This window comes from Brevibacterium sp. S111, from assembly GCF_004745075.1.
Classification (GTDB): domain Bacteria; phylum Actinomycetota; class Actinomycetes; order Actinomycetales; family Brevibacteriaceae; genus Brevibacterium.
This window is the reverse complement of record NZ_RHFH01000003.1, coordinates 172,404-282,612: the sequence shown is the minus strand read 5'-3', so window position 1 is coordinate 282,612 and position 110,209 is coordinate 172,404. Positions and strand designations below refer to the sequence as shown.

120 protein-coding genes and 1 riboswitch (1 of these 121 running past the window's edge) are annotated in these 110,209 nt (G+C 64.7%); of the genes, 50 read left to right on the top strand and 70 right to left on the bottom strand.

Features of this window, described 5'->3' with window-relative positions; translation table 11 throughout:
* Positions 1-117: 117 nt before the first annotated feature.
* Positions 118-480: a YchJ family metal-binding protein gene (locus EB836_RS05585; protein WP_135538345.1), complete on the bottom strand. Its 363-nt coding sequence runs from the start codon at positions 478-480 to the stop codon at positions 118-120.
* A 75-nt stretch (positions 481-555) separates the two neighbouring features.
* Between EB836_RS05585 and EB836_RS05580 the strand changes: the two genes are divergently transcribed.
* From EB836_RS05580 to EB836_RS18135, 3 genes are all read left to right on the top strand, one after another.
* Positions 556-1,143, top strand: coding sequence for an HhH-GPD-type base excision DNA repair protein (locus EB836_RS05580; protein WP_135538344.1), 588 nt, complete (start codon positions 556-558; stop codon positions 1,141-1,143).
* 137 nt (positions 1,144-1,280) lie between these two features.
* A complete protein-coding gene (locus EB836_RS05575; protein ID WP_135538343.1) occupies positions 1,281-1,922 on the top strand; it encodes a hypothetical protein in 642 nt (213 codons plus the stop codon).
* Between the two features lie 515 nt (positions 1,923-2,437).
* A complete protein-coding gene (locus EB836_RS18135; RefSeq protein WP_167854360.1) occupies positions 2,438-2,791 on the top strand; it encodes a hypothetical protein in 354 nt (117 codons plus the stop codon).
* Between the two features lie 59 nt (positions 2,792-2,850).
* On the opposite strand, the gene EB836_RS05565 is transcribed toward EB836_RS18135, so the two are convergent.
* Positions 2,851-4,356, bottom strand: coding sequence for a DHA2 family efflux MFS transporter permease subunit (locus EB836_RS05565; RefSeq protein ID WP_135538338.1), 1,506 nt, complete (start codon positions 4,354-4,356; stop codon positions 2,851-2,853).
* A 98-nt stretch (positions 4,357-4,454) separates the two neighbouring features.
* Here EB836_RS05565 and EB836_RS05560 point away from each other — a divergent pair, with 98 nt between their 5' ends.
* The gene (locus EB836_RS05560) at positions 4,455-5,732 is read left to right on the top strand and encodes an oleate hydratase (RefSeq protein WP_135538337.1); all 1,278 of its coding nucleotides are present in this window, start codon (positions 4,455-4,457) and stop codon (positions 5,730-5,732) included.
* Between the two features lie 6 nt (positions 5,733-5,738).
* On the opposite strand, the gene EB836_RS05555 is transcribed toward EB836_RS05560, so the two are convergent.
* Positions 5,739-6,407, bottom strand: coding sequence for a hypothetical protein (locus EB836_RS05555; protein WP_135538336.1), 669 nt, complete (start codon positions 6,405-6,407; stop codon positions 5,739-5,741).
* A gap of 110 nt (positions 6,408-6,517) precedes the next feature.
* Between EB836_RS05555 and EB836_RS05550 the strand changes: the two genes are divergently transcribed.
* Positions 6,518-7,234 carry a PIG-L deacetylase family protein gene (locus EB836_RS05550; RefSeq protein WP_135538334.1) on the top strand — a complete coding sequence of 239 codons (717 nt, stop codon included), beginning with the start codon at positions 6,518-6,520 and terminating at the stop codon, positions 7,232-7,234.
* Positions 7,235-7,346: 112 nt separating this feature from the next.
* On the opposite strand, the gene tpx is transcribed toward EB836_RS05550, so the two are convergent.
* The 5 genes from tpx to EB836_RS05525 form a co-directional block, all read right to left on the bottom strand.
* On the bottom strand, positions 7,347-7,847 hold the full coding sequence (gene tpx, locus EB836_RS05545; RefSeq protein ID WP_135538332.1) for a thiol peroxidase: 501 nt from the start codon (positions 7,845-7,847) through the stop codon (positions 7,347-7,349).
* A 122-nt stretch (positions 7,848-7,969) separates the two neighbouring features.
* On the bottom strand, positions 7,970-8,977 hold the full coding sequence (locus tag EB836_RS05540; protein ID WP_135538331.1) for a DUF368 domain-containing protein: 1,008 nt from the start codon (positions 8,975-8,977) through the stop codon (positions 7,970-7,972).
* Positions 8,978-9,020: 43 nt separating this feature from the next.
* Positions 9,021-9,539 carry a DinB family protein gene (locus EB836_RS05535; protein ID WP_135538329.1) on the bottom strand — a complete coding sequence of 173 codons (519 nt, stop codon included), beginning with the start codon at positions 9,537-9,539 and terminating at the stop codon, positions 9,021-9,023.
* A gap of 77 nt (positions 9,540-9,616) precedes the next feature.
* Complete coding sequence (locus EB836_RS05530) at positions 9,617-9,988, bottom strand: VOC family protein (RefSeq protein WP_135538327.1); 372 nt, start codon at positions 9,986-9,988, stop codon at positions 9,617-9,619.
* A 107-nt stretch (positions 9,989-10,095) separates the two neighbouring features.
* On the bottom strand, positions 10,096-10,914 hold the full coding sequence (locus tag EB836_RS05525) for a thioesterase family protein (protein ID WP_135538326.1): 819 nt from the start codon (positions 10,912-10,914) through the stop codon (positions 10,096-10,098).
* A gap of 341 nt (positions 10,915-11,255) precedes the next feature.
* Here EB836_RS05525 and EB836_RS18685 point away from each other — a divergent pair, with 341 nt between their 5' ends.
* Positions 11,256-12,236: a GNAT family N-acetyltransferase gene (locus EB836_RS18685; protein ID WP_346763075.1), complete on the top strand. Its 981-nt coding sequence runs from the start codon at positions 11,256-11,258 to the stop codon at positions 12,234-12,236.
* A 72-nt stretch (positions 12,237-12,308) separates the two neighbouring features.
* On the opposite strand, the gene EB836_RS05505 is transcribed toward EB836_RS18685, so the two are convergent.
* Together EB836_RS05505 and EB836_RS05500 are read right to left on the bottom strand one after the other, a co-directional pair.
* Positions 12,309-14,462 carry an LPXTG cell wall anchor domain-containing protein gene (locus tag EB836_RS05505; protein ID WP_135538324.1) on the bottom strand — a complete coding sequence of 718 codons (2,154 nt, stop codon included), beginning with the start codon at positions 14,460-14,462 and terminating at the stop codon, positions 12,309-12,311.
* A gap of 264 nt (positions 14,463-14,726) precedes the next feature.
* A complete protein-coding gene (locus tag EB836_RS05500; protein WP_135538322.1) occupies positions 14,727-16,640 on the bottom strand; it encodes a S1 family peptidase in 1,914 nt (637 codons plus the stop codon).
* A gap of 244 nt (positions 16,641-16,884) precedes the next feature.
* On the opposite strand from EB836_RS05500, the gene EB836_RS05495 reads away from it, so the two are divergent.
* From EB836_RS05495 to EB836_RS05485, 3 genes are read left to right on the top strand one after another with little or no spacing between them, the layout of a single operon-like run.
* A complete protein-coding gene (locus EB836_RS05495) occupies positions 16,885-17,364 on the top strand; it encodes an META domain-containing protein (RefSeq protein ID WP_135538320.1) in 480 nt (159 codons plus the stop codon).
* Entirely contained in the window at positions 17,361-17,681 is a 321-nt protein-coding gene (locus EB836_RS05490) for an META domain-containing protein (RefSeq protein ID WP_135538318.1), read from the top strand. The genes EB836_RS05495 and EB836_RS05490 overlap by 4 nt, the downstream gene beginning before the upstream one ends.
* Positions 17,682-18,701, top strand: coding sequence for a DUF808 domain-containing protein (locus tag EB836_RS05485; protein ID WP_135538317.1), 1,020 nt, complete (start codon positions 17,682-17,684; stop codon positions 18,699-18,701).
* A gap of 80 nt (positions 18,702-18,781) precedes the next feature.
* Here the strand turns inward: EB836_RS05485 and EB836_RS05480 are convergent, their stop codons facing one another.
* The 6 genes from EB836_RS05480 to EB836_RS05455 form a co-directional block, all read right to left on the bottom strand.
* On the bottom strand, positions 18,782-19,603 hold the full coding sequence (locus EB836_RS05480) for an ABC transporter ATP-binding protein (RefSeq protein WP_135538315.1): 822 nt from the start codon (positions 19,601-19,603) through the stop codon (positions 18,782-18,784).
* Positions 19,600-20,703 (bottom strand): iron chelate uptake ABC transporter family permease subunit, encoded by a 1,104-nt coding sequence (locus tag EB836_RS05475; protein ID WP_135538313.1) that lies wholly within the window; start codon positions 20,701-20,703, stop codon positions 19,600-19,602. Before EB836_RS05475 ends, EB836_RS05480 begins: the two co-directional genes overlap by 4 nt.
* A complete protein-coding gene (locus EB836_RS05470) occupies positions 20,700-21,767 on the bottom strand; it encodes an iron chelate uptake ABC transporter family permease subunit (protein WP_135538311.1) in 1,068 nt (355 codons plus the stop codon). Before EB836_RS05470 ends, EB836_RS05475 begins: the two co-directional genes overlap by 4 nt.
* A gap of 98 nt (positions 21,768-21,865) precedes the next feature.
* Complete coding sequence (locus tag EB836_RS05465; protein WP_135538309.1) at positions 21,866-22,351, bottom strand: SufE family protein; 486 nt, start codon at positions 22,349-22,351, stop codon at positions 21,866-21,868.
* Positions 22,351-23,259, bottom strand: coding sequence for a sulfurtransferase (locus EB836_RS05460; protein ID WP_135538308.1), 909 nt, complete (start codon positions 23,257-23,259; stop codon positions 22,351-22,353). The genes EB836_RS05465 and EB836_RS05460 overlap by 1 nt, the downstream gene beginning before the upstream one ends.
* Before the next feature lie 74 nt (positions 23,260-23,333).
* Complete coding sequence (locus tag EB836_RS05455) at positions 23,334-24,122, bottom strand: alpha/beta fold hydrolase (protein ID WP_135538306.1); 789 nt, start codon at positions 24,120-24,122, stop codon at positions 23,334-23,336.
* 94 nt (positions 24,123-24,216) lie between these two features.
* Here EB836_RS05455 and EB836_RS05450 point away from each other — a divergent pair, with 94 nt between their 5' ends.
* Positions 24,217-24,681: an NUDIX domain-containing protein gene (locus EB836_RS05450; RefSeq protein WP_135538304.1), complete on the top strand. Its 465-nt coding sequence runs from the start codon at positions 24,217-24,219 to the stop codon at positions 24,679-24,681.
* Between the two features lie 87 nt (positions 24,682-24,768).
* On the opposite strand, the gene EB836_RS05445 is transcribed toward EB836_RS05450, so the two are convergent.
* The 3 genes from EB836_RS05445 to EB836_RS05435 form a co-directional block, all read right to left on the bottom strand.
* Positions 24,769-25,722, bottom strand: coding sequence for an iron-siderophore ABC transporter substrate-binding protein (locus tag EB836_RS05445; protein WP_135538302.1), 954 nt, complete (start codon positions 25,720-25,722; stop codon positions 24,769-24,771).
* A 38-nt stretch (positions 25,723-25,760) separates the two neighbouring features.
* Positions 25,761-27,245: an amino acid permease gene (locus tag EB836_RS05440; RefSeq protein ID WP_135538300.1), complete on the bottom strand. Its 1,485-nt coding sequence runs from the start codon at positions 27,243-27,245 to the stop codon at positions 25,761-25,763.
* A gap of 61 nt (positions 27,246-27,306) precedes the next feature.
* On the bottom strand, positions 27,307-28,608 hold the full coding sequence (locus tag EB836_RS05435) for an NAD(P)/FAD-dependent oxidoreductase (protein WP_135538298.1): 1,302 nt from the start codon (positions 28,606-28,608) through the stop codon (positions 27,307-27,309).
* Positions 28,609-28,761: 153 nt separating this feature from the next.
* Here EB836_RS05435 and EB836_RS05430 point away from each other — a divergent pair, with 153 nt between their 5' ends.
* On the top strand, positions 28,762-29,373 hold the full coding sequence (locus EB836_RS05430) for a TetR/AcrR family transcriptional regulator (protein ID WP_167854359.1): 612 nt from the start codon (positions 28,762-28,764) through the stop codon (positions 29,371-29,373).
* Here EB836_RS05430 and EB836_RS05425 read toward each other — a convergent pair.
* Positions 29,351-30,622: an alpha-hydroxy acid oxidase gene (locus EB836_RS05425; protein WP_135538294.1), complete on the bottom strand. Its 1,272-nt coding sequence runs from the start codon at positions 30,620-30,622 to the stop codon at positions 29,351-29,353. The genes EB836_RS05430 and EB836_RS05425 overlap by 23 nt on opposite strands.
* Positions 30,623-30,753: 131 nt before the next feature.
* Here EB836_RS05425 and EB836_RS05420 point away from each other — a divergent pair, with 131 nt between their 5' ends.
* Entirely contained in the window at positions 30,754-31,329 is a 576-nt protein-coding gene (locus EB836_RS05420) for a histone deacetylase (RefSeq protein WP_135538292.1), read from the top strand.
* Here EB836_RS05420 and EB836_RS05415 read toward each other — a convergent pair.
* The gene (locus EB836_RS05415; RefSeq protein WP_135538290.1) at positions 31,283-32,230 is read right to left on the bottom strand and encodes a 2-dehydropantoate 2-reductase; all 948 of its coding nucleotides are present in this window, start codon (positions 32,228-32,230) and stop codon (positions 31,283-31,285) included. The two genes, EB836_RS05420 and EB836_RS05415, sit on opposite strands and share 47 nt — an antisense overlap.
* Positions 32,227-32,910, bottom strand: a complete 684-nt coding sequence (gene thiE / locus EB836_RS05410) for a thiamine phosphate synthase (RefSeq protein ID WP_135538288.1) — start codon at positions 32,908-32,910, stop codon at positions 32,227-32,229. The genes EB836_RS05415 and thiE overlap by 4 nt, the downstream gene beginning before the upstream one ends.
* Before the next feature lie 11 nt (positions 32,911-32,921).
* Positions 32,922-33,025, top strand: a riboswitch (TPP riboswitch).
* Between thiE and thiO the strand changes: the two genes are divergently transcribed.
* From thiO to moeB, 4 genes are all read left to right on the top strand, one after another.
* A complete protein-coding gene (thiO, locus tag EB836_RS05405; protein ID WP_135538286.1) occupies positions 33,015-34,142 on the top strand; it encodes a glycine oxidase ThiO in 1,128 nt (375 codons plus the stop codon). It overlaps the preceding riboswitch by 11 nt.
* Positions 34,135-34,476, top strand: coding sequence for a sulfur carrier protein ThiS (thiS, locus tag EB836_RS05400; protein WP_346763074.1), 342 nt, complete (start codon positions 34,135-34,137; stop codon positions 34,474-34,476). Before thiO ends, thiS begins: the two co-directional genes overlap by 8 nt.
* Before the next feature lies 1 nt (position 34,477).
* Positions 34,478-35,245: a thiazole synthase gene (locus tag EB836_RS05395; RefSeq protein WP_135538284.1), complete on the top strand. Its 768-nt coding sequence runs from the start codon at positions 34,478-34,480 to the stop codon at positions 35,243-35,245.
* Positions 35,242-36,465: a molybdopterin-synthase adenylyltransferase MoeB gene (gene moeB, locus EB836_RS05390; protein WP_135538282.1), complete on the top strand. Its 1,224-nt coding sequence runs from the start codon at positions 35,242-35,244 to the stop codon at positions 36,463-36,465. Before EB836_RS05395 ends, moeB begins: the two co-directional genes overlap by 4 nt.
* 46 nt (positions 36,466-36,511) lie before the next feature.
* Here the strand turns inward: moeB and EB836_RS05385 are convergent, their stop codons facing one another.
* Complete coding sequence (locus tag EB836_RS05385) at positions 36,512-36,997, bottom strand: SRPBCC family protein (protein WP_135538280.1); 486 nt, start codon at positions 36,995-36,997, stop codon at positions 36,512-36,514.
* A 23-nt stretch (positions 36,998-37,020) separates the two neighbouring features.
* Here EB836_RS05385 and EB836_RS05380 point away from each other — a divergent pair, with 23 nt between their 5' ends.
* Entirely contained in the window at positions 37,021-37,665 is a 645-nt protein-coding gene (locus EB836_RS05380; RefSeq protein ID WP_240689622.1) for a mismatch-specific DNA-glycosylase, read from the top strand.
* 58 nt (positions 37,666-37,723) lie between these two features.
* Here EB836_RS05380 and EB836_RS05375 read toward each other — a convergent pair whose 3' ends face one another.
* The 4 genes from EB836_RS05375 to EB836_RS05360 form a co-directional block, all read right to left on the bottom strand.
* Positions 37,724-38,308, bottom strand: a complete 585-nt coding sequence (locus EB836_RS05375; protein WP_276606426.1) for a thymidine kinase — start codon at positions 38,306-38,308, stop codon at positions 37,724-37,726.
* Entirely contained in the window at positions 38,289-38,972 is a 684-nt protein-coding gene (locus tag EB836_RS05370; protein WP_240689620.1) for a PepSY domain-containing protein, read from the bottom strand. Before EB836_RS05370 ends, EB836_RS05375 begins: the two co-directional genes overlap by 20 nt.
* A gap of 136 nt (positions 38,973-39,108) precedes the next feature.
* Complete coding sequence (locus tag EB836_RS05365) at positions 39,109-39,570, bottom strand: VOC family protein (protein WP_135538277.1); 462 nt, start codon at positions 39,568-39,570, stop codon at positions 39,109-39,111.
* Between the two features lie 112 nt (positions 39,571-39,682).
* Entirely contained in the window at positions 39,683-40,465 is a 783-nt protein-coding gene (locus EB836_RS05360) for a hypothetical protein (protein WP_135538275.1), read from the bottom strand.
* Positions 40,466-40,569: 104 nt separating this feature from the next.
* Between EB836_RS05360 and EB836_RS05355 the strand changes: the two genes are divergently transcribed.
* On the top strand, positions 40,570-40,857 hold the full coding sequence (locus tag EB836_RS05355; protein WP_135538273.1) for a YrhK family protein: 288 nt from the start codon (positions 40,570-40,572) through the stop codon (positions 40,855-40,857).
* Here the strand turns inward: EB836_RS05355 and EB836_RS05350 are convergent.
* The 6 genes from EB836_RS05350 to EB836_RS05325 are packed head-to-tail and all read right to left on the bottom strand — an operon-like array spanning position 40,790 to position 46,105.
* Positions 40,790-41,329 carry an HXXEE domain-containing protein gene (locus tag EB836_RS05350; protein ID WP_135538271.1) on the bottom strand — a complete coding sequence of 180 codons (540 nt, stop codon included), beginning with the start codon at positions 41,327-41,329 and terminating at the stop codon, positions 40,790-40,792. The genes EB836_RS05355 and EB836_RS05350 overlap by 68 nt on opposite strands.
* Before the next feature lie 41 nt (positions 41,330-41,370).
* The gene (locus EB836_RS05345; protein ID WP_135538269.1) at positions 41,371-42,777 is read right to left on the bottom strand and encodes an ABC transporter ATP-binding protein; all 1,407 of its coding nucleotides are present in this window, start codon (positions 42,775-42,777) and stop codon (positions 41,371-41,373) included.
* Between the two features lies 1 nt (position 42,778).
* Positions 42,779-43,612 carry an energy-coupling factor transporter transmembrane component T gene (locus EB836_RS05340; protein WP_135538267.1) on the bottom strand — a complete coding sequence of 278 codons (834 nt, stop codon included), beginning with the start codon at positions 43,610-43,612 and terminating at the stop codon, positions 42,779-42,781.
* Positions 43,609-44,487 (bottom strand): histidine kinase, encoded by an 879-nt coding sequence (locus tag EB836_RS05335; RefSeq protein ID WP_135538265.1) that lies wholly within the window; start codon positions 44,485-44,487, stop codon positions 43,609-43,611. Before EB836_RS05335 ends, EB836_RS05340 begins: the two co-directional genes overlap by 4 nt.
* Complete coding sequence (locus EB836_RS05330; protein ID WP_135538263.1) at positions 44,484-45,617, bottom strand: nucleoside hydrolase; 1,134 nt, start codon at positions 45,615-45,617, stop codon at positions 44,484-44,486. Before EB836_RS05330 ends, EB836_RS05335 begins: the two co-directional genes overlap by 4 nt.
* A gap of 26 nt (positions 45,618-45,643) precedes the next feature.
* Positions 45,644-46,105: a DUF2695 domain-containing protein gene (locus EB836_RS05325; RefSeq protein ID WP_135538261.1), complete on the bottom strand. Its 462-nt coding sequence runs from the start codon at positions 46,103-46,105 to the stop codon at positions 45,644-45,646.
* 119 nt (positions 46,106-46,224) lie between these two features.
* On the opposite strand from EB836_RS05325, the gene EB836_RS05320 reads away from it, so the two are divergent.
* A complete protein-coding gene (locus EB836_RS05320; protein WP_135538259.1) occupies positions 46,225-47,130 on the top strand; it encodes a carbohydrate kinase in 906 nt (301 codons plus the stop codon).
* Here EB836_RS05320 and EB836_RS05315 read toward each other — a convergent pair.
* From EB836_RS05315 to EB836_RS05305, 3 genes are all read right to left on the bottom strand, one after another.
* Positions 47,081-47,590 carry an SRPBCC domain-containing protein gene (locus EB836_RS05315; RefSeq protein WP_167854358.1) on the bottom strand — a complete coding sequence of 170 codons (510 nt, stop codon included), beginning with the start codon at positions 47,588-47,590 and terminating at the stop codon, positions 47,081-47,083. The two genes, EB836_RS05320 and EB836_RS05315, sit on opposite strands and share 50 nt — an antisense overlap.
* Entirely contained in the window at positions 47,583-47,915 is a 333-nt protein-coding gene (locus EB836_RS05310) for a VOC family protein (RefSeq protein ID WP_135538255.1), read from the bottom strand. The genes EB836_RS05315 and EB836_RS05310 overlap by 8 nt, the downstream gene beginning before the upstream one ends.
* Before the next feature lie 103 nt (positions 47,916-48,018).
* Entirely contained in the window at positions 48,019-48,408 is a 390-nt protein-coding gene (locus EB836_RS05305) for a DoxX family protein (protein ID WP_205683313.1), read from the bottom strand.
* Between the two features lie 77 nt (positions 48,409-48,485).
* Between EB836_RS05305 and EB836_RS05300 the strand changes: the two genes are divergently transcribed.
* Positions 48,486-49,346, top strand: a complete 861-nt coding sequence (locus EB836_RS05300) for a sigma-70 family RNA polymerase sigma factor (RefSeq protein ID WP_346763077.1) — start codon at positions 48,486-48,488, stop codon at positions 49,344-49,346.
* A gap of 12 nt (positions 49,347-49,358) precedes the next feature.
* On the opposite strand, the gene EB836_RS05295 is transcribed toward EB836_RS05300, so the two are convergent.
* Positions 49,359-49,850, bottom strand: coding sequence for a helix-turn-helix domain-containing protein (locus EB836_RS05295; RefSeq protein ID WP_135538251.1), 492 nt, complete (start codon positions 49,848-49,850; stop codon positions 49,359-49,361).
* Between the two features lie 120 nt (positions 49,851-49,970).
* Between EB836_RS05295 and EB836_RS05290 the strand changes: the two genes are divergently transcribed.
* Positions 49,971-50,216, top strand: a complete 246-nt coding sequence (locus tag EB836_RS05290; protein WP_135538249.1) for a hypothetical protein — start codon at positions 49,971-49,973, stop codon at positions 50,214-50,216.
* Between the two features lie 5 nt (positions 50,217-50,221).
* On the opposite strand, the gene EB836_RS05285 is transcribed toward EB836_RS05290, so the two are convergent.
* Positions 50,222-50,908, bottom strand: a complete 687-nt coding sequence (locus tag EB836_RS05285; RefSeq protein WP_135538247.1) for an SDR family oxidoreductase — start codon at positions 50,906-50,908, stop codon at positions 50,222-50,224.
* Positions 50,909-51,084: 176 nt separating this feature from the next.
* Here EB836_RS05285 and EB836_RS05280 point away from each other — a divergent pair, with 176 nt between their 5' ends.
* The 4 genes from EB836_RS05280 to EB836_RS05265 are packed head-to-tail and all read left to right on the top strand — an operon-like array spanning position 51,085 to position 53,290.
* Entirely contained in the window at positions 51,085-51,666 is a 582-nt protein-coding gene (locus EB836_RS05280; protein ID WP_135538245.1) for a hypothetical protein, read from the top strand.
* A gap of 33 nt (positions 51,667-51,699) precedes the next feature.
* Positions 51,700-52,305 (top strand): 1-acyl-sn-glycerol-3-phosphate acyltransferase, encoded by a 606-nt coding sequence (locus tag EB836_RS05275; protein WP_135538243.1) that lies wholly within the window; start codon positions 51,700-51,702, stop codon positions 52,303-52,305.
* A gap of 1 nt (position 52,306) precedes the next feature.
* On the top strand, positions 52,307-52,750 hold the full coding sequence (gene arfB, locus EB836_RS05270; protein ID WP_135538241.1) for an alternative ribosome rescue aminoacyl-tRNA hydrolase ArfB: 444 nt from the start codon (positions 52,307-52,309) through the stop codon (positions 52,748-52,750).
* Positions 52,751-52,795: 45 nt separating this feature from the next.
* Complete coding sequence (locus EB836_RS05265) at positions 52,796-53,290, top strand: DinB family protein (protein WP_135538239.1); 495 nt, start codon at positions 52,796-52,798, stop codon at positions 53,288-53,290.
* Between the two features lie 6 nt (positions 53,291-53,296).
* Here the strand turns inward: EB836_RS05265 and EB836_RS05260 are convergent, their stop codons facing one another.
* The 8 genes from EB836_RS05260 to EB836_RS05220 all read right to left on the bottom strand — a co-directional run bounded on the left by EB836_RS05260 (position 53,297) and on the right by EB836_RS05220 (position 59,820).
* Positions 53,297-54,160 carry a GNAT family N-acetyltransferase gene (locus EB836_RS05260; protein ID WP_205683312.1) on the bottom strand — a complete coding sequence of 288 codons (864 nt, stop codon included), beginning with the start codon at positions 54,158-54,160 and terminating at the stop codon, positions 53,297-53,299.
* 2 nt (positions 54,161-54,162) lie between these two features.
* Positions 54,163-54,690: a GNAT family N-acetyltransferase gene (locus tag EB836_RS18130; RefSeq protein WP_276606425.1), complete on the bottom strand. Its 528-nt coding sequence runs from the start codon at positions 54,688-54,690 to the stop codon at positions 54,163-54,165.
* Positions 54,691-54,724: 34 nt separating this feature from the next.
* Complete coding sequence (locus EB836_RS05250) at positions 54,725-55,696, bottom strand: alpha/beta fold hydrolase (protein WP_135538233.1); 972 nt, start codon at positions 55,694-55,696, stop codon at positions 54,725-54,727.
* A gap of 97 nt (positions 55,697-55,793) precedes the next feature.
* Entirely contained in the window at positions 55,794-56,291 is a 498-nt protein-coding gene (locus EB836_RS05245) for a nucleoside deaminase (protein ID WP_135538231.1), read from the bottom strand.
* A gap of 178 nt (positions 56,292-56,469) precedes the next feature.
* A complete protein-coding gene (locus tag EB836_RS05240) occupies positions 56,470-56,859 on the bottom strand; it encodes a hypothetical protein (RefSeq protein WP_135538229.1) in 390 nt (129 codons plus the stop codon).
* Between the two features lie 353 nt (positions 56,860-57,212).
* On the bottom strand, positions 57,213-57,653 hold the full coding sequence (locus EB836_RS05230) for a YtoQ family protein (protein WP_135538228.1): 441 nt from the start codon (positions 57,651-57,653) through the stop codon (positions 57,213-57,215).
* Positions 57,654-57,791: 138 nt separating this feature from the next.
* A complete protein-coding gene (locus tag EB836_RS05225) occupies positions 57,792-59,021 on the bottom strand; it encodes an alpha/beta hydrolase fold domain-containing protein (protein ID WP_135538226.1) in 1,230 nt (409 codons plus the stop codon).
* Between the two features lie 205 nt (positions 59,022-59,226).
* Positions 59,227-59,820 (bottom strand): TetR family transcriptional regulator, encoded by a 594-nt coding sequence (locus tag EB836_RS05220; protein ID WP_135538224.1) that lies wholly within the window; start codon positions 59,818-59,820, stop codon positions 59,227-59,229.
* Between the two features lie 250 nt (positions 59,821-60,070).
* On the opposite strand from EB836_RS05220, the gene EB836_RS05215 reads away from it, so the two are divergent.
* On the top strand, positions 60,071-60,838 hold the full coding sequence (locus EB836_RS05215) for an NAD(P)H-binding protein (protein ID WP_240689616.1): 768 nt from the start codon (positions 60,071-60,073) through the stop codon (positions 60,836-60,838).
* Between the two features lie 402 nt (positions 60,839-61,240).
* Here the strand turns inward: EB836_RS05215 and EB836_RS18410 are convergent, their stop codons facing one another.
* From EB836_RS18410 to EB836_RS05200, 3 genes are read right to left on the bottom strand one after another with little or no spacing between them, the layout of a single operon-like run.
* The gene (locus EB836_RS18410) at positions 61,241-61,522 is read right to left on the bottom strand and encodes a GNAT family N-acetyltransferase (RefSeq protein WP_240689615.1); all 282 of its coding nucleotides are present in this window, start codon (positions 61,520-61,522) and stop codon (positions 61,241-61,243) included.
* Between the two features lie 45 nt (positions 61,523-61,567).
* Positions 61,568-61,888, bottom strand: a complete 321-nt coding sequence (locus tag EB836_RS05205; RefSeq protein ID WP_135538222.1) for a HigA family addiction module antitoxin — start codon at positions 61,886-61,888, stop codon at positions 61,568-61,570.
* On the bottom strand, positions 61,863-62,144 hold the full coding sequence (locus EB836_RS05200; protein WP_135538220.1) for a type II toxin-antitoxin system RelE/ParE family toxin: 282 nt from the start codon (positions 62,142-62,144) through the stop codon (positions 61,863-61,865). The genes EB836_RS05205 and EB836_RS05200 overlap by 26 nt, the downstream gene beginning before the upstream one ends.
* Positions 62,145-62,366: 222 nt before the next feature.
* Here EB836_RS05200 and EB836_RS05195 point away from each other — a divergent pair, with 222 nt between their 5' ends.
* The 7 genes from EB836_RS05195 to EB836_RS05165 all read left to right on the top strand — a co-directional run bounded on the left by EB836_RS05195 (position 62,367) and on the right by EB836_RS05165 (position 69,494).
* Positions 62,367-62,756, top strand: coding sequence for a VOC family protein (locus tag EB836_RS05195; protein ID WP_135538218.1), 390 nt, complete (start codon positions 62,367-62,369; stop codon positions 62,754-62,756).
* Positions 62,757-62,836: 80 nt separating this feature from the next.
* Complete coding sequence (locus EB836_RS05190; RefSeq protein ID WP_135538216.1) at positions 62,837-64,351, top strand: recombinase family protein; 1,515 nt, start codon at positions 62,837-62,839, stop codon at positions 64,349-64,351.
* Between the two features lie 324 nt (positions 64,352-64,675).
* On the top strand, positions 64,676-64,969 hold the full coding sequence (locus EB836_RS05185) for a helix-turn-helix domain-containing protein (protein ID WP_240689614.1): 294 nt from the start codon (positions 64,676-64,678) through the stop codon (positions 64,967-64,969).
* 296 nt (positions 64,970-65,265) lie between these two features.
* On the top strand, positions 65,266-67,206 hold the full coding sequence (locus tag EB836_RS05180; protein ID WP_135538214.1) for an RNA helicase: 1,941 nt from the start codon (positions 65,266-65,268) through the stop codon (positions 67,204-67,206).
* The gene (locus EB836_RS05175; protein ID WP_135538212.1) at positions 67,203-67,760 is read left to right on the top strand and encodes a hypothetical protein; all 558 of its coding nucleotides are present in this window, start codon (positions 67,203-67,205) and stop codon (positions 67,758-67,760) included. The genes EB836_RS05180 and EB836_RS05175 overlap by 4 nt, the downstream gene beginning before the upstream one ends.
* Positions 67,757-69,004 (top strand): relaxase/mobilization nuclease domain-containing protein, encoded by a 1,248-nt coding sequence (locus EB836_RS05170; RefSeq protein WP_135538210.1) that lies wholly within the window; start codon positions 67,757-67,759, stop codon positions 69,002-69,004. The genes EB836_RS05175 and EB836_RS05170 overlap by 4 nt, the downstream gene beginning before the upstream one ends.
* The gene (locus tag EB836_RS05165; RefSeq protein WP_205683310.1) at positions 68,955-69,494 is read left to right on the top strand and encodes a hypothetical protein; all 540 of its coding nucleotides are present in this window, start codon (positions 68,955-68,957) and stop codon (positions 69,492-69,494) included. Before EB836_RS05170 ends, EB836_RS05165 begins: the two co-directional genes overlap by 50 nt.
* A gap of 6 nt (positions 69,495-69,500) precedes the next feature.
* Here the strand turns inward: EB836_RS05165 and EB836_RS05160 are convergent, their stop codons facing one another.
* The 3 genes from EB836_RS05160 to ychF form a co-directional block, all read right to left on the bottom strand.
* Positions 69,501-70,244, bottom strand: a complete 744-nt coding sequence (locus EB836_RS05160; protein WP_205683309.1) for a methyltransferase domain-containing protein — start codon at positions 70,242-70,244, stop codon at positions 69,501-69,503.
* A gap of 321 nt (positions 70,245-70,565) precedes the next feature.
* A complete protein-coding gene (locus EB836_RS18125; RefSeq protein ID WP_167854357.1) occupies positions 70,566-70,715 on the bottom strand; it encodes a hypothetical protein in 150 nt (49 codons plus the stop codon).
* A 69-nt stretch (positions 70,716-70,784) separates the two neighbouring features.
* Positions 70,785-71,888, bottom strand: coding sequence for a redox-regulated ATPase YchF (gene ychF / locus EB836_RS05150; protein ID WP_135538208.1), 1,104 nt, complete (start codon positions 71,886-71,888; stop codon positions 70,785-70,787).
* 72 nt (positions 71,889-71,960) lie between these two features.
* Here ychF and EB836_RS05145 point away from each other — a divergent pair, with 72 nt between their 5' ends.
* The gene (locus EB836_RS05145; protein ID WP_135538206.1) at positions 71,961-73,160 is read left to right on the top strand and encodes a DNA recombination protein RmuC; all 1,200 of its coding nucleotides are present in this window, start codon (positions 71,961-71,963) and stop codon (positions 73,158-73,160) included.
* 52 nt (positions 73,161-73,212) lie between these two features.
* Here EB836_RS05145 and EB836_RS05140 read toward each other — a convergent pair whose 3' ends face one another.
* A complete protein-coding gene (locus tag EB836_RS05140; RefSeq protein ID WP_135538414.1) occupies positions 73,213-74,199 on the bottom strand; it encodes a 4-hydroxy-3-methylbut-2-enyl diphosphate reductase in 987 nt (328 codons plus the stop codon).
* A 188-nt stretch (positions 74,200-74,387) separates the two neighbouring features.
* On the opposite strand from EB836_RS05140, the gene xseA reads away from it, so the two are divergent.
* Together xseA and EB836_RS05130 are read left to right on the top strand one after the other, a co-directional pair.
* The gene (gene xseA, locus EB836_RS05135) at positions 74,388-75,722 is read left to right on the top strand and encodes an exodeoxyribonuclease VII large subunit (RefSeq protein WP_135538204.1); all 1,335 of its coding nucleotides are present in this window, start codon (positions 74,388-74,390) and stop codon (positions 75,720-75,722) included.
* A gap of 91 nt (positions 75,723-75,813) precedes the next feature.
* Positions 75,814-76,053: an exodeoxyribonuclease VII small subunit gene (locus EB836_RS05130; protein ID WP_135538202.1), complete on the top strand. Its 240-nt coding sequence runs from the start codon at positions 75,814-75,816 to the stop codon at positions 76,051-76,053.
* 67 nt (positions 76,054-76,120) lie between these two features.
* Here the strand turns inward: EB836_RS05130 and EB836_RS05125 are convergent, their stop codons facing one another.
* Complete coding sequence (locus EB836_RS05125) at positions 76,121-76,690, bottom strand: DUF4245 domain-containing protein (protein ID WP_240689613.1); 570 nt, start codon at positions 76,688-76,690, stop codon at positions 76,121-76,123.
* 198 nt (positions 76,691-76,888) lie between these two features.
* On the opposite strand from EB836_RS05125, the gene glpX reads away from it, so the two are divergent.
* The 3 genes from glpX (at position 76,889) to EB836_RS05110 (ending at position 80,176) form a co-directional block, all read left to right on the top strand.
* Complete coding sequence (gene glpX, locus EB836_RS05120) at positions 76,889-78,013, top strand: class II fructose-bisphosphatase (protein ID WP_205683308.1); 1,125 nt, start codon at positions 76,889-76,891, stop codon at positions 78,011-78,013.
* Between the two features lie 67 nt (positions 78,014-78,080).
* Positions 78,081-78,707: a carbonic anhydrase gene (locus EB836_RS05115; protein WP_135538200.1), complete on the top strand. Its 627-nt coding sequence runs from the start codon at positions 78,081-78,083 to the stop codon at positions 78,705-78,707.
* Positions 78,708-78,772: 65 nt separating this feature from the next.
* Positions 78,773-80,176, top strand: coding sequence for a class II fumarate hydratase (locus EB836_RS05110; protein ID WP_135538198.1), 1,404 nt, complete (start codon positions 78,773-78,775; stop codon positions 80,174-80,176).
* A 107-nt stretch (positions 80,177-80,283) separates the two neighbouring features.
* On the opposite strand, the gene EB836_RS05105 is transcribed toward EB836_RS05110, so the two are convergent.
* Together EB836_RS05105 and EB836_RS05100 are read right to left on the bottom strand one after the other, a co-directional pair.
* A complete protein-coding gene (locus tag EB836_RS05105) occupies positions 80,284-81,591 on the bottom strand; it encodes a PhoH family protein (protein WP_135538196.1) in 1,308 nt (435 codons plus the stop codon).
* A gap of 243 nt (positions 81,592-81,834) precedes the next feature.
* The gene (locus EB836_RS05100; protein ID WP_135538194.1) at positions 81,835-82,599 is read right to left on the bottom strand and encodes an isoprenyl transferase; all 765 of its coding nucleotides are present in this window, start codon (positions 82,597-82,599) and stop codon (positions 81,835-81,837) included.
* Between the two features lie 103 nt (positions 82,600-82,702).
* Between EB836_RS05100 and EB836_RS05095 the strand changes: the two genes are divergently transcribed.
* Entirely contained in the window at positions 82,703-83,488 is a 786-nt protein-coding gene (locus tag EB836_RS05095) for a hemolysin III family protein (RefSeq protein WP_135538192.1), read from the top strand.
* 50 nt (positions 83,489-83,538) lie between these two features.
* Here EB836_RS05095 and EB836_RS18405 read toward each other — a convergent pair whose 3' ends face one another.
* Together EB836_RS18405 and mca are read right to left on the bottom strand one after the other, a co-directional pair.
* Positions 83,539-83,934 carry a hypothetical protein gene (locus EB836_RS18405; protein WP_240689612.1) on the bottom strand — a complete coding sequence of 132 codons (396 nt, stop codon included), beginning with the start codon at positions 83,932-83,934 and terminating at the stop codon, positions 83,539-83,541.
* Positions 83,931-84,941 (bottom strand): mycothiol conjugate amidase Mca, encoded by a 1,011-nt coding sequence (mca, locus tag EB836_RS05085; RefSeq protein ID WP_135538190.1) that lies wholly within the window; start codon positions 84,939-84,941, stop codon positions 83,931-83,933. The genes EB836_RS18405 and mca overlap by 4 nt, the downstream gene beginning before the upstream one ends.
* A gap of 123 nt (positions 84,942-85,064) precedes the next feature.
* Here mca and EB836_RS05080 point away from each other — a divergent pair, with 123 nt between their 5' ends.
* Both EB836_RS05080 and greA read left to right on the top strand, forming a co-directional pair.
* Positions 85,065-85,490 (top strand): DUF4307 domain-containing protein, encoded by a 426-nt coding sequence (locus EB836_RS05080; RefSeq protein ID WP_135538188.1) that lies wholly within the window; start codon positions 85,065-85,067, stop codon positions 85,488-85,490.
* 207 nt (positions 85,491-85,697) lie between these two features.
* Complete coding sequence (gene greA, locus EB836_RS05075) at positions 85,698-86,192, top strand: transcription elongation factor GreA (protein WP_135538186.1); 495 nt, start codon at positions 85,698-85,700, stop codon at positions 86,190-86,192.
* 57 nt (positions 86,193-86,249) lie between these two features.
* On the opposite strand, the gene EB836_RS05070 is transcribed toward greA, so the two are convergent.
* Positions 86,250-87,704: an AI-2E family transporter gene (locus EB836_RS05070; protein ID WP_135538185.1), complete on the bottom strand. Its 1,455-nt coding sequence runs from the start codon at positions 87,702-87,704 to the stop codon at positions 86,250-86,252.
* A 76-nt stretch (positions 87,705-87,780) separates the two neighbouring features.
* On the opposite strand from EB836_RS05070, the gene EB836_RS05065 reads away from it, so the two are divergent.
* The 3 genes from EB836_RS05065 to EB836_RS05055 all read left to right on the top strand — a co-directional run bounded on the left by EB836_RS05065 (position 87,781) and on the right by EB836_RS05055 (position 91,298).
* Positions 87,781-88,689 (top strand): SGNH/GDSL hydrolase family protein, encoded by a 909-nt coding sequence (locus EB836_RS05065; protein ID WP_135538183.1) that lies wholly within the window; start codon positions 87,781-87,783, stop codon positions 88,687-88,689.
* On the top strand, positions 88,686-89,363 hold the full coding sequence (locus EB836_RS05060; protein ID WP_135538181.1) for a Maf family protein: 678 nt from the start codon (positions 88,686-88,688) through the stop codon (positions 89,361-89,363). The genes EB836_RS05065 and EB836_RS05060 overlap by 4 nt, the downstream gene beginning before the upstream one ends.
* Positions 89,364-89,486: 123 nt before the next feature.
* The gene (locus EB836_RS05055; protein ID WP_135538179.1) at positions 89,487-91,298 is read left to right on the top strand and encodes a biotin carboxylase N-terminal domain-containing protein; all 1,812 of its coding nucleotides are present in this window, start codon (positions 89,487-89,489) and stop codon (positions 91,296-91,298) included.
* 70 nt (positions 91,299-91,368) lie between these two features.
* On the opposite strand, the gene EB836_RS05050 is transcribed toward EB836_RS05055, so the two are convergent.
* The 4 genes from EB836_RS05050 to EB836_RS05035 all read right to left on the bottom strand — a co-directional run bounded on the left by EB836_RS05050 (position 91,369) and on the right by EB836_RS05035 (position 95,222).
* Complete coding sequence (locus EB836_RS05050) at positions 91,369-92,646, bottom strand: sigma-70 family RNA polymerase sigma factor (protein WP_135538177.1); 1,278 nt, start codon at positions 92,644-92,646, stop codon at positions 91,369-91,371.
* Entirely contained in the window at positions 92,646-92,987 is a 342-nt protein-coding gene (locus tag EB836_RS05045; protein ID WP_135538175.1) for a YciI family protein, read from the bottom strand. Before EB836_RS05045 ends, EB836_RS05050 begins: the two co-directional genes overlap by 1 nt.
* 122 nt (positions 92,988-93,109) lie before the next feature.
* Positions 93,110-94,534: an NAD(P)H-quinone dehydrogenase gene (locus tag EB836_RS05040; RefSeq protein ID WP_135538173.1), complete on the bottom strand. Its 1,425-nt coding sequence runs from the start codon at positions 94,532-94,534 to the stop codon at positions 93,110-93,112.
* Between the two features lie 136 nt (positions 94,535-94,670).
* Positions 94,671-95,222 (bottom strand): gamma carbonic anhydrase family protein, encoded by a 552-nt coding sequence (locus EB836_RS05035; protein WP_135538171.1) that lies wholly within the window; start codon positions 95,220-95,222, stop codon positions 94,671-94,673.
* 262 nt (positions 95,223-95,484) lie between these two features.
* Here EB836_RS05035 and EB836_RS05030 point away from each other — a divergent pair, with 262 nt between their 5' ends.
* A complete protein-coding gene (locus EB836_RS05030; RefSeq protein WP_009374875.1) occupies positions 95,485-95,733 on the top strand; it encodes a WhiB family transcriptional regulator in 249 nt (82 codons plus the stop codon).
* Positions 95,734-95,850: 117 nt separating this feature from the next.
* On the opposite strand, the gene EB836_RS05025 is transcribed toward EB836_RS05030, so the two are convergent.
* Positions 95,851-97,365: a PAS domain-containing sensor histidine kinase gene (locus EB836_RS05025; protein ID WP_135538170.1), complete on the bottom strand. Its 1,515-nt coding sequence runs from the start codon at positions 97,363-97,365 to the stop codon at positions 95,851-95,853.
* Between the two features lie 169 nt (positions 97,366-97,534).
* Complete coding sequence (locus EB836_RS05020; protein ID WP_135538168.1) at positions 97,535-102,415, bottom strand: NAD-glutamate dehydrogenase; 4,881 nt, start codon at positions 102,413-102,415, stop codon at positions 97,535-97,537.
* A 141-nt stretch (positions 102,416-102,556) separates the two neighbouring features.
* On the opposite strand from EB836_RS05020, the gene EB836_RS05015 reads away from it, so the two are divergent.
* Entirely contained in the window at positions 102,557-103,021 is a 465-nt protein-coding gene (locus EB836_RS05015) for a DUF2505 family protein (protein WP_135538166.1), read from the top strand.
* A gap of 13 nt (positions 103,022-103,034) precedes the next feature.
* Here the strand turns inward: EB836_RS05015 and EB836_RS05010 are convergent, their stop codons facing one another.
* Genes EB836_RS05010 through EB836_RS05000 form a run of 3 tightly spaced genes read right to left on the bottom strand, consistent with a single transcriptional unit; the run spans position 103,035 to position 105,454 of the window.
* The gene (locus EB836_RS05010) at positions 103,035-103,520 is read right to left on the bottom strand and encodes a hypothetical protein (RefSeq protein WP_135538164.1); all 486 of its coding nucleotides are present in this window, start codon (positions 103,518-103,520) and stop codon (positions 103,035-103,037) included.
* Between the two features lie 18 nt (positions 103,521-103,538).
* Positions 103,539-104,807: a DNA-binding response regulator gene (locus EB836_RS05005; RefSeq protein WP_240689628.1), complete on the bottom strand. Its 1,269-nt coding sequence runs from the start codon at positions 104,805-104,807 to the stop codon at positions 103,539-103,541.
* Entirely contained in the window at positions 104,807-105,454 is a 648-nt protein-coding gene (locus EB836_RS05000; protein WP_135538162.1) for an SAF domain-containing protein, read from the bottom strand. Before EB836_RS05000 ends, EB836_RS05005 begins: the two co-directional genes overlap by 1 nt.
* 141 nt (positions 105,455-105,595) lie before the next feature.
* Here EB836_RS05000 and EB836_RS04995 point away from each other — a divergent pair, with 141 nt between their 5' ends.
* Entirely contained in the window at positions 105,596-105,817 is a 222-nt protein-coding gene (locus tag EB836_RS04995; protein WP_135538160.1) for a helix-turn-helix domain-containing protein, read from the top strand.
* Between the two features lie 37 nt (positions 105,818-105,854).
* Here the strand turns inward: EB836_RS04995 and EB836_RS04990 are convergent, their stop codons facing one another.
* Positions 105,855-106,370, bottom strand: coding sequence for a hypothetical protein (locus EB836_RS04990; RefSeq protein WP_135538158.1), 516 nt, complete (start codon positions 106,368-106,370; stop codon positions 105,855-105,857).
* A 149-nt stretch (positions 106,371-106,519) separates the two neighbouring features.
* Here EB836_RS04990 and EB836_RS04985 point away from each other — a divergent pair, with 149 nt between their 5' ends.
* Together EB836_RS04985 and EB836_RS04980 are read left to right on the top strand one after the other, a co-directional pair.
* Positions 106,520-107,326, top strand: coding sequence for a LysM peptidoglycan-binding domain-containing protein (locus EB836_RS04985; protein WP_135538156.1), 807 nt, complete (start codon positions 106,520-106,522; stop codon positions 107,324-107,326).
* Between the two features lie 92 nt (positions 107,327-107,418).
* Positions 107,419-107,808: an Rv3235 family protein gene (locus EB836_RS04980; protein ID WP_240689611.1), complete on the top strand. Its 390-nt coding sequence runs from the start codon at positions 107,419-107,421 to the stop codon at positions 107,806-107,808.
* A gap of 18 nt (positions 107,809-107,826) precedes the next feature.
* On the opposite strand, the gene secA is transcribed toward EB836_RS04980, so the two are convergent.
* Positions 107,827-110,209, bottom strand: the 3' portion of a protein-coding gene (gene secA, locus EB836_RS04975) for a preprotein translocase subunit SecA (RefSeq protein WP_135538152.1). 308 nt of this gene lie beyond the right edge of the window; 2,383 of the gene's 2,691 nt are visible here — the last part of the coding sequence; the start codon falls outside the window, past its right edge; it ends in the stop codon at positions 107,827-107,829.

The following is a 110,209-nucleotide window of genomic DNA, read 5'->3' as shown; positions in this document are numbered from 1 at the left end:
TCACCGTGCCAGATTCGTCCGAGGATCTTCTCCCCTTCGCCGTGCGGTCGATGTGCTGGGACCACGACCTCGGCTGGGCGTTGGATGCGCCGAAGTTCAGTATAGACACAGTTCCCGTCAGTTCTCGAGCGCGTCGAAGTACATCCATCGTCCCGCGCGGCGGACGAACGAGGAGTTCTCTTCGAGCACATGGTCGCCGAGGTGGTCGCGGAATTTCGCACGGAAGTGCACCGTTCCGGTGGCATCGCCGACTCCCCCGTCCGTGGTGTGGAGGATTTCGAGACCGCGCCATTCCGTGTCCTCGTCGACGCCGAGGTCGACGGGTCGAGTCTTCGCGTGCCAGGTGCGGAAGAGGTGGTTCTCATCTCTGCGGACGAATGCGGTGTAGCGGGAGCGCATGAGCGCCTCAGCGGTGGTCGGCCAGTTCTCACCGTCGAGTGCCGGCCGGCAGCAGTGGTCGTAGTCGGTGCCAGGCGGCATCCCAGAACAGGGGCAGATCATTCGACGATGATATCCGGAGATGAACGACCGGCGTTTGCGTGCGAGGATGGTCTCATGAGTTCAGTGTTCCTCTCTGGAGACCCGAAGGCCGATGCGCTGTTGGCCGAAGACCGTTTCGCTCTGCTCATCGGCATGTTGCTTGACCAGCAGGTGACCATGGAGAGCGCCTTCGCCGGGCCTGCGAAGCTGGCCGAGAGATTGGGGAAACTCGACGTCGATGAGATCGCCGAGATGAATCCCGACGACTTCCTCGACACTTTCGCGCAGACGCCTGCTGTGCACCGGTTCCCCAAGTCGATGGCAGCGCGGGTGCAGAAGTTGGCTGCGGCGATCGTCGATGACTATGACGGAGATGCCGAGGCGATCTGGACCACGGGTGATCCGAGTGGCGCCGAGGTGCTCAAACGCTTGAAGAAGCTGCCAGGTTTCGGTGATCAGAAGGCGAAGATCTTCCTCGCTCTGTTGGGCAAGCAATTCGCGCTCAAGGCTGAGGGCTGGCAGGAAGCCGCGGGAGATTACGGGGCTGAGGGCACCCGGCGGTCGATCGCCGATGTCGTTGATGAAGACACACTGCTGGAAGTGCGTGCTTTCAAGAAGCAGCAGAAGGCGGCGGCAAAGGCCGCCAAGGTGGCGAAGAAGTAGGGTCGAATTCACCCCTCCGCAAGTTATCCACAGATTTGACTTCGCCTGTTCTAAAAGACGCGCCCGTCGAATAATGTAGGGGTTCCGGGTGTCGGCCGAAGGGGCCGCGCCACAGTTGCAGACCACAGAGGCGTGGAATGAGAACTGGAACGACCCGACCGCATCGTCGACCTGCTCTGCTGTTCGTTGCTCTTTTTGCCGCATTGAGCCTGCTGTCTCTGGCGGGGTGCGCAGGCAGCTCCCCCGTGGCTGTGCCGACGTCGACTCTGCCTGAAGAGCAGTCTGATGATAGTTCGACAGATGGCACCGCCGAGGTGGAGGTCCCCGAATACGAGACTGACCTCGACCTATCGGAAGAAGAGAAGGAAGCTGTCGACGGCGCACTGGTGGCGTTTGTTGGCTACATCAAAACGATCAACCGCGTGTTCTCCTCGGGCGGGACAGACATGAAGGGCATAGACACCTTTGCTGCTAAAGATTCGCTCCGATCTCTAAAAGACAGCGCAAACGGTCTGAAAAAAGAAGACAAATACATGGCGGGTGAGTACGACTACTACAACCTCCGAATTCACGAGACAACTCTTGACTCTAAATCTCCGGAGAAGGACTCGGTCAAGATTCTTTTCTGCTCCCACGACAGCAAACATGCCGTCGTTAAGACTGGCAAATCTATGCCAAGCCAGACGAGCAAAAGCCTTACGATCTTGCAAACTGCGAGCAAGCATGGAGGCAAATGGAAAATCTCTAATCAGGAGCTATGGAGCGAAAAGTGCGAGTAGGTTCCCACCTCTTCGCCGCATTCGCGTTCATACTTGCGGTGATCCTTAACCCGTTAGTTCCCGCCAACGCTAATAGCGGTCCAGCCTGTGACGCCCTTCAAGAACGTAACTGCAGTGTCGTCAAACCTCCGGCACCGGCACCACCCCCAGGGGGCGGCTCCGGCGGAGGTTCAGGTGGCGGAGGTTCAGGTGGCGGCGGTTCAGCTGGCGGCGGTTCAGCTGGCGGTGGCTCAGGAGGCGGATCCGGCGGCGGCAGTGGTGGAGGCGGCGCTGCACTCCCAGACTGCCCGACTGAAGTAGTCGGCCATCTCTGTGTCATCGAACCCGGCCCCGGCGGTGGAGGCTCCGGTGGTGGCGGCGCTCCGGCTCGTCCCGAACCGCCGACTCGGATCCCCGAGTCGCAGTTCCAGAACTTCGACATTCCTGCTCCGACGATCTATGCATGGCCGAAGGATTGGGCCGTCGTCGGCAAACCCGCGGCCTTCTGGACCGACACCGAAGTCAGCTACATCGACATGACTCTGCTGACCTACGCTGTCACGGTGAAGGTCATCCCGGAGCGGTACAACTGGGATTTCGGTGACGGCACCGGCACGACCACCTCGGCGAAGGGGGCGAAACCGCTGCCCGGAAACAGCCCCCAGATCGGACACGAATACCAGAAGTCAGGGAAGGTCGCGGTGTCGATGACGGCAACATTCAGCGGAGAATTCTCCGTCGACGGAGGTCCCTGGCTACCAATCGACGGATTCGCCCACGTCGCCAGCAACGACATCGGCATCGATGTCTACCGGTACCACCGCTACCTCGTCGACGAGGACTGCTACACCAATCCCCGCGGACCTGACTGCACCCGCTCTGCCCGATGACACCGACTCCGCCTGACATCTCGGTGTCGACGGGACCGCACCACATCGGGCACAGCGATTCAGCTGTGCACGCGCGGTTTCGGTCGTTCGAAGAACATGACAGCGATGAATCCGACGATGACCAGCCCGGCAGGCACCCACAGTGATTGCCCCATAGCATGAGCGAAACCAGAGGCGATGGCTTCCGGCATTCCTGCCGACGCTCCCCCGGTTGCCTCAGCGGAACCCGCACCCGCCTCGGCGCCGGCGCCACCGACCGCGCCGCTCGAGGAACCGATATTCGCCGCCAGCCGCGACTCCATCGCGACGGAGATCGCGGCGCTGCCGAGCACCGCACCGACCTGCCGCACCGTGTTGTACACGCCTGACCCGGCCCCGGCATGATGCAGCGGAAGGTTCCTCGTGGCCGTGGAGCTGATCGGTGCCCACATGAACCCGTTGGCCACACCCAGCAGCAGCACCGGCGGGATGATTTCCCACAGAGAAGTGTGCGCACCGAGGATCGCCCCAAGCCAGAACAGAGCGACCGAAAACGAACCGAGTCCGATACCGGCCAACAGTCGCGGATTCCCATGATCGACGAGACGGCCGACGAACGGGGCAAGCACACCGGAGAGGATCGCCATCGGCGCCAACAGCAGCGCCGCCTGAGTCGGTGAGTAGCCGAGCACCGTCTGCGCCCACAACATGAGAGGGAACGCCATCGCCGTGACGCCGAACCCGACCGTCAGCATCGCGATGGCAGCAATCGTGAAATTGCGGTCTTTGAACAGCGACAGCGGCACCAGCACCTCTGAGCGGTTTGCCCTCTGCCACAGGACGAAGGCAATGAGGAACACCACCCCGCCGGCAAGAACGAATGGCACGGTCACCGGCCCGATGAGTGGGCCCCAGTTCACTCCGTGAGCCTGTTGGATCCCGTAGACCAACAGGAACATCCCGCCGGCAGAGAGCACGACGCCGAACCAGTCGAAACGGTGCGGATGCGTCTCGAGCCGTGGCACCAGCCAGATCGCCATGACCAGGGCGATGATGCCGACCGGAACGTTGATGAAGAAGATCCATTCCCAGCCGAGGGCGTCGACGAGCACCCCGCCGAGGATCGGGCCGACCAGGGTGGCGACTCCGGCGACAGCACCCCACATGCCCATCGCCGCACCCCGTCGGTCGGGTGGGAAGATGCGGGTGATCACGGCCATCGTCTGCGGAGTCATCGCCGAGGCGCCCAGCCCCTGCACGACGCGTGCGACGATGAGCGCAGCGACCGTGGTCGTCAGTCCGCACCACAGCGAACTGGCCGTGAACACGACAAGCCCGACGAGATACACGCGTTTGGGGCCGAACCGGTCCCCGAGACGGCCGGTGATGAGCAGCGGCACGACGTAGGCGAGCAGATACGCCGAAGTGACCCAGATGACGGCGTTGATATCCGCGTCCAGGGAGTCCATGATCTCGCGTATGGCCACGGACACGATCGTCGAATCGACGAGGATCATGAAGAAGCCGAGGCACAGGGCCCACAGCGCCCGCCACGGATTCGATACAGCGTTCTGTTGAGAGCTCACCGCATCATCTTTCTCCCATTCCACCGTCTGGTCAATCCGAACGGCGGTCAGAGCACGCCGCCGGCGACATGGCCGTGGGAACCTGAAACAATGGCGCCATGGTGTGCCGAATAAACGAACTCCTCGTCGACTCACACTGGTCCGTCGTCATCATCGGCGCAGGCCAGGCCGGCCTGTCGGCGGCGCACTACCTGTGGCGCGACGGCTTGGTCCCCGGCAGAGACTTCATCATCCTCGACGCCGGAGACGGACCGGGCGGCGCCTGGCGTGAGCGCTGGGACTCCCTGACCCTGGGCACGACGAACCACATCTCCGACCTGCCCGGCTTCCCCCTCGGCCGGCCGAATCCGAATGTGCCCGCCTCGCGAGTCGTCTCGGACTACTATGACCAGTTCGAACGCGAACTCGAACTCTGCGTCGTCCGTCCCGCCGACGTCTCCTCGGTGACCTCTGAAGAACGCAGGGCGGGAATTCTCCACATCACCACCGACATCGACGGTCAGCGGGTACGGCTGTCGACCGATTTCCTCATCAACGCCACAGGGACATGGACCCAGCCGTATGTTCCCTTCGTCCCGGGGATCGGCGACTTCGAGGGCCGCCAACTGCATACGGTGAACTTCCGTGATGTCGAGGACTTCCGCGGACTGCGCACTCTCGTCGTCGGCGGCGGCATCTCCGCCACCCAGTTCCTCCTCCAACTCGCCGAAGTCACCGACACTGTGTGGGCGACTCGCCGTCCGCCGAATTTCACCACCAGAGAGTTCGACGGCCAATGGGGGCTCGAAGTCGAACGGGCCGTCCGCGAAAGGACACTGTCCGGTCTGGCCCCGGCCAGCGTCGTGAGAACGACAGGTCTGCCGATCCGTCGCGAATTCCGTGAGGGTGTCGACTCCGGGGTCCTCGTCTCCCGCGGAATGTTCGACCGCATCCTCCCCCATGGCGTGCACTTCCCCGGGACCACCGAATCCCCGCCGCCGACCACCTCGGACGGCCTGGGGCCATCAGCCAACGATGTCCTCGCGGTTCCCGAATCGTGGGCACCGTTTGCCACCGCCCGGGTCGAGGAGATCGACGTGATCTTCTGGAACACCGGTTTCCGCGCCGCACTCAAACATCTTGCCCCCTTGCACCTGCGCACCCCCGAAGGTGGAATCGCCATGGACACCGAGGTGGCGGTCAGGGACGATCCCCGGCTCTTCCTCGTCGGCTACGGTTCGGCCAGCTCCACTCTCGGCGCCACCCGTGCCGGCAGGATCGCCGCGCGCGAGCTGCTCAAGCGGATGTCCGGCCGACAACGATCGCCACGCTCCTCGCGCCCGGAAGCCGGCGCTGAGCTGGGTCCCGAGTCCGCAGGAAACACCGCCGAGAGCTGACCGAGTTCATGTGAGGTCGGGCACCCGGAGTTCCTGATCGTCTAAGCGAACTGTCGGCAGCATCTGTCGGAAATCGTCGGCAGCTTCCGCATCATCGGCTGGCGCGAGCATGTCGACGCTGACTTTGAACAGTCGTCCGTCGACGGAGATCCCAGCAACGACTCCGAAGAACACCGAATCCTGTTCGTCCACGGCTCGCATGTCCTCAGGGGCGAGCCGGCCGTGAACGACCCAGTACTCGCCGCCGTCGAGTGCCCCGGCGGCTTCGCTGGCCCGGGCCGAACCTGGGGTGCTGAACATCCGCTCCCGGGCCTTGTCGACCAGCTTGCTCGCCGATGGCTCATCGTCTTCGAAGCAGTCGACCGTGATGATGGCTTCCGAACCGCTGGTGAAGAGCCGGTACCCGTCATACCCAGACTCATCCGTCCAGTCCGGCCCCACGGCGAAACTGACCTCGACGGGACATTGGCTGCCGAGGTCGACGGTGGTCTGGGTCATTCCGTCGGGGATCTGTGCTTTCGTCGGACTCGGCTGGGCGGTGGACTTGCCGTCATCGATTCCCACGTGCGCCGGTTTCGGTCCGGCCTCCTCGGTGCTGCTGATCTTCAGTGCCGAACACCCGCTGAGGATCATCGCCAACCCCACCATCGCCGTTACGAGCACGCTGTTCTTCATCGGCTGCCTTCATTCGGTCGGAGATTCCTCCATATCGTACCCACGATCACTTTCGGACACCGGACCTCGGGTCTCTGGCGGAACCTTCTATTGCCGCCTAGCCTGGAGGCATGACTGAACTCCCGCTCTTCGATGACAGCGATGTCGACCGGATCCTGTGCGTGGTCGCCCATCCCGACGATATGGAATACGGCGGTTCGGCGGCCGTGGCCAAATGGACCGATGAGGGAAAGGAGGTGTCGTACCTGCTGCTGACGCGCGGTGAGGCCGGTATCCGGAACATGTCTCCGGAGGAGGTAGCCGCTCTGCGAGCCGACGAGCAGCGGCGGGCGTGCAACCTCGTCGGCGTCGATGACCTGGAGATCCTCGATTTTCCCGACGGGCTCCTCGAACCCGATCATGAGCTCCGACGTGCGATTGCGCGCAAGATTCGCCAGTTCCGCCCCAATGCGGTGGTCGTCACGACCTTCGACCTCAAGGTGCGGTGGGGGCTCAACCATGTCGATCACCGGCATGCCGGCATCGCCACCGTCGACGCGATCCGAGACGCCGACAACCCGTGGATCTTCACCGAGCTCAAGGACGAGGGCCTTGAGGCGTGGAAGGCGGACCGTCTGCTCATCAACGGTGCCGAGCCCACCCATGCTGTGGCCCTGACAGCCGCACATGTCGACCGGGGTGTGCGATCGCTCGAAGCCCACGAGGTCTACCTCGAGGCGCTGCCCGACCATCCGGCTCCGAAGGACATGATTCCCGACATCACCGCCTCCGGTGGGGAGCTTGCCGGAGTCGACTACGCACTTCCGGTCACGGTCGTCAATATGTGAGCTTCGGACCCCATACGAGAACCGGGCGGGACGTTGGAGGACGTCCCGCCCGGTTCTGCTGTCACGCTGCTCGCCGAACGACCGATCGCCCGGCGGGGTCACCTGAGGTGACTCAGGCGCCCAGAGCGGCCATCGCTGCGTCGTAGTCGGGTTCGGTGGTGATCTCGTCGACGAGCTGCGTGTGGGTCACGGTGCCCTTCTCGTCGAGGACGACAACGGATCGAGCCAGGAGACCGGCCAGCGGACCGTCGACCATGGTCACACCGAAGTCTTTGCCGAAGGAGCTGCGGAACCCCGAAGCCGCGACGACGTTTTCGATGCCTTCGGCACCGCAGAAGCGGCCCTGGGCGAACGGGAGATCGTTGGACACACAGAGAACGGTGGTGTTCTCCAGCCCTGCCGCGAGTTCGTTGAATTTGCGCACCGAGGCGGCGCAGACTCCCGTGTCGACGCTGGGGAAGATGTTGAGCACGACGCGCTTGCCCGCGTTGTCCTGCGAGTTCACTTCGCCGAGGTCGCCACCGACGAGGCTGAAGGCCGGTGCCTGCTCGCCCTTGGCCGGCAGATCGCCGACGGTCTTGACCGGAGTTCCCTGAAATGCTGTGTTGGCCATGCTTGTCTCTCTCCTTCTTCAGAGCTGACTGCTGTCTCTCCCACTCTACGTGAGAGGCGCCCATGACCGTTCCGACGTTCACTGTTGGGCTGCGAGCCGCGCGCATCGAGGAGGTTGGCGACTCAAGATGAGCCGGCAGATGCACTGTCGGCTTCGGCCTTCTCGGCGGCGAACTTCGCTTCGACGATGATGAGGACCACGACGACGATCGCGCCGAGGGCGGCGAGCAGAAGCGGGCCAAGCACGGGGTCGGCCGGTGCCAGCAGTCCGCCGGCTCCATGTGCTTCGCCGTCGGCACCGATTTCGGCTTCGGCCTGCCAGGGCCACAGGGCACGCAGTGAGCCGAGCATCAGTCCGGCCATGACGAGGAGAGTCCACCATCGGTGGTTGTGGAGGAAGTATTTGAGAATGTTGACGAAGACCGCCAGGCCAAGGATCGCGCCGAGCATGAAGATCCCGAGGTATCCGAAGTCGCGGTCGTCAACGGCACGCAGTGTCGTGGAGTACATGCCGACGGCGAGGAGGAAGAACGATCCTGAGACGCCGGGGACGACAAGAGCGCAGATGGCAATCGACGCGACGAAGAAGACAGCGATGAGCGGAGGATTCTCTACATCGGCTCCGCCAGCCAAACTGGTCATCCAGAACGCGAGTGCTGCAGCGGCGAGGAACGCGAGGGCCCCGAGGAGAATGGGCTGGCGTGGCCCGCGCGCCGGCAGCATCCGCAGGGGCACGGCGATGCTGGCGGCGACGAGACCGAAGAAGAGTCCTCGGGCCAGCTCGGGGTTGGAGGAGACGAAGGACTCCATGACACCGGCGATGGTGAACACGGCAGTGGCCATGCCGAGGAGGACCGGAATGACGAGGAACCAGTCCGTGCGTCTCAGCTCGGCCAGGGCTCCGGAGACCCGGTGGGGTCCGGTTACCAGGGTTTTGGCCGCGGAGACGACGTGGGAGGCGGAATCGATGAGCTGGTCGTAGACTCCGGTCACGAGCGCGATCGTGCCTCCGGAGACTCCGGGTACGAGTTCGGCGCTGCCGATGAGGAAACCGCGGGCAAGGTCGAGCGGGATGAGCGCTTTGGGTCGATCGGGCGCGGTCTCGGCGCCGGCAGTCGGAGTATTCGTCATGGCTCCCAGCCTAGAGGATGCATCCTCCACGCACGGTGAGGGCTCAGTCGCCCGTCTGGCCGTCGATGTCCTCGCGGATGAGGTCTGCGTGTCCGGCGTGGCGGGCATATTCTTCGACGAGGTGGATGAGGATCCAGCGGACGTTGAACTTCGTTCCGTCGTGACCGCTGCGCACGGTGAGCGCGTCGAGGTCGTCCACCTCGGCGAGGATCTTACGGGAACGCTCACAAGCGTGTGCGTGCGTTGCCAGCAGTTCCTCGGCTGTCGAACCTGCTGCACTGTCGAAGTCCCAGTCCGGTTCGGACTTCCAGTCGACGCTCGCCCATGGTTCACCGAGTTCTCCGCCTTGGAGGACTTCGACGAACCAGGACTCTTCGACGAGTGTCAGGTGTCGGACGATGCCGCCGATCGTCAGCGACGAGGATGCGACCGAATGGGTGAGCTGGGCCGGAGTCAACCCTTCAGCCTTGCGCCTCACGACCTGCCGGAAATAGTCGAGGAACTCTTCGAGTCCCTGCCGTTCGGCCGGGGCCTTTTTCGGGTCGGTCAATGGAAGTGTCACGCTGAGCCTCTCTGATCATGCGCAGACAAGTCCCCCGCTTCCCGACGGGCGCATCCGTCGGTCACGAGGTCGGGACATCAGTCTACTGTGCGACGGCCGATGTCGAAGACGTTTCCTTCGGGATCTTTCAGCGTGGTCCATTCGATTCCGTACTCGGAGAAGGATCCGAGTCGTTCCGCCCCCAGTGCCACTGCTCGATCGACATCCGCCGGATAGTGCGGGTCATCGAGGTCGATGTGCACGGGGTTCTTCCCCTCGACGCGTTCGTCGACCTTGAGGAAGAGCATGCCCGGTGTCGGTGATTCGGCATTGTGCACACCGCCGATGCTGGCAACGAATTCGTCGGCCCCGGGGTCGAGGTCCGCGCCGAGGAGCTCGGCCCAGAAGAGCGATTGCGCTTCGACATCGAGGCAGTCGAAGGTGATGCTCAGTGATGACAGCGACGCCATGAGCGTGGTCCTTTCACCGTAGGGTCAGAATGGTTCCGACTCTAGCCCCGACCACGGACACGGATCGCCGGCCTCGTCATCGACGGTTATCCTGCGTCATCTTCGGTTCAGCCGCGCGGCTGCCGTGCCAATTGGCGCGACTGCGCGACGAGGCGGCCGGAGGAGTCCCACAGGTCGCAGTCCTCTTCGAACATGCCGCCGGCGATGTTCTTCGTGGAGATGCGGGCGCCGATCCAGCCCGGTGCCGGCAGGGCACGAACATGAGCGGTCAGCTCCATTGTCGGTGCCCAGTTGAATCGGCCGAGGTCGAACATCACCGGAGGGAAGGCATCAAGGAAAGTCAGCAGCGACAGCGGTTCCGGGTCAGTCCCATCGACGAGTCGGATCCAGCCCTGCAGCAGGCCCCTTCCGCTCGGTTTGCCCACGGCGAATCCGGCGGTCGCCGGATCCAGGCGCATATCGAACCGATCGATGATCGGTGCCGCGTTCTTGAAGTCTTCGCTGGCCTCGGCAACACTGATGCACTCTTCCGGTGGCGGCATCTGCGGCGGCGTGGCGGTGGTGGCGACATCGTCGGGAAGCTCCCCGAGGTTGCCCATCGTGGCCATCGCTGCGATCGTCGGCGCCCCGTTCTGTGAGAGTTCGATGCCGCAGTTTGCCGTTGACCGGCCTTCGCGCAGTGTGCGTGTGGTGATGTCGACGGGGCCTTCTCTGCTTGGGCCGAGGTAGAAGGTGGAGATCACCAAGGGATCCGGGGTTGGCGGACGGAGGTTGCGCAGGGCACGTCCGGCGACGCCGAGCAGGTATCCGCCGTTGACAGCACCAGCGACCTTCCACCCGGCGTCGAGGTCGGCGGTGAAGCTGTGATCGCCGTTCCGTTCGACGGCGGTGGCGCGGGCGAATTCGCTGGAAGTGTCGTGGGTCATAGCGTAAGACTATCAAGCACTGAACGAACGTCCAGCAAGTGTCATAAGTGACGGGGCCGACGTTCGTTGCCGTGTTGATAATTGCCTGTCGCCCGGGCCAGCAGCTGCTGGTTGGTATCGGCATCGCGTCCGAGCCTGGGGATTAGAGCGGCGGCCTTCTTCCCGCCGAGTTCCATGACGGCATGGCCGCCTCGGCGAATGAGCAGGACTCCAGATTTGGTGATCTGCTAGTCGAACGGATCGTCGTCTAGACTCACGGGTGGACTCCTTCATCGGTTGAGCCAGCGACCTGCCGCCGAGAAGCTGTCCCGTGGCAAAGAGGATTGCCCTAGTCTAAGGGTATGGGCGTGAAACTGACTGCGATCGATCCCACAGGAGCCGACCGGGACGCACTTGTCGAGTTCTTCTCGTCTCAGTCCTTTCCGTTCCATGTCGCCGCAGACGCCTGGTCAACCGGTACGGTGATGGAACGGATTGCGGTCGGGTATTTCCTCAACGCTGACAATGCCGCGTTCTGGCTAGACCACGACGAGTTCGGTCGGGTCGGATACGTGCGGCTCGAGGATCTTCGCGATGACACCCCGATGTTCGATCTGCGCTTGTCCGAACAGCACCGGGGCAAGGGACTCGGCGTCGATGCGCTGAATGCGATTGCCGGCCATGTGTTCTCAACTACTCGGGCACTCCGCATAGAGGGGCAGACCCGTGAAGACAATCATGCAATGCGTGTGGTGTTCGAGCGGGCCGGGTGGACGCAGGAGGCGCACTACCGTCATGCATGGCCGGCAGCTGACGGCGTCCGGCTGGCCTCTGTGGCTTGTGCGATTCTGCGTGAGGAGTGGCAGGCAGGGCGCACTCTCGGCGTGCACTGGCAGGATCGTCCCCGCTTTCGGCCACGGAAGAGCGCCGGGATCACTTATGCGTCAAATGTCCTGCCTTCCCTCGGCGAGCTCCTCCATCTCTACGATGCGGTCGGCTGGTCGGCCTACACCGAGGATCCGGCACGGTTGCTGCGCAGCCTCAACGGGTCAGCGCATGTCGTGTGTGCACGTGTCGATGAGGAGCTGGTCGGGTTGGCCCGCATTGTCAGCGATTTCGGCACTCTCGTCTATGTCCAGGATGTTCTTGTCGATCCGCGACTGCAGCGTCGTGGAATCGGTGCCGAACTCATCCGGAGTGTGCTCGAGCCATTCGACGATATTCGCCAGACCGTCCTGCTTACCGATGATGACCCTGCCCTCGCCGCGTTTTACACTTCGCTGAGCTTCACGGAGGCATCCGCGGCTGCCGGCTCTTCCCTGCGCGCTTTCTTCCGCATATGAGAAAGTGCCCCTGACCGGATGGTCAGGGGCACTTTCGCTCAGTGGGTCAGCTGGTGACCGTCAGAGGGTGTTTCAGTTGTTCTTCTTGCGACGCATGGTCAGAACGACTGCGGCTCCACCGACGATGAGGAGACCGGCTCCGGCAGCGAGACCGGTGAGTTCGGCACCGGTGCGAGGCAGATCGGATCCGCCGTCACCGTTTCCGTCGTCATTGCCGTTGTCGTCACCGTCGTTTCCGCCGCCGTTGCCGTCTTCGTCGGCAACGACCTGGAACGAACCGGTCAGAGCGGACTCATCGGCGGTGTCATTAGCTCCGGTGACCTCGAGCTCGTACTTACCGAGGTAGGCCTCGGGGTTCGATGCGCTGGTGCCATAGATCGAGAAGCCGACAACGCCATCCGCGTTGGCGGTCTCGTCGAGGGTGATTCCCTCGACGTTCTCCGGACCGGCCACAACTTCAAGAGTGACCTTTTCGCCCTCTTCGAAGCCTTCAGCGGTGATCTGCACGCCCTTGTCTTCCTTCACGAAGTCCGCAGCGGAGATCTCCTTCGGATCGACAGTCAGCTTGCGCTCAGCGGGAGCCTCTTCGGCTTCAACGGTCACGGTGAACTCGGCTTCCGCGGAGTTCTGTCCGTTCACATTGACGACCGCGGTGTAGTTGTAGTCACCGGCTTCAGCGGGAGCTTCCGTCGTGAACTTGCCGTTCGCATTGGTCTTGACGGTGGTGCTGCCCTGAGCCGGTGCGGCGTGGGCGGAGACCTCAGAAGAACCGGCATTGGCGCCAGCGGGCTTCCATGTCAGCTTCACCTCGGCGTTCGGAGCAGCCTGACCGGTGATCTGTCCGCCTTCGACGACGGTCTGGTCGCCGACCTTAGGAGCTTCGGGCTTTTCGTTGCCGTCGGCGTCCGAGTCGGCATCCTTGCCGTCAGCAGCGGCGTCCGAGTCAGCATCCTTGCCGTCAGCAGCGGCGTCCGAGTCAGCATCCTTGCCGTCAGCAGCGGCGTCCGAGTCAGCGTCCTTGCCGTCGGCAGCGGCGTCCGAGTCGGCATCCTTGCCGTCGGCAGCGGCGTCCGAGTCAGCATCCTTGCCGTCAGCAGCGGCGTCCGAGTCAGTATCCTTATCGTCGTCGCCCGGGGGTTCCTCATTGGGATCTTCGAACGAGATCGTCTTGCCCGACTTCTCAAGCGAGTAGTCAAGGTCGGCGACCCAGCTCGCATCGATGGCGTCACCATTCTCATCGGTCATAGGGCCGCCGCCTGAGATCACGCCGACAGCTGTATCCCCCTGGAAGACACCTCCGCCCGAATCGCCGGGGGCCGAGAAGGGGTCACCGAGAGGCGCCTTGACACCAAAACCGTGGACAAAGCGTCCACCGACATTCATGAAGTCAATTTCCTCGTTGAGAGCCGTCCAGGTCTCGTTTTCGGTCAGTCCGGTCGTACGGCCGGCCTTCTCCACCGTTCCTTCGGTGTGGGCTCCGACCTTAGTGATGTCAGTGGCGAGCTTCGCGCCGAGATCCTCGCTGTCTGCGGTCGACCAATCCGTCACCCCGGTCTTGACCTTGTACTTCGCTTCGTCAACGTTGATGACGGCGAAGTCAATGTCGTCTTCTTCAGGCTTTTGCTGGTCGCTCGTCACAAGCTCTCCACCGAACTTGTGGTAGCCCCACTGTCCGACGACTCCGAGTCCGGACCGGATGAAGCCCTCGCCCTCGTTCGCCGGGGCTGTTGAAGGCTGCTCGGTCTCATCGACCGTAGTGTCACCTTCGAACTCGTTCGTCTCTTCATTGATGATCTTCGCGCAGTGCCCTGCGGTGAGCACGATCGGCTTTCCGTCGGCATCCCAGCCAGAGAACCCTGTCGAGCAGGCGCCGCCGCTGGCCCCAGCTGTCACCAGGTAGCCTGCTCCACCAACGAGATCCTCGGCGGCGTAAGGCTCGAGTGCGTCGATTCCCTTGATGACCTTGACGTTCGAGTATTTCTTCTCCAAGGCGTCAGCATTGTCGTTGTCACCAGACACACCAATGGTCAGCTGACCGTTCTTGGCACCGTAGGCATTGACCCCGCCCACGTCCTCAAGAACGTCCTGCACTTTGGCGTCGCTCTGCACATTCAGCTCTTGCGGGCCGTTGTCAGCAACAGCCGGGCCGGCGACGAACGAGCTGCCGAGACCGAGCGCCGCGGCGGCGGTCAGTGCAAGCGAACTCTGCATGAGTTTCTTCTGCATAAGTAGTTGTCTCTCTTTTCTGAGGGATCAAGGTTACAAATCGATGACCTAAGTCACGATAAGGTTACGGGCAATCCTCAGCGACTACCAAGAAAGTACGTCCGAAACTGTGAACTAAATGAACGAAACTTCAGGCGGTGTAGAACCCTCCGGTTCCGTGCCGTCTCCTTCGAGTCTGAGTGAATCGACGAAGCCCCCGGTCACACGACCGGGGGCTTCGTGCTGAGTTCTCAGCGGACCGTCATTCGGTCAGCATCACTGCACTCAGTTGTTGTTCTTGCGACGCATGGTCAGAACGACTGCGGCTCCACCGACGAGGAGGAGACCGGCTCCGGCAGCGAGACCGGTGAGTTCGGCACCGGTGCGAGGCAGATCGGATCCGCCGTCACCGTTTCCGTCGTCATTGCCGTTGTCGTTGTTTCCGTCGTCATCGCCGCCGGTTCCACCGCCGGTACCGTCTTCATCGGCAACGACTTCAAAGGTTCCGGTCAGTGCGGACTCATCTTCGGTGTCATTGGCACCGGTGACCTCGACATCGTACTTGCCGAGGTAAGCCTCGGGATCCGATGCGCTGGTGCCGTAGATCGAGAATGCAGCCGCGCCGTTTTCGTTAGCGATCTCATCCAGCGTGATGCCTTCGACGTTCTCGGGGCCGGAAGCAACCTTCAGTGTCGCCTTCTCACCTTCGTCAAAGCCCTTGACCGTAATCGTCACACCCTTCTTCTCCTGAACGAAGTCAGAAGCGGTGATCTGCTTGGGGTCGATGCTGATCTCGCGCTCGGCGGGAGCAGGGGCCTCAGACTCATCCTTCTCGACGGTCACGTCGAACTCTGTGGTCTTCGACTCCTGTCCGTCGACGGTCGCAGTCGCAGTGAACTTGTAGTCACCTTCGGCCTTCGGCCCCTCGACGGAGAAGTTGCCTTCCTTATTCGCCGTAACGGTCTTCGAGCCCTGCTCCTCAGCCTGGGCACCGGTGCCTTCTTCACCCGTGGCTTCCCAGGTCACCTTGACCTTGGAACCCGGCTCAGCCTGACCTGTGACCTTCGCCTCGGGCTCGATGGTCTGGTCCTCAGCCTTCGGAGCATCGGGGACCTCTTCACCCGGCTTCTCGAGCTTGAAGTCCGTGCCGGACTCCTCGAGCGAGTGATCGAGGTCGGCGACCCAGGTGAACGAGGTGTTCGCGTCAAGGTCTCCACCACCGGAGATGACACCGACCGCGGTGTTGCCCTGGTAGACGCCTCCGCCGGAGTCGCCGGGCTGCGAGAAGGGCTTGTCGATCGGTGCGGTCACGCCGAAGCCGTGGACCCAGCGCCCGCCGACGTTCTGATAGTCAAAGTCGTAGGACTCGCGGGGCAGTACCTTGCCCTCGGTCTTGCCTGTCGTCCGGCCCGACTTGCTGATCGCACCTTCCTTGTGCGCACCCACCTTGGTGATCTCGGTCGTCGATTTGGCCAGGTCATCCGAATCAGCGGTGGACCAGTCGGTGATTCCGCCCTTGACGTTGTACTTCGACTCGTCGACGTTGATGACGGCGAAGTCGATGTCGGACTCACTCGGATTCGGCCACTCCTCTTCGTCGGCACCTTCGAGAAGATCGCCGCCGAAGTTTGCGAAGCCCCACTTACCGATGACGCCGTTGCCGGAGGCCTGGAAGCCTTCACCGCCGTTGGCAGCGGAGGTCGAGGGCGTCTCGGTCTGGTCGACCGTGGTGTCACCTTCGAACTCGTTTGAGTCCTCGTTGATGATCTTCGAGCAGTGTCCGGCGGTCAGCACGACGGGCTTGCCGTCGCCGTCCCAACCGGAGAAGCCGGTGGAGCAGGCTCCGCCGCTCTCGCCGGCCTTGACGAGGTAACCGGCGCCACCGACGAGGTCGTTGTCCGCGTAGGGCTTGAGTTCCTTGATGCCCTCGGTGACGTTGATGTTCTTGTACTGCTTTTCGAGATCCTTGATCTCGTCAGTCTTTTCGGCAACGCCGATGTTGAGCTCGCCGTCTTCGGCACCGTAGGCGTTTACGCCTTCGATTCCGGACAGCGCCTTCTGAACGTGCGCTTCGCTCTGCAGGTCAAGCTTCTGCGGGGCACTGTCGGCCATCGCGGGTGTCGCGACGAACGCGCTGCCCAGGCCGAGCGCCGCGGCGGCGCTCAGTGCCAGTGAACTCTGCACGAGTTTCTTCTGCATACTGTTGATTCCCTTGATCGTTGTCGATGCTTCGATTGTCCGGTACCTCAACACGATCCACGGTTACCGATGTTTCGTGCCTCTGGTGTCAGATTTTCAACCGTGTGAAAGGTTACGGTTTGATCACGACGCATAGCAAGAACAATGAGAGTTGTGAGTGAACACAACGTACAGAAGTCGCCAGATGCCCTGCTCCAGCGGTTCTTGCAGACGACTCCGAATCGAGGCCGTTATGATCAGGGGCATGTCGAACCACACCTCACTTCGCACACCGGCCACACCTCGTCTGGCGTCCAGACTGGCGCTTGGCATCGCCACACTGGCGCTGGCCCTGCCCCTGGCCGCCTGCGACTCGGGAACCGACCCTCAGGATCCGAGCTCCCCGACGCCGAGCGAATCGACCGAGACTTCGTCTCCGAGTGATGACGCGGCTGCACTCGACCCGGTCGGCAAATGGACCTCCCCGGAGAAGGGCGATCCGTTCCTCGAGTTCTCCGATGACGGCTCGCTCAAAGGCTCCGACGGCTGCAATGCGATCGTCACGACGTGGGAGGTCAAGGACGATGAGATCGCCATCGACTCCTTCATGACCACGCAGAAGGCCTGTGCCGGTGTCGACCCCTGGCTGAGCAAGGCATCCTCGGCCACGATCGAGGGCACCGTGATGAAGGTCCAGGACAGCAACGGCAAGGTCATCGGCGGTCTGGAGAAGGAAGAGAAATGACACAGGAAGTCATCGGCCGCTGGGTTGCCGAGAAGAACGACAGGGCGTTCCTCAAATTCCAAGAGGACGGAACGCTGCGCGGCAGCGATGGCGCCAATGCCCTCGCTACCTCATGGACGCTCGAGTCTGAGGGCATCACGATCAAGCCCTCGCTGACGACGCTGAAAGCCGCTCCCGGAATGATCACGTGGCTCCCCAAAGCCCGCAGGGTCTCCCCCGACGGAGATCGGCTGCAGCTCTTCGACGCTGCCGACAACCACCTCGGCGATCTTCACCGGCAGCCGGCGGGCACCACCTACACCCTCGGCGGTCGATGAGTGGCCGGTGGTCTCATCGCACTGCTCGACGACGTCGCCGCGCTCGTCAAGCTCTCTGCCGCCAGTCTCGATGATGTCGCCGCCGGCGCCTCACGAGCAGGCGCGAAAGCAGCCGGCGTCGTCATCGATGATGCCGCCGTAACCCCGAAATTCGTCGAAGGCGTGAGCCCGAAACGCGAACTGCCGATCATCGAACGCATCGCCTTGGGCTCGCTGGTCAACAAGATCGTCATCATTCTGCCGATCATCCTGCTGCTCAGTCAGTTCCTGCCGTGGCTTCTCACCCCGCTCCTCATGGTCGGCGGCACATACCTGTGTTTCGAAGGCGCAGAAAAAGTCTTCGAGAAGCTCGGATGGATCGCCCACCATGAGAAGGAAGCAGCCGGTGCGGACACGCCAGCCGATGGCGCAGCCGCCGATGGCGCAGCCGCCGAGAAGAAGATCGTCCGCTCGGCCATCACCACCGATTTCGTGCTCAGCTGCGAAATCATGGTCATCGCCCTCAATGAGGTGGCCGTCGAGTCCCTGACGAGTCGAGCCGTCATCCTGATCATCGTCGCTTTGGCGATCACCCTGGGGGTCTACGGTGTCGTCGCGCTCATCGTGAAGATGGATAACATCGGACTGCACCTGGCGAAGAAGGATTCGCCCGGTCCGCAGAGGTTCGGTCGCTTCCTCGTCGGTGCCATGCCGAAGCTGCTGACGCTGCTCTCCGTGGTCGGCACTTTCGCCATGCTCTGGGTCGGCGGGCACATCATCCTCGTCGGCACCGACGAGCTCGGTTTCCATGCCCTCTACGGTTTCGTCCACCACCTCGAGGTGCCGGCCGCGGCGGTTCCCGCGATCGGCGGGATCCTCGGTTGGGTGGTCAACACTGTCTTCTCCCTCATCTTGGGAGCAATCTGGGGCGGGATCGTCGTCGCGGTGATCGTTGGCGCCAAGGCACTCTTCACCGTGAACAAGAAGAACAACAGTGAGGACCGCCCCGAAGGCGAAGAGCACGCCGCTCCCAGAGCCTGAACGCAGCATGGAAAGCCGCTTGGCCCGGCGAAGACGCCCCGGGCCAGGTGGAATCCGCCGCTTGGCCAGGTGGAGCAGTCTCAGGCGAAGGTCTTCTTCGGCATTCCGGCCACGATCATCGGGGCACCGGTCACCGGGTCATCGATGACGGTGCACCTGATTCCGAAGACCTCATCGACGAGCTCAGCGGTGATGATCTGCTCCGGCGATCCCTGAGCGACGATCGCGCCGTCCTTCATCGCGATGATCTCATCGGCGTAGCGGCACGCCTGATTGAGGTCGTGGAGCACGGCGACCAGCGTGTGCCCATATTCGTTGTTCAGCTGCGAGAACAGGTCGAGCAATTCGATCTGGAAGGCGACGTCGAGGAAGGTCGTCGGTTCGTCGAGCAGCAGCAGGGAGGTCTCCTGCGCCAGGACCATCGCCACCCACACACGCTGACGCTGACCGCCTGAGAGCTCGTCGACCAACCGCGAGGACAGAATCTCCGTGTTCGTCGCTCGCAGAGCAGACAGCACAGCCTCCTCATCAGCATCGGTCCACTGGCGCAGGAACGACTGATGCGGATGACGGCCCCGGGAGACGAGCTCAGCGACGGTGATCCCCTCCGGGGCGATGGACGACTGCGGAAGCAGACCCAACCGCTGGGCGATCTTCTTCGTCTTCATCTGCGCAATATTGTGCCCGTCGAGCAGCACCGACCCCTTGGCCGGCGGCAGCAACCTGGCCAGGGCCCTGAGCAGAGTCGACTTTCCGCAGGCATTGGGTCCGACGATGATGGAGAACTTCCCGTCGGGAATGCTCACATCGAGGTCTGTCACGATCTGCCGGTGGTCGTAGGCCAGATCGAGATTCTGGGCAACCAGCGGCGACTGATCGCCGGAGAGATGAGGAGCGCTCATGATGCCTTCCGAGCTTCTTGGATGAGGAGCCAGATGAGATAGATGCCGCCGATGCTCACGGTGATCACACCGACAGGCAGCTGGATGTCACCGAATGCGTGCTGGGCGATGAGGTCAGCGCCCACGAGCAGCAGAGCACCGACGGCCGCAGAAGTGAGCAGGCTGGTGCCCTGCGCCCGGGCGATCCGTCGTCCGATCTGCGGGGCGGCCAATGCGACGAAGGCGATCGGGCCGGCCGCAGCGGTGACCACAGCGACGAGTGCGACCGCGATGACGATGAGGACGGCACGCACCGGTTCGTTGCGCACGCCCAGCGCCTTCGCAGTGTCGTCGCCGAGTTCCAGCGTGCCCAGGTCTCGGGCGAAGAGAGCACAGGCTAGGCCGAGGACGATCGTGGCAACGGCGGCCGGGACGATCGTCGGCCAGCCCATGCCGTTGAGCGTACCCGCGCCCCACGTGGCGGCGGCCATTGCGAGGTCGAGGTCGGCGCGGAGGATCAGCCAGGTGTTGAAGGCGTTGAGCATCGCGGTCAGAGCGATGCCGACGATGATGAGACGGAACCCCTGCACACCGCCCTTCCACGTGAGCAGGTAGACGATCGCAGCGGTGAGGAGCCCGCCGAGGATCGCCCCGGCGGCCGTGGACACGAAGCTCGAGCCGAAGACGATGATGGTGACGATACCGCCGGTGTAGGCACCAGTGGAGAAGCCGATGATGTCCGGGGAACCCAGCGGATTGCGCGTCAGCGACTGGAAGACCGCACCGGAGACGCCGAGCCCGGCACCGAGGACGATGCCGGCGATGATCCGCGGGGCCCGCCACTCCCCGACCACGGTGTTGACGATGCGCTTCTCCGCCACGCCGAACAGACCTTGGAACACCTCGGCCGGGGTGAGGGAGAACTTGCCGAGCATGAGACCGGCGAAACCGCAGGCCAGTGCGAGCAGAGTGAGGATGCCTGCAGTGATGACAACCCGCATGTCGATGCGGAATCCGAAGATCCGCAGCATCGGGCGGCCGAAGTCGATCTTCTCTCCGGGCAGAGTGCTCGGGCGTGGTGCGAGTGTGCGGTCGTGCACCGCTGAGTCGGTGGACTTCACAGGCCGCTCGCCTTCTTCCGACGTACGAGTGCGATGAGTACGGGTGCGCCGACGAACGCGGTGACGACCCCAACCTGGAGTTCTCCGGGCTTCATCACGACTCGGCCGATGACGTCGGAGGCCAGCAGCAGAATCGGTGAGAGCACCAGGGAGTAGCCGAGGATCCACCGTTGGTCGGGCCCGACGATCCACCGGGCGATGTGCGGGATCATCAGTCCGATGAATCCGATCGGCCCGGCGGCCGCAGTGGCCGCGCCGGCGAGCAGGGTGACGGCGAGGATCGAGAGGATTCTCGTCCGATTGACCGAGGTGCCGAGGCTGGCGGCGAGGTCATCGCCGAGGGCTACCGCGTTGAGCGAATGAGACAAGCCCACAGCGAGCACGGTGCCGATGATCATGAACGGCAGGATCGCGGTGACGGTGTCGAAATCACGTCCGGCGACGGCTCCGACATCCCAGGAGCGGAATGAGTCGAAGGCGCGTTCGTTGGTGAGCAGGATGCCTTTGGTCAGTCCGGTCAGCACGGCGGCTACGGCGACTCCGGCCAGGGTGAGTCGAATCGGGTCGACGGTGCGGCTGCGCCCCGCGGAGCCGATGATGTAGACGCCGACGGTGGTGATGAGCGCACCGGCGAAGGCGAACCAGATGTATCCGGTGATCGTTTCGGCGCCGAAGAAGGCGACTCCGATGGTGATCGCGAACGAGGCTCCGGCATTGACTCCGAGGATGCCCGGGTCGGCCAGCGGGTTGCGGGTCAGGGCCTGAATGAGTCCGCCCGCCAATCCGAGCCCCATGCCGACGAGGATGCCGAGCACAGTCCGCGGCAGACGGAGTTCGAGGACGACGAGCTGATCATCGCTGCCCGTGGGGTTGAAGAAGGCTGCGAGCACCTCGGAGACCGGCATGTCGCGAGCTCCGACGGCCAGGGAGGCCATCACCACGGCGATGAGCGCGATGACGGCCGCCACCAGCCCCACAACCCGCTTGACCCACAGACTCCGAACGGTCGAACGGCCTGTGTCGGAGTGCGGTTCCGCCGCAGCGGTGGTGGCAGAACCGGTCATCGGGGTGGTCCTTCGCAGTTAAGCTGATCATCAGTGGACTAAGGGCAGGCTAACCACACTGTAACCCACTGATCCACCTCAGCCAAGCGAAATCGGTCTCACCGAACTGTGATCTTGCCGATCCTCTCAGACACCTGGCGCTGGATCCGGGAGAGCATTCCGCTCATGCCGCGCAGCCGCAGCGGGCTGACGATATCGGACAGCGACAGTCGCAGCGGCAGATCCGAAGGAACTGAGAGGATCACCTCGGCGGTGGACCCGTCGAGCCCCTCGTGGAGGATCCCGGCGAATCCGCGAGTCGTCGGCGATTCCGGCGGGGCGGAGAAGTGCAGCCGCACTTCGGCCTGCTCCCCCGCCTCGGGGGATTCGACCTCGGTGACGAGGAAGATCGGAGACTGGCACTCGGGCACGGGCTCAAGCAGTTCGGGATGATCCGTGTACTTCTCCGGCAGGTCCGGCAGATCCGTGGCGAACTCGAGCAGCACCTGCAGACGATCGTCGGCCGGTGTCTCAGCGAAATCGGTGACGATCTCGGCCAGGCCCTCGGGCAGGTCGGCGGTCTCGGGGGTGGTGGTCTCGGCCATCAGCGTCCGGAGACCTCCCCGGGCTCGGAGCCGGTGACGATCGGCACGCCCACGACATTGCCCCATTCGGTCCAGGAGCCGTCGTAGTTGCGGACCTTGTCGTAGCCGAGCAGGTGTGTGAGGACGAACCAGGTGTGACTGGAGCGTTCGCCGATGCGGCAATAGGCGATGACCTCTTCGCTTTCGCCCAGTCCGGCCTGCTCCGTGTAGAGCTCGCGCAGCTCGGCCGCCGACTTGAACGTGCCGTCCTCGTTGGCTGCCTTGCCCCAGGGCATCGACTTCGCGCCGGGGATGTGACCGCCGCGCAGTGCTCCCTCCTCCGGGTAGGCAGGCATGTGGGTGCGTTCTCCGGAGAATTCTTCAGAGCTGCGCACATCGATGAGCGGCAGGTCACCGAGGCTGTCTCGGACCTCGGGCAGGAAGGCGCGAATGGCCGAATCGTCGCGCTCGACGACCGGGTACTCGGTGGGTTCGGGCTGCGGCTTCTCCGTCGTCATCTCACGGCCTTCGGCCTGCCATTTGGCGCGACCGCCGTCCATGAGGCGGACGTCTTCGTGACCGAAGAGAGTGAAGACCCACAGCGCGTAGGCGGCCCACCAGTTGGATTTGTCGCCATAGACGATGATCGTGTCATCGCGGGAGATGCCCTTACGCGACATGAGCGCGGCGAAGCCTTCCCCATCGACATAGTCGCGGGTCACGGAATCGTTGAGCTCGGTGTGCCAATCGACCTTGACCGCTCCTGGGATGTGGCCGGTCTCGTAGAGCAGTACGTCCTCGTCGCTTTCGACGATGACGAGTCCGGGATCGCCAGCATGTTCAGCGACCCAATCGGTGCTGACCAGTCGGGTTCCGTCCGCGTATTCGGCGAACTTCGGTGTGGGATCGGCCGGGATCGAAGTGCTCACGCATTCCTCCTGAAATGTAGTCACGGTGACGTGCTCGTTGGGGCAACGTCGTGCTCAGCCAGCATATTCCCTTTTCAGGGTCGGCCGAGAAATGTCACGAGCGCCGAGACGAAGGCCTGCGGCTTCTCTGAGTGCACCCAGTGCCCGGCCCCTTTGACGGTGAGCAGCGTGGTGCGGGGGAACAGCGCCCGCATCTGGGGCAGATCCTCGCGGCTGACATAGTCGGATCTCTCACCGGCCACCCACAGGACCGGGTGGTCGAATTCTGCGTCACCGAGGTCGGGGAAGTCGCCGATGACATCAAGGCTGGCATGCAGCAGTGCGAGGTTGGGCTGCCAGGCGAGGCCCGCCGAGGTGGGGCGCAGGTTCTGCAGCAGGAATCCCCGGATCGCCGCCTCGGGGATCGGCTCTCGCAGTGCGGCGTCGGCGTCCTTGCGCGATCCGACCTGATCCAGATCGAGGGCGGCGAGGCTGGAGAGCAGGTGGTCGAAGACGCCGGTCGATCCGCCTGCGTTGGGTCCGATGTCGACGATGACGAGTCTGTTGATCAGCTGCGGGTGGCGCAGTGCGAGCACCATGGCGACCTTCCCGCCCAGGGAGTGTCCGACCAGATGCACGGGCCTGCGATCGTCGTCGATCGCCTCGACGATATGGCCGGCCACAGCATCGGCGATATCGATGTAGTCGAAGGTCTCGGTCCAGTCGGAGTCGCCGTGGTTGGGCAGGTCGACGAGCAGGCTCGAATACTCGGGTTCGAGTGCCTTGGCGATCTGGGTGAAGTTCTTGCCGCGACCGAAGAGCCCGTGGAGGAAGACGATGCGCGGGCCCGAGTCACCGATGAGTCTGCTGCTGATGGAAGTCACCCCTCCAGACTATCCGGTGAGGGGATGCGGTCGAGCTCGCCTCATCGGATTCGGTCCCATCGGCCTCGGAACGGGGCGCGGGTAGGGTGAGGGCATGCACTTCTCCGAATATGACACTCGCCTTGCCGGTTATGCGATCATCGTCAACGATGACGACGAAATCCTCCTCAGCTGGTTCAACGGAGGGCGGGATCACTCCCACGCGATCTGGACGCTGCCCGGCGGCGGGATCGAGTTCTCCGAGAGCATCGAAGAGGGCACGATCCGGGAGATCAAAGAGGAGACCGGCTACGATGCGGAGCTCGTCCGTCCTCTGACCACGCATTCGTTCACGGAATCGCGCCGCAATCCCGCATTCGGAGCTTCGACGGCTCGGCCGTTCAAAGGGGTGCGTGTCGTCTTCGAGGCGCGGATCACCGGAGGGACTCTGGGCACGCTCGAGGTCGACGGGACTACGGATCGGGCAGAATGGCTGGCGATCGAGTCTCTCACCGACATCCGCCATGCCCGCATCATCAACGTCGGTCTGGAGGCGCTGCGCGGCGACCGGCGAGACTGAGAACGCGACCGGCCCCGAGGCACAGAGTCCTCGGGGCCGGTTTCTTCGCCTCGGCCGGCTGTCGGCTCAGCCGGCGGCCCGTTCGCCTCAGTTCAGCGTGTCCGCGATGAGATCGGGCATCTCATCCGCGGCGAAGGAAGCCGAGAGCACGGAATTCAGTGAGAAGGCCTGACGCACATCGTCGAGGTCTTCGGTGAGCACCAGATCGTGGCCGTCTTCGACCGCAGGCACGCGTTTGAACGCGGGATCGTCCGTGACCTCGGCGTCCTTGATATAGATGGGGAAGACGACGAGCAGGTCGGCGTCGAGCTGGTCGAGCTTCTCCTCGGAGATGCTCACGCTGAAGCCTTCGGGTTTGAGCGCCGCGATCTTCTCCGACGGCTCGAAGCCGAGGTTCTTCATGAACTCCACACGTTCCGAACCCTCGACGTAGGCGCCCCAGCCTTCCGAGGTCTTCGACCCCACAGTCACGGACTTGCCGGCGAACTCCGGGTGATCCTTGCGCACGGATGCGAACTTCTCATCGAGGTCCTCGAGGAGCTTCTTGCCGTCGTCTTCCTTGCCGAGGGCCTCGGCGACGAGATCAACCTGCTGGTCCATCGTCGTCAGGTAGTTGTCTCCGCCTTCCGGCGCACCGACGGTCGGGGCGATCTCGGAGAGACGGTCGTAGCGCTTCTGCCCGCCGGAGCTCTTCGTGTCGAGGATGAGGTCGGGCTCGAGGGCGGCGATCGCCTCGTAGTCGGGTTCCATCGTGGCGATGATCTCGGGAGCCTCATCGTAGAGATCCTCTGCCCAGGGGCCGACGCCCTGACCGCCGAATTCGACCCAGTCGGAGGCACCGACGGGCTGCACCCCGAGGGCGAGGGCCGTCTCGGCGTCGCCCCAGCCCAGAGCGACGACGCGCTGCGGGTCGGAGGGGACTTCGACGGAACCGAACTTCGTCTCGACGCTGGGCCCGGAGGCCTCCTCGGCAGCACCTCCCCCGCCGCAGCCGGCAAGGACGAGAACAGAGGCGAACAGTGGGGCGAGAATACGGCGCATGGATTCCTTCTCAAGTAGTTAGGCGAGCCTAGCTTAACTCATTTTTCGGAATCCGTGATCTTCAACCCGGCGACGTCCATCTCGTCGAGGGCGACGACGCCGGAGGCACGGCCGGTGAGGATGCGGTGGATGAGCCACAGGAGCAGGAACGCCCGCAGCCCGGCATAGGCGCTGGCGACCTGGAGCAGCTGCCCGTTGACGATGGCCTGCACGTTCTGGCCGATGATGACGACGATGAGCATGATGAGCGCGATGACCGGGCCGATCGGGAACAGCGGCGCCCGGTACGGCAGATCGTCGATGCTGTGGCCTTGGCGCACATAGGCACGGCGGAAGCGGAAGTGACACCAGGCGATGCCGACCCAGACGATGAACCCGGACAGGCCGGAGACATTCATCAGCCACGTATAGGCACCGCCGTCGCCCATGATCTCGGTGAGGAATCCGAACAGGCCGATGACCGCGGTGGCCAGCAGTGCCATGACGGGGACTCCGCGCGCGTTGAGTCGGGCGAACATCCTCGGCGCGGTTCCCTCTTTCGCCATGGCGTAGAGCATGCGGGTCGAAGCGTAGAGACCGGAGTTGCCGGCAGACAGGATCGCGGTGAGGATGACGGCATTCATCACACCCGCGGCGACAGCGATTCCGGCGCGCTCGAAGACGAGCGTGAAAGGTGAGGCCGTGATGTCCTCGTTGTTCGCCGAGGCCAGGAGCGAAGGGTCGGTGTAGGGCAGGAGGAAGCCGATGATGATGATCGCGCCGATGTAGAAGAGCATGATGCGCCAGAACACGGTCCGGATGGCCCGGGGCATGTCTCGGCGCGGGTTCTCGGATTCCCCGGCGGTCACGCCGACGAGCTCTGTGCCCTGGAATGAGAAGCCGGCGATCATGAACACGCTGACGACCGACATCCACCCGCCGACGAACGGGGCCTGCCCCGTCGTCCAATTCTCCACCCCCGGCGAGGAACCGCCGATGATGCCGATGATCATGAGTACGCCGAGGACGAGGAACGCGAGCACTGCGGTGACCTTGATCGCGGCGAACCAGAATTCGCCTTCGCCGAAGGCCCTCGCGGATAGGAAGTTGAGACCGCCGAGGAGGATGAGGAAGCTGGCCGCCCAGATCCACGATGGCACGCCGGGGTACCAGAAGGACATGATGACTCCGGCGGCCACGAGTTCGGCAGCGAGGGTGATCGCCCAGTTGAACCAGTAGTTCCAGCCCATCGCGAAGCCGAAGGAGCGGCTGACGTACTTCGCGCCGTAGGTATGGAAGGAACCTGCCACCGGAAGGTGCGTCGACATCTCCCCCAGCGACTGCATGACGAAGAGGACCATGACACCGATGGCCGCATACGCCAGCAGGGCACCGCCGGGTCCGGCTTGGGAGATGGTGCCGCCGGATCCGAGGAAGAGTCCGGTGCCGATGGCTCCGCCGATGGCGATCATCTGCAGGTGACGCGACTTCAGCCCCCGTTTGAGTTCGCGGTTCTCCATCGCCGAGGCGGCTGCTGTTTTCATCGTGTCCCTTGACTGTCGTGCGACCGGCGTCCCGTTCGGGCCCCGGCCATTTTTACCACATTCAGTTGTCGGAGCTGCGCACCTTGTCCGTTCCAGCCGGGTGCTTGAGCAGGTCGATGATCGGTGCCAGTGCGGCCTTGATGCTCACCAGTCGGAAGAGGAGTTCTCGCGGACCGGTCAGGATCTTGGGCAGGTGGAACATGAGGCCGGCCAGTTGTCGAGAGGTGGACTGTGCCTGTTCGACTCGGGGCCGCTGGACGGCCTCGTAGCGGGCTAATGCGGCGGGCAGCTGCGATGGCAGGATGCCTTCGAGGGATGCTGCGAGCATCTGCGCCGACTCCATCGACATCCCGGCGCCGATTCCGGCCGTGGGGAGGAATCCCGCTGCCGCATCTCCGAGGAGGACCGTCCTTCCTGTGGTCCACTGGGCACTGCGGAAATCTCGGAGCGACCAGAAGTACGGGTCATCTGCCTCGGCGACTGCGGTCAGCGCCGCGTCGATCCGGGGGCTGACAGTGGTCAGCCGCCTGCGCACCTCGGAGACGAAGCGTTCGGCGCCGAGAGGTTCTCGAGAATCGGGAGCGCCGAGGAAGATGCCGATTCTGTCCTTGACCGGGTAGGCACCGAAGAAGAATCCGTCGCCCCAGAGTTCGTCGACCCGATCGGTTTCCGCATCTGCCGGAGCCCAGGCGACCCATCCGCCCCACGCCGTGTCGACCGAGCTCTCGGATGAGCCTCCCGGAACGAGACGTCTGCTGTGGGAGTTCAGACCGTCGGCGATGATGACGAGGTCGAATCCCGCGCTGTGCACACGATTTTCCCCTCCGTGGACTCCGGTGCGCACCTCCACCCGGTTCGGACGTGATTCCGGGCCGGTCGCGGAGCCGAGGTCGGTGGCGCAGTCGGAGCCGGGGGCGGCGAGGGAGTCCAGCGATGAGTCGAAGGCCACGGGACAGGTCTCGGCCGAGAGGACCGTGATGAGTTCCCCTCTGGCTATTCCTCGGTATTCCCCATAGCGAGCCAGCAGGCTCCCCAGACGATCTTCGCGCAGCGTTTCGCCGGTGTGGGCGTGGAACGCGTACCGGTCGATGGCCACGCTGGCCTCGCGATAGTGCTCACGGACACCGAGTTCGGCGAAGATCGGGTCGACCATCGGCATGAGAGCGAGCATGTACCCGGCATGGTCGTCATCGGTCATCGTCTCTGAGTTTCGGGACCGCTCGATGAGCACGGGATGACGGCCTTGCCTCCGCAGCAGCTGGGCGACCGTGATTCCCGCGATTCCGGCACCGACGACGAGGATGCGCAGATCATCGCTCGTGGTGGCCTCATACTGCTCATCGAAGGGCACCTCCGTGATCATGACGTCTCCTCGTGTCGCAATCTCCTGCAGTCGGTTCCCGACTCCGCGGTCAACCTCAGAATTGCGCAGTCGACAGACCCGCTCTGGACCAGCTGGTCCAATCACGCTAGCATTGCATGGACCACCCGGTCCAGAGAGTGTGAGGAAGAGATCGTGTCAGCTTCTGCCTTCGCACGTATGCCGAGCGCCAAGCGGCAGGCGCTGATCTTCGCCGCCGCCGAGGAATTCGCCTCCCGTCCCTTCGAACAGGCCTCTCTCAACGGCATCATCTCCGGAGCACGAATGAGCAAGAGCTCCTTCTACCACGTCATCGACTCCAAAGAATCACTGTTGTCACTGGTCGTCGATGAGCTTCGGGAGCAGGCGAGGAAGGAGTGGACTCCCCCGGACCCGAGCGATTTCGCCTCTGATTTCTGGGCGACTGCGGCCGACATCTTCGACGATGCCCTGCATGTCTGGCCGCAGAGTCGGGCCCTCGAACTGCTGTGGCGGATCGTGCATGCCAATCGGGCCGATCCCGGTGTGAGCAGTCTTGACCACGACTACAGGACGTGGATCTCGTCGGTGTTGGAGGTCGGACGGGAGACAGGCGCCGTCGATGCGGACTGCCCGGCAGACCTCCAGGCCCTGGCGGCTGCGACCCTGTTGACGGCCTTCGACGAATCGGCGCTGCGGCAGGTCGACGGCGACAGGCTGACCGGCGGCGACCTCGAGGCTGCCGCCGGTCAGCAGTTCCGTCTGCTCAAACGTCTGCTTCAGGCGTGAGGCGCCAGCCCGGTGCCTCGTCGGGCAAATCGGCAGCTGTCGGAAGCCCTCTGGCCAACTGCGGCCCGAGGTCGGAGATATTCCGGGCGCCCATCAGCCCCATGGCAGTCAGCATTTCGGTCCGGATCAGGTCGATGGCCCGCTCCACCCCGCGCTGTCCGCCGGCCATCAGTCCGTAGAGATAAGCCCGGCCGATGAGTACGAAATCCGCTCCGGCGCACAACGCGGCCACGACGTCGGTACCGGACATGATTCCGGAGTCGAGGATGAGCTCCATCTCCTCTCCGACCGCCGCACGCACCTCTGCCAGCGCGGTCAGGGAGTCGGGAGCGCGATCGAGCTGGCGCCCTCCGTGGTTGGACACGACCAGGCCGTCGGCACCGATGGACCGGGCCCTGCTGGCATCCTCGGCGGTGAGGACGCCTTTGACGAAGAGTCGGCCCTTCCACTGCTCGCGGATCCACCTGAGGTCATCGAGATCAAGCGTCGGATCGAACATCGTCCGCGTCAACTCGGCCAAGGACTGCGAAGAGCTCGACAAGGAGGCATACTTCGGCGGTTCGGTCGTGAGGAAGTTGAACCACCAACCGGGTCGGTAGGAGGCGTCCAGAATCGTTTTGAAGGTCAGCTTCGGCGGAATCGAGAGTCCGTTGCGGTTATCGCGCAGACGCAGTCCCGTGATCGGAGTGTCGACGGTCACGAGCAGGGTCTCATATCCGCTGGCCTGGGCGCGCTGAAGCAGGTCGAGGCTGCGTTCGCGGTCCTTCCACAGATAGAGCTGGAACCACCGCGTCGATCCCGGTGCCGCCTGCGCGACCTCCTCGATCGACCGCGTGCCCATCGTTGAGAGGGAGAAGGGAATGTCGGCCTTCGCCGCGGCGCGAACTCCCCCGATCTCCCCCTCGGAATGCATCATCCGCGTGTAGCCGGTCGGGGCGATGCCGAATGGCAGCGCAGTGTCCTGACCGGCGATCGTCGTCGATGTGTTCGGAACGTCGACTCCATGCAGAATCCGCGGGAGGAGTTCGACGTCGGCGAAGACCTGGCGATTCTTGCGCAGCGTGTGCTCGTCGAGCGCACCTCCGTCGACGTAGTCGAAGGGCGCCGTCGGCGTCACCCGTTTCGCGATGCGGCGAAGGTCCCAGATATCGGCGGCGGATTCGAGTCTGGCCGCGACGCGATCGAACCGGGGCGGCTCGAACTGCAGCAGCGGGGCAAGCTCTCTGATGTCGGGGAATCGACGCTTCATCTCTCTCCTAGCTCACGATCGCGGAACCGCCAGTCTAGGCACGGAGTCTCGGCTCCGGCCGGGCCGACCGCGATGCGAACCGCGCCGCCCGGTTCCACGCGTTGCGGGGCGGAGATGGCATCATGGAGGTGATGTCTCAAACGCATGTGTGGTACGTCAGCTACGGTTCGAACATGGCTCGTGATCGGCTCGCCTGCTATCTGCAGGGCGGGCGACCACCCGGAGCCCAGGTCACCTATCCGGGAGCACGGGACACGACTCTGCCCCGTGCCGAGGCCGGAATCGAACTGCCTGGCACGATCTACTTCGCCGGAGCTTCGAGAGTCTGGGGCGGCGGAATGGCCTTCTATGACCATCACGTGCCCGGCCCCACCCCGGCCAAGGCCTATCTCATCACCGCCGCACAGTTCGCCGATGTCGCATCCCAAGAGATGAATCGGCCCCCGGCCGCCGATTCCCCGCTGGAGCGCCTCGTGTTCGACCTGCCCGCCGGTACCTCGCATTCGGTCGGCCCCGGCGGATATGAGACTCTCATCGTCCTCGACACGCTCGACGACGTTCCGATGGTCACATTCACTGCTTCGCATGGTTCGGCTGACATCGAGCACACTCAGCCCAGCGAACCCTATCTGGCGATGCTGCACACGGGAGCGGCCGAGGTCAGTGCTGCTTCCGGGCTGCACCTGCACGCAGCTGCACAAGCGTAAGGTCGAGCAGCGGGGTCCGGACTCCCAGCCCGGCGGCCTTCGTAGCCAGATCGCCGAGGATGTGCTCGGCTTCGCTGTCCAGACCCGCAGTGACGTCCCGGTAGAGGGATGAGGTGAACGCCGACCCCTCCTCGGTGAGCATCTTCACCGTCACGGCGTGCGACTTCTCCGACACCGGGTGCCCGGCGGCGTTCGCCACGGCTTCGATCTCGTCGATGATCTGCAGCACCTGATCACGTCCGCCGGCGCTCATGATCGCGCCCACCGGGGCCCGGAAGAGGCAGGTGACGACGCCGGCGGCAGCGATGAAAGCCCATTTCTCCCACAGCCCGTCGATGATGCCGTCGATGACCTGCAGCCGGTACCCGGGCACGTCGAGAGCCGCGGTGATCGGGGCGGGCACCGCCGTCCCGTCGAGGTCGCCGATCGTCATCACGGACAGGTCGGTGAGCTGATGGACCGCATCGTCCTTGATCGTGCCCACGATCTTGACGAGCCCGCCGAGCACCTGCCCCGGGTAGTCCTCCGCCAGCCGATCGATCTGCGCCATGCCGTTGAGGAAGGGGATGATCTTCGTCTCCGGACCGACGGCAGGGCGGATGTCGGTGAGCACCGAGTCGAGTCCATTGGCTTTGACCGCGATGATGACGAGGTCGAACGCACGCGGAGCCTCGTGGAGTTCGGCCGCGGTGAGCACATTCACGGAATTCGTCCGGTCTGCGTCGGGTGAGACGAAGCGCAGTCCGGCGGCGCGGATCCGCTCCGCCTTGGCCTCGCGGAGGAGGAAGGTGACGTCGCGGCCGGCCTCGAGCAGGTAGGACCCGAAAGCCCCACCGGTGGCTCCGGCCCCGGCGATGAGGATCGCGGGTCCGTCGGGTCGGGCATTCGTCGTCTCGGTCATTCCAGCGCCTCCTTGAGTTCCCGTGCGGCCGCAGCGGGGTCCTCTGCCGAGGTTATCGCACGCACGACCACCGCCCGGTTCGCGCCCGCTTGCCGGATCGCCGTCAGCCGCGGTCCTGCCGCAATCCCGCCGATGGCGAACCAGGGTGTGCTCACCGAGGCGGCCACCTCGGTGAGCAGAGACCTGCCCACGGCCGGTCGGCCGGGTTTCGTCGGCGTCTCCCACACCGGTCCGACGCAGAAGTAGTCGACCTCCGGATCCGCCTCGGCGGCGAGCGCCTGGTCCAGGGAATGGGTGGAGCGGCCGAGGATGACGTCGGGGCCGAGGACGGTGCGGGCCTGGGCGCTGGTGAGGTCGCCCTGTCCGACATGGAAGACGTCAGCTCCGGTGAGGAGTGCGACATCGGCACGGTCATTGACAGAGAAGAGTTTTCCGTGTTCGGCGGCGATGTCGCGCAGCACTTCGAGGGCGGCGATCTCGGCTTTGGCCTCAAGGGTCTTGTCGCGAAGTTGGATGATGTCGACTCCCCCGGCATAGGCGGCCCGAAGGAAGTCGGGCAGATCCCCTTCGTCGCCTCTGGCATCGGTGCACAGGTAGAGCGTGGAATCTGCCAACTGGGCTTCCCGTCGGGCCCGCAGTGTTCCGGGCCTTTCGGTGCGCGGTGGAATATCTGTGGTCATGGTCATAGAGTAGAGGAGTTCGCGGGAGCCTCCCAACGAGGCTGAGAGGGCGTAAGAGCCGACCGTCAGACCTGATGCGGGTTATGCCGCCGGAGGGAGAATCCATGCACGTCATCGTCGTCGGCGCCGGAATCATCGGCCTGGCCACGGCTTGGCATCTGCGCCGCCTCGGTGCAGTCGTCACCATCATCGATCCCACCCCCGCCCAGGGAGCCTCCCATGCCGCGGCGGGGATGATCGCCCCGGCCGCCGAAGTGGTGTGGGGTCAGACTCCCCTGTATCCGCTGATGCGATCATCCGGTGAGTTGTACCCCGGGTTCACTGCCGAGGTGGCGAGCGCAACGGGAGCCGAGCTGGGGCTCAATTCCACCGGGACTCTCGTGTGCGCCGGCGACCGGGCCGATCTGCAGACCCTGCGGGAACTGCGCGGGGCCCAGTCAGCAGCCGGGTTCACCACCGAACTCATCTCCGGGTCGAAGGCCCGGGCGGTCGAGCCCTCTCTGGCCCCCTCGATCATCGGCGCCGTGGACATCCCCGACGACTGGTCGGTCGATCCCCGGCGACTGAGCGCGGCGCTGCTGTCGATGACCACGGAGACGCTTGTCCGAGAAACAGTCACCGAGGTGGTTCGCCGTGGCGAGACGACCATCGGAGTCAGACTGGCCGACGGGCGCAGTCTCGAGGCCGACCAGGTGGTGCTGAGCACCGGCAGCGCATCGATCACCGGTGCTCCGGTCCTGCCCGTGCGACAGGTGTGGGGTGATGTGCTCCGGTTACGGACCCAGGCCGAGCACACTCCCCTGCTCACTCGCACCATCCGTGGTTTGGTCAACGGTCGGGCCGTCTACCTCGTTCCGCGTCCGGACGGTGAGATCGTGCTCGGGGCCAGTTCCCGTGAGGACGGTCGATCCGCCACATCTGCCGGGGCTGTGCACCGTCTGCTCCAGGACGGTCAGCGCCTCGTCCCCGGCATCCTCGACTGTGACATCACCGAGGTCACGACTCGGGCCCGCCCCGGCTCCCCCGACGATCTGCCGTTCATCGGCCGTGCCGACGACGGCTGTGTCGTGAGCACCGGGTACTTCCGTCACGGAATTCTGCTCGCCCCTCTCGGCGGACGGTTGGGGGCCGAGCTCGCCCTCGGGATCTCCCCGGACTGGTTGCCCGACGGTGCCCTCGATTCCGTCTCCCCACATCGTTTCTCCGAGGCGGCGCCGGTGTCGAATGCCTGATGCCGTGTTCACCCGCCACCTGTTCAGCCCCGACCATCATCACTTCGAAGAGGAGCCCGATATGACCCGATCCGCATCGACACCCCGAGCCGCCCATTCACCGTCCATCGTTCTCAACGGGGAACGCCGTGAGCTCACCACATCCTCGGCGCTCGACCTCGTCGCCGAGGTCACCGGACGGCAGCTGCACAGCGACGGAACCCCGGCCGACGGAGGACGACTGGGCATCGCCGTGGCCGTCGACGGCGAGGTCATCCGTCGCGGCATGTGGTCCGACTTCACTCTGTCCGACGGGCACACCGTCGACATCGTCACCGCGGTGCAGGGAGGCTGAGATGACCTGGACGATCGATGGTGTGGACATGACCTCCCGGCTCGTCATGGGCACCGGAGGGGCGAGCTCGCTGAGCATCCTCGATGCCGCTCTGCAGGCCTCGGGGACGGAACTGACGACTGTGGCGATGCGTCGCTTCGATGCGCAGTCACGTGATTCGGTATTCAAGCTGCTCGACCGCTTGGGCATCCGCATCCTGCCGAACACGGCCGGATGCTATACCGCCCGGGATGCTGTGCTCACGGCGCAGCTGGCCCGGGAGGCACTCGAGACGAATTGGCTGAAGCTCGAAGTCATCGCCGATGAGGACACCCTGCTGCCGGATCCGATCGAACTCTTCACCGCCGCCGAGGAGCTCGTCCTCGACGGCTTCACCGTCTTCGCGTACACGAACGACGACCCTGCACTGGCCAAACGCCTCGAAGATGCAGGAGTGGCGGCGGTGATGCCCGCCGGTGCGCCCATCGGCAGCGGACTGGGCATCCTCAACCCGCACAATATCGAAACCATCGTCGACCGGGCCGAGGTGCCGATCATCCTCGACGCCGGTGTCGGCACCGCCTCCGATGCGGCCCTGGCGATGGAACTCGGGTGCACCGCGGTGCTTCTGGCCTCAGCGGTCACCCGCGCTCATGATGCGCACGCCATGGCCCGGGCGATGTCCCTGGCCGTCAAGGCCGGGCATCTGGCCGCCGGTGCCGGACGCATCCCGAAGCGGCCGCTGGCGCTGGCGTCCTCGCCGCTGGACGGAATGGTCGGATCACGATGACCGCCGCCGACTCCCGATTGGCTCCGCTGGTGGCCCCCGGGCCACCGCTGTCACCGGAGGAGATCGCACGCTACTCCCGTCACCTCAGCCTGCCGAGTTTCGGACTCGAGGGTCAACGGCGGCTGCGGGCCGCCTCGGTGCTGGTCATCGGTGCCGGCGGACTCGGCTCCCCAGTGCTCAACTATCTGGCGGCGGCCGGGATCGGATCGATCACGATCGTCGACGATGATGTGGTCGAGACCTCGAATCTGCAGCGCCAGATCATCCACGGCACGGCCGATGTGGGCCGGTCGAAGGTCGAATCGGCCGCCGCCGCACTGCACCGGCTCGACCCGGATCTGACCGTCCGGACGATCGAGGGCCGTCTGAATCCGGACAATGCGCTCGACCTCTTCTCCGGACACGATGTGGTCCTCGACGGGGCCGATAACTTCGCCACCCGCTACCTGTCCAATGATGCCGCTGAGCTCACCGGCACGCCGCTGGTGTGGGGCACGATCTTCCGGTTCTCCGGCCAGGTGAGCACCTTCGTGCCCGGCCACGGACCGATGCTGCGCGACCTGTTCCCCGACATCCCCGACCCTGATTCGGTGCCCAACTGCGCCGAGGGCGGGGTGCTCGGTGTGCTGTGCGGGACCGTCGGTTCCGCGATGGCCACCGAGGCGATCAAACTCATCTGCGGCATCGGCACACCGTTCATCGGCAGGCTGCTGCGCTATGACGCTTTGGCCGGGGAGTATTCGACGCTGCGGTTCTCCCCCGATCCCGATCGGCCGACCGTCACCGACCTCACCGAGGTGGCCGCCGCCTGTGCTGTCACCGCATCCACGAGTGCCGCGGCCGACGGCTCAGCGGCCGGAGTGGAGGAGATCGACCCGGCCGAACTGCTCTCGCTCGGGGACACGACGGTGCTCCTCGACGTCCGGGAGGACTGGGAGCGGGCGCTGAGAGTCATCCCGGGCAGTCTCCATCTGCCCTTGGAGCAGATCCGCGAACACGGCTGGGACGCCGTCTCCGAGGTGTGCGACTCTGCGGCCGAGGGGCCTGCCCGGCGCGAGGTCGTCGTCCATTGCAAGTCAGGGGTGCGTTCGGCCGAGGCAGTCTCTCTGCTCACGAAGGACGCACCGCCCGCGATGCGGCTGCGGTCCCTGGCAGGCGGGATCGACGCCTGGGCGGCCCAGGACGAGACCGGCGAGGACGCTGCCGGCCGCTTCTCCTGAGCCAGACGCACCCGAGTCAGGCGCACCCGCGTCAGGCACTCCTGAGTCACGCACAGGCACGTCCGGACAGTCGTCGACGGAGACCGCGTTCACCGGCTCGCATCACGAGTGCGTGCATGAGCCCGGACAGCGGCCGCAGCGCACGGATGACCGGGCGGGTGGTCGTGACACACCACAGCGAATCGATGTGCGTGGACGAGCCATGGGGCGTCAGCGTCCACACTCCTTCGCCGCGCAGATCACCATGGGCGCTGAAACTGATGCGCCTCGGTGCGTCGACGTGTTCGGCGGCGATGGTGAAGCACAGCGACATGCCGATCGGGGTGCGCACCTGGATGTCGGCCCGGCTGCCGGGGATGATTCGGTCCTCGAACCAGTGTGCTCCGGCCAGGCCCGGCCACCACTGCGGCCAGGCTTCGACTTCCTCCAGGACCGCCCACACCGACTCTCTCCCGGCTTCAACCGTCCACCGGTCGTCGAAATGGAATGGAGCGGATTCCCCGGCCCGCTGTCGCACATGTTCGTGGCTCATGGTACGACGGTAGTGTGAAAGACGTGAGTGAGGAAAGCAGTGTCAGCAGCCGCCGCCCCTCCCCCTTGGGCGGTCGCAAACCGACGAAGGACGACCTCGCCGCGTTCGCCACGGATGATCCGAATGCGATCGATGACATTCTGCCCGGCGATTCCTCCGGGTTGAAGATGCTCATCGTCGGCATCAACCCGGGTCTGTGGACGGCCGCGGTCAACGCCCCGTTCGCTCGGCCCGGCAACCGGTTCTGGCCGTCTCTGCATCAGGCGGGCCTGACCGACCACCTCGTCGATGCTTCCCGTGGACTCGACCCGGCCGATGAACAGCAGCTGCTGCGCCGCGGCATCGGTCTGACCAATCTCATCGGGCGGGCCACCGTGCGTGCCGACGAACTCTCCCGCGAGGAGCTGCGTCATGGTGCCAGTCACCTCATCGACCGGCTCGCTGACATCCGTCCGCGTGCGGTGGCGATCGCCGGCATCACATCGTTCCGGATCGGCTACCGGCAGCCGAAGGCGCAGTTCGGTCGGCAGGACACCTCGCTCATCGACGGCTGGCCCCGAGAGGTCGCCTTGCATGTGGTGCCCCAGCCCAGCGGTCTCAACGCCCACTATCAGGTCGCCGACCTCGCTCGGATCTGGCGCGAAGTCTGGGACAGCATCGACGACTGAGTTCCGTCGCACCGGTCGCGGCTCGTGACGACCCGGGTCGTCGACCACAGGCTGCGGTCTAGTGTGGGGCGCCGGTGAAATGTTCGCGGCACCGGGCGACGTACGCGTCCGATCCGCCGATGTGCCGGGCGTCGATGGCGGTTGCAGCGAGATCCGACGAGTCGGTGCGCTGGTGGAAGACGGCATCACGACCACAGACCGTGCAGACTGCGGTGAGTCTGAGGACGTCTTCGGCTGAGGCCATGAAGCTCGGCAGCGGTTCGAACGGCTGCCCGTCGAAGGTCACGCACAGGCCTTCGACGATGACGTCGATTCCCCTCCTGAGCAGATCATCGACGACGGGGATGAGCTCGAAACCGAAGAACTGGGCCTCATCGATGGCGATGAGGGCGTAGTCAGCGGCCCGCGCCGCCTCGGCGAGGGCCGAAGCCTCGCCGAGGGGAACGGCAGGGATATTCATCCCGATGTGGGAGGTGATCGTCGCGATGTCCACTCGGGTGTCGAGGGAATGAGAGACGACGAGCACCTTCGTCCCAGCGATCGTGGCCCGCCGGACCCGGCGCATGAGTTCTTCGGACTTCCCGGAGAACATGGGTCCGGCGATGACCGCGAGTCGGCCGAAATCAGTCGTCGACGGTGACACGCTCGGTTTCGGTGTCGACGGTGACCTCCGTCTCTTCACCGCCCTTGTCGAAGTCGAACTGGAATTCCTTCATGTTGTCATCGTATTCGAGCTTCCAGCCGACGAGTTTCCCGGACGCCTTCTTCTGGGCGAGTTCGAGTGCTTCGTCGAAGGTCATCGGATCGTTGAGATCGATGGCCTTCTCCTTGTCGTCGGTGGAATCCTGCTCATGTTTGACGATCTTGCCGGAATCGGCGTCGATCTCGACGTCATGATCGGTGCTGCCGTCGAGGATGGACACCTCGTACTGCCACGCCTGGTCCTTCTCGTCCCAATCGAGTTCGATGCCGTGGACGATGCCGTCGCCGACCTTCTTCTCCGCCGTCTTGATCGCATCTTCGGCACTGGTTGCCGGGGTGTCCTTGCTCAGGTCGGCATCGGCGGACAGACCGTCCCCGGACGAATCCTGCTTCGAACCCTGCTCGGAATCCGTGTCATCGCCGGTGTCCTCGCCCTGGTCCTCGGCGTCCTCGGTGGTGCTGTCGGAGGTCGATTCGCTGGCCGCGGGCGAATTCTGAGCCTCATCGGCTCCGTCTCCGGAGTCACTTCCGGAACACCCGGCCAGGCCGAGAGTGAGTGCTGCGAGTCCTGCCACTGTGCTCATTGCCATGCGATTCGTCTTCATATTTCACACGCTAACAGTCGCCTGCGGCTGACCCTACGTTTCTGAGAGAAGTCTCATCTGCACATCCTGCGGATCCGGTCGGACGTGTCCTTCCCGAAGAGGACCCAATGTGACCATCCCGGCTGGGAGGGGGCGGTCAGTCGAGACAGAATTCGTTGCCCTCGGGGTCGGCCATGACGATGAACCCGAATTCCAATGGAGGATCCGGATCGACCCGTCGAAGCCGACCTCCCCCAAGCTCCACCAGCCGGGAGCATTCGGCTTCCAAGGCATCCATTCGTTCATCGCCGTCGAGTCCCGGCGCGGCACGCACGTCGAGGTGGACCCGGTTCTTCACCGTCTTGGCTTCGGGCACTGTTTGGAAGAAGATGCGCGGGCCGGTCCCCTCGGGGTCCTCGATGGCGGCGCGCATGTCCTCTGGCCGCAGTTCGATTCCGAGGCCGGCGAGGAACTCCTTCCACGCGTCGAGAGGGTCGTCGTCGGCACCGAGTCGGACCCCGGGCGGGCCCGGCACGATGTAGCCGAGGACTTCGGCCCAGAAGCGGGCAAGTCTGCCAGGATCGTGGCAGTCGAAAGTGACTTGGACTGTTCTGCTCATAGCGTCCTCTTCATCGTGGAAATGAGCCGACCTCGACCCTATTGTGCGCTCTCCGAACTCCTGACACCAGGGTCCGGCCCCGAACTTCTGAAGTCGGCTTCGGTCCCCGAGGTCAGACCGCCAACTGCTCGTCGAGATCGAACAGGCTCGGCATTTCGTGGCGTACGGCCGTCCCGAAGGCGAGCGCCCCGCCGAAGAGACGCTCGATCGCGTTGACCGTGTGCAGCACACGGTCGCGGGAGACCGGCGGCATGAGCTCACCGTGTTTGAGGTAGCCCTTGAGCGAACCGGTCGCTGCCGCCCGCAGCCCGATCCTCCCGGCGATGAGCCAGGTGATGCACTCGGTTTCGAATCGCACTTGTGACCGCTCGACATGCGGGTCGGCTGCGCTCACGGCGAGTTCGGGCCGCGAACCGCGGTGCCCGCTGTAGATGAGCGCCAATTCCGTGAGGAGACGGGTGAGCATGACGCTGGCGCTGCGTGTCTGCGGCAGGTGCTCGGGAAGCAGGTTCTTCCGGCGCAGTGTGGCAACGACGAGGTGCAGTCCGTCCCAGGTGGGTGCACCGACCGCCGCGAAGGGGGTGGACACTTCAGTCGGCAGTTCGGGCCCTGTGGTGTCGGCGATGTCGTAGACGAAGCGGACGGGCCCGAAAGGATGGAGGATGACCATGGAGGTGGCGTCGGCCTCGACGCTTCGGCCGAATCGCTCCCGCCATCCGTCCTCGGTCTCGACGAAGGTGGCAGTCGGCCGCTGTTGGGCGATGAGAGCGGCGTTGAAGGCCGCCAGCTGAGGGAATCGGCGAACGAAGGCGAGCAGCTCGTCCCAGCGCATGAGCGGTCGATGCTCGTGCGCGTCGTTGTAGAGAGCGTCGAATGAGTTCGTGTTCTGATCCATGTCCTCACGGTAGACGTCGCTGCTGACACGAGATTCTGAGCAGATCAGCCGACTGCGCCAGTAGGCTCACTGAGAGGACTATTCGATGGAGAGGGGACAGCGCGATGGCTGAGAGCAACCGGGACATTCATCTGCGGATCGGGCGTGAGGAGCTCGTCATCCGGCAGCGCTACCAGGTCATCAGCATCTCCAATGATGTGCTCATCGGTGTGTGGTTCCTCGTCGGCAGCTTCATGTTCTTCTCCGACTCCCTCACGTATACGGGAACGTGGCTGTTCGTCATCGGCAGTGTGGAGATGCTCATCCGCCCGGTCATCCGCCTCATCAGGCACCTGCACCTGCAGAGGCTTCGCAGCCCCGCAGCGGCCGGCGACGACTCCTTCGATTTCTGAAGCCGACAGACCAATCGGTGCGCACAGCCAGGTGGGCGGCCGCAGCCACCGCTGCCATCAGTGCACTGCCACCTCGCCAGTCGGCTGCGGTCAGTGGTCGCCCCAGTGCGGCAAGCTCTCGTCTGGCCAAGGCCGCTCCCGGCAACATGATCGGCACGGCAGTGATCACTCCAGCCGTGTAGCGTCGCAGCACGGCCGACGACAGCAGGTGAGTGAAGACGTGGGCTTCAAGACCGGCGACCGCGTATCGGTACAACGGTGACTCCCCCTTGGTCTGCGCCCCACGGATACCTGCCCCTGCAACGACCGCGCCGACCAGCCCGATGGCTGCCAGACTCTGTCTCGTACTCATCCGCAGCGCATCGATGCCGGTGAGTTCGGCCAGCTGGTTCGCTGTGGCGGGGAAGGTCAGCGCCTCCTCGGCGTCATGCAGCGTCCAGGCGATGAACATCAGCGCTGGTCCTCGCATCATGGTGCGTCCTTTCCGCAGGCGAACATCTGTTCACCATTCCATCATGCTTGCGCTCGACCGTTCGCCAGCCGCAGATTGCGGTGCGCCGACTCACCTGCCCAGCGCTGATCGTGGGTGGTCGCCACGACGGCGCCCCCACGCCCGAGGACCCGCCCGATGATCGCATTCAACCGGTTCATCCCGGCCAGGTCGCGCCCGATCGTCGGTTCGTCGAGCAGCAGCACAGGTGCTCCTGTCATCAGCGCCGAGGCGATGACGACGTCTTTGCGTCGGGGCACATCGAGATCGAACGGATGTTCTTCGGCAACGGAGCTCAGCTCGACGTCGGTGAGGACGGAATCCACGACCGAGCGTCGTCGGCGGCGCACTTCGGTCCGGTCACGCCGTCGGTGGGCCGGCAGCGGTGCCGAGTGCAGCAGCTCATCTGCCACCGTGGCCGCGCAGAGTTGGAGTCCCGGGTCCTGCCCCACCCACCCGAGGTGGGTGCTGCGCTCATGAGCCGGCAGCGCATCCACATGCGTCACCTCGCCGAGGCGGCTGAGCGTGATCGTGCCCGTCACCGTTGCCGTCCGTTCGAGGAGTCCGACGAGCGCCTTCAAGAGAGTCGATTTTCCGGCACCGTTGGCTCCGGTGACGGTGACGAGCTCGCCGGGGCGCAGGTCGAGGTCGACACTGTCGAGGATACGAGTGCGCCCCCGCTCCACTCTCAGGTCACGCACCGTGAGCAGCGGATCCCTCCGCGGAGTCGGTGCTTTCCGACCGGGCTCGGCAGCATCGGGACGAGTGTCCCAGACGCCGATGGACTGTTTTGACGCGGTCGCCGGCCGCAGCTGTCCGGAGTCGAGGTGGTGCACTGCCCGACAGTCGCGAGTGAGTTCGTCGATCTGATGACCGGTGATGAGCGCCGATCCTCCGTGAGCGCAGAACTCCTTGAGCACGGTCGACAGGCGAGCCCGCATCGTCGGGTCCAGAGACTGCGCGGGCTGGTCGAGGACGACCAGGTCGGGGCCGGGTGCAAGGATCCGTGCCAATGCGACCAGTTGCCTCTGCCCGCCGGAGAGCGTGTCCACCCGTCGGTCCCACAATTCGTCGATGCCCAGCTGTCGCTGCATGTGCAGGGCGCGGGCTCGGGCATCGGCCGGGGCGTATCCGCGCAGTCGGCATGCCAGCTGCGTCTCATCGCTGACGTGGCTGGTCATTCCGCTCAGCTGCGCTTCCGGATCGTCACCGAGCAGGGCGACCGTTCCGGCGCAGTCGATGGTGCCGGACAGCGTGCCCCGGGCGGCGAGTTCGCCGGCCAGCAGGCGGCACAGCGTCGAAGTGCCCGAACCGATGGGGCCGAGCACGGCGGTCATGGCTCCGCCGCTGAGTTCGAGGCTGATACCGGTCAGCGCGGGATCAGCTTCTCCGAGAAAGGTGAAGCCGGCGTCGGTGATTCTGGCGGTCATCTCAGGCACCGCCGATGAGCTGTGAGGCTCCCGGCAGCGGCAGGAGTCCCGCCACCGAGGCGATGATGAGTCCGAGGGTCGCGAGCGGAGTCAGGATGCGCAGGAGGCTCTGGCCCGGTCCGTCTCTGTGGTCCTGCAGCGCGACCGTGGTCGGGCGGGTATCGAGTCCGCTCTGTTCGAGCACTTCGTGACGCTGTTCGACGGTGAGGAGGACCGCGGTGACGAGTCCGACGACGATCCCGGGCAGCAGTCGGATCCGCACCGTCCAGGAGTCCGCTGCCCACCCGCGGGCCTTCCTGGCGTCGATGATGTGTCGGGTGCGTGCGCCGATGAGCGGGATGAGGCCGATGGCCGAGGCACAGACATAGGCGAGCCCTGCGGGCAGGCGGAGTCGGCGCAGCCCGTCGAAGAGCCGTGCGGAATCGGATCCGAGCCCGAACAGGGCGCACAGGCCGATCAGGGCGGCCACGCGCAGCCAGATCTGCACGGCGATGCTCAGTCCTTCGACGCTGAGGTGGGCGGGTCCGGCCTGCCAGAGCACATGCACCTCCGTGCCCGGGTAGAAGAGCCCCTGGACGACGACGAGGACGAGCAGAGTCGGCAGGCACAGCAGACCCACCGTCAGCGACCACGACCGCAGACTCATCTTCGACGAGGAGAGGACGGTCCCGATCGTGCCGACGATGATGAGTGTCGGCACGATCGGTGAGGGCACCCCGAAGACGAGCAGCAGACCGCACAGCAGGATGACGAGTTCCGTAGCCGGATGCAGTCGGCGTGCGGGTCTGATGATGTCGTCCTCAGGTGTGGCGGGTTCGGGACGAACGGGACTCATTCCGCTCGGGGAACCGAACCGACCGGTGATGTCGACGAATCCTCTCGGGCCGCCTCGGCGCGGGGGCGACTGTGCAGGGCGAAAGGATAGCGCCCGATGATGCGTCTGGGCAGGGACCTGATGACGACACAGGCCAGGGCGAAGATCAGTGCCTTGTCGGCGATGTCGGAGACCATGCTCTGGGCGAAGGTGGCGTTGAACATCTCGAGGCCAGCGGCTTGGAGGATCGCGACGACTCCCCCGGTGCCGGCGCCGAGACCACCGCCGAAGACGTAGGCGGCGACAGGGGCTCCGATGGCTCCTGCGGGAACACCGGCGATGGCTCCGACGAGGACCGCTGTCCACGGGGTGCGGAAGGTTCCGAGTCGTGCGGCCCATCCGGCGGCGGCACCGATGAACGCGGCTCCGGAGCTGAAGGCGATGACGCTGGGGCTCAAGGTCACACCCCAGATGAGGTTCGAGATGATTCCGGTGAAGGCTCCCGCCGCCGGTCCGGCGAGGACGCCGATGAGAACGGTGCCGATGGAGTCGAGGTAGAGCGGAACCGGAGTGTAATTGCCGATGACCTGACCGATGACGATGTTGAGCGCGACGGCGACGGGGATGAGCGCCAGGACACTGCGGGGAATGAGTGGGAGGGTGCCGGAGGCCAGCAGGGCTCCTCCGGCGAGGTAGCCGAGCATGACCCACAAGGTGGTGTGGCCGAGTTCGATTCCGAGGTCGGCCGGCTGGGTGAGGAGCACGGCGAGGTAGGTGCCGATGACGACGAGGGAGCTGAGCAGCGTGAGGGTGAGGGGAAGAGCGAGGTTGCGGTTTTGTCCGGGACCGACCGTGGTGGTCGGCCCCTGCCCAGACCGTCTGGAGTGTGTGGTCATGCGGGTGGTCCTTTCATCAGGGTGGTGCTGAGGTGGTCGAGGAATGCGGGAGCATCGATTCCGCGGATGATCTCTGCGTTCACGGGCCGGTTCCACCGCCCCAGCCAGTCGGCGACGGTTTCGCCTCGTGTGAGTGTACCCGTGAGTTCGACATCGACCGGCGCCCACAGCGTCCTCGCCCAGGGAAGTGAGCCGGTCGTGCCGTTCCCCATTGCCGAAGCTGCTCGCGGCCCTTCGCCGGCGCTGGGTCGCTCCGGTGTCGGGTCGGTCGACGCACTGGAGTGCTCTCGAGCCCAGTTGAGGGCGCAGGCGAGCACGAACGGGTCGTGAATGTGGGCGAGGTAGCCGAGCCCATCGGATTCGTGGAATTCGAAGTAGAACCGCAGCGCCTCGGACAGTTGCCTCAGCACCGCTTGCCATGCTTTTCCGGTGCAGAGAGCTCCGTCGAGGATGTGCTCGAATCGCTGAGAGGTCATCTCCACGGCTTCGGTGGCTTCGATCGGTGCGATGACAGGAAGATGTTCGGGGTGAGCGTGCGCATGGACCGATCCGAAAGCGGCGATGACCCGAGAAGTGGATTCCGGGTCGAAGGTGACGTTCCATTCCGTCGTCGGGCGGGTATTGCCCCGATAGTTGAACGCACCTCCCATAATGAAGATCCGTTTGAGCAGTCGCGGCAGTTCCGGGTCGATGTCAAGCGCCAGAGCGAGGTTCGTCGCCGGGCCGATGACGACGCCGAGGAGCTGCCCGGGATGAGCGTGAGCCGCATCGACCCAGGCCTGCGCGGCCGACACCGAACTGACTGGGACGGTGGCTCCCGGCAGCTGGGCGTACCCGCAGCCGGTGTCACCGTGTGTGAGGTCGGCGTATTCCAATGGTTCGTCCGGCGCTGTCGCCGGAGTCTGCCAGGCCAGGGGAAGTTCGTGGCCGGCATGGACCGGGATGTGGGAGCGTTCCGCCAGTGCCAGCCATCGGCGGGTGTTCTCAACGACCTGCCTGGTGGCGACATTGCCTCCGGACGCCGCGATGCCGACGACATCGACGTCGTCTTGGCAGCACAGGTAGGCGAGGGCGAGCGCATCGTCGATCCCGGGGTCACAGTCGAGGAACAGCGGCAGAGTGGAAGACATGGTTCCATTCTGCCGGACGTTTCCGGTCACCACCCGGGGATGCGCTTCCAGTTCCCGCAGGGCTGCGTTGAACCGCGCCTGACGATCTTGCAGCACAGGTACTTCGTGCTCTCCTTCGCCTCATCGATCTCCTCGAGGCTCTTGCCTTCATCGACCTCGACCGTCCTGATAGGGGTGCCGAGAGCTTCGGCGAAGGAGCCGGCTTCGATGATCCACGGGTTCGTCGAAAGCTGGTAGGCATTGCCGAAGATCTCTCCGTCGCAGCAGCTCGCCCCCATGTTCCTCAGCCGATCGAACAGGGCCGTGGCCCGCGGGGCCGTCTGATCCCGAAAGATGCGCGAGAAGCGGTGAGTGCCGTTGCAGCCGAATTCGCTGAGTTGGCGGAAGACATAGCAGACCAGGCATTCGCCGGGCCGAGGGGTGAGGATGCGGGCCGAAGCGCCGTCGATGATCGTTCTGACGTCTGTGTCAATCGTGTTCTTGTCCATGACCGCACACTTCCAGACGGCACTGACACGAAATCGATCAATCTCACAGCAGTCACCGATTTTCGTCCTATTGCCGCAGGTCACAGTGGAGATATGATTTTCATCTTAGAATCGTGACCATGAGCATTCTCGTCGTCGGTGAAGCCCTCATCGATATCGTCAGCACCCCCGGTGCCCCTGACCGCTACGCGCCCGGCGGAGCGCCTGCGAATGTCGCTCTCGGTTTGGGCCGCCTCGGCGATGAGGTCGAGTTCCTCACCGATGTCGGTGATGACTTCCACGGTGGATTCCTTCTCGCCCATCTGCGTGAGTCCGAGGTCACCGTACTCACCTCCCCGCGTGGCAGCACCTCCACGGCACTCGCCCGACTGGCCGCGGACGGTTCGGCCGAGTACACGTTCCGACTGCGGTGGGATCCCGATGCCTCGCTGTTCGACAGCAGTGGGCGATCCGTCCTGCACTTCGGGTCGATCGCAGCGTTCCTCGAACCCGGTGCCGCCGTGATCGATCGGCTCCTCACCACTGCTGCGGAGGAATCCGGGCCACAGTCACGTCGTCCTCTCATCAGCTTCGATCCGAATATCCGGCCGTCGATCATCGGCTCCCATGAGGAGGCCCTGCCGCGGTTCGAGGATCTGGCTCGACGCGTCGATGTCCTCAAACTCAGCGATGCCGATGCCGATTGGCTCTATCCCGGCCTCGACGAAGAGACGCAGATCGGCCACCTGCTCGGCTTGGGCCCGACGCTCGTGGCGATGACTCGCGGGGGTCAGGGCGCGACCGTGGCGACCGCCTCGGCGCGAGTGGCAGTGGCCTCGGCACACGTCGATGTCAAGGACACGATCGGCGCCGGGGACACGTTCATGGTCTCTCTCATCCACGATCTGCACGCTTCAGCACAGGGACTGTCCGGTCTCGGTGCAGCGGAGCTCACGACGCTGGCCGAACGGGCCACAGCGCTGGCGGCGATCACCGTCAGTCGCGAAGGAGCCGACCTTCCCTGGGCCCAGGACCTGAAGAGCTGAGGAATTCTGCGAGCTGTCGCAGGCAGATTTCGTGGCCGCTGCGGTGGCCGTCGATCATCCCCTGACCGGCGAAGGACACGACCTGGTCGACGAGATCGACGCGGGCGCCGGTCGGAGTCGCGGCAAACGTCCAAGTGATGATCGCGGTCGAGAGGATCTCATCGTCTCTGGTGAGGGTCTCAGTGGTCACGAGGTGACGCTCTGGCGCAAGTGAGCAGTACTGCCCAGCGGAGACGAACTCCAACACTCCTGGTGACCCACAACGGGCGCGGCTCGCTCCGCCGGGGCGGAACTCGTCGATATCGCAGATCATCTCCTCTCCCTCGGGGACTCCCCACTGCACGCGCTGCCTCGTATCGGCGAAGGCGTTCCACACCTTCGAGACAGGCTGATCGAAATCAGCGCCGAGGTTGATCGTGGCGGCCACCGGCGCACCCTGATCGGAAGATGCGTCACTCACCGAAGAACACCACCTGATTTCCATCCGGGTCGCTGACCGGGAGGATGCGCTGTCCGCCACCGCGGCTCGGCTCGTCGTGGTCGATTCCGGCCGCTCGCAGATGCTCGGCCATCGTGTCGAGGTCGTCCACGTCGATGACCACATTGGAGCCTCCGGCTCGCTGCGGGTCCTCCCAGATCTGGACGCCGAACTTCTCGTCGAAGCACCATTGGGCCAGCCCCGCCATCGGCTTGTCATCCGGCTGCCTTTCGAAGAGTCGAGAGTACCATTCGGTCGCTTCTTTCTCGCCGGTGACAACGATATTGGCCATGAGTCCTGTGAACATGATCGCTCCTTCGGGATCAGCCTGGAGTATAGGTGCTTGCAGTTTGCAATCACTTGTTCCATAGAAGCACACATCGGCCCCGGGGACAAGAGCGATGTTCAACTCAGCCGCCGAACGGGGCCAGGGCAAATCGACCCCACGCGAGGAACGCAAACACCAGCAGGTATGCGGTGTCCCCTGCCATGAGGCCCCATTCGCTGCGACGAAATCGTGTCGTCGCCGCCCCTGTCATCACCAGCATGAGTCCACACGCCGCGATCGGTGAGAGCACCGGGAGGATCCCGACGAGTGGCGGTACGATCAGCCCGAGCACGCCGAGGAGCTTGATGGTTCCGATGGCTTTGATATGCCCAGGGCCGAAATCATCCACCCAGTGCTGGCTGCGAGCGAGCGCACGGTATCTCTCCTTTGGCAGGACGATCTGCGAGGCTCCGCCGATGCCGAAAGCCAATGCCATCGCGGCGGCGACGACCCATAGTACGATATCCATCATTGCAATTCTCCTTTGCCGAAAGAGCCCGGTCTGGCTCTCACTCCGATGACGCACCGCCGCCCGGAAAGGTAACAGCCATCGCGGAGTCACCTTCGATCTCAGAGTTCGAAGCTCATCGCCCTCGCCTCACCGCGCTGGCCACACGAGTGCTCGGATCCCACTCGGACGCCGAGGATGCCGTTCAGGAGGCGTGGCTCCGCTGGGAGAGACACAGTTCGGAGTCCATCGACAATCTCGGCGGGTGGCTGACCCGTGTCGTCGGACGAATCTGTCTCGATATGCTCCGCCGCCGTACCGCCCGGGGAGAATCGTCGCTTGACGCCTGGGTCGATGAAGCCATCGTCAACGAGGATGAGCTGACTCCTGAGCAGAGTGCGACGCTGTCGGATCTGTTGGGACCGGCCATGCTCATCGTGCTCGACTCACTGTGCCCGGAAGAGCGATTCGCCTTCGTTCTGCATGACATGTTCTCAGTGCCCTTTGCTGAGATCGCCGCCGTCATCGGTTCCTCGGAGGCGGCGGCGAAGATGGCCGCCAGTCGGGCGCGGCGCAAGGTCAAGGACGCACCAAGTCCCTCAGGAGAGCTCGCGCAGCGTCGTGCTGTCGTCGACGCCTTCCTCACTGCCGCACGGAACAGTGACTTCGACGCCCTGTTGCACATCCTCGACCCGAGTCTGACTTGGCACCGCACCACCGCCCGCGGTCACATGGTCCAGATGGGTGCGAACGAGGTGCTCACAGCGATTCGGCGAGGCGATCCGGACAGGATCGAAATTCGAAAGGTCAACGTCAACGGCGAGCCAGGTCTCCTCGTTTTGACGCCGAGCGGCCGCCGCTTGGGATTCATGGCATGCACCGTGGCAGACGGCAGAATGGTCGGCATCGTCTCGATCACCTCAAGGAAGCAGCTGGAGCGGCTGAGACTGCCGAGACAATAGCCCCTATCTGATTCAACTTCCGGCGATCTCCGCCTCGTAGGCGGCCTGCAGTCGCTGAGAGGAACGCGGAGCACCAGGGTTCGGGCGGGGCACTCCGAGGTGGGTCTCTCGGAGTTCATCCATGAGGCCGTCCACGAGCTGCGGATCTTCTGCCATGAGGCGGGAGCGGATCGTCAATTCCCGCGAGGTCTCACGGTGGGTCATCCCCCAGCTCCCGAGAGCGACCATGACCGGCAGAGTCTGGATTCCAGCCTCGGTGAGGGAGTATTCGGCTCGCTGCCCGCGTGCGGCTTCCGCCTTTGTCAGCAGCCCTTCGTCGATGAGCTTCTTCAGACGACTGGCGAGCATGTTCGAGGCTATGCCCTCATTGTTGTGGGTGAGCAGCTCGCGGAAGTGCCGGCGATTGCCAAAGATGATGTCGCGCAGGACGATGAGCGACCAGTTGTCGCCGAGGACTTCGACGGCGGCGTTGATCGCACATCCTGAGCGCGGCTGTGCAGGCATCGATCCACCTCCAGTGATTGCATTCTGAAACTACTTAATCTTACACTGGGTCCACTTCCCGGGAACCGACGCTATCCATCCGACTGCAGACATCAGCCGAACCATCACATCGGGGTGCTCATGGCCAAAGCGTGTGTCAACAACCTCTTCGTCTCCCTCGACGGCTTCGCTGCCGGCGAGTTCGTCACCTTCGACCAGCCGATCGGTCAAGCGCAGGCGCTGTTCTCCTACTTCGACGGCCGCGGGATCTGGCTCTGGGAAGGCCTCGACGGCAGCTTCGACATACCTGCACTGAATACACCGATGGCCTGTCGTCTCCGATCGGAGACGACAGGCCATCGCACGGGGCTGTGTCCGTGTGGATGATCAGGTCAGCTGATCGCCTCGGCGATGGGGGTCTGCCCGTCGTAGAAGTTCACGGTCTCACGCACGGCCACCGTTTCGGCGATGACGTGGGTCATGACGTCAGCGACGAGTTCGCGGGAGGTCACGCGCACATCGTCTGCCGGCTTCTGCCCGTCGAGGTCACCAGCGGCGTCGGCGATGAGGACTTCGCCGCTGGAAGGTTCGAGGGTGAGCCCGCCGGGACCGAGGATCGTATAGTCGAGCGAGCTGGCTCGCAGATGCTCATCGGCACCACTCTTGGCCTGCACGTAGGGGTAGAAGGAGCTGTCCGGATCGACGCGGTCGGAGTCGACACTCGCGCTGGCGTAGGAGACCATGACGAAGCGCTTGACGCCGGCCTGTTCGGCGGCATCGACAGAGCGCTTGGCAGCGTCGAGGTCAACGGCCTTCGTCCGGTCAGGGTTGCCGCCGCCGGCACCGGCGGAGAACACGACCGCTTGGGCTCCGGCGAAGACGTCGGCGAGCGCCTGGGTGTCGGCGGTTTCGATGTCGAGCACGACCGGGTTGGCCTCTGCGGCTTCGACGTCGGAGGACTGGTCAGGATTGCGGATCACTGAGTCAACGGCGAAGCCCGCAGCCGTGAGTTTGGGTGCTGCCAGGAGCGCGATCTTTCCATGGCCGCCGAGAATGACGACACGAGCTGAATCAGACATATCTACCTCCGTTGTCGGTGATGCTTGGTGCTGGGTACAGCGATGTCTCCGGCGCGAATATTCCCGGACAGGTGAGACCGGAGCCGTCGACCGCCTCGGCGAGCGCATCTCAGCCGTCGACGATGATCATCCGCTCTTCGGTTCGGACCACGCCGGCGCGGGGTATTCTGATGACCATGGCCGACGACTTCTCCCCTACCGCTGTCGTGGCCACGTTGGAGCACGGTCGATCGGTGCTCATCCCCTCCTCGAAGCGACATTCCATCCTCGTTCTGGTCCTTGCCTTTGTCATCGGGATCGGCCTGCTCGCCTTCTTCGTCTTCATCGTCACCGCAACGCTCCAGGACGGGCGCACCTGGTGGCTCATCGTCGCCAATCTGCGCATCTGGGCTCTCGTCGTCGGCATCGTCGGGTGCTTAGTCGTCGCACCGATCGCTGTGGTGGTGCGGATGCGCAGGCGCGAGTCCCTCGTTCTCTCCCCCGCAGGCGTCGCGTTGGCCCGGCATGGTGAGGTTCTGCCCGGCACGCTGCTGCCCTGGCACGACATCGTGGAGGTTGTCTTCGAACAGGCGGTGCGCCGAGGGCCGAAGGCACTGGCTTATATTCTCACTGAGGACGCGACCCGTCGACGGCGCGGCCGCAACCTCAACCCACGGCTGCTCGTGAAGGGCGGGTTCGTCCTCAGCCATCGTCGGCTCTACCCGGTGCTGGCGGCCGCCCATGCGCGATTCGCACCCCGCATTCATGGGCGCCGGTAGGCCTGCAGATGCGCGTGCTCTACCGTTGAGATCATGATCCGACGCCTCCTCGCTCGCACATTCTGGACGTTCAGCAAGTGGAAGCTCGTCAGCGAGCCCGCCCCACAGCGCCCGACCGTACTCATCGGCGCACCGCACACGTCCAATTGGGACTTCGCGCTCATGCTCGCCATCGCCTGGCGCTTGGGGGTGAAGGTGCATTGGCTGGGCAAACATTCTCTGTTCACCGGCTGGCGGGGTCCGATCATGCGTGGACTCGGAGGGGTCCCCGTCGATCGGTCCGATCCCAGCAGAATCGTCACCGAGATGGTCGAACGTGTCCGCGCCGGCGAAGTCTTCGGCCTCGTCATCACCCCGGACGGCACTCGCGGCGGACACTCGCATTGGAAATCCGGCTTCCACCGCATCGCCCGTCAGACCGGCATGCCCGTGACCTTGGGATATCTTGATTCGGCCACACACACCACTGGGCTCGGCCCGACCTTGGACATGACCGATGACCTGGTCCATGACATGGACCGGATCCGCGCGTTCTATGCCGACAAGCACGGCATCCGCCCGCATCTGCAGATCGTTCCGAGTCTGCGTGAGGAGAGCCCCGAAGCAGATCCGCGCAGCGGCGAAGCGGAGTCGAACTGAGATGGACGGTGATGTGCGGGTGCCGTCCGGGCCGGGGATCCCGACCGGACTCGTCATCCCCGCAGCAGAGATCTCCGAACAGTTCTCCCGGTCTTCCGGCCCCGGCGGCCAGCATGTCAACACCTCTGATTCGCGGGTGCAGCTGAGCCTCGATCTGGCTTCGGCGAGCTTCCTCACCGAGACTCAGCGCGAGCGGGTGCTCGGCCGATTGTCGCCTCGCCTGTCGGGCACGGTACTCACCGTGACCTCGGAGAAGCAGCGTTCTCAGCTGAAGAATCGCCAGGACGCGCGGAGGCGTCTGGCGCAGCTGCTGCGCGATGCGCTGGCTCCGCCGGTGCAGAGACGAGCAACGAAGCCGTCCAGGAATTCCCGGCGCAGACGAGTCAGGTCCGAACAGCGCCGCTCGGAGATCAAACGCAACCGCCGCAGGCCCCGTCTCGATTGAGCCCCGGTGGTGACAGCGGTTGACGTGAAGAGCAGAATGGGCGACATGAACAGCATCGACATTCTCACCGACCTGTCCCAGCGCCCTCTCCAGGCAGCACAAGCTCTGCCCGACCTCTCCCCCGAACAGCTCAACAGCCGTCTGGGCGGTCATCCGAATTCCGTCGCCTGGCTGCTGTGGCACAGCGGCCGTGAGATCGACGTGCAGCTCTCAGCCCTCACGGGCAAGCCCGAGCAGTGGGAGGACTTCCGGAACCGGTTCGATCTCGGCGAGATCGGCGAGACCTTCGGCTACGGACACAGTCCCGAACAGGCGGCAGAGATCAAGGTCGACGATCAACAGCTGCTCGTCGACTACCTCGCCGCTACTCTGAACGCGTTCACCGACTATGCAAAGACGCTCTCCGAGGATGACTTCGACGAAGTCATCGACAGGAACTGGACTCCCGCAGTCACTCGTGGCGTTCGGATGGTCTCGATCATCGACGATGCGATCCAGCATGTCGCGCAGGCGGCCTTCATCGCAGGTGCGTCTGTTTGATACGGTTCAGGGTCGACAGAAATCCCTGACTTCGCCGAGGATGCTCATCCCAGCCGCACGGTAAGTGGCGACGGCGACTGTGTTCGATGTCGGCGTGGCAACGGTGACGCTCGAGGCTCCCATCTCCCTCAGCGCCGCGGCCGCGGCCAGTGTCATCTCGACTCCGAATCCGTGACCCCGGTGGTCGCCGTGGACGCCGAGTGGTTCGATGACACCGGGGCGCCTAGGGCCGGCCGACCAAACGGTTGTGGCACCGGCTGGAGCGCCGTCGGCGGTAAATCCGACGAGACATTTGGCCTGCTTGTAAGCGTGACCGTCGGCCATGGACCGCCAACGGTCCGCAGTCAATGAGGACCCGGGAAAAGCCGAGGATTCGACCGCGATACGGTCGGCGATACGGTTATCTGCTCTGTCGGGGTCGACCGTTTCGATCCGCTGGGTAACGGATGGGATCGGTTCGCTCAGATCTCGGTGGAGCGTGGTCCACGCTTCGTCGGATCCCCATCCCGCCTCGGTGAGGGTATGTTGCAGGGCGGATCCGAATCGAGCTTCGACGATGCCCTTCCCTGCAGGCAGCAGTTCGGTGAGATCTCCGGTGAAGTCGGCCAAGATCGCCTCGGCGAGCGCTTGGTCATCGGAGTGATCGGGTGAGATGGCCATTCGGATGAGTTCGGATTCGTCGAGGAATCCGACGGCCGCGGGGTCGTCACCGACCGTCCACACCCGCAGGGCCGAGGCGAGCGCTTCGGCTCCGAAACGCTGATACCAGCCCAGGTCGCCGGGATGAACCTGCAGAGGCAGTCCTTCGCGCTGCCAGGACCCGACGGTGTCGATGATGCCCGGCAGGTCCGTCGTAGTCGGTTTCGACATGGTCATTCCTCTGTCCTCGTCTCTGCTCGCCAGATGACTTCACCGTCGTCGATCTCGTCGGTCGGCTGCAGTCCGAGACGGTCAGCGATTCGGGCGGAAGCGGCGTTGTCAGGATGGATGGCCGCTTGCAATACAGTCACGAGGTGATCCGCCAGCCAATCGACCATGGCTCGGGCCGCCTCGGTTGCGAATCCCTGCCCTTGACTGTCGACGCCGATGACCCAAGCGATGTCGGCTTGATAACCGGTTTCGACTGTTGTCACTGTGGCCTGGACATATCCGACTGCAGCGGACTCAGCCGTTTCGCGAACGATCCAGTTCAGCCAGCCGGCGTCACCGGTCGGAGAGGCACCTGCGGATTGGAGTGCATAGAGTCGTTCGAGTTCGGACAGGCTCGGGCTCGTCCCACCGATATGGGTGTATAGGTCGGGTGAGGACAGTGTCTCCACCATCTCCGACGCATGGTGGACTGCGAGCGGCTCAAGCTGCAGCCTGTCGGTGACGATGGGTGTCGCCCGTGGCCAATTCACACTGCGGTTCGAGCTTTCTGCCGGGTTCACGGATTCAGCTCTCGTTCGTTTGAACGGGCCTCGTCCGATTGCTGACGCGGGAAGCGAAGTCGACGATCTCCGCCTCGACCTCGAGGCGGGTGGTCGGTTCGTTGTGGACTTCGTGGCGGACTCCGGCGAAGACGCGGGTGCGCACATCGTCGTGTCCGGTCGCGCGGAGGCGGTTCGCGACGTGATAGGCGCCTTCGCCGTAGTTCGCGACAGGATCCTGGTCACCTGCGAGGATGAGCACCGGCAGACCGCTGGGGATCGTCGCGTACCAGGAATCGGCATTGGCACCGTCATAGAGGTCGACGAACCCCTGCAGGAATCGCGCACTCATCGGGGCGCCGAAGTTGTTGAAGGGGTCGCGCCCATGATCGGCGACGACAGCCTCGTCGAGGGCGACCCAGGCGGTGGGGCCGGCATCCGGACCGAAACGTTCGATGAATCCGTCGAAGAGCTGGCCCACCAAGTGATCGGATGCAGGGTCGGCCCGTCGGTCGCCGATGGCCGCCTCGGCGAGCTCATCCCGGTCGATGGTCTGGTCGATCCCGCGCATCTGCGCAGCGACCCCGCACAAGGCGAGCCCGGCGAGGTCGGCATCCGGGTGGGAGGCCATGACACGGGCGATCATCGATCCCCAGCTGTGGCCGAACACGATGTACGGCAGGCCCGGGAGAATCTCACGGGCCTTACGCTGCAGCGTCAGCTCATCGCTGACGACGATGCGGGCTGCTTCGTCGCCGGCGTCGCCCCAGATCCCTGATTGCATCGCCGTCCTCCCGTGCCCGGCATGGTCATCGGCGACGACGGCGAAACCGGAGTCGAGGAGGGTTGTGATGAGGTGAAGGTAGCGTCGGGAGTGTTCGCCGAGACCGTGGATGAGATGAATGATTCCGGTCGGCGTGGTGGTCGGTGTGTAGAGCCAGCCGTGGATGGTATCGCGGTCGTTGCTCGAAGTGAAGTCGATTTCATCAATCGCCACGGCAGGACTCCTCGGGTGCAGGTCGAACTAGCAGTATGATCCAGATCACTGTATCGCAGGGCTCAGCTCCGTGGGGAGCACGTCCGGCCGGCCGAGTTCAGAGTTCGATCCCGTGCAGCCGTGCCTGCAGCCTTCGCACCTGCTCGCTGAGTTCCGAGTCTGGTCCGTCCACGTCGAGTCCGGGGGCCACGGCTCGCACCGGCAGCGGCAGCACGGGCCCGGGTGCCACTCCCCATTCTCTCTGCCAAGTTGTGAGCTGTTCGCTGCTGCTGGCGTAGACGATGCGTCCGAGGCCGACCCACGCGTGCGCCGCCGAACACATCGGGCAGTGCTCGCCCGAGGTGTACACGGTCGTTTTCTCTCGTTCTTTCGGGGCGAGGTGCTCGGCCGCCCAGCGAGCGATTTCGAACTCGGGGTGACGGGTGTGGTCTCCGCCGGCGACATGGTTGCGATCGGCGAAGAGTTCACGCCCGTCACCGGAGACGAGCACGGAGCCGAAGGGTTCGTCTCCTGCGTCGAGAGCCTCGCGTGCCAAATCCACACAGCGCTCGAGGTGCCTGCGGTCATCATCGTTGAGATCGAGGTGGTGTGCCATGGCCCCATCCAATCACATCGATGGATTCCGGGAACGTCACCGGCACTGACGAGCTGGTGACGGGATCAGTCCCTGAGAATGCAACGCAGGGGCTCGACGACCTGATCGGTTGTCGTGCACCAGGCTTCGGCCTCGGCGTCGGGTTCACCCTGGTGGGCCCGTCATTCCAGGTCTCGGGTCAGGGCGCTCTGGTGGCTGCCAACTCGTGCCAGGTGAGCCGGACCTCACCCGAGGTTTCCCGAAGTGCCGCAGTGAGGTCATCGGCTGCGCTCAGCACCGAGTCGAATCCGTCCTCACCTGCCGACGCCAGAACGATCTGCAGAGCGCCAGCATCATCCGTCGGCATGGTCTCGACGGTGAAACCGCCCTGGTAGTAGAGGTCGACGCCGGCTGGCACTCGGGCATCGGGGTTGTGTGTGAGGGGTTCCAGGAAATGCTGTACCGCACGTGTCGCCGCCGCTCCGGTGACAGAGGCGAGGATCTGAACCGACGTCGACACTCCGTGCGGCCAGTCTGCGTACCAGTCCTCGCTCGGGTTGAACGATGGGATCACCGAGTTGTCACACATATCGGACCTCCCTGCCCGCCAGCGGGGCAGAAGTCATTGAACTGCACTCACGAGCGTCCGCCCGTCACGGCGCGATTGTATTCCATCGCGATCTCGACCCAGGAGGACAGCTGGCTGTTGTCACGGATCGTCGACAAGCAGGGCGCGGATGCGTTCGATGAGAATGTTCTGTTCGGGAGTCATGCCATGTACTCGCTTCAGTTCTGCTCGGGCGGACCGATGAGTATTGGGGCGAAACCGCCGATGAATTTCTGATCGGCGTCTTTGCCGTCCAAATCTACTCCTGGAGCACGGCAGGTGATGTCGTCGGAAAGGTACGTCGTCGCCGAGTCGATGACGAGATGGTGACAGGCTCAGTCCCTGAGAATGTAGCGCAGGGTCTCGACGACCTGATCGGTTGTCGTGCACCAGGCTTTGGCCTCGGCGTCGACTTCTTTGAGCGGGTGGATGATGTCGGCGTCGTGGAGAGTCACATAGGGTTTGCCCAGTGCGGCGCAGTATCCAGCGTCGAAGGCAGCATTCCATTGTTTGTACTTGTCGCCGAAGCGCACCACAACCATGTCAGCCTTCTCGATCAGGGTACGTGTGCGGATCGCATTGACCTTGGCTGATTGATGATCCCGCCAGAACTGGCTGTCATTCTCACCGAGGTGGTCGCCGGCGGCATCGCTGGCAGGGTGGTCGGTCACCGGTGCAGTGAACACGACATCCAGGCCGGCCGCCTTGGCACCGTGTTGGATCTCGTCACGCCAGTCGGTGTGGATCTCGCCGGAGAGATAGACGCTGAAGCTCATGATCGAAGACTCCTGATTCGAATATGGGTGGGACCGGTATGCCCCTTCCGGCACCACCATAGCCAATTGGTGATCATCAATCTTGTCCTGAAGCTTCCTGCGCACCTCCGAAGCGCTTTTCGGGTCGGGAGGCAGGGGTCAGCGAAGCCGTTCGGACAGGTATGCCTCTGCGATGCTCAGATGACCTTGACTGCCGAGTGAGTTCTTCGATTTCTGCGTGTAGGCATGGTTGGCGAGTGGAATACGCACGGTCTGGACGTCGACTCCACGGCTTCGGGCCGCTTCCGCCCATGCAAACTGGTCGGCTGGGGTGATGACGTCATCGCGCATCGCAGTCATCATGAGCATCGGAGGCGCGGGATCCTCGAGATGAGTAACGGAATTCACCGCTGCGTAGCGTTCCGGATATTCCTCCGGTGTGCCACCCGTGTAGCTGGTGGCAAAAAGGCGAGTGCCGGCTCCCGCTCCAGGGCCGGCCGGAGCGTTCTCGTAAAGGCCAGTCACGTCGAACGCAGGGTAATCTGCGACGACAGCGGCCGGAACCGGAACCTTCCCACCACATGACGATTCGGCGGTGCCTTGGGCTGCGGCGCCGGCGGTATTGGCGACCATGTTGCTGCCTGAGCTCTCGCCCCAGAACACGAGGCGGTCCATATCTGCACCGAGCGCATCTGAGTGGGTCTGAATCCAGCTCGCCGCACACGCAACCTGCGAGGGCGCGCTCTGCCAGGTTGCGTTGTCCAGGCTCGCGAGTTCGTATTCGACCGAGACGACCAGGTAGCCGTGATCAGCGAGTTCGCGGAGCTCCGAGCTCGAAGCGTTCGGCTCGCCCGCGATCCAACCGCCCCCGTGAACGTACATGATCGTCGGTGCCGAGCCTGTCACGCCCTCCGGTTCGTAGATCGATACGGAAAGGTCGTCGCCGGATCCGGTCTTGTCGTACACTTCCTGTCGATCGGGCGTCGCCGCGTCTATTGCGGACAGCCCGAACGTTGCGGTGAAAAGGTTCACCGTGCCGCCGGCGGCCGAGATGGCGCCGACGAGGACGATGATGACCGCGAAGTTCCCCAGCGTGCCGACCCCGCCCAGCACTGCTGCGACCGCTCCGGTTCGTCGAGTACCCCTGCGCACAGCAGCGATTCCGATCAGGAGCGCAATCAACCCCGCCAGCGCTACCGGCGGCGCCACGGTGGGAGCCCATCGAGACGCGATCGGACTGAGTGGGCCAAGCCCGGGAATGAGCGATGCGAGGCCGAAGACCGCAGAGATCGCACCCAGCATGAGCGCGAGGATGAGACCTGTGGCTCGAAGTGTATGGGCGACGTTCTGCGACACCGACAGCTGTGACGAACTCTTGTTGCCTGTCATCTTCGGTCCTCGACTTTCGATCTTTCGGGCTGGTATTCCCCTAACGCAGATCTCATCGTTGCGATCACATGCTGATGCCAGGGGTCACTCTAACTCAGGTCGATTCGCACAATCTTGCTGTTTCGTGTGCGGCGAAGACGAGGAGCGGGATGTTGCAGACTGCAGAGCACCCTGCACCCAGGGCAGTCTCTTCGACCCCGCGAGGCTAATCGGACGCACATGACGATGCGCAGATCCCACCGAGCACGAACGCGGTTCGGCGATCGTAGTCGGCCCGAGTCGGCCGACCACCGTGCTTGAGGGCCAGAGCATTGTCTCGAGCGAGTGCGTGGAAGTCAGCAGGGGTGAAGTCGGGAGCCAGGACGCCTGCGGCATGCCCTTGAGCGACGAGGCTGTCGTGAAAAGCCGTCCCAGCATGACACAGAGCGAGCAGAGGCTCGGAGTCGCGGTACACCTGCAGCAGGACATCATTCACTGCTGGAAGTCGATACTGCAGGTCCCGGAGCGCTCCAACGTAGGAGCAGATCCGCTCTCGGACCTCGACAACGGACCGCGCATCCTCGATGATGGCCCGCAGCTTCACCGCGACGACGTCGTCGATGACGGCATCGATCAGCCCGATCCTCCCGCCGAGCCGATTGAAAATGGTCGCCTTGCTCACTTTGGCGGCTGCGGCGACCTCCTCGAGCGGTGCAGAGAACCCCTGCTCCCGGAAAACCTGCGCCGCCGCATGCCGGATCCGATCGACGTTTCGGCGGGCATCCGCCCGCAGAGCTGACGCGCCTCGAGAGTCGGTCATGGTGCAGGCTCCTTCCGGATCGACGACTAACTTGATCCTAGCAGTCAAGTTAATGCAGGATGGATCGCGGGGAAGTTGACCATGAGAGTCAACTTCACGTTCATCCCCGCCCGGCGTTCGACCAAAGCAGCATGCCGGGTCACCGCCGCACGAAAGGACGTTCAGATGATTGTTGTGACCGGAGCTACAGGCACTCTCAATGGGGCCACGGTCGACCACCTCCTCAAGCGGATGCCGCCACACCAGATCGGTGTCAGCGTCCGTGACCCCACGCGTGCGGCGCACCTTGCCGCTCGCGGAGTCCGCGTGCGGCAAGGCAGCTACGACGACCCCGGCCCTGCGCCACTCCTTCGCTGACGCCGAGCAGGTCCTCCTGGTCTCCTCGAGCGACCTCTCTTCTGACGTCGTCGCGCAGCACCATAGGGCGATTGATGCTGCCGTCGATGCAGGAGCACAGCGGATTTTGTACACGAGCGCCCAGGGGACGGCTTTCGACACGCCGTACCCGCCGCTCGCGATCCACGCCGCCACCGAACAGCATCTCGCAGCATCCGGAGTCGCCTGGACTGCTTTGCGCAACGGCTTCTACGGCGATCCCGCCCAGCTGCTCGGCGCGTGGCAGGAAACGGGCGTGATCGCCATGCCCGCCGACGGCCCCTTCTCTTGGGTCGATCGGCGAGATGCTGCAGAGGCCGCCGCTGCGATCCTCACCGCTGATGACCCCTTCGACGGGCCGATCGATCTGACGCTGCCTCAGCCAGTCACCCTCGCGGACTTCGCCGCCTCCGCGTCCGAGATCACCGGCCGCCAGATCGATCGCATCGTCATCGAAGACGAGAAATGGGTGTCCGATGCGACCACCAGCGGAATGCCCGAGGCCGTCGCGCGCTTTACCCTATCGATGTTCCAAGCCACCAGGAGCGGACACTTCTCAGGTGCGGACCCCACACTCTCGCGACTCCTGGAGCGCGAACCCCGCAGCATCACCGATCAGCTGAACGATCTAGAGGTCCGGTAGTCCATGACTTCATGCGGCGCCCGCGCTCGATGGGGCTGATTGACTCAGCCTGACCATTCGACGTCGACGCGGGCAGGTCGGCTCGATTCCGGTGATGAGGGCAGCCCTGGCCCCGAGCTCCACCGCCAACAGTGGCGCCACGAGCCACGTCGAGCAAACCGGTCCGCTCCCCCGCATACGGCCATGGTCGATTAGCGGAACGGCATCGTCTGCTTCAGCAAATGAGGCCGTTCTGTCGCTTCGAGACTCACACGTTGAACCGGAACTCCACCGAGTTCCGACCGATACCAACTTCTGGGTGGAACTCGCGCAACGCTCGTGCCCGCATACCTCTCAAAACCTCGATGATACAGGGATCGTCAGGGCGTACCTGCTGTTCGCGAGGCAGCGACTTCACCATGATCAGACAGGGGTGCCTTGACTCCAGAGCGCGGTCTCCTCAAGCGGCAGAAAACCCCACCGCTCATAGAAGAGCCGAGTGCGCGCATATCCGGGATCTGGGTGCGAGGCTCCGACGGTCTTCACCTGCAACAGCCGCACCTCACGGCAAACCGCATCGACTTCGACGGCCCTGAGCATTGCGGTGCCGACGCCGGTCCCGTGAACTGACCGGTCGACGACGGTGAGGTGCACTTCAGCGACATACGGAAAGTGGCGATCGATCAGCGTGGCACCGACGACCACTCCATTGCTGTTACGGACCGTCCATGTCTCCTTGGAGCGAGTTGCTCATGCGACCTGCAACGGCGTGATCGCGGCAACCTTGTCGTGCAGTGCACGGCGCTGGAGCCGCAGCTCGTAGTTCGACTGCAAGTTCATCCACAACTCCTCGGACGTTCCGAAGTAGCGCGCCAGACGGATCGCAGTATCAGCGGTGATCCCCCGCTTGCCGTGCACAATCTCGTTGATCCGGCGCGGCGGCACACCGATGGACACGGCGAGCTTGTTCTGCGTGATACCGAAGCCCTCGATGAAATCCTCCATCAGGATCTCTCCCGGGTGGATCGGCTCGATCAGGTCGCTCTCAGTGGTAGTCGACGAGTTCGACATTGTCCGCACCTCCATCTCTCCAGACGAAGCAGAGACGCCATTGCGCATTGACGCGGATGCTGTGCTGCCCGCGTCGGTCGCCGACCAGACGCTCCAGGCGGTTGCCTGGCGGTGCCCTGAGGTCCTCGACATCCTTCGCCGCGTGGATGAGTTCCAGCTTCCGCAAGGTCGCCCGCTGCACCGTCCGGTCAACGCTCTTGACGTACTGCTCATGCCAGATCCGCTCGGCGTCCTTGCTCCCGAACGATCTGATCATGAACCCATTGTATAACGGCAACCGTCAATAACGCTAGACGTTAACCCGGATCTTCACCGTGTTCCGGCACATACGGCCATCTCCTCGACATCGGCGCAATGGTCGGTTCACCAGGCTCAGGTGGCACAACTCCCTGATCTGCGCGCCGACCAGGTGGCAGCTCGCGCCTGGGGGCTTGCTCTCTCATCCTGTTGTCATCCCTGCCCATGGCAAACTGACGACATGACGGTCTTTCGAACACCCCAGGTCGTTCTGTTCACGCGCGACATCGACCGTGCAGCGGAGTTCTATCGTGGCCTCGGCTTCGACGAAGTGTTCCGCACGCCCCGGACAGGGACACCGATCCACGTCGATCTCGTCCTCGACGAGTACCGGATCGGACTCGCGACCGAGACCAGCACCCGCGATGACCACGGGCTCGATCCTGTCGCGGACGGCCAGCGTGCAGCGTTGATCCTCTGGACGGACGACGTTCCTGCCGGCTATGCACGTCTGGTCAAGCTCGGCGCGACGCCCATCAAGCTGCCCGAGCCATGGCTCGACCGTCTGCTCATCGCCTGGGTCGAGGACCTCGACGGACATCTGGTGCAGGTCGTGCAGACCGTCAACTGACGAGGTTCCACCCCAGCACGGATCACACGTTGAACCGGAACTCCACCGCGTTCCGTAACAGAATAACCTATGATGGAGACATGACGACAGCAGCACTCTATCTCAGGATCAGCAGAGACCTCACCGGCGAGCAGCTCGGCGTCGATCGGCAGCGGGAGGCGGCCGAGGACTACGCGAGGTCCAACGGCTACACGGTCGCGGAGGTGTTCACCGACAACGACATCTCTGCGGCTGGGGGCAAGAAGAGGCCCGGGTTCGAGGCTCTCCTCGCCGCAGTCACCGCCGGTCGCATCGCGGTGGTCATCGCGTGGAACTGGGACCGGCTGACGAGGAACCGCCCCGACACCGTGCGACTGATCGAGACCGGGCAGCAGGCCAAGGCCAAGGTCGCCCTGGTCCGCGGCTCCGATCTCGACATGTCCACGCCCTCGGGCCGGATGACGGCGGGCATCCTCGCCGAGGTCGCACAGAATGAGATCGAGACCAAAGGTGAGCGCCAGACCCTCGCTCAGCGTCAACGGGCGATGATGGGCCGAGCACCGAAGGGGGTCAGGCCACTGGGGTACACGGTCGGTGGTGAGGTCATCGACCACGAGGCCGAGGCAGTCCGAAAACTGTACGAGTCGTTCAACGCCGGGGCATCTCTCCGCTCGCTGGCCATGGCCCTCTCAGGTGCCGACCGGGACGACCTGCCCGATGTGCCGCGCCTCCAGAAGCACATTCGCACGCTGGCCATCGAGCGTAATGCGAAGCGCGTCGATGAAGGTTATGCGGAGCGTCCAGTGCCTGACGATGGCCCCTGGGCACCGTCCACCGTGCTTGGCATTCTGCGGAACCCCCGGTATGCGGGGTACTCGACCTACACGCCGAAGGAGATACAGAAGGACGGGAATCGTCGCCGGACGTGGCGGGCGCAAATCATCCGTGACGATGACGGTGCCCCGGTCGCCGGGCAGTGGGAGCGCCTCGTGCCCCCGGACGTGTGGGAGAACGTGCAGGACCGGCTCGACGACCCGGCGCGGGTGACCAACAAGAAGGGCACGGACCGTAAGCACCTTGGCTCAGGGCTCTACCTGTGCGGGCAGTGCGAGACGAGGGTGCGCGGACACTCGTCCCGCTATCGCTGCGCCGGTCACGTGATGCGCTCACGGGAGCAGGTCGATGGGTTCGTCATCGAGGTGATTCGGCGGAGGCTGGCCCGCCCCGACCTTCACGACCTCCTGCCAGGGCAGGACGAGCCCAGGATCAAGGAAATCAAAGAAGAGATCGGCGTTCACCGTGCCCGGATCGCCAGGGCGGAGCGTGACTACGACAGCGACAACGACGACGAACGCATCAGCTCTCGGATGCTGAACAAGATCACGACCGATCGTGAGACGAAGATCGCGGCGCTGGAGTCCGAACGCCTGAGTCTGTCCAGCGCCTCGGTGCTGAACTCTGTCCTCAGCGCCGAGAAGCCGCGCGACGCCTTTGACGAGGCCGACCTCGCCCTGCGCCGGAGCGTGATCGACGTGCTGTGCAAGGTCAAGCTGTTCCCACACCCTCGCGGCCACAAGGCATTCGATCCGAGTACAGTCACCATCGACTGGCGATGAGTCTCACGAGTCAAAGCGCCATGAATGGCTTAGTGGCGCTGAGTGTGAGACGATTGAATGACAAGGCAACTCGGCCTTTCAACAACAGAGGCATGTCGGGTTTCGCAGCCCGTTAAGAGATCACCCGAGGGATGAGACCACCTCGACGCAGAACCCGACAGGGTGATGCAGGGTCAATGAAACGGTCGGAGGCTGGGACGGCGGCCAGAGGTTACCGCCGGGGAGTTCTCCATCTGGCAGCGCGGACGGGACAGAGACCGTCATCTGTGAGCGCGTCAGCCAGAGACAGCAGCACGTTCGGCGTGCTTGTCTCTGGAGGCTCCAGTGTCACAGACCCAGGCCATCGACCCGTTGCGGTCGCTTCAGTTCGCCGTCGATAACGGCTATGGCGGTTACTCGACTCTTCGACAGTACATCGCCAAGGGCAAGCTCCCAGCGCGACGAGTCGGCCGTCTGCTCAAGGTCCGCCAGTCCGACCTCGACGCCCTCGGCGTCCCGACCTGCTCGACGCTTTCTCGCGAGGTCGATGAGGCGATCGACAGGATCGTCGCCGCCGCTCCCCCGCTCAGTGACGCACAGCGTGAGAAGCTGGCCAGCCTGCTGGGTGGTGATCGGTGATGAGGAGCCGTCGCAACTATGGCGATCATGCCGAGCCCTCGACCCTGACCCCGCCCGGAGGGCCTGACCTGGCACCCGCTGCCGTTCCGAACGACGGGAACCAGGTTCTCGTTGTCGAGGAGGTTTTCGCGGGAAACGGCTATACGGCTGCACCGACTGATTCCGACGGCTCCGGGATGACCGCCGATCCCAGCTCTGACCAGGGAACTGACGCCGTGTTGTATGCGCGGCCTTCCTTGGGTGGGCGCGCATCCGTTTCGGAAACGGCTGCACAGGCGCCTACCTCGGTTGCAGGGATGGACTTCGCCGAGCTGGACGTGCCGGGGGCCGATCCTGGCGATGATGTCGAGGCGTTCGTCGTCGAGTCCACGCCCGCTCAGGTCGCCGAGGCGAAGGCGTTCTTCGCCGCCGCGAAGGCCGCTGAGAGCCCGGAGCAGGTGAAGCGCGCCCGGATGCAGTCGCGCGTGTTCTCGGTGATGCAGTACCGGGAGCACCCGGAGACCGACGAGACCATGCTGACGCAGGAGCAGATCGACGAGGGTCTCACGGCGCTGGGCGACCGCCTCCACCGCTGGGCCTACGTGTGGCACCCATATGACCGCCTGATCGAGGTGGACGAGGGCACCGGCGAGACGGTGTGCTGCGGGATCAAGGGCCTGCACGCTCACATGGTGCTGTGGGTCGCTGACGCCGATGGTCCGCGCCCCACGATCCGCACCGTCTCCGATGCCTTCTCGATCCCCTCGGCCCGGGTGAAGTCGCCGAAGGAGACCGCCGAGCAGGACGGCACCGAGCACAAGGGCCGCGGCGCGGCGGAGAAGGCGTTCTTCGACCTCAGCGAGTACCTGCCGCACGAGTCGCGCGGAAAGGACGCCATCCCCGGCATCCATCAGTCGGATCGGCACTACCTCGTGGACAAGGCACAGGAGGGCAATCCCGGCAAGTACCAGTACGGCCGCGGGCGGATCGTCGCGAACTTCGACTTTGGCCGGGAGCTGGATGCGCATACGGCAATGCGCCGCAACGCCGCGGAGGGCGGCGGAGGCGCGAAGCTCAACAAGCTCTTCCAGGCCGTAGGCAAGGGTTCGCTGACGCTGAGGCAGGTCCGCAATCAGGAGCCCGCGATCTACTTCGGGAAGGGCAACCTTGCCCACTTCCAGAAGCTGCGCGGCGACTTCCTCGCGTACCAGGACGCGCCGGAGTCGGTCATGAACTTCTACGTGTTTGGCGAGGGCGGCACGGGTAAGGATCTGCTCGCGAAGGCGCTCGCGCGCGCCCTGGGCCCGGACGCGGATAAGCCGTACTTCAAGGTGGGCGGCGAGAACGTCTCGTGGGAGGGATACGACGGCGAGCCGGCCGTGATCTGGGAGGACATGCGCGTTGGCGACATGATCCGCACGGCGAAGAGTCGCGGCATGCTCTTCCGGATCCTGGGACCCTGGCGCGAGGCGGACGAGAAGCCGATCGTCAACATCAAGGGATCGAAGACCCAGCTGCTCAACCAGGTGAACATCGTGACGGGGCCGGAATGCTACGAGGAGTTCCTCCGGGGTCTGGCGGGCGAGTACGAGTCGATGCAAGGCGGCGTGCGGGTCAAGCATCAGGCGGAGAACCTCGGGCAGGGGTTCCGCCGCTTCCCGGTGATCATTCCGGTCGCCGAGCGCGAGTTCTCGATCTTCGTGAATTCCGGCGTGCTCAACGGCACCCGCGAGTACCAGAGCTACGAGCGGTACGAGCACATGCGCCAGGACCTGGAGCTGCTGGCTCGCAAGTGCAAGGCGATCAAGGACACGGCGGAGCGCGAGCGCGTGCGCGGTGAGATCGAGGCGCGCACGGTCGCGCCGATCGTCGAGCAGCACGATCGGATCGCCCGTCCGGAGCTGGACGCGATCGACGGGGACGATCTGTTCGCGGAGTTCGCCGGGGTCGGCCAGCCGATCCAGCCGAGCGCTGAGGAGATCGCCGCCGCAGAGGAGGTGGCCAGGCGTGATCGCGAGATCGTCGAGGGGCAGCAGCGCAAGCGGCTCGCCGAGCTGGAGGAGCACAACCGTGAGCTGAGGCTCTGCACCTGTTCGGCACCGCAGTCGGGCTCCTACGCGCGTCATGGCGACGACTGCCCCGCGCTCTCCGAGGAAGAGCGCGAGCGTCGTGCCGACGCCAGGCGGAAGGCCCTCGACGCGAAGGTCGATCGCCTCCGGGCGAACGGCGGGCTGCTGGTCGCGGGAGGTGCGCGATGAGCACCGAACGTGATGCGCTCTTCCAGGGGATCGAAGGGGGTGGAGCCCCCTCGCAAGCAGCCGGGGAGGACATGAGCGTCAGCGAAATGTCCGACACGGCTACTGCTTGCGTCGTCGCGAACTCCACCGTGCAGGCACCGGTGAGCGACAGCCGCGCAGCCGACGAGACCACCCCCGAGCGACGCCGGGTCTCGTTGGATGTGCGGCTCACGGAGACGGAGCGCGAAGCGATCCGCCGACGTGCCCAGCGCCTCGGCGTGAAGCCGAGTCGCTGGGGTCGCGATGTGATGCTCGACGCCCTTGATGCGCGTCGGTCGAACGAACTGGATGCGGTGATGCGGACCGCGCAGATCGAGGCCGAGCGCACGGCGCAGGCTCACGCAGATGCTCGCGCTCTTGCCGCCCAGGTGCGCCCGCTCGCGGTCAACGTCAACACTCTGGCGGCGAAGGCCCTCGCCGGTCAGGCGGTGACGCTCTCGGACGAGGTGTCCGAGCTGGTCGAGGTGCTCCGCGATGTCCGGGAGCTGCTCGGTGATCGGGTCGCGGGACGATGAGCACGACGCACTACGCGCCCAGCCGGTCGGCGGCGTCGTCGGAGAGCTATGTCCGCGGCCTGACCGACGACCGCGGCGTCGCCGTCACCTGCGACGTGCCTGGCGGCCCCGGGGCGTTCTCGCGACGCGCCGGGGCCCTGGCAGCAGCGAATGACCGTGAGGTCGAAGCCTTGCACTATCGGCAGTCCTTCGACGCCGTCGAGTTCGACCCCGACAAAGCCGAGGACGTGCAGCGGGTGAACGATCTCGGCTACCAGTTGGCGAAGAGGATGCATCCCTGTTCGGACGCCCTCGTGGTCACCCACACGGACGGTCGGGGCCGCAAGCCGCACAACCACATTCTGATCATCAACCACGACAACGAGACGGGCCGGGCGCTGTCTGATTACCGCACGTTCAAGGACCGGCCGGACCAGGGTCAGCAGCGCGGTGTCCAGTCGGTCAACGACGAGTTGATGACCGAGCACGGGCTGACCGTCGCACGCGAGCGGAAGCTCTCCGCGAAGGACTGGGACATGCGCCGGGAGGAGTTCGCCGAGGGATCGCTGTCCCAGCAGATGGGCGACCGGTTCGAGGCCGCTCTGCTCGACAAGCGCTCAGTTGATGTCGAGGGCCTGCGAGAGGTCATCGCCGAGCAGAACGATCAGGCCGACGAGTACGGCGACCGGGTGCCGCGGATGCGGCTGCACTCGACGACGGCGACGAAGGGCAAGATCGCGGGTAAGGAGCGCTGGACTCTCTACATCGAAGACGACCGAGACGAGGCGAAGCGGGCCGAGCTGCGGCACGCGGTGACGAGGCTCTCGCCCGAGTTCGTCCCGGACCAGGCAAAAGCGATGTTCGAGCACAACCGGAAGAGGATGGAGCGGGATCATGGGATTGATGGACAAGGCCAGGGCCGCCGACGAGCAGGAGCGCAGTTCGGAGATGCTGGAGACGTTGGCCTCGAAGCACGCCGCCGTCGAGCAGCAGCTCACGACGCTGACGAAGGCCGTGAAGGAGCTCACCGGGCATCAGAAGATCATGGACGAGGAGCTGACGAAGCGGATCGACCGCGCGGTGACCTCGCAGCCCTCCGCGAGCACGTCGCCGCAGATCGAAGGCGTCGAGAGCAAGCTCAGCGAGATCGAGAGCACGCTCAGCGAGTTCGCGCAGAGTCTCGACGGGAAGAGGCTGAACGCCGCCTCGCAGAGTTTGGTCGCCGAAGCGCAGAAGAATCACGCGGCTACGGCCTCGGCGACTGAGAAGCTCCAGGGGCAGGCCGAGGCGAACCAGGAGCTCGTGAGCAAGGTCGGCGGCGCGGTGCAGCGGATCGAGAAGCGCACCGAGGAGCGGGTCTCCCAGGCCGTCGAGCAGGTCGCCGGGGAGGCTGGGCAGGTCGTTACGGCGAACCTCGACGCCTCGAACGAGAGGGCCGAGCGGATCATCGCGGCGACGGCGAAGCTGGAGGCCCGTCAGCTCTGGTCGGCAGCCGCCGCGATGTGCCTCGTCCTCCTGCCGGTGGCCGTGGTCGTCGCCGGGCTCTGGATGGCCGTCGCCGGACTCATCACCGGCGCGCAGTGGGCGTTGGACGTGGACGGGAGCGTGTGGCTCGGCATCGGGCGCTGGCTCGTAGTCGGCGCTGGCCTCGCCGGGGTCGGCTACGCCCTCTTCACCTCCGTCCGCTGGTTCACGGCGCTGGTAGAGACCTGGCGCGGTCGCGGGATGCCGAAGTGGCCGAAGTGGCGCAGGTGATCAGAACTATCCATGTACCGCTTCGAGCACGAAGAAGAGGAAGCAGGGAGAAGTCGTGACTCGGGCGAAGTCCTCGGGGTGCAGGTCGCGAGCTTCTGTCAGTGGCTGCGGCTCGGTGATGCTCGTGAGCCGAAACCCAGCCGAGGCGAACTCGTCGAGCATCTGCTGCAGGGACCTGCGCCAGAACCGCATCGGGATGCGCCTGCCGCCGAACTCCCACTCGAAACCGTAGCTGGTGGTCTCGAAGTAGTTCGGTCGATGCTCCTGGATGGTGTACGCGACGATCGGATGGTCGACGGATGCGAACAGTCGGCCGCCCGGCCGAAGGACTCGCCGCATCTCGGACAACGCCGGTGCCCAGTCCTCAAGGTAGTGCAGCACGAGCGAGGCGATCACATCGTCGAACGAGCTATCGTTGAACGGCAGCGGGTCGTTCAGATCGGCCTGACGGAGATCGACTTCGTCGCCGAGACGCTGACTCGCGTGGTCGAGCATCCCGGCGCTGGCGTCGATGCCCGTGACGACCGCTCCTCGGTCGTGCAGTGCCGCGCTCATTGCACCCGCGCCGCACCCCGCGTCGAGGACTCTGCGGCCTGATACATCGCCGGCCAGCGCCAGCATGGCCGGCCGTTCGTAGTAGGCGTTTGCGAGGCTGTCGTCGTTCTCGGCAGAGTAAGCGGCGGCGAAGCCGTCGTAGTCGTTGGCTGGTAGCGCGCCTTCGTCCGCAGTGTTCAGAAGTCCGTCGTTCATGCCCCTCATTGTCTCAGTAAGTATCATTCTTGACCTGACATACGAGGAGAACATGCGTGTCACAGGTCTCGGCTGGGCTCGACTCCAAGAGTCACAACCCCGACATGCGCTACGTCAGTCGGGCGTCTCGTTGATGATGCGAGCGGCGACCATGCGCTGGACGGGGCTGAGCTGCTCGACGTCGTAGCCGTCCATAGATACCGCCCACCAGACTGTCCGGTTCATTGGGCACGTCCCGCAGGTACGCGTCCTCGGTCGTGAGGGTTTCGGTCTTACCGCAGACCTCGCACCAGTGCTCGAAGGCATCCACCTCGTCACCTCTCAGCCGTCGATTTCGTTCAGCAGATCAGCACAGGCATCGCTCAGGGCTTCGAGGTCACGGCGTTCGGCCTCAGCCTCGGTGAGGTCAGGTGCTCCGCGCCACCAGTAGAAGCCTTGAGCGTGGGATCGGGCGTTGGACTCGGCGGACATGCGAGCCTCCTCGTAGTCGATGATCGTCTCTCACGATGACGCCCGAGGCGGCTGTGCCGCTGGGATGCGCTACCTCTTGCCCCCAGAGGTTAATCCGCTGCGGAACTCCACCACGTCGCCATCGACCATGACGTAGTCCTTGCCTTCCATCCGGACCTTGCCGGCGGCCTTCGCCGCCGCCATCGTTCCGTTGGCATCGAGATCACCGAAGGAGACGACCTCAGCCTTGATGAAGCCCTTCTGGAAGTCGGTGTGGATGACCCCGGCTGCCTCGGGGGCGGTGGCACCTTTCGGGATCGTCCAGGCTCGGGATTCCTTGGGGCCGGCCGTCAGGTAGGTCTGCAGACCGAGAGTGTCGAAGCCGACACGTGCGAGCTGGTCGAGCCCGCTTTCGTCCTGACCGGTCGACTCGAGCATCTCCCGGGCTTCTTCCTCATCGAGTTCTGCGAGTTCGGATTCGAACTTCGCGTCGAGGAAGATCGCCTCGACCGGGGCCACGAGGGACCGCATCTCGTTCTTCTTGCCCTCGTCACCGAGCACATCGTCATCAACGTTGAACACGTAGAGGAACGGTTTGACGGTCATCAGCTGCAGCTCACGCAGAGCTGAGACATCGAAATTGTCGGCTTGCATCGCCTGGTACAGCGTCCGACCGCCTTCGAGGATCTCGGTGGCGGCGTCGATCGCGGTCAGCTGCTCGGCAGGGGCACGCTTGCCCTTGACTTCCTTCTCGATCCGCGGCCGCGCCTTTTCCAGCGTCTGCAGGTCGGCAAGGATGAGCTCGGTGTTGATCGTGTCGATGTCATCGGCGGGACTGATCTTGCCGTCGACGTGGACGACATCGTCGTCGACGAACCCACGGATGACCTGACAGATCGCGTCGGCTTCGCGGATATTGGCGAGGAACTGATTGCCCAAGCCCTCGCCTTCGGAGGCACCGCGCACGATCCCGGCGATGTCGACGAAGTCGACGGTCGCGTTGAGGATGCGTTCGGAACCGAAGATCTCCGCCAACCGCGTCAATCGGACGTCGGGCAGAGGGACCACGCCCACGTTCGGTTCGATCGTCGCGAACGGGTAGTTCGCCGCGAGAACTTGGTTCTTGGTCAGTGCGTTAAACATGGTCGACTTGCCGACATTCGGCAGCCCCACGATTCCAATAGTCAAAGCCACGATATCCAAGTCTAGCCGCCGCCGAGGTGGTCCTCGAATTCTCGTGTCCGTGCCCTCTGTCACCCTGGAGTCATGAATGCTTTCCCCGCATCCGGAGTCATCATCGCCTTCGTCGTGGCGATCCTCTTCGCCGCCGTCCTCGGGTTCCTCCTCGGGCGCACGCTCACGCGTTCGCGCTACCTTGAGAGGATCACCCGAGCGGAGACGACCTCCCGCATCCTGTCCGAACGCACCGAAGACCTCGAAGCCGATGCGCAGATGGCCGGTGAGATCACCGCAGCCATCGGGCCGTTGGCGGCGAGTGTGAAGAGCCTCCAGGACAATCTCCAGACCCAGGACCGCACGCAGATCGAACAGATCACCCGGCTGAACTCCCAGATCGGCCACCTCAGTCAGCAGAACCTTCGACTCCAGGAATCGACCGGGTCCTTGGCCAACGCCCTGAATTCGACTACTCACCGTGGTGACTGGGGTGAGGTGCAGCTCAAACGCATCGTCGAATATGCGGGGCTCCTCCCCCACGTGGACTTCGACACTCAAGTCACTGCCGACCGCGACGGGAAGCGTCATCGCCCCGATATGGTCGTCCACCTGCCTGGCGGCGGCACGATCGTCATCGATGCGAAGACACCCCTGTCGGCCAGAATCAGTGAAGAGACCACCGAGGCAGCCGGCGGGGCTGCGGCGGGTGGCCATGACCATGCCCGAGCGCTGCTGCGGCATGTTGATGCGCTGGCGTCGAAGGAGTATTGGAAATCCTTCGACTCCTCCCCTGATTTCGTCGTCTGCTTTGTCCCCACCGACGGTCTCCTCTCGTCGGCCGCAGCCAGCTACCCGAAGATGATCGATCATGCGTTGGGCAAGAACGTCGTCCTCGCCTCACCGGCAACACTGCTCGTTCTGCTCAAGACGGTCGCGCTCAACTGGCGCCAAGCCGACATGTCGACCTCGGCCTCCGAGGTGCTGCGGCTGGGCACAGAACTCTATGAACGCATCGGCACACTGGTCACGCATGTGTCGCGGCTGGGTGCGAGCCTCGACCGGTCCGTCGAGGACTACAACCGGTTCGTCTCCTCCCTGGAGTCCCGGTTCCTCGTCACAGCGCGGAAGTTCCCGTCGACAGGGATCGTCGCCGATGAACTCGACACCGTTGCCGAACTCGATACCCGTGCTCGAGGCGTCAGTGCCGAAGAGCTGTCGCGTCCTCACTCGACGGCATTCGACCACAGTGGCCCCACAGATCTGCGCGATCGACAGACCGGTACGCACTGAACAGTCGACCGCAGGCGGCCCCGGGTTGCCCTGCCGCACAGGGGCTGGAGCTTCAGCCGAGTTTGCGCAGTTCCTTCGGCAAGGAGAACAGGAGGTCTTCCTCGGCGGTGATGACCTCGTCAACGCTGTCGAAGCCGTAGTCGGCCAGCAGCCCGAGCACGTCCTGGACAAGAGTCTCGGGAACACTCGCTCCTGAGGTGAGCCCGACGGTGGCGACATCGTGGAACCAGGTTTCGTCGATCTCGCGGGCGAAGTCGACACGGTGCGCGGCTTTCGCCCCGTGTTCGAGCGCGACTTCGACAAGACGCACAGAGTTCGAGGAGTTCGCCGAACCGACGACGAGGACGAGATCCGCCTCGGGAGCAATCTTCTTCACTGCGACCTGCCGGTTCTGTGTGGCATAGCAGATGTCATCGCTGGGCGGATTCTGCAGGTGCGGGAAACGCTCGCGCAGAATCTCGACGGACTCCATCGTTTCGTCTACGCTCAGCGTCGTCTGGGAGATCCACACGAGCTTCTCTGAATCAGGGACTTCGACGGTGCGTGCATCGTCGGGACTCTGCACGAGCGTGATGTGCTCCGGCGCCTCTCCCATGGTTCCTTCGACCTCTTCGTGTCCGGCATGGCCGACGAGCAGGATCCGGAAACCGTCGCGAGCAAACCGGATCGCTTCTTTGTGGACCTTCGTCACCAGCGGGCAGGTCGCATCGATCGTGGACAGTGATCGTTCGGCTGCCTCGGCGTGGACGACCGGTGAGACTCCGTGAGCGGAGAATACGACCCGTGCCCCTTCCGGCACTTCATCAGTGTCATTGACGAAGACGGCACCGCGGTCGGACAGGGTTTCGACGACATGCCGGTTGTGCACGATCTCCTTGCGCACATAGATCGGCGCACCGAAATGCTCAAGGGCACGCTCGACTGCGATCACCGCGCGATCGACCCCGGCGCAGTAGCCGCGCGGGGCAGCCAGCAGCACCCGCTGTTCGGTGCCCTCGGGGGTGCGGATATCGCTGGCAGGCACACGCCGGCGCGGCATCGTCGGGGTGGGTACGGAAACGGCAGTCACCTCTCCAGTCTAAGCAGGGGCCGGCGGTGGCGGCCAGGGTTACCGCACGCACGGTGCAGAAGCGGATGCCCGCCGAAGAAGCGGCGGACTGGCGAGAGCCGAGAAATGGGCTGTGTCCGTGTCGTTCGTTAGGCTTGGGGCTCGGAAGGGGACTTACCATGGCGCAAAGAATTTCCGGCACTCCCGGCACACTCGGCGAAACCGTCGAGCCGAAGGAGCTCGCGGCCACCGCGGCCGAGACCACCGCGGAGAACCCGTGGCCGCTGAGCCTGCTCTCGTCGAAGATGAAGTCCTATATCGATCGCATGTCGAGCGTGTGGATCGAAGGACAGGTCGTCGAGCTCAACCATCGCGGCAAGGCCAGCTACCTCACCCTGCGCGACACCGATGTCGAAATGTCCCTGCCCGTTCAGATCTGGAAGAACGTCCTCGAGCGCACCGGTGCTCCGCTGACCGAGGGCAGTCATGTCGTCGCCAACCTCAAAGCCGACTTCTGGACGAAGACCGGTCGACTCACGATGCGCGCCAACGACATCCGCGCCGTGGGCCTCGGCGAACTGCTCGCTCGTCTGGAGCGGCTGAAGAAGCAGCTGGCCGCGGAAGGGCTCTTCGACCCCAGCCGCAAACTGCGACTGCCGTTCCTGCCCAATAGGATCGGGCTCATCACCGGCCGTGACTCCGACGCGCAGAAAGATGTTGTGCGAAATGTGCACCTGCGCTGGCCGGCCGCGGAATTCGAGATCCGCAACTGTGCGGTCCAGGGACCTGACGCGGTGCCTGGAGTGATGAAGAACCTCGCCGAACTCGACGAGGACCCGCAGATCGACGTCATCGTCATCGCCCGCGGCGGTGGCAGCATGGAAGATCTCCTTCCCTTCTCCAACGAAGCTCTGGTCCGTGCCGTGTCCGCCGCACGCACTCCGGTGGTCTCTGCAGTGGGGCATGAGGCCGACCGGCCCATCCTCGACGAAGTCGCAGATATGCGAGCTTCGACCCCGACGGATGCTGCCAAGCGGATCGTTCCCGACGTCGCCGAGGAGGGCATGAACCTGCTGCGCGCCCGGGCCGAACTCGAAGCCGCAGTCCATCGCATCCTCGACCGCGAACAGGAGATGCTCACCGCGGTGCGCTCTCGACCGGTCCTGGCCGAACCGCAGACGATGATCATCGCTCATGAGAACGAATTGGCGACGATTCGTCGCCGCAGCCTGCAAGCGACGACCGGTCTTGTCATTCAGGCGCAGAACGAGATCCACCATCTCCGTTCACAGGCCCGCTCACTCTCGCCCCTGCGCACCCTCGAACGCGGGTACGCAGTCGTCCAGACCGATGCCGGACAGGCGGTGCGCAGCGCCGCCGAGGTCGCAAGCGGGGATGCGGTGCATGTGCGCGTCGCCCATGGCCGTTTCGATGCCGCGGTCACCGACGTCACCCCCGAACCCGCATCCGATTCCACCGACGCTGCCGAGACGGCGAACGGATCCGAGAGCTGAAGGTTCACCGGACGATCCCGTTCGTCGACACCGCCCCAGCTCCGCACAGACAGACCAGCACAGTTCCACCATTTCCACGAAGGAGACTCCGATGACCGAACCGACGACCCAGCAGGATCAGCCCGAAATCAATTCGCTCAGCTACGAACAGGCTCGCGAAGAACTCGTCATGACCGTCAAACGTCTCGAGACCGGCAATCTGCCGCTGGAAGAGTCTCTCCGGCTGTGGGAGCGCGGCGAGGCACTGGCCGATCGTTGCCAGTCATGGCTCGACGGGGCCAAGGAACGCCTCGACAAGGCACGCCAGGAAACCTCCGACGACGCCGACTGAGCACTGACCACCTCTCACAGGTCGACAGTGCAGGCACCGACTGATCACTCAGTCCGGCCCACAGCGGTCACTTGAGCTGTGCGGCGACCTGGTCGGCGAAGGTGTTGATGGTATCGGGTGCGGCGGTTGCGGTCAGCACGACGTAGACATCGCCCTTGTTGGTGACCCAGTATTCCTTCGCATCATCGGTGCGGTAGATCTGGAAGTCGGCACCGCCGACGGTGACCTTCTCGGCGGCGATCGCGCCGTCGGTCTTCTTCTTCGCCCAGTTCTCGCTCGACTTGGACTGTTCGATGCTCACCCACTGGTCCTCGGGGCCGATGAACGACATGTACCACGAGGTGTATTCAGAGTCATTGAGCCGATCGAGGCTGGCTTCGTTCGACGTCCATCCGCGCGGAATCTGAGGAACGATGAGATCGAAGTCGGCGTTTCCCTCCGACTGTTCGGCGATGCCCTGGTAGTCGACGACGCGTTCGGAATCGACCTCCGGCTGGGGTGCGAGGAACAGGATCCCCACCGCGACCGCCAGGCAGGCGAGGATCGCAATGACCATGTTGACCCAGTTGGAGTTCTTCCTCAGGAAGCGCATCTCTTCACGGGATCCTGGCAGCATCACTCCGGACTCGTCAGCCATGGACTCTCCCTCAGGGACCCGCGCCGTGTCATCGACGACTGCTCGGGCTCCCGTCTCGTCGGCAGCATTTCGGACATTCACACCGCCATTGTCCTCGGCTCGCGCGCGAAGAGCCAATCCCACAGCACGGAGGTGACTGCGGCCACAACCCGGTGCCGCTGTCGCGACCTCGATCACAGGGGTGGCACAATTGAGAGCATGAGTGACTCCAAAGAGCCTGTTGACGTGAAATCTCACCATGACCGAGGACGAGTCGATGACGAGACTCCCCCTGTCGCAGTGACCGATGCTTGGTCACAGAAGGCACAGGTCGGAGAGGACGCTCCCGACCGCAACCTCGCCCTCGAACTTGTCCGAGTCACCGAGGCGGCGGCCATCGCCGCCGCCCCCTGGGTCGGCCGCGGCGACAAGATCGCCGCCGACGGAGCGGCCGTGGCCGCCATGCGCAATGTCATCTCCACCGTCCGGATGGCCGGCACCGTCGTCATCGGCGAAGGCGAGAAAGACGAAGCGCCGATGCTCTTCAACGGTGAGCAGGTCGGAGACGGCACCGGACCCCACTGCGATGTGGCCGTCGACCCGATCGACGGCACCCGCCTGACCGCTCTGGGCATGCCCAATGCGATCTCGGTCATGGCTGTCACAGAGGACGGCGCCATGTACGACCCATCCGCCGTGTTCTACATGGAGAAGCTCGTCACCGGACCCGAAGCCGCCGATGCGGTGGATCTGCGTCTGCCGATCGCTGAGAACATCCGCCGGGTCGCCAAGGCGAAGGGAACGAAGGATCCCACCTCGGTGACGGTGATGATCCTCGACCGTCCACGCCATCAGCAGATGATCGACGAGATCCGCGCCGCCGGCGCGCGTATCCAGCTCATCACCGACGGCGACGTCGCCGGTGCCATCGCCGCCTGCCGCCCCGGCACCGGAGTCGATATGCTCATGGGCATCGGCGGCACCCCCGAAGGCATCATCACCGCATGTGCGATCAAGGCTCTGGGCGGAGTCATCCAGGGTCGACTGTGGCCGCAGGACGATTCCGAGCGCGAGGCCGCAGCGGCCGCGGGCCTGGACGTCAACCAGGTGCTCAACACCGATGACCTCGTCACCGGCGACAACAGCTACTTCGTCGCCACCGGTATCACCAACGGCGACCTGCTCGACGGAGTGAAGTTCCAGGGCGGTCACGTCACCACGCACTCGCTCGTCATGCGTTCGAAGTCGGGCACTGTCCGTCAGGTCTTCGCCGAGCATCAGTCCGCGAAGACCCACTCCTACGTGGAAGCCGCCGAGGAAGCAGCCCGACGCGGACTCATCTGACATCCCTGCCGGACCCGAGCCCGGGTGCGACGCAACCATCTCGAAATCGGAAGCAGGTTCGAAAACAATGCCCAATGCGGCTTGGAATCGACTCTTGGAGGGAAATCGGCGTTTCGTCGACGACGTTCCACAGCACCCCAATCAGGACACGGCACGGCGTGAAGCGCTGTCGAGCGATCAGACGCCCTTCGTCACGCTCTTCGGCTGCTCGGACTCCCGAGTCGCTGCGGAGATGATCTTCGACGTCGGCCTCGGCGACATGTTCGTCGTCCGCAACGCCGGCCAGGTCGTCGATCCGGTCACCCTCGGCTCGTTGGAATACGGTGTCGAACTCCTCGGCACTCCCCTGCTCGTCGTGCTCGGCCACGACAGCTGCGGAGCCGTGACGGCAGCCTACAACGCCTACGATTCAGGTGAGACGCCCCCGGGATTCATCTCCGATGTCGTCGCGCGCATCCTGCCCACCGTGGCCCGGGCCCGGACGAACAAACGCACCACGGTCAATGAGACCGTCGCGCAGAACACCATCGACACGGTCGACAAGATCATGCAGCTGTCGTCGATCATCAGGACCGCAGTCGAAGAGGGCCGACTCATCATCGTCGGTCTCACCTATCAGCTCCACGACGGTCGCACGACCGTCGTCGCCCAATACGGAGGCGACGAGGCGGCAGTCTCGCACCACGCCTCCTGACGCTCGGCCACTTCGGTGGTCGATCACATCGACAAAACTCAGACAGCCCAACGGAAAGGACAACAATGAGCGAAGAATTTCGCATCGAACACGACACCATGGGTGAGGTCAAGGTCCCCAAGGACGCTCTCTACAGTGCCCAGACCCAACGCGCCGTCGACAACTTCCCGATCTCCGGCAAGAGCCTCGAATCGGCGCACATCGCGGCCCTCGCCCAGGTGAAGAAGGCCGCTGCGAAGGCCAACCTCGAACTCGGCGTCCTCGACGAGGCCCGCGCCAAGGCGATCCAGGACGCGGCCGACAAGGTCATCTCCGGTGAGTACGACGCGCACTTCCCCATCGACGTCTTCCAGACCGGTTCGGGCACCTCCTCGAACATGAACACCAACGAAGTGCTCGCTTCGCTGGCGACCAAGTCCCTCGAAGCCGACGGTGTCGATGTCCACCCGAACGACCATGTCAATGCTTCGCAGTCCTCCAACGACGTGTTCCCCACTTCGGTGCACCTGGCCGTGACCAAGGCACTCGTCAACACGCTCGTTCCGGCCATGCAGACCCTGGCAACTTCGTTGGAGAAGAAGGCCGAGGAGTTCTCCTCCATCGTCAAGTCCGGCCGCACCCATCTCATGGACGCCACCCCGGTGACGTTGGGCCAGGAGTTCGGCGGATACGCCGCGCAGGTCCGCTACGGCATCGAACGCATCGAGGCCTCCCTGCCTCGTGTTGCCGAAGTGCCGCAGGGCGGAACTGCAGTGGGCACCGGCATCAATACGCCCAAGGGCTTCTCCTCGCGTGTGGTCGAGATCCTTGCCGAAGAGACCGGTCTGCCCATCACCGAAGCGCGCAACCATTTCGAAGCGCAGGCCAACCGCGACGGGCTCGTCGAGGCCTCCGGTCAGCTGCGGACCATCGCCTACGGCTACATGAAGATCTGCAACGACCTGCGCTGGATGGGTTCGGGCCCGAATACCGGTCTCGGTGAGATCGCGATCCCCGACCTGCAACCCGGTTCGTCGATCATGCCCGGCAAGGTCAACCCGGTCATCTGTGAGGCCACCATTCAGGTCGCCGCCCAGGTCGTCGGCAACGACACCGCGGTGTCCCTGTCCTCGACGAACGGTGCCTTCGAGCTCAATGTCGGCATCCCCGTCATGGCCTCCAATCTCCTGGAGTCGATCCGCCTGCTCGCAAACTCCTCGACCGTCATGGCCGAGAAGATGATCGACGGGCTCACCGCCAACGAGGAGCGCGCTCGCTTCCTCGCCGAGGCCAGCCCCTCCATCGTCACCCCACTGAACAAGGTGATCGGCTACGAAGCTGCGGCGAAGATCGCCAAGCACGCTGTGGCCAACAAGATGACCGTCAAGGAGGCGACGATCGCCCTCGGCTTCGTCGAAGACGGCTCCATCACCGAGGCGGATCTCGATCAGGCGCTCGACGTCACGACGATGATCGGCGACTACAAGTAAGCACCCGGCCTCTCTGATCAGCAGACGGCCCATGCTGGTCAGCACTCGGCACGGCCGATCAGCATACGGCGCCCGGACAGACCCGTCCGGGCGCCGTTTCGTGCTCTTCAGCCCCGGAAGGGATCGAACTCCTCGAGCACGTCGGTGACCAGCGCCGCGATCTCCGATCGTTCCGAACGCGTCAGCGTGACGTGGGCGAAGAGGTCGTGGCCCTTGAGCTTCTCTATCACCGCAGCGATTCCATCGTGCCTGCCGACCCGCAGATTGTCCCGCTGCGCGACGTCGTGGGTGAGAACCACCTTCGAATTCATCCCGATGCGTGAGAGCACCGTCAGCAGCACATTGCGCTCCAGGGACTGCGCCTCGTCGACGATGACGAAGGCATCATGGAGCGAACGTCCTCTGATGTGCGTCAACGGCAGCACCTCGAGGATGCCCCTGTTGACCACCTCGTCGATGACGTTCTTGCTCACCAGTGCGCTCAGGGTGTCGAACACCGCCTCGGCCCAGGGGTTCATCTTCTCCCCTTCGCTGCCGGGAAGGTATCCGAGGTTCTGCCCGCCCACGGCGTAGATCGGCCGGAACACCATGATCTTCGAGTGCTTGTTCTCTTCGAGCACCTTCTGCAGTCCGGCAGTGAGGGCCAGCGCGGACTTCCCCGTTCCGGCTCGCCCTCCCATCGAGACGATTCCCAATGCGTCGTCGAGCAGCATGTCGATGGCGATCCTCTGCTCCGCCGAACGTCCGCGGACTCCGAAGAGGTCGCGGTCCCCGCGGACCACGGACACACGGTTGCCTGCCTCGACCCGCCCGAGACCCGAACCCCGCGGTGAGGTGATGACCACGCCGGTGTTGACGACCTCCTCGGACACCGCCTCGGTGACGATCGCCCCCGATTCGTAGAACTCGCTCATCTGCTCCTCGTCGAGAGCGAGTTCGCTCATTCCCGTGAAGCCCGAATCGGCGGCCAGCTCCGCCAGATACTCCTCGGCATGCAGTCCCAGCGCAGAGGCCTTCACCCGCATCGGCACGTCTTTGGTCACGACGACCACATCGTGGCCTTCGGCTGAGAGGTTGCGGGCCACCGCCAGGATGCGTGTGTCGTTCTCTGTGCGGTCGAAACCCACCGGCATCGTCGAAGCGTCGATGTGGTTGAGTTCGACGCGCAGCGTCCCACCCGCTTCGCCGACGGGTATCGGCTGGTCCAGTCGGTCGAATTCCGAGCGGAAGTCGTCGAGGATGTGCAGGGCTCTGCGGGCGGTGAAACCGAGCTCGGAATGGTTGCGTTTGGCTTCGAGTTCGGAAACGACGATGAGTGGGATGACGACGTGATGTTCGGCGAAGCGCAGAAGTGCGCCGGGATCCGAGAGCAGCACTGAGGTGTCGAGAACGTAGGTGTGAACATTTTCAGCCATGAGGACCTCTGTGGCGTGAGTTCCGCCGAGATCCGGTTCTGACATCCCCCGATCTCGGGTTGGTGTCGACCAACTACTGTCAACCTAACCCGATTCGACCGCAATCACGTGTCGGCACGCGCGGTCGGGCACGTCGAGGTCGTGAACTTCGCGTGAATGCGAGATGCCCCGGTCCGCATCCCGAAACCGTGGTCTGCTGTCTGTACTCGATGCCCTGCCGGCGGGCACGAGGATGACCATTGCCTATTTGCCGAAGCGGCGTTGACGCAGACCGTAGTCGCGGACGGCGCGGAGGAAGTCCGTACGCCGGAAGTCCGGCCAGTAGGCTTCGCAGAAGTAGAACTCGGAGTACGCGCTCTGCCACATGAGGAATCCGGAGAGTCGCTGCTCGCCGGACGAGCGGATGATGAGGTCGGGATCGGGCTGGCCCTTGGTGTAGAGGTGTTCGCCGATCTGTTCCGGCGACAGTTCCGAGATGATCGTCTCAAGATCCGTGCCCTCACCCCGGCGGGCCCGCAGCAGGGACTTCACCGCGTTGACGATCTCCTGCCGACCGCCGTAGCCGACGGCGACGTTGACGCGCATCCCGCAGTCATCGGTGTTCGTGGTCACCGCTTCCAGGCGGGCCCGCAGATCGTCGGGGAGGATGTCCAGGTCACCGACCAACTGCACTCCGACGCCGTCGAGTGCGGCGATCTTCTCCACGAGGTCCGAGATGATCTCGATGAGAATGGCGACCTCTTCGGCCGATCGTGCGAGATTCTCCTTGGACAGCACATAGAGGGTGACGATCTCCACGTCGATCTCGAAGCACCAGCCGAGGAACTCGACGATCTTCGCCGCCCCCGCCCGATGCCCGTCAGCGGTCGTCGCCCCGAATTCCTTCGCCCACCGACGGTTGCCGTCGGTGATGACCCCGACATGGCGCGGAACCGGCACCGACTTGTCGAGCTCACGCTTGAGCCGTCGCTCATACAGCCGATAGAGCAGGTTCACTGGTCGCGCCACGGCTGTCCTCTTTCGCGTTGGTCTCCGGTCGATTCGAACACTGTACAGACTACTAGCCGCCGTCGCTGAATGAGGCTTCAGACTCACTGGTTACCATGGTGTCATGAATGCTCCCGTCACAGGTCCGTCCCCGATCGTTCCCGACGCCTCCCGGCCCATCGGCGATACTTCCGCGGACGCTGCTTCGACAGGCAATCACCAGCGCATCGCCCGCCGTCGCATGGCGTTGCGTGCCGAACTGACCAAGCTCGCCGGGCAGGTCAAGCCGAAGCTGCGCGGCTGGTTCCACGCCGGTGCGTTCCCGCTGGCGATGCTCGGCGGACTCGCGCTCGTGATCATCTCTCCGACGATCGAATCGCGCATCGCGGCGGCAATCTTCGCGATCACCGGAATGCTGCTCTTCGGCACCTCCGCCGTGTACCACCGCGGTCGGTGGCGCACCCGCGTCCGCCTCGTTCTGCGACGCCTCGACCACGCGAACATCTTCCTCATCACGGCCGGCACCTACACTCCGCTGGCCGTGCTCATGCTCCGCACCGATCAGGCCATCCTGCTCCTGTCTGTGCTGTGGGGCGCGGCCGCGCTCGGCGTCGCCTTCCGCACGATCTTCACCACCGCACCGAGGTGGCTCTTCGTACCGATCTATGTCGGCTTCGGAGTCGCCGGAGTCGGCTATATCCCGCAGATCTGGGCGACGAACCTCTCCGTCGGTCTCCTCGTCGTCCTCGGCGGCGTGTGCTATGTCGCCGGTGCCGTCATCTACGGCATCAAGCGTCCGAACCCGTCACCGAAGTGGCTGGGCTTCCACGAGATCTTCCACATCCTCACGATCCTCGGTTACGGCTGCCATCTCGCCGCGCTCATCGTCGCGGCCGTCGCCGCATACTGATCCCCACACCGAGGCGGCGGGATGCCGAGCAGGCCCTGCCGAGCAGAGTCTCAGGACTGTTTGTCGGAGTCTTCGGTGCGCTCCTGCGCCCCTGTCGCCTCCGTGGCTTCGTCCGCCTGCTTCGCCCCTGGCGTTTCGTCGCCTGCCGCTTCGTTGCCTGTCGCTTCGTTGCCTGCGGGCTTCTGGGCCTGTTCGGGCTCGTCCGGTCCCGAGAGCTTCGACTGGTTCGGAACCACGTGCCTGCGCAGCGGAATCGGGTAGGCATCGCTGGCCCCTGAACGTGCACGGACCCGACGGACTCGGCGCAGAGCATCGCGGATGAGGAAGATCGTCACGACCACCACGGCCAGGGTCGCGAGGAAACCGATCGTTCCCGGGGTCACCAGATCCGGATTCGGAGAGCCTCCGTCGGTGGTCGGAGCTGGAGTGGAGGCGAGGAGGATCATGCGTGAGTATCGCTTTCGGTCAGGGTGGAGTCAGCGGCGGTGGTGTCCTCACCGGCTGGCGAATCCGGCAGCATCCCCTCGTCCGGAACACGCCGCCCGTCGTCGCGGGTCACTCCCGCGAAGAGGTCTTCTTCCTGGAAATCGACGTCCGGAGTCAGCGGCGCACGATCGGTGCGGTCGACGGCCAGTTCGAATTCCTCGGTCGGCCAGTAGGTGCGAGCGGCATTGCGCGAAGCGGAGAAGAATCCGCCTTCGGGGTCGATCTGGGTGGCGTGTGAGAGCAGCGCCCGGTCTCTGGCGGGGAAGAACTCCGAGCAGGCGATTCGGGTGCTCAGCCAGTTGCGACGGGCACTGTCGCGCTTCTTAAAGTCCTCGAGGTGGTCGGCGAAAGGGGATTCGAGTCCCGCCTCGGCCATCTTCTCGTGGATGGTGATCCACTTCTTGGCTGACAGGTCCTGGTTGTAATAGACCTTCTGCACCTGCCACGGCTCGCCGAGCTCGGGATGCGAATCCGCATCGGCTGCCGCTTCGACGGCGGCCATGGTCACGGCATGGTTCTTGATGTGGTCGGGGTGCGGGTACCCGCCGAGTTCGTCATAGGTGGTCACGACCTGCGGACGGAAGGTGCGGATGATGTGGACCAGCGGCAGCATCGCCACTTCGTCCGGCACCCGATAGAAGCAGCCGGGCGGAGTCTGGTTGTCGAAGTCGCCGTCGGGCAGACCCGAATCGACATGGCCGACCCAGACGTGCTCGGCACCGAGCGCGGCGGCCGCGGCAGCCATCTCCTCACGCCGGAGACCGGCGATGTCACGACTGGCCTTCGGACTCTGCAGCAGTGCGGGGTTGAGGATGTCTCCGGCCTCGCCGCCGGTCATGGTGGCGATGAGGACCCGGGCCCCCAGAGAAGCGTACTTCGCGCTCGTCGCCGCACCCTTGGAAGATTCATCATCGGGGTGGGCATGAACCGCGAGCAGTCGCAGCCCATGGTACGGAAGCGAAGTCATAATGAAGATGTCCCTTTCGAATCAGCCTGGTCGCCACCTGCTGCCGGCACAGGGTCTGACATGATCGCCGGCAGAGGATCGACTACTCTAGATTAGTGCGCGAAGTACTTAAAGAGGAATTCAATGACTGAGGTAACAGTGGCCCAACCGCTGCAGGATGATCGTTACGGTCGACCCCGAACGCACAAACGCGGTCTGAGCCGTCGAGCCAGGATCATCTCCGTCATCGTCCTCCTCGTGGTCGCCGCGGTCATCGCCGTGTGGGCGTTCCGTCCGCAGACGAATCCCACGACACCGCAGACCCTCGACTATTCCGTTGTCGACTCCTCTGCAACGCACGTCAGCGTCGGAATATTTCCCGACCGGGAGCGCGATGTCCACTGCATCATCCAGGCCACGAACGACAGCGAAGCGATCGTCGGCTTCACCGAGGTGACCGTCCCGGCCTCCGCGGACAACGATCCGAACTCGCCGAAACGCGTCGAGGTCGAATTGGCGACAACACAGCTGGCCGCATCGGGACACGTCGATTCCTGCTGGTTCGAATAGCGCGAATCCCTTCGAATAGGTCTCGCACGCATCAGGGTTCTGCCGCAGCACCGGCAGACTCGATTGCGGGAACGTGACTCAGCTCATCGTTTTCGCTCACGGATGCGTTACACTGTAGTTTCATTCAACTTCCGGGCGTGCCCATACGCCCGGTTTTTTCGTTGCCTGACATGCCCGTCAGCGCACCGAACCGTAGAAGGAGAAGTCATGACCGAGGAAGTCACCCAGGAAGAGACATGGTTGACCCAGGAAGCCTTTGACCGCCTGTCGAAGGAACTCGAGCATCTCTCCGGACCGGGTCGTGCAGAGATTGCTGAGAAGATCGAAGCCGCCCGCGACGAGGGTGACTTGAAGGAGAACAGCGGTTACCACGCAGCGCGTGATGAGCAGGGCAAACAGGAAGCACGCATCCGCCAGCTCGAGGTGCTGCTGCGCAACGCGAAGGTCGGCTCCAGCGACAGCGACGGCAAGACCGTGGCTCCCGGAACCGTCGTGACCGCCAGCGTCGCCGGCAACTCGATGCGCTTCCTGCTGGGCAACCGCGAGATCGCCGGAGATTCCGACATCGACGTGTTCTCGGAGAAGTCACCGCTCGGTGCCGCCGTGCTCGGCGTCAAGGCCGGAGACACGAGCTCCTATGAGGCTCCCAACGGCAAGACCATCGAGGTCAAGGTCGAATCCGTGGAGGCCTTCACCGGCTGAATCGGTGTCAGAACAGTTGTGGGCGGGTGAGATCACCCGCCCACAACTGTTCTCAGATCATTTCCTTCGACCGTCGGAATCGTCGGGACTCTCCCCATCGGCATCCGCAGAATCCGGTCCGAGTTCCTCGGGATCGGTCGCGGTCGATCCGGCTCCACCCGCACTGTCATCCTCGGCGGACTCATGGACCGCCTCGGTGAGTCGTTCCTTCGCCGCGTCCAACACGGCCGCGGCCTCCCGGGCCTTCGGATCGCTCGGCGGGCCCTCCGCGTCCTCCGCGTCATCATCACCGGCGGCGCTGTCAGCGCGAGCGATGTAGCCGACCACGCTGTTGAGCACGGCCACCAACGGCACGGCGAAGAGCGCGCCGACGATGCCGAAGAGGAAACCGCCGCCGGTGACAGAGAGGATCACGGCCAGCGGGTGGACAGAGACGGCCTTGCCCATGAGGAACGGTTGGAGGGCCTGGCTTTCGATCTGCTGCACGGCGATGACGACGATCAGCATGATGACGGCGCTGCCCAACCCGTTCGACACCAGAGCCACCAGAACGGCCACCGCACCGGAGGCGATGGCGCCGACGACGGGGACGAACGAGGTGAGGAACACGAGCACGGTCAACGGGATGACCAACGGAATCCCGAGGAACGCCGCACCGATGCCGATGCCGATCGCGTCGACTGCGGCGACGAGGATCTGCACCCGCACGTACTGCACGAGCGTGGTCCACCCCCGCTGAGCGGCACCGGTGGCGACGGGGCGGGCGGGGATCGGCAGCAGGCCCACCACCCATTTGAAGATGTTCGCTCCGTCGTAGAGGAAGAAGAACGTCGTGAACAGGCACACGGCCATCCCGGTGAGGAAGGTGCCGACCGAGGAGGTGGCCTCAAGCGCCCCGCCGAGGAGCTGGCTGCTGTTGTTCTGGAAGAAGTTCGTCGCGGTCTCGATGCCTTTTTCGATGTAGCCCGAGACCGTCGTGGAGTCGATGCCGAAGGGGTTCGTCGACAGCCAGCTGCTGATGCCTGAGACACCGGCGATCACCTGTTTGACGAGGTCGGGCATGCCCGAATAGATCTGCTGCCCGACGAGGCCGAAGAGTCCGAGGACGACGACGATGAACCCGACGAATGAGATCGCCGCCGCGCCACCGCGGGGCATGCCCTTCTTCGCCAGCCACCCGGTCGGGGGTGCCAGCAGTGCGGCCAACAGCAGCGCAATGAGTACCGGCAGAACGACGCTGGAGATCTTCGACAGCAGCCACAGCGCCACGCCGACGGCGACGAGGACGAGAAGCGACCGCCACGACCACGCGGCTGCGAGCTTGAGGCCCGGGGCCACATACGGCTTGGCTTCGGCTTCGATGCGGCTGAGGGCGATCTCCTCGGGGCTGACGCTGCGGGCGGGGGAGATTTCTGCTTCGGGCCGGGAACGGGAGGAACCGCGTCCTCGCCGGAAGGCCTCCCAGGCACCACGGAAACGGTTCGTAGGATGCTGCTGATCGTTATCGGTCATGCCTCAACAATAGTTGTTGAGAGACTGACTAAGGTGGAATGATGACGCCTGAGGAGGGAAATCAGTGGGAAGACGCATGATTCTTGCCGTAGCGACCATGGGTGCCACGGCGGTCGGCGCCGGTGCATCGGCGGTCGGACTCCTCCGCCATCAGGCGAGTGCGCTGCGTCGGTCCTTCGACGACGATGAGAATCGTCGCCATTCCACCTTCGCCGAGGCGATCGCCGCCCCCAGAGACCGCGACGATGGCGATTCCGCCGCCTTAGCCGTCATCGGCGATTCCTGGCTGTGCGGGGTCGACGTCGGTCCCGAACATGCCCCGCCCACACTCATCGGCCGCGGACTGGCTCGCATGCTCGGCACCACCGTTCGCGTGCAGACCACCGCACGCCCCTCAGCACTGTCCGAGGACCTGCACAGGCAGGTCGACGAAGTGCTGCGCTCACCATGGCTGTCGCGCCAGCTGTCCGACCGCTGGAGCGAAGACCGTCGCTTCGCCATCATCTCGATCGGCACCGGCGACATCATCCACCCGATCCAAGCGACGATCGGCATTCCCGTGCTCAATCAGGCCATCAACCGTCTCCAGCGGGAGGGCCGGTACACGGTGTTCGTCCTCGTGTGCCCCAACCTCGGCGGTCTGCCGGGACTGCGCGACCCGCTCAAGACCTCGCTGCGCCGCACCTCACGGGTCCTCGCCGGTTCCCAGTGGCTGGCCGCCCTGGCGGCACGCGCCGTGCCGCTGCGGTCGACCGGGTCTCTGAGCGGCACGACACGCAGGTCCCTGCTCAACGAGTCCGGGCGCTTCCCCAGCGAACTCGGCTACGCGCAGCTGTCGTCGACTCTGCTCGCCGCGATCGCCGAACGCATCGAAGCGCCGGTCGTCGTCGATCGCAGCCTCGACATCCCGGAGAAGGGCGAAACCGCTCGCCGCAAAGAACTCGCTCCCGACCAGGATCCGCACCCGTCGGCGGCCGTCTCGTGATCCCGGTCGTCCTCGCCTCACAGTCTCCGTCCCGTCGCCAGATCCTCACGGCCGCGGGCATCGATCCGCTCATCATCGTCTCCGACGTCGACGAACGTGCCATCGAGGAGGAGTTCACCGGCTCCGTCGGCGATCTCACCACCGCGTTGTCGGAGGCGAAGGCCCAGGCGGTCGTCGACCGGATCATCGCTTCCCCTCCCCCGGTGCTGCACAGCTCGGAGACCATCGTCGTCATCGCCGGGGATTCGCTGCTCGAATTCGACGGACACGCCATCGGCAAGCCGGGCACCGCGGAACGCACCCGCACCATCTGGTCGGCGATCGCCGGCGAGTGGACGCAGCTGCATTCGGGACACACGGTTGCCGTGCTCAACCGCGCCTCCGGTGCCGAAGCCGAGGCGACGGAACTCGAACTCGGCGCGCTGCGTTCGAAGCGGTCGACCACCTCGGTGCTCATCGGTTCCCCCAGCGCCGAGGAACTCGAGGCCTATATCGCCACGGAGGAACCTTTTCAGGTGGCCGGGGCACTGACGATCGACGGCTATGGGGGTGCCTTCGTCGACCGCCTCGACGGCGATCACCTCACGGTGCTCGGACTCAGCCTGCCGGCAGTGCGCGAATTGGTCACCGATAGCGGCCTGTTCTGGCCCGATCTCTGGTCGCATCAGCACTAGACTCGGTTGCGGCAGGGTGACACGCCCGACGCCATTGAAGTTCTCGCCCGAATTTTTTATCGGTGTCCTACAAACCGTTGGTGCCCTTCTCTAAATTGATCTGTGATCATACAAAGGAGCGCCATGACCACAGTCCTCCCCGACGCAGCGACCACGGTACTCAGCACCACTGTGCCGACCGGGGCCGTCCGCCGAGTCCTCATCGCCAACCGCGGTGAGATCGCACTGCGCATCATCCGGGCCGCACACGACCTCGGCATCAAGGCCGTCGCCGTGTACACCCGCGCCGATTCGGATGCCGACTTCGTCGACCTCGCCGATGACGCCTGGCTGCTCGACGGCTCCGGAGCCGGGGAGACCTACCTCGACGTCGACAAGATCCTCGCACTGGCCAAGCGCTCGGGCGCCGATGCCATCCATCCCGGCTACGGCTATCTCGCCGAGAACGCGCACTTCGCGCAGGCGGTCATCGACGCCGGGCTGATCTGGATCGGCCCTCCCCCGGCCGCCATCGAGCTCCTCGGCGACAAGTCCGGCGCCCGCGGCGTCGCCGAAGCCGTCGATGCCCCTGTCGCACCCGGTTCCGACGGTGCTGTGGCCGATCTGGCCGAGGCCGCCTCGGTGGCCGAACGCATCGGCTTCCCCGTCGTCGTCAAGGCCGTCCACGGCGGCGGCGGACGCGGTTTCCGTGCCTGCGCTTCGGCCGAAGACCTGGAAAGCGCCTACACTGCGGCCACCCGTGAGGCCCAGGCCGCGTTCGGTCGGGGCGAATGCCTCATCGAGAAGCAGATCGTACGTCCCCGTCACCTCGAGACGCAGTGTCTGGCCGATGCACATGGCAATGTCGCCATCGTGTCCACCCGCGACTGCACCCTGCAGCGCCGCAATCAGAAGATCATCGAAGAGGCACCCGCACCGTTCCTCAGCCCCGAGCAGGAACGCATCGTCAGCCAGGCCTCGGCCCGGCTGCTCGCACACGTCGGCTACGTCGGCGCCGCCACCTGCGAGTTCCTCCTCGGTGAAGACGGCACGATCATCTTCATGGAAGCCAATGCGCGCATCCAGGTCGAGCACACCGTGACCGAGGAGATCACCGGAGTCGACCTCGTCGGCTGGCAGGTGCGCATCGCCTCGGGCGAGTCCCTGCCCGATGACTTCCCCGCTGTGCGCGGCCACTCGCTGCAGTTCCGGATCAACGCCGAGGATCCCGCGACATTCTTCCCCGTCACCGGTGCTGTCAAGAACTACCGCGCCCCGTCCGGTCCCGGCGTGCGTGTGGACTCAGGCATCGGAGAGGGAAGCGTCGTCGGCACGGACTTCGACCCGATGATGGCCAAACTCGTCGTCACCGGCTCCACCCGTGACGAAGCTCTGGCCCGTGCCCGTCGGGCGCTGGCGGAATACCGCATCGAAGGTGTCTCGACGCTGCTTCCTCTGCATCGCGTCCTCGTCTCCGACCCTGCCTTCGCCGCTGATTTCAAGGTCTGGACCAACTGGCTCGAAACCGCTTTCGTCAACCCTCTCGCCGATTCCCAATCAGGAGAAGTCATGAGTGCTCCAACCGACAGTTTCAGCGTTGTCGTCGAGGTCGACGGCCGTCGGATGACCGTGTCGGTCCCCAAGGACGTCATCTCCGATCTCGGCCATGTGCCCAGCCCCAGCGTGCCGCGGCGCAAGCGCAGCCTCAGCAGCCGCAACGGTGCGAAGCTCGCCGACGATTCGAACGCGCTCAACGCCCCCATGCAGGGCACCATCGTCTCCGTCGCCGTCAACCCCGGTGACACCGTCGAGGCCGGCGACACTCTCGCCGTCATCGAAGCGATGAAGATGGAGCAGCCGCTCAAGGCCGGTCATTCCGGCACCGTATCGGAGGTGCTCGTCGACGCAGGCGCCTCGGTGAAGTCCGGTGAGGCGATCGTCCGCTTCGCCGCCTGAGGACTTGCGACTTCCTGTGTTCGCCGGCGACCGAACGCAGGAGTCCCGAACACAGAAATCCCTGCCCGGGTCACCGCTGAAGATCGGTGATCCGGGCAGTGATGTATTCGGATTCGGCATCGTTGCCGGGGCATTTCAGACCTGCGGCATAGGCGTCCTCGGCTTCGGCCGTGCGACCGAGTTCGCCGAGGGTGATCGCCCTCGCAATGTGGAAGGGCCTGTGCCGCAGCAGCTGCGGATCGTCGGCGAGTTCGTCCAGGGCGATCATGGCCGCTTCGGGGCCTGAAACCTGGCCGAGGGCGATTGCGGTGTTGAGGGCCACGACCGGCGACGGGTCGAGGTCGGAGAGCATCCGATAGAGCACGAGGATCTGCTTCCAGTCCGTGTCGGCGAACCTCACGGCGTCGGCGTGGAGGGCGGCGATCGCTGCCTGGATGGTGAAAGCACCGGCCGCCGGTTCACCGGCGGCCGCACCGACGAGTGCGGTGCCTTCGGCGATGAGGCGGGAGTCCCACTGGCTGCGGTCCTGATCGGCCAGCGGCACCGGCCGCCCCTCCGCGGTCACCCGAGAGCGGTCGCGTGCCCGGGTGAGCAGGAACAGGGCCAGCAGACCACGGGCTTCGGTCTGCTCGGGCAGATATCCGACGAGCAGTCGGGCCAGGCGGATGGCTTCCTGCTGCAGATCGACTCGTGTATGGGCGGGACCTGCAGTGGCGTTGATGCCCTGGGTGAAGATGAGGGAAAGGACGCGCAACACCCCGGGCAGCCGGTCGCCGAGCTCATCGGGTGCCGGGCGGCCGAAGGGAATCCCGGTCTTGCGGATCCGCTGTTTGGCGCGCACGATCCGCTGCTGCATCGTGGCGGTTTCGACGAGGAACCCGGCAGCCACCTCGGCGGTGGTCAGTCCGGAGAGGAAGCGAAGGATGAGGACGATGCGCTCGTCCTCACGCAGTGTCGGGTGGGAGCAGGTGAAGAACAGCCCGAGGCGTTCGTCGGGCATGTCCGCTGCGTCCATCTCCTCGCCGATGCGCACCGCGTGGTCGTCGTGGTCACCTGGTCGCAGCTCGTCCTCGATGCGCAGCCGGGCGAGGTGCCGGGTGCGCACCTCGTCGGCGCGGATGAGATCGATGGCGCGGTTCTTCGCCGTAGCCATCAGCCACGCCTGAGGACGTTCGGGCACTCCTCGCCCCTGCCATGTCTCGACCGCGCGGAGCACTGCGTCGTGGAGGGCTTCCTCGGCGAGGTCGAAATCGCGGAACCGGGTGACCAACGCCGCGAGCAGCCGCCCGAAGTCCTCCTCGCCGATGGCGCTGAGGACTCGGGCGGCCGAATCGGGGTCGGGACCCATCAGTAGTCGGCCACAGGACGGATCTCGATGTGTCCGGACTTCGCAGCGGGACTCTTCTTCGCCCAGGCGATCGCCTCGTCGATGTCGGCGACCTCGATGACGTAGCTGCCGCCGACGAACTCGTTCGATTCGGCGAACGGGCCCGAGGTGACAAGGCACTCGCCTCCGGATTCGCTCACGCGGACCCCGAGTTCGGGCCCTTCGAGGGCGAAGCCGCCGACGACGACCCCCGCCTCGCTGATCTCCTTGTCGAATGCCATGAACTCGGTCGGATCCGCTCCGCCGTCCTCACCGCATTCGGGATCCTGTGTGGTTCCCATGAGCAGAAGTGCGTACTTCATGTCGTTCTCCTCCGTCGTTTCCCATGTCATGCCGGGCGGCCTGACACCATGATGACGGTCGAGGAGCGATCGGATCGACAGCTGCGGAGAAAAACTTTCCTGCGTTCGCAGAATCGACCAGATCAGAGGTGGCGGTGGAGCTTCCGCGCCGCCTCGGTCAGCGAACCGCTCACCGAGGGGTAGACGACGAACGTCGCCGAGAGCTGGTCGACGGTGAGCCGGTTCTCCACTGCCATCGTGATCGGCAGGATGAGTTCGCTGGCCCGCGGGCCGACGACGACTCCGCCGAGGATGGAGCCGGATCCGCGGCGCGCGAAGATCTTGACGAAGCCGTCTTCGATGCCGAGCATCTTCGCGCGCGGGTTCGTATCCAGCGGCAGCATCACCGTGTCGATGTCGGTCGGGTTCTCCCGGTAGTTCTGCTGGGTGAAGCCGACGGTGGCGATCTCGGGAGCGGTGAACACGTTCGAAGCGACGTTGCGCAGCTTGAGCGGCTGCACGGCGTCGCCCAGTGCGTGGTTCATCGCGATCCGGCCCTGCATCGCGGCCACAGAGGCCAGCGGGAGCACGCCGGTGCAGTCACCGGCGGCATAGATTCCGGCCCGTGAGGTCCGCGAGACCCCGTCGACGACGATGTGTCCGGATTCGCTGACCCGCACACCGGCCTTCTCGAGCCCGAGGCCTTCGGTGTTCGGGATCGAACCGACGGCCATGAGGCAGTGGGAGCCTTCGACACGGCGGCCGTCGGCGAGCACCACTTCGACTCCGTCGTCGGTGCGGGTCACCGAGGAGGCTCGGGACCGGGAGAGGACGTTCATCCCCTTGTTGCGGAACACGAATTCGAGGACATCGGCCGCGTCTTCGTCCTGACCGGGCAGAACCTTCTCACGCGAGGACACGAGAGTCACCTCGGTGCCCAGGGCGCGGTAGGCCGACGCGAATTCGGCACCGGTGACACCGGAGCCGACGACGATGAGGTGTTCGGGCAGCTCGTCGAGGTCGTAGAGCTGCGTCCAGGTGAGAATCCGCTCGCCGTCGGGCTGCGCGGTCGGCAGTTCCCGCGGGTGAGCGCCGACGGACAGCAGGATGGTCGAGGCATCGAGGGTGTACTCGGTGCCGCCGGACTCGACGACGTGAACCTGGTCGCGACCGGCCAGCGTCGCTTTGCCCTGAATGGCTTTGACCCCGGCCCGGATGAGGCCTTCGTAGATGTCGTTGGCCTGCGCGTCGGCGAGCGACAGGATGCGCTTGTTGACGGCTTCGAGGTCGGCGGTCACCCGGCGGGCATCGGCCGCGGTCTCATCATCGTTCTCGATCCGGATTCCGAGGCCGTCGGATCGTTCGATCTCATCCATCATCTCCGCGGTGGCGATGAGGGACTTCGACGGAACCACATCGGTGAGCACCGCCGCGCCTCCGCAGCGGTTCTGCTCGATGAGCATGACATCGGCGCCCAGCTGAGCCGCGACGAGCGCGGCCTCATAGCCGCCGGGGCCGCCGCCGATGATGACGACGCGATCTGCAGTGGAATCAAATTCAGTGTTCACACTGCGATTGTCTCAAATCGCCACGGACCTTGCGAACGGAACCCCGGTGTTCCCGCTCGCGAGCTCACAATCGGGCTCGCGATCCGAAACCGAGGCTCACGGCCCGAAGCGGAGACTCACGATCCGCCCGGTCCGATCACGACGGATCGACCACCTCGGCGGTGTCTTTGTGCAGGGTCGAGAGCAGCACATACGACAGTGCGTTCTGCCGCACCTTCTCCACACCGTCGTCGTCCATCTCCCGGCGCACCTTCGCCGGAACTCCCGCCACGAGGGAACGCGGAGGGATCTGTGTGCCCTCGAGGACGACGGCCCCGGCGGCGACGAGGGATTCGCTGCCGACATGAGCGTCATTGAGCACGGTCGAGTGCATCCCGATGAGCACATCGTCGTCGACGACGGCCCCGTGGACGAGCGCCTGGTGGCCGATCGAGACGCGGGCGCCGATGACCACGGGCTTGCCGGCATCGGTGTGCATCACGGTGTTGTCCTGGACGTTCGAGTCCTCGCCGATCGTGATCGGTGCGGCTTCGGCCCGGAGCACGCAGCCGTAGAAGACGCTCGCCCCCTTCTTCACATGCACATCACCGACGAGGGTGGCACCGGCGGCGACGAACGCCTCGGGATCGACGTGCGGGGTGTGCCCGCCGACGGAGACGATGCGGGGGCTGGCGAGGTCGTTGGTCATGAGTCCTCCATTGGTTCACGAACTGTCTGCTTGCGTCTGACAGTCTAATCCGAGAGCCCTGACACGGTCGGTCGGGACGCATAGCGGACCGATTTGCGCGATCGCGTCCATAGCAGGACAATAGGGAAAATATTTGTCAGAAATTTCACACTGCCGGACCCTTGTGCGCCCAATTGCGTTATGTGAACCTTGACTGAGAGAGTTGCGCGCTCGGAATTCGGGCGCGGTCAACCGCGTTCACCGAATTCGTCGAAAGGTCACCATGGATTGGCGACACCGTGCAGCATGCCTCAATGAGGATCCGGAACTCTTCTTCCCGATCGGCAACACCGGACCCGCTCTGCTCCAGATTGAGGAAGCGAAGACCGTCTGCCGCCGCTGTGAAGTAGCCGAGACCTGCCTCCAGTGGGCACTCGAATCCGGTCAGGATGCTGGAGTCTGGGGCGGATTGAGCGAAGACGAGCGTCGCGCACTCAAGCGCCGCGCCGCCCGTGCCCGTCGCGCCGGCTGAACCACCTGAGACACCGCGGGCGTTGCACTGCGCCCGCCCCGCAAGCCACTGAGGCCCTGGACAGCCCCGGCGATGCTGCAGCCGGAACCCGGATGATCGGGACGGACAGTCAGCCGCTCAGTCGTAGGAGTCCGGACGAAGCGGAACATCGAGAGTCGCCACGGTGCCGCCTCCTTCACGGGCTTCCCACTGGATCGATCCGGCCAGGTCCGCCGACACCAGGGTGCGCACGATCTGCGTGCCGAGCCCGTTGCCCGGATTCTGTGAGTCGCCGAGTCCGACACCGTCATCGGCAATCGTCACCCGCAGATGGTCACCATCGCGTTCGGGAGTCACCCACACATGCCCGTCGAGCGTCTCCCCCGGCGCCAGACTCTCCTGCTTCTCGGCAGGGAAACCGTGTTCGATCGCGTTCGTGATCAGCTCGGTGATCGCCAGTGCCAGAGAGGTCGCATCCGCTGAGGAGATCGCACCGAAGCTGCCGCACCGTTTGAGTTCCATGTGCACCAGTGGGCTGGTCAGCTCCGGCGTCAGGCGCAGACCTTTGTCGACGACCTCATCGAAGTCGACTTCGGATTCGACACCCTGACTGAGCACGTCGTGGACGACGGCGATGATCGAGACTCGCCGCATCGCTTCGGTCAGTGCGCTCTTGGCCTCGGGACTGTCGATCCGGCGGGTCTGCAGACGCAGCAGAGCCGACACGGTCTGCAGGTTGTTCTTCACCCGGTGGTGCATCTCCTTGATCATTGCGTCCCGCGACAGCAGCTCGCGTTTGCGGCGCCGGATCTCGGAGACGTCACGGGCGAGCACGATCGCTCCGACCCGCTCCCCCTCATCGGTCAGCGGGATGGCGCGCAGAGAGATGCTCGTGCGCCCGACCTCGAGTTCGGTCCGCCACGGGGCCCGCCCCGTGAGCACCAGCGGCAGGGTCTCGTCGACCTGCCGCAGCTCGGCGCCCAGGCTCGAAACCACCTCGGCGAGGTAGCTGCCTTCGATCTCTCCCCCGTGGCCGAGCCGGTGCATGAGCGACACGGCGTTCGGGGACGCATACTGCACATGGGAATCGCGATCGAGGATGAAGATGCCGTCGCCGACCCGCGGTTCCCCGTGCCGCGCCCCGCTCGGGGCGGCACGATCGGGAAAGGTGCCCTGGACGATCATCCGCATCAGGGCCATCGCCGTTTCGCGGTAGTACTTCTCCAGTCGGGACGAACCCCGGCGGCGAACCTCTTCGGAGTAGCGGACGACGAGCGCGATCGCCTCGCCGTTCCGGACGATCGGGACCGCCTCGGCGAGGATGCCGACATCGGCCGAACCCGCGCTCACCCCCAGGTCACGGGCCGTCTCCACCTGAGTGACGTAGGTGCGGGTGTCGCTGGCTTCGTCGAGCAGCTCCTTCTCCATCCCGGTCGCGCGGGCTCCGATGAGATCCCGGTTGAACAGGGTCGCCCCGGTCGTCGATCGGGCGTGGGCGACCACCGTGTACGCGCCGCTCAGCGAGGGCACCCACAGCACGAGGTCGGCGAAGGAGAGATCGGCGAGCAGCTGCCAGTCCCCGACGAGCAGATGGATGTGTTCGACGTCTGACTCATCCGTGAGACCCTCGGCCGCCAGCAGTTCGTTGAGCACGATACGTTCCTCCCAGGTGAGATCAGCAGACCCGGGTTCCCCTCGGATCTGCTGATGAGTCGATGATCAGACGCTACCACTTCATCCGCCCATCTCCGGACTCGCCGAGGCGGCCGGAAGGCAGTTCGGGTCCGACCGAGCACTGTTCGGCCGGGCCCGAGCCGTGGAGTCAGGAGTTGTGTTCGCTCTCCCACGTCGAGGAGCGGACCATCGACCGCAGCGACCGCAGCAGCACCGACAGCGGCGCCTGGGTCACGGAGTCGAGCCCGAGGATCGTCTCCGTCGTCTCGATCACGCGGGAGACCACGGTCTCGTTGCGTTCGAGCCATTCGGCCACGCGCTGCTTCGCCCGCTCATCCGGGGTGCCCGAGATCGGCGAATCCGTGGCGGCCAGCACCGTTTCCGCCACCGAGAGGATAGCGGAGTAGAAGTCGTCGCGCATCGAGCCTCGCGCCAGCGCCGACCAGCGGTCGCTGCGGTCGAGCCCGCCGATGAGAGTGAGCACCTGCGACCCGGCGAAGTGTTCGTTCACCGCGTAGTAGACCTCGGCGACGTCCTCAGCGGATTCGTTCGCCCGTGCCGCGAGCTGCGTGATGTCGAGGAGCACGAACTCATCGAGCAGAGCCGCCGCTCGCCATGCCAGATCGCTGGGCACACCGTCGTCGATGTACTCCTGCGCCTTCGCCTGCATGGACTCCGCATCGTAGCCGTCGACGAGCTCGGGCACGCGGGAGCGCAGCGCCTCGACCACCTTGCCGTACATCTCGATGCCCGAATCGACGTCGAGGGTGTCCGGGGCCTGCTGCACGAGCCAGCGCGAGGACCGGTCGAGCAGACGCACATAGTCGTGTTGGAGCTTCACCTGCACCTCGGTGGGCACCTCGTTGTCGAGTGCGCACACCGCCTCGAAGTAGTCGTCGAGGCCGAAGATCTCGGAGACGACGACGAACACACGTGCGATCTGCGGCACCGAGGCGGGTGTCTCCTCGAGCATCCGGTAGATGTAGGTCAGGCCGCCGCGGTCGACGAGGCGGTTGACCAGCTTCGCCGTGGCGATCTCGCGGTGCAGCGGGTGTTCCGGGATGAGCTCCCCGTATTTCTCCTGCAGGGACTCCGGGAAGTAGGAGACGAGTTCCCGCCGCATCCACATCTCATCGGGCACGACGCTGTCGAGGATCTCGTCGGCGGCGTGCATCTTCACATAGGCCAGAAGCACGGCCAGCTCCGGCGACACGTAGTAGCCGAATCGACGCTTGGCCAGTTCGTCGGCGTTGGGCAGGAATTCGACGGCACGGTCGAGGTCGGCGTGCTTCTCCAGGTAATTCAGCAGTCGGCCGTAGGTACCGGACATCGCTTCGGTCTGTGCCCTGGCCTCACCGAGGACGACGTTCTGCGAGTAGTTGTTCGACAGCACCCGATCGGCCACCTGATCGGTGAACGAGTGGAGCACCTGTTCACGCTCCTCGGCGGCGAAGGCGCCCTTGTGCACCAGGGTGCGCAGGAGCAGCTTGATGTTGACCTCGTGGTCGGAGCTGTCGACGCCGGCCGAGTTGTCCACCGCATCGGTGTTGATCTCGACCCCATTCAGCGCCGCTTCGACACGGCCCAGTTGGGTGACGCCGAGGTTGCCGCCCTCCCCGATGACCCGCGCCCGGACATCGGCGCCGTCGATGCGGATGCTGTCGTTGGACTTGTCCCCGACCTCCGCATGGCTCTCTGTCGAGGCCTTGATGTAGGTGCCGATGCCTCCGTTGTAGACAAGGTCGACGGGAGCCTTGAGGATCTCGGACATGAGATCGGCGGGGCTGCGACGACCGGGGTCGACTCCGAGCACCGAGGCGGCTTCGGCACTGAGGTCGATCGACTTCGCCGACCGCGAGAAGACCCCGCCGCCTGCGGAGATGAGCTCCCGGTCGTAGTCCTGCCAGCTCGAGCGCGGCAGATCGAACAGCCTTTGGCGTTCAACGAAGCTGCGTGCGGCATCGGGGTTCGGATCGAGGAAGATGTCTCGGTGGTCGAAGGCCGCGACGAGGCGGATGTGCTCGCTGCGCAGCATGCCGTTGCCGAACACGTCGCCGCTCATATCGCCGATGCCCACAACGGTGAAGTCGTCGGCGGCGGTGTTGAGACCGAGTTCGCGGAAGTGCCGTTCGACGGACTTCCAGGCGCCGCGGGAGGTGATGGCCATCTTCTTGTGGTCGTAGCCGACCGATCCGCCCGAAGCGAAGGCATCCCCGAGCCAGAACCCGCGGCGTTCGGCAATCGCGTTCGCCACATCGGAGAAGCGTGCAGTGCCCTTGTCAGCGGCGACGACGAGGTAGTAGTCGTCTCCGTCGTGGCGGACCACACGGTCGGGGTGGACGACGACGCTGGAGTCGTCGGCACCGTAGGTGAGGTCGTCGGAGACCTCGAGCATGCTCTCGATGAACACCTCGTAGGCGGCCTGACCGGCGGCCATCCACGCGTCCCGGTCGCTCATCGGCGGCAGCTGCTTGGGGAAGAACCCTCCCTTGGCGCCAGTCGGGACGATGAGGGCGTTCTTGACCATCTGCGCCTTGACGAGGCCGAGGACCTCGGTGCGGAAGTCATCGCGCCGGTCCGACCAGCGCAGACCGCCGCGGGCGACGGCGCCGAAGCGCAGGTGCGCGCCTTCGACCTGCGGCGAGTACACCCACATCTCCAGGGCCGGTTTGGGCTTGGGGACGAAGCTGAGCTCGGTGGGCCGGATCTTGAGCACGAGAGCGGTCGGCAGCTCACCGGACTCATCGATGTAGTAGTTCGTGCGCAGAGTGGCGCGCAGCAGCTCGAGTGAGGAGCGCAGCACCCGGTCGGCATCGAGGCTCGCGACTTCGGACAGTGCGGCTTCGATCGCGTCATCGATCTCGGCCATCGCACCTTCACGGCTCTCGTCGTCGGCGGCAGGATCGAACTTCGCGGCGAAGTAGTCGACGAGCAGCTTCGAGATCTCCGGATGGTCGCTGTAGACCTCACCCACATAGGCGTCGGAGTAGGTGAACCCGGCCTGGCGCAGGTATTTGCCCAGGGCGCGGATGATCGTCACATGCTGCCAGGACAGACCGGTGACGATGAGGCGGTCGAAGACGCCCGCTTCCTTCTTGCCTTCCCATCCGGCCATGAACGCGTCGGAGATGCGTTCGCAGTCGTCGTCGCCCAGCTCTTCGGAGAAGCTGAGCCCGAAATCGTAGATATAACGGTGGCTGCCGTCGGCGAGGTCGAGCTCGTGCGGGCGCTCATCGATGACGGTGGCGCCGAACGCCGTGAGGAAGGGCAGCACTTCGGACAGGCCGACCCGCTCGTAGCGGTAGAGGACGAGGCGCACGGAGGCGTCGGCCGAGCGTTCGGGCCGGTACAGGCGCACCGCCGAACCGTGCCCCGCGTCAAGGGCCTCGAACCGGCCGACGTCAGCGACCGCCTCGGCGGGGGTGTGATGCTCGCCGTAGCTGGGCGGGAACGCCTTCGACCACAGGTCGGCGCGCGCATTCGTCGTTCCGCTGTCGCCGTGTTCGGCGGGGATGAGGAAGGCGTGGACATCTTCGGACCACGAACGGACGGCACCGACGATGCGTCGTTCGACATCCTCGGCGCTGATCTGCGGGAGCTGCTCATCGCGAGCCATACGAGCCACGAAGTGGATGCGCGCCAGCGCCGATTCGCTCAGCAGCACGTCGAAGTCGACGCTGTCGGCATTGTAGAACTCGCGCAGAACCTCCTGCACGCGCACGCGGGCATCGGTGTTGTAGAGGTCGCGGGGCAGGTAGAGGATGACAGAGACGAAGCGCTGGTACGGGTCGGCGCGGACGAAGACCCGCGACTCCCGTCGCTCCTGCATGTCGACGATCTCCATGACCACGTCGAAGATCTCTTCGGTGTCCTCGTGGAGGAGATCTTCGCGCGGGTAGGTCTCAAGCACGCCGAGGAGCTCGTTGGCCGAGTGCGAACCGGCGGGGAAGCCGCTGGCGGAGAGGATCCGGGAGACCTTGCGGTCGATGACGGGGATGTTGAGGACGCTGTCGTTGTAGAACTCGGGTTTGAACACACCGACGAAGCGACGTTCGCCGACGATCTCGCCGGAGGAGTCGAAGGTCTTCACCCCGATGTAGTCCATGAAGGACGAGCGGATGACGCGTGAGCGCGAGTTCGCCTTCGTCAGCACGAGCACATGCGGTTCGAGTGCCTTCTCGGCCACGGCCCGGCTGAGCGGCGATTTCACGAGGGGGCGCAGAGCGGAGATGCCCATCGAGGTGTCTTCGATCGGTTCGAGGCTGCTGTGCTCGGCATCGTGGGTGTAGTCGTATTCGCGGTAGCCGAGGAAGGTGAAGTGACCGTCGAGCCAGTTGAGCAGGGCTGCTGCGGCTTCGGCTTCCGAGGCCAGCTCCGGGCGGGGAGCATGGGCGGAGAGTTCGGCCGCGATGTCCTTGGCTTTGCTCGCCATCGCCTGCGCGTCGCGGGCGGCGGCAGCGACGTAGGCGAGGACTTCACGCAGCCGCTGCTCGAGTTCGGCGAAGTCGTCTTCGGGGATCCGGTCGATCTCGAGACGGATCCACGACTGCTGCTGCGGGTCATCGGAGGACTGAGCGTCCGGCGCTGCGGAGACCTGCGGGAGGCTTGCCGTATCAGCGGTCACCGAGGGGGCCTCGGCCGGGGACACAATCGAGAGGTCGGAACCGGAACCGGAGACGGTGATGATCGGGTGATGGACGCGGCGGATGGCTCGACCGGCCGCCGCCAGGTCGCTGACGATCGAGGACACGAGGTGCGGCATATCTGCCAGCACCAGCGCGACGACCGTGTGATTGTCCCGGAATTCCGGTGAGTCGACGGCCGGGTTGTAGATCGCGATCGCCGGCGTCTGCCCGTCATATTCGGTGCCGACGGCGAAGTGTCGAGCCGCTGCCGCGGCATAGGCCTCGGGGTCGCTTGCCCCTGTTTCGAATCGCGGATAGTACGCGTCGAGGAAATTCTCGGGGGCACCCTGCCCTCGCAGCTTCCTCCACTCTTCTGCAACGTCCGAAATTGAGACCTGAGTCACTGTGCCACCTCTATGAGAACCGAGCAATCGTCACGCGGTTCGTCCTCGAACCGCCATCTCCCACACTATGCCCAAATATCGAGAAAGGCACGCCGAGCGGCCTGATGTGGTGTACCGTTCATTCGCTGGCAAACTAGAGCTATGCGAACTCTGACCCTCAATCATGACTACTCGGTCGACCTCCTGACATTCCTGGCCAAACTCGCCGACGTCGGCTCTTGGGAGAAGCTCGGATCCCGGGCCAGCTCGGAGCACATCGATCCCGACACCGAGATGACCGTGCGGACTCCGATGCCCAAAGGCGAACTTCCCGCGGCCTTGGCCTCCCGCCTGCCGAATGAGACCGAGCTCGTCGAGGTCTACATGATCCCCGGAGACGTCCTCGGCGATGAGGCGGAGATCCGAATGTCCGCACGTGCCGCCGGGGTTCCCGTGGAGATCGACGCCGTGATCGAACTCAGGCAGGTGGACTCGGAGACGAAGCTGACGGCGCACGCTGAGATCAGCTCGTCGATCCCGATGTTCGGGGCGATGATCGAACAGGCCGTGGTGCCGATCCTGGACAAGCGGCTGAGCGAGCGTCTCCGCCGTTTCGAAACCCTCTGAAGTCGACTCCGACTCAGCCCTCCTCGGCGAGGAGCTGATCCAGTTCCGTGACGTCGTACCACAGCAGATCCGACTCGCCGAGGCGGTCCTCCGCCGCCTGCGCACCCGCAGTTCGGGCGAGTTCCACGGCTTCGTCCCAGACCGCTTCCTCGTCGAGGTGGAAGCTGGCGACTGCGGACATGTCGAGGGTGTCGATGCCGATGAGTTCGAATCCGTCGGTCAGCCGGTGGCGTGAGCTGGACTCGGGTGCATCGTAGGCGACGATGACACGGGCGGCGGGCCCCGCCTCGGCGAGGGGAACTGCGGATCCGGACTCCTCGGCACCGAATGCCGCGCTGGAGGCGAGAGCGGCGGCGATGCACATGGCGTCGAATTCGGCGGTCTCGAACTCCTCGCCGCGCAGGCTGCGGCCGTGCTCATCGGGGGCAACAGCCCGAATGTCGGTCAGTCCCGTGCGCAGCGCGCTCAGGGTGGTCGGAATGTAGCAGCGGATGGCCATGCCCTCATCCTAGTCCCGTCACAATCGGACCCTGGATCTGCCGGGCCTGCGGCCCTGCTTCCTTTCGCCGCCGTCCCGTCGGCCCCTTCCGCCCCCGGTCCGGCGGCTGCGTTTGCGGCCGGGCAGCAGATCCTCGGCCATGGCCGCGATCTCCTGGCAGAGGAGGGAGCGCGGATTCTGCTCGTGCAGGGTCTTGCCCGCCAGCATTGCGGCATCGGCGGTGGCCCGATCATCGCTGAGGACGTAGTCGGGGGTGACGCGGACGAAGCGGTTGAGGACCTCGCGGATCCTCGCCTCGGGCGGATGACCGACCGCGCCGGGTCGCAGCTTCGTGATCACCAGACGCATCTTCTCCCGCAGCTCCTCTGCCCGCGGCGTGCCCAGCAGCTTGACCAGACGCTGCAGACCGATCGGCTCTCCTGCAGCGAGCACGAGGACGACATCGGCCGCTGCGAGCGCCGCCCGGGTGGCGCAATGCCGGTCGTAGAAGGGGTCGGCCATCTCGTCATCGGGATCGACGCGGTCGCTGACGTCGACGACGACGAGATCGTAGAGCCTCGCGAGCCGATGCAGCACGGCTTCGAGCACTGACGCTCGGATCTCCGGCCATCGCTCGGGCTTCGTCAGTCCCGTGATCACGTGGAAGTCCTCCCGGACCACGGCGTGGGGCACGGAATGCCCGTCGAGGGGGACGGACCGATCGGACTGCGCCCGGCACAGGCTGGCCAGATGGGAGGATTCCTCGGTCAGCCCGAGTGTGGCGGCGACCATCCCCGAAACGGTGTCGGCGTCGACGATGACGGAGCGTCGGCCGAGGCGGGAGGCCTGGTCGGCCAGGTTGACCGCGGTGAGGGTCCGCCCCGGCGAAGAGCCGGTCCCCCACACCGTGATGATCCTCCCCTGTCCTCCGACCGGGCCGGGAGGCGCTGTCGGTCGTGGAGGAACGACGGTGGAGGCGCGGAGATCGTCGAGCGCCGTGGCCAGAGCGGCCGCATCGGCGTCGGTGCCGACCCGGACGGTGATGCCCAGCCCGGCAAGCGCGTCGGCATCATCACCGAAGCCGAGGACCTTCGCCCCCGTGGCCGCGACAGCAGCGACCACCTCGGCATCGAGCCCCGGGAAGTAGCGGCCGATGATGACGACCTCGGCGCTGCCGGTCCGACAGTGTGCCAGCAGCTCCACCTCGTCGGCGGGACGGGCGACGATGGTGACGTCGTCGATGTCGCTGAGGAGTTCGAAGAGGATGAGGTCGTATTCGAAGTCGACGGCGAGCAGGACCTGAGTCATCACTGCCCGCTGTCTGCCGCGACCGCCGAGGGCGCCCCGACCACGGAGAGTACGCTGCGCCCGTCGAGGGCGGCAAGCACGTCGGAGAGCTGCCCGGTCTCGACGAAGACCTCGATGCGCGCTCCGTCGCCGACCCCGAAGCTGCCCACGTCCCGCGTGATGTGGGCGACGGGTGCGGATTCGACGAGCTGACGCGGTGCGGGCCCGTCATCGTCGAGGCCGTTCTGCTCCGGCTGCGCCCACACATCGACGAGGCTTCCCGCGGCGACGACGCTGGGGACGGAGCCGGCGACATCGATGGCGACGACACGGCCTTCGAGCTCCGTCAGAGGCGCGACCGTCGAGGCGGCCAACAGCTCCCCTGCGGCCACGACGCTGCGCACGCTCGTCCCTGCGGGCAGGTCCTCATCCGCCGAAAGGTATTTGCTGCCGATATCCGCGAGATTGACCTCGGCCACCCTGAGGTCCGTCGCATCAAGGACTTCACCGGGGACGAGAGCATGAGCGCTTGCCCAGACGCGGGTGGTGGAATTCGCCGCGGCGATGAGCAGATAGGTGCCGACCACGGCGAGGACGACGAGCATCGCGCCCACAAGAAGTCGGGTGTCGGTCCATTTGGGGCGGCGGATTCGCTTCGAGAGCTCCATTGCATCTCCAGATTCGCGGAAGTTTCGCTGACAGAAACTGTTTCTCAGTGATAGTATTAGGCATCAAATGATGCCAAAGCAATGTTTTTGGCAAAGTGAATCAACAAGCAGACAGACATCTGGAATGGGAGAAGTCACCACATGGTCGTCGAAAACCGCTTCCTGCCGCTCACCGATGTGGCCGAACTGCTCAATGTCTCGATCGCTCAGGCCAGGGCCCTGGTCCGCTCGGGCGACCTCCGTGCGATCAAGGTCGGCGGACGCGGCCAATGGCGCGTCGAGAAGTCGGAGATCGAGGCTTATATCCAGCGCATGTACGAGCGCACCGAGCACCAGATCAAGACCGGCTCGATCGAGGACTGACTCCGCCTCTGCCCGTACCCCAAGTTCCACAGCCGACTCACCCGAAGGGGTTGGTTCGGGCGTGGACGGCGGCGATCGCGGCGAACGGGATCATCCGGCCCGCGATCTCGACATAGTCGGCACCGACGAGAGTGCAGCGTCCGCGTGTCGGCCCGGGACGGTCTGCGACGTCGATCGCCACTTCCTCATGCATTGCCGCCCAGCGGCGCAGCGCCGAACCCAGACCCAAGCGCTCGAGCCCTCCCGCCTCGAGGCGGTGGACACGTGAGTCCGCCCGCAGTCCGCGGATCCAGCTGATCGCGATGACGGAGGTCTCGGCTCCGTCGACGACGAGGATGTCGCGACCGAGGAAGTCGGCCGTGCCCGCGATCTCCCGCGCCGGCATGACCACCTGCACCGCCTGCCCGAGCGCCCCTCGGATCCTTTCCAGCAGTGTTCGCTCGGCGGCCTGAGCGGCTACTTCGTCACCGAACTCTCCCCTTCTGGCGTGCCGTTCGGCGGCGGTCTCGGCGGCTTCGACGTCCGCCAGGAGTGCATCGATGCGATCATCCATAATCGCTAAGCCTGCCCCAGCTGTAGTCGACTTTCAAGAGCCGGAACGAAGCGCGTGAGAACTACAGTGGTGTAGTTATTCGTAATCTATTGACAACAAATCACATCTAACGACATCATTGGAATCAATATCCAATGGAGGATGTCTAGATGTATCTCTTGATCGCATGCGCGGGGTCTTGGCTGGTTCTGCTCGGTTCACTCTGCACCGCGTGGGCACAGCTGCCGCAGCCGCGGACGACGAATGATCTCGTCGTCATCACCATCATCGGCGCCGCCGCTCTGGCATTCTCACGTCTCGGTCTCGTCTCCCTCCTCACCCTGCTGCTGCGGCTCCTTCCCTCCGGCCGCTTCAGGGCACTCCTGGCGGACTGCCTCGTCAGAGCCATGCCGCGGCTTCTCGCCTCGAGCGTGCTCGCCGCAGTGTCGGCCGGTCTCGTCGTCCAGGCCGCGCAGGCCGCTCCGGTCGCCGGAGACCTCGGAGACGCGATGCCCGCGGCGGGCCCGTACACGGCGACCGCTGCGCCCGCCGATCCCGGATGGCCGACTGTCGAAGGCGGCGCCTCGGCCGCCGATGGTGAGTACTCCGATGGCGATGCGCCCGCGGACGAGGACCTGCATGATCCGGCCTGGCCCACCGAACCTCCGAAAGAAGCCGCTGCTCCGCCTGAGGATCCGTCTGCACCACCGCGAACCGACCACCGGGAACCCGCCGACGACGTGCACGATCCCGCTGCTGCCGAGGATCCCGAATCACGACCGGATGCTGCAGCCCCCTCGCCGACTGTGCACGTGGTCGAGCCTGGGGAGAGCCTGTGGTCGATCGCCGCCGAACTCGTCGATGCCCCAGAGGACACCCCGCAGCTTGTCGACGACGTCTATACCGCCAACCGCGAGATCATCGGGCCCGACCCGAGCCTCATCATCGCAGGTCAGAGATTGGAGATTCAGCCATGACCGCCCCGCTCACTCTCACCCGTCCGCAGGCGCCGCAAGCTGCGCCCCGGCGGAACTCCTTACCGCTGTCCACGTCCCCATCGGGACGCCGGGTGAGCGCACGGGTCAGCGGACTTGACGATGAGTCCGCGGACGAACGGCAGCGGATAGCGGCCACGGCCGCCTCGTTGGCGGTGGCCTGCCTCGAAGTCCTCGCCGGAGTCCGACGCAGCGACACGATCGCCCGCTGGGTCGATCCCGAACTGCTGGCGAAGATCGATCACCGCGCTCAGCTGCGCGCAGAGGTGGCGCCGCGACATCCGGCCAGCGGTCTCGGCGCGCAGCCGGCGGTGCAGCCGGGGAGGGCACATGTGTGCCAGGTGAGTCCCGGGATCGCCGAAGTCACGGTCATCGTCCGCAGCCCGAACCGCATCCGGGCGGTGGCAGTCCGTTTGGAGCTGCTCACCACCCGGTGGACGCTGACGGCGCTGCAGACGATGTGAAGTCTGCGCGCCCCTAAGTCAGCTCTTGGCCTTCTTCTTCGCGCGTCGCTCGGCCCGATTGGCCGGAGCCGGTTCGTCGTCGTCCTCAGATTCGGAGATCGAGGAGGAGCCGTTCTCCGATGGGGCCGACAGCTGCATCTTCGGGGTCGTATGCCGCAGTTCCTCGGCGTCGACTTCGACCTCGGAGTCGTCCCCGGACTCCGCCGGTGAGGAGCTGACCTGGACCTTGAGCGTATTGGTGAGGCGGACGACGTCCTCCTTGATCCCATCCTGCATGGTGGTGAACATGTCGAAGCCCTCCCGCTGGTATTCCACCAGCGGATCACGCTGCGCCATCGCGCGCAGTCCGATGCCGTTCTTCAGGTAGTCCATTTCGTACAGGTGCTCGCGCCAGCGTTTGTCGATGACGGAGAGCACGACACGGCGTTCGAGTTCGCGGGTCGCATCCTCACCGAGCTCTTCCTCTCGCTGGGAGTAGAAGACTTCGAGGTCCGACTGGATCTCCGTATTGAGTCGATTCTTCGTGAGGTTGCCGAGTCCGCCGACCTCCTCGGCGAGGTCTTCGGAGGTGATCGACGGAGTATAGATCTTGCCGAGGGCTTCGAAGAGTTCGTCGACCTGCCAGTCCTCGACCGGTCCTCTCGTCGCCTGGGCGACGTAGGCGTCGATGATCTCTTCGCGGAAGTTCGCGACCTGCTCTTTGAGGTCGGCTCCGTGGAGGACGCGGCGACGTTCGTCGTAGATGACGGTGCGCTGACGGTTGAGTACGTCATCGTATTTGAGGACGTTCTTGCGCTGTTCGGCGTTGCGCTGTTCGATCTGCGACTGGGCGGAGAGGATGGCGCGGCTGACCATCTTCGACTCCAGCGGCACATCATCGGGCACATTGGCCGTGGCCATGATGCGTTCGGCGGCGCCGGAACCGAACAGGCGCATGAGGTCGTCGGTCAGCGACAGGTAGAAGCGGGATTCGCCCGGATCGCCCTGACGTCCGGAGCGTCCGCGCAGCTGGTTGTCGATGCGGCGGGATTCGTGGCGTTCGGTGCCGAGCACGTAGAGACCGCCGAGTTCGACGACCTCCTCCGCATCGGCCTTGACCTTCTTCTCCGCCTCCTTGAGCACATCCTGCCATTCGGCTTCGTACTGGTCCTCATTCTCAGCCGGATCAAGACCCCGCCGCTCCATCTCTGCGACAGCGAGGAATTCCGCATTGCCGCCGAGCATGATGTCGGTGCCTCGACCGGCCATATTCGTGGCCACGGTGACCGAGCCCTTGCGGCCGGCCAGCGCCACGATCGAGGCTTCCCGAGCGTGGTTCTTTGCGTTGAGGACTTCGTGCTTGACCCCGCGCTTGGCCAGATGCTTGGAGAGGTATTCGCTCTTCTCCACGCTCGTCGTGCCGACGAGGACCGGCTGGCCGGCCTCGTGTCGAGAGACGATGTCGTCGACGACGGCTGCGAACTTCGCGACCTCGTTCTTGTAGACGAAGTCCGACTGGTCGACGCGCTGCATCGGCTTGTTCGTGGGGATCGGCACCACACCGAGCTTGTACGTCGACATGAACTCCGCGGCCTCGGTCTCTGCCGTGCCCGTCATGCCGGAGAGTTTGTCGTAGAGGCGGAAGAAGTTCTGCAGAGTGATCGTCGCCAGGGTCTGGTTCTCGGCCTGGACCTGGACGTTCTCCTTCGCCTCGATGGCCTGGTGTAGACCTTCGTTGTAGCGGCGGCCCTTGAGCACACGGCCGGTGTGTTCGTCGACGATGAGGACTTCGCCGTCAAGGACGACGTAGTCCTTGTCCTTCTTGAACAGCTCCTTGGCGCGGATGGCGTTGTTGAGGAAGCTGATGAGCGGAGTGTTCTCCGCGTCGTAGAGGTTGCCGATGCCCAGGTAGTCTTCGACACGCTCGATGCCGGGTTCGAGCACGCCGACGGTGCGCTTCTTCTCATCGACTTCGTAATCGCGATCGGTCTTCAGCCGCTTGACGACCTTGGCGAACTCCCCGTACCAGCGGTTCGCATCGCCTTCGGCCGGGCCGGAGATGATCAGTGGGGTGCGTGCCTCGTCGATGAGGATCGAGTCGACCTCGTCGACGATGGCGAAGGAGTGTCCGCGCTGGACGAGTTCGTCGGCTGACCAGGCCATGTTGTCGCGCAGGTAGTCGAAGCCGAATTCGTTGTTCGTGCCGTAGGTGATGTCCGCAGCGTACTGCTTCCGGCGCTGGTCCGAAGGCATGTTCGCCTGAATGCAGCCGGTCTCCATACCGAGGAAGCGGAACACACGGCCCATGAGCTCGGACTGGTAGGTGGCCAGATAGTCGTTGACCGTGATGATGTGGACCGGGTCCCCGGTCAGTGCGTTGAGGTACGCCGGCGCGGTGGCCACGAGGGTCTTGCCCTCACCG

Excerpts from the sequence above, each read along its gene's own strand:
- EB836_RS05585 (WP_135538345.1), bottom strand. The coding sequence starts at position 480 with ATGCCGCCTGGCACCGACTACGACCACTGCTGCCGGCCGGCACTCGAC.
- EB836_RS05580 (WP_135538344.1), top strand. The coding sequence starts at position 556 with ATGAGTTCAGTGTTCCTCTCTGGAGACCCGAAGGCCGATGCGCTGTTG.
- EB836_RS05575 (WP_135538343.1), top strand. The coding sequence starts at position 1,281 with ATGAGAACTGGAACGACCCGACCGCATCGTCGACCTGCTCTGCTGTTC.
- EB836_RS18135 (WP_167854360.1), top strand. The coding sequence starts at position 2,438 with ATGACTCTGCTGACCTACGCTGTCACGGTGAAGGTCATCCCGGAGCGG.
- EB836_RS05560 (WP_135538337.1), top strand. The coding sequence starts at position 4,455 with ATGGTGTGCCGAATAAACGAACTCCTCGTCGACTCACACTGGTCCGTC.
- EB836_RS05555 (WP_135538336.1), bottom strand. The coding sequence starts at position 6,407 with ATGAAGAACAGCGTGCTCGTAACGGCGATGGTGGGGTTGGCGATGATC.
- EB836_RS05550 (WP_135538334.1), top strand. The coding sequence starts at position 6,518 with ATGACTGAACTCCCGCTCTTCGATGACAGCGATGTCGACCGGATCCTG.
- tpx (WP_135538332.1), bottom strand. The coding sequence starts at position 7,847 with ATGGCCAACACAGCATTTCAGGGAACTCCGGTCAAGACCGTCGGCGAT.
- EB836_RS05540 (WP_135538331.1), bottom strand. The coding sequence starts at position 8,977 with ATGACGAATACTCCGACTGCCGGCGCCGAGACCGCGCCCGATCGACCC.
- EB836_RS05530 (WP_135538327.1), bottom strand. The coding sequence starts at position 9,988 with ATGGCGTCGCTGTCATCACTGAGCATCACCTTCGACTGCCTCGATGTC.
- EB836_RS05525 (WP_135538326.1), bottom strand. The coding sequence starts at position 10,914 with ATGACCCACGACACTTCCAGCGAATTCGCCCGCGCCACCGCCGTCGAA.
- EB836_RS18685 (WP_346763075.1), top strand. The coding sequence starts at position 11,256 with ATGGGCGTGAAACTGACTGCGATCGATCCCACAGGAGCCGACCGGGAC.
- EB836_RS05505 (WP_135538324.1), bottom strand. The coding sequence starts at position 14,462 with ATGCAGAAGAAACTCATGCAGAGTTCGCTTGCACTGACCGCCGCCGCG.
- EB836_RS05500 (WP_135538322.1), bottom strand. The coding sequence starts at position 16,640 with ATGCAGAAGAAACTCGTGCAGAGTTCACTGGCACTGAGCGCCGCCGCG.
- EB836_RS05495 (WP_135538320.1), top strand. The coding sequence starts at position 16,885 with ATGTCGAACCACACCTCACTTCGCACACCGGCCACACCTCGTCTGGCG.
- EB836_RS05490 (WP_135538318.1), top strand. The coding sequence starts at position 17,361 with ATGACACAGGAAGTCATCGGCCGCTGGGTTGCCGAGAAGAACGACAGG.
- EB836_RS05480 (WP_135538315.1), bottom strand. The coding sequence starts at position 19,603 with ATGAGCGCTCCTCATCTCTCCGGCGATCAGTCGCCGCTGGTTGCCCAG.
- EB836_RS05470 (WP_135538311.1), bottom strand. The coding sequence starts at position 21,767 with ATGACCGGTTCTGCCACCACCGCTGCGGCGGAACCGCACTCCGACACA.
- EB836_RS05465 (WP_135538309.1), bottom strand. The coding sequence starts at position 22,351 with ATGGCCGAGACCACCACCCCCGAGACCGCCGACCTGCCCGAGGGCCTG.
- EB836_RS05450 (WP_135538304.1), top strand. The coding sequence starts at position 24,217 with ATGCACTTCTCCGAATATGACACTCGCCTTGCCGGTTATGCGATCATC.
- EB836_RS05445 (WP_135538302.1), bottom strand. The coding sequence starts at position 25,722 with ATGCGCCGTATTCTCGCCCCACTGTTCGCCTCTGTTCTCGTCCTTGCC.
- EB836_RS05440 (WP_135538300.1), bottom strand. The coding sequence starts at position 27,245 with ATGAAAACAGCAGCCGCCTCGGCGATGGAGAACCGCGAACTCAAACGG.
- EB836_RS05435 (WP_135538298.1), bottom strand. The coding sequence starts at position 28,608 with ATGATCACGGAGGTGCCCTTCGATGAGCAGTATGAGGCCACCACGAGC.
- EB836_RS05425 (WP_135538294.1), bottom strand. The coding sequence starts at position 30,622 with ATGAAGCGTCGATTCCCCGACATCAGAGAGCTTGCCCCGCTGCTGCAG.
- EB836_RS05420 (WP_135538292.1), top strand. The coding sequence starts at position 30,754 with ATGTCTCAAACGCATGTGTGGTACGTCAGCTACGGTTCGAACATGGCT.
- EB836_RS05415 (WP_135538290.1), bottom strand. The coding sequence starts at position 32,230 with ATGACCGAGACGACGAATGCCCGACCCGACGGACCCGCGATCCTCATC.
- thiE (WP_135538288.1), bottom strand. The coding sequence starts at position 32,910 with ATGACCACAGATATTCCACCGCGCACCGAAAGGCCCGGAACACTGCGG.
- thiO (WP_135538286.1), top strand. The coding sequence starts at position 33,015 with ATGCACGTCATCGTCGTCGGCGCCGGAATCATCGGCCTGGCCACGGCT.
- thiS (WP_346763074.1), top strand. The coding sequence starts at position 34,135 with ATGCCTGATGCCGTGTTCACCCGCCACCTGTTCAGCCCCGACCATCAT.
- EB836_RS05395 (WP_135538284.1), top strand. The coding sequence starts at position 34,478 with ATGACCTGGACGATCGATGGTGTGGACATGACCTCCCGGCTCGTCATG.
- moeB (WP_135538282.1), top strand. The coding sequence starts at position 35,242 with ATGACCGCCGCCGACTCCCGATTGGCTCCGCTGGTGGCCCCCGGGCCA.
- EB836_RS05385 (WP_135538280.1), bottom strand. The coding sequence starts at position 36,997 with ATGAGCCACGAACATGTGCGACAGCGGGCCGGGGAATCCGCTCCATTC.
- EB836_RS05370 (WP_240689620.1), bottom strand. The coding sequence starts at position 38,972 with ATGAAGACGAATCGCATGGCAATGAGCACAGTGGCAGGACTCGCAGCA.
- EB836_RS05365 (WP_135538277.1), bottom strand. The coding sequence starts at position 39,570 with ATGAGCAGAACAGTCCAAGTCACTTTCGACTGCCACGATCCTGGCAGA.
- EB836_RS05360 (WP_135538275.1), bottom strand. The coding sequence starts at position 40,465 with ATGGATCAGAACACGAACTCATTCGACGCTCTCTACAACGACGCGCAC.
- EB836_RS05355 (WP_135538273.1), top strand. The coding sequence starts at position 40,570 with ATGGCTGAGAGCAACCGGGACATTCATCTGCGGATCGGGCGTGAGGAG.
- EB836_RS05350 (WP_135538271.1), bottom strand. The coding sequence starts at position 41,329 with ATGATGCGAGGACCAGCGCTGATGTTCATCGCCTGGACGCTGCATGAC.
- EB836_RS05345 (WP_135538269.1), bottom strand. The coding sequence starts at position 42,777 with ATGACCGCCAGAATCACCGACGCCGGCTTCACCTTTCTCGGAGAAGCT.
- EB836_RS05340 (WP_135538267.1), bottom strand. The coding sequence starts at position 43,612 with ATGAGTCCCGTTCGTCCCGAACCCGCCACACCTGAGGACGACATCATC.
- EB836_RS05335 (WP_135538265.1), bottom strand. The coding sequence starts at position 44,487 with ATGACCACACACTCCAGACGGTCTGGGCAGGGGCCGACCACCACGGTC.
- EB836_RS05330 (WP_135538263.1), bottom strand. The coding sequence starts at position 45,617 with ATGTCTTCCACTCTGCCGCTGTTCCTCGACTGTGACCCCGGGATCGAC.
- EB836_RS05325 (WP_135538261.1), bottom strand. The coding sequence starts at position 46,105 with ATGGACAAGAACACGATTGACACAGACGTCAGAACGATCATCGACGGC.
- EB836_RS05320 (WP_135538259.1), top strand. The coding sequence starts at position 46,225 with ATGAGCATTCTCGTCGTCGGTGAAGCCCTCATCGATATCGTCAGCACC.
- EB836_RS05310 (WP_135538255.1), bottom strand. The coding sequence starts at position 47,915 with ATGTTCACAGGACTCATGGCCAATATCGTTGTCACCGGCGAGAAAGAA.
- EB836_RS05305 (WP_205683313.1), bottom strand. The coding sequence starts at position 48,408 with ATGATGGATATCGTACTATGGGTCGTCGCCGCCGCGATGGCATTGGCT.
- EB836_RS05295 (WP_135538251.1), bottom strand. The coding sequence starts at position 49,850 with ATGCCTGCACAGCCGCGCTCAGGATGTGCGATCAACGCCGCCGTCGAA.
- EB836_RS05290 (WP_135538249.1), top strand. The coding sequence starts at position 49,971 with ATGGCCAAAGCGTGTGTCAACAACCTCTTCGTCTCCCTCGACGGCTTC.
- EB836_RS05285 (WP_135538247.1), bottom strand. The coding sequence starts at position 50,908 with ATGTCTGATTCAGCTCGTGTCGTCATTCTCGGCGGCCATGGAAAGATC.
- EB836_RS05280 (WP_135538245.1), top strand. The coding sequence starts at position 51,085 with ATGGCCGACGACTTCTCCCCTACCGCTGTCGTGGCCACGTTGGAGCAC.
- EB836_RS05275 (WP_135538243.1), top strand. The coding sequence starts at position 51,700 with ATGATCCGACGCCTCCTCGCTCGCACATTCTGGACGTTCAGCAAGTGG.
- arfB (WP_135538241.1), top strand. The coding sequence starts at position 52,307 with ATGGACGGTGATGTGCGGGTGCCGTCCGGGCCGGGGATCCCGACCGGA.
- EB836_RS05265 (WP_135538239.1), top strand. The coding sequence starts at position 52,796 with ATGAACAGCATCGACATTCTCACCGACCTGTCCCAGCGCCCTCTCCAG.
- EB836_RS05260 (WP_205683312.1), bottom strand. The coding sequence starts at position 54,160 with ATGTCGAAACCGACTACGACGGACCTGCCGGGCATCATCGACACCGTC.
- EB836_RS05245 (WP_135538231.1), bottom strand. The coding sequence starts at position 56,291 with ATGGCACACCACCTCGATCTCAACGATGATGACCGCAGGCACCTCGAG.
- EB836_RS05240 (WP_135538229.1), bottom strand. The coding sequence starts at position 56,859 with ATGTGTGACAACTCGGTGATCCCATCGTTCAACCCGAGCGAGGACTGG.
- EB836_RS05230 (WP_135538228.1), bottom strand. The coding sequence starts at position 57,653 with ATGAGCTTCAGCGTCTATCTCTCCGGCGAGATCCACACCGACTGGCGT.
- EB836_RS05225 (WP_135538226.1), bottom strand. The coding sequence starts at position 59,021 with ATGACAGGCAACAAGAGTTCGTCACAGCTGTCGGTGTCGCAGAACGTC.
- EB836_RS05220 (WP_135538224.1), bottom strand. The coding sequence starts at position 59,820 with ATGACCGACTCTCGAGGCGCGTCAGCTCTGCGGGCGGATGCCCGCCGA.
- EB836_RS05205 (WP_135538222.1), bottom strand. The coding sequence starts at position 61,888 with ATGTCGAACTCGTCGACTACCACTGAGAGCGACCTGATCGAGCCGATC.
- EB836_RS05200 (WP_135538220.1), bottom strand. The coding sequence starts at position 62,144 with ATGATCAGATCGTTCGGGAGCAAGGACGCCGAGCGGATCTGGCATGAG.
- EB836_RS05195 (WP_135538218.1), top strand. The coding sequence starts at position 62,367 with ATGACGGTCTTTCGAACACCCCAGGTCGTTCTGTTCACGCGCGACATC.
- EB836_RS05190 (WP_135538216.1), top strand. The coding sequence starts at position 62,837 with ATGACGACAGCAGCACTCTATCTCAGGATCAGCAGAGACCTCACCGGC.
- EB836_RS05180 (WP_135538214.1), top strand. The coding sequence starts at position 65,266 with ATGGACTTCGCCGAGCTGGACGTGCCGGGGGCCGATCCTGGCGATGAT.
- EB836_RS05175 (WP_135538212.1), top strand. The coding sequence starts at position 67,203 with ATGAGCACCGAACGTGATGCGCTCTTCCAGGGGATCGAAGGGGGTGGA.
- EB836_RS05170 (WP_135538210.1), top strand. The coding sequence starts at position 67,757 with ATGAGCACGACGCACTACGCGCCCAGCCGGTCGGCGGCGTCGTCGGAG.
- EB836_RS05160 (WP_205683309.1), bottom strand. The coding sequence starts at position 70,244 with ATGAACGACGGACTTCTGAACACTGCGGACGAAGGCGCGCTACCAGCC.
- EB836_RS18125 (WP_167854357.1), bottom strand. The coding sequence starts at position 70,715 with ATGTCCGCCGAGTCCAACGCCCGATCCCACGCTCAAGGCTTCTACTGG.
- EB836_RS05145 (WP_135538206.1), top strand. The coding sequence starts at position 71,961 with ATGAATGCTTTCCCCGCATCCGGAGTCATCATCGCCTTCGTCGTGGCG.
- EB836_RS05140 (WP_135538414.1), bottom strand. The coding sequence starts at position 74,199 with ATGCCGCGCCGGCGTGTGCCTGCCAGCGATATCCGCACCCCCGAGGGC.
- xseA (WP_135538204.1), top strand. The coding sequence starts at position 74,388 with ATGGCGCAAAGAATTTCCGGCACTCCCGGCACACTCGGCGAAACCGTC.
- EB836_RS05130 (WP_135538202.1), top strand. The coding sequence starts at position 75,814 with ATGACCGAACCGACGACCCAGCAGGATCAGCCCGAAATCAATTCGCTC.
- EB836_RS05125 (WP_240689613.1), bottom strand. The coding sequence starts at position 76,690 with ATGGCTGACGAGTCCGGAGTGATGCTGCCAGGATCCCGTGAAGAGATG.
- glpX (WP_205683308.1), top strand. The coding sequence starts at position 76,889 with ATGAGTGACTCCAAAGAGCCTGTTGACGTGAAATCTCACCATGACCGA.
- EB836_RS05115 (WP_135538200.1), top strand. The coding sequence starts at position 78,081 with ATGCCCAATGCGGCTTGGAATCGACTCTTGGAGGGAAATCGGCGTTTC.
- EB836_RS05110 (WP_135538198.1), top strand. The coding sequence starts at position 78,773 with ATGAGCGAAGAATTTCGCATCGAACACGACACCATGGGTGAGGTCAAG.
- EB836_RS05105 (WP_135538196.1), bottom strand. The coding sequence starts at position 81,591 with ATGGCTGAAAATGTTCACACCTACGTTCTCGACACCTCAGTGCTGCTC.
- EB836_RS05095 (WP_135538192.1), top strand. The coding sequence starts at position 82,703 with ATGAATGCTCCCGTCACAGGTCCGTCCCCGATCGTTCCCGACGCCTCC.
- EB836_RS18405 (WP_240689612.1), bottom strand. The coding sequence starts at position 83,934 with ATGATCCTCCTCGCCTCCACTCCAGCTCCGACCACCGACGGAGGCTCT.
- mca (WP_135538190.1), bottom strand. The coding sequence starts at position 84,941 with ATGACTTCGCTTCCGTACCATGGGCTGCGACTGCTCGCGGTTCATGCC.
- EB836_RS05080 (WP_135538188.1), top strand. The coding sequence starts at position 85,065 with ATGACTGAGGTAACAGTGGCCCAACCGCTGCAGGATGATCGTTACGGT.
- greA (WP_135538186.1), top strand. The coding sequence starts at position 85,698 with ATGACCGAGGAAGTCACCCAGGAAGAGACATGGTTGACCCAGGAAGCC.
- EB836_RS05070 (WP_135538185.1), bottom strand. The coding sequence starts at position 87,704 with ATGACCGATAACGATCAGCAGCATCCTACGAACCGTTTCCGTGGTGCC.
- EB836_RS05065 (WP_135538183.1), top strand. The coding sequence starts at position 87,781 with ATGATTCTTGCCGTAGCGACCATGGGTGCCACGGCGGTCGGCGCCGGT.
- EB836_RS05055 (WP_135538179.1), top strand. The coding sequence starts at position 89,487 with ATGACCACAGTCCTCCCCGACGCAGCGACCACGGTACTCAGCACCACT.
- EB836_RS05050 (WP_135538177.1), bottom strand. The coding sequence starts at position 92,646 with ATGGGTCCCGACCCCGATTCGGCCGCCCGAGTCCTCAGCGCCATCGGC.
- EB836_RS05045 (WP_135538175.1), bottom strand. The coding sequence starts at position 92,987 with ATGAAGTACGCACTTCTGCTCATGGGAACCACACAGGATCCCGAATGC.
- EB836_RS05035 (WP_135538171.1), bottom strand. The coding sequence starts at position 95,222 with ATGACCAACGACCTCGCCAGCCCCCGCATCGTCTCCGTCGGCGGGCAC.
- EB836_RS05030 (WP_009374875.1), top strand. The coding sequence starts at position 95,485 with ATGGATTGGCGACACCGTGCAGCATGCCTCAATGAGGATCCGGAACTC.
- EB836_RS05015 (WP_135538166.1), top strand. The coding sequence starts at position 102,557 with ATGCGAACTCTGACCCTCAATCATGACTACTCGGTCGACCTCCTGACA.
- EB836_RS05010 (WP_135538164.1), bottom strand. The coding sequence starts at position 103,520 with ATGGCCATCCGCTGCTACATTCCGACCACCCTGAGCGCGCTGCGCACG.
- EB836_RS05005 (WP_240689628.1), bottom strand. The coding sequence starts at position 104,807 with ATGACTCAGGTCCTGCTCGCCGTCGACTTCGAATACGACCTCATCCTC.
- EB836_RS05000 (WP_135538162.1), bottom strand. The coding sequence starts at position 105,454 with ATGGAGCTCTCGAAGCGAATCCGCCGCCCCAAATGGACCGACACCCGA.
- EB836_RS04995 (WP_135538160.1), top strand. The coding sequence starts at position 105,596 with ATGGTCGTCGAAAACCGCTTCCTGCCGCTCACCGATGTGGCCGAACTG.
- EB836_RS04990 (WP_135538158.1), bottom strand. The coding sequence starts at position 106,370 with ATGGATGATCGCATCGATGCACTCCTGGCGGACGTCGAAGCCGCCGAG.
- EB836_RS04985 (WP_135538156.1), top strand. The coding sequence starts at position 106,520 with ATGTATCTCTTGATCGCATGCGCGGGGTCTTGGCTGGTTCTGCTCGGT.